This is a genomic window from Dolichospermum sp. DET69 (genome assembly GCA_017355425.1).
Taxonomy (GTDB): domain Bacteria; phylum Cyanobacteriota; class Cyanobacteriia; order Cyanobacteriales; family Nostocaceae; genus Dolichospermum.
In genome coordinates, this window is record CP070233.1 from 2,563,261 (window position 1) to 2,678,603 (window position 115,343).

A 115,343-nucleotide genomic window follows, 5' to 3' on the forward strand; every position below is an offset into this window, starting at 1 on the left:
TTCATTTTGTAATATGCGAATATTTCCTTAATTTTATTTTTTATTGTTTTTAACAATACATATTTTATCAAATATTTTAAGTTTTAATACGTAATCTTTTAACCCTTATTAAGCATAATTCTTGAAAAGGCTCATACTACATTATGAAGTGCGGAATGTCGGATATAAATTTATAATGTGTTTAGTATTTTCATGTATAAAATTATCTTATATAGATATAATTATTTATACATTACTGATATTATGCGATTATACGAATAAATTCTGTAGAGAGTGAACTCATGAATAAGTTAAAGTTCGGCACATCTGTATTAACAGTTACTGCTAGTTTGTTAATGGGAACATCAATCAATCAAGTAGTTATGGCTGAGGAAGTTGTTGCAGAACCAATCACTCAGCCCGCTGTTATGGATGAAGTTGTTGCGACATCAATCACTGATGAAAAAAGTGAACCTCATCCTCAAGCAGGAACTTTCACTTATAGCGCAGGTGATTTATTTGCAAATGTACCACTAGATTTAAATATATTTTGCAAAAGTTATCCTTTAAATTCTCGCTGTACTGAGCGTTCTATTCCAGCAAAACCACAGACGGAAGAATCAAAACCACAGCCAGAAAAATCTCAACCTACAGAAGAAACTAGCCAAACTCCTAGAAAAACTAGTGGTTGGGCAATTACACCTGAAATTAGTACATTAGGTATTGGTGCAACAGTTACCAAATCTATCACACCTAATATCAATGCTAAAGTTGGGATTAATGGTTTAGGCGTAAGTGGAGACTTTGACGAATCTGGTGTCAAGTATAATGCTAACCTCAATCTATTCAATGTTTCTACTTTAGTTGATTACCATCCTTGGAACAATGCTGGTTTTCGTTTGACTGGAGGCTTGGTATTTCAAGATAACAATATAGAAGGAACTGGGAAAGCTACTGATAATGGAACGATTCAGATAGGTGACAACACATACACAAAAAATCAACTTCCATCAGTAAAAGCCAAGGTTTCCTTCGCCAATAGTGTCGCACCATATATTGGACTTGGTTGGGGTAATGCAGTTAAACCTGGAAAACATTGGGGATTTTCAGCTAATTTGGGTGTAATGTTTGCGGGTTCTCCAAAAGTAGATTTAACAGCACCGGGAGCAGACCCAACCGTCCTGGCACAAGTTCAGGCTGACATCGAAAAAGAAAGAAAACAACTAGAGGATGATCTCAATGGGTTCAATATTTATCCTGTTCTTTCTCTTGGTATTTCTTACCAATTTTAGATAACAATTTGGGGGTGCGTTAGATGTTGAAAATGTGTTCATTATTACTTAGTTATCAAATTTGACGCACCCTACAATAAATGTTTAGTATCATATTTGCGTAAATCAGACTTTTAATATTCCCACTGACCAGTTGCTATAATTAAATTAACTTGTATTTTATTCTCAGATATACAAATGATAATAACCAAACATCGGGCTAATAGAGTGATGCTTTATAACATCAGTTGGCAACAGTTTGAAAATCTCTTAAAAGATTTAGGAGAAAACCGTGCTGCTAGAGTGGCTTATGATGATGGAACTTTGGAAATTATGACACCTTTACCAGAACACGAATCTTATAAAGAAGTAATTAGTGATGCAGTTAAAGATATCGCTGAAGAGTTGGATTTAGACTATGAAAGTTTAGGTTCAACTACCTGGAAAAAAGAAGGCAAAATGGTAGGAATAGAGGCAGATAATTGCTTTTATTTTCAAAATGAAGCATTAGTTAGGGGTAGATTAGATTTAGATTTACAAAGAGATCCACCTCCTGATTTAGCACTAGAAATTGATATTACTAATAAGTCTTTAAATCGGTTTCCGATTTATGCTCGGTTGGGAGTTCCTGAAATTTGGTGTTATGATTCGGGTGAATTGAAGATTTATCTTTTGCAACATGGGGAATATATAGAATCTGAGAGAAGTTTAGTATTTCCTAGTTTAGAAATTCGGGATTTACCTAAATTAATTGAACAAAATCGGTTAAATGGTAGACGGGCAATTAGAAAAGCAGTGCGGGAATGGGTACATCAAAAGAGATAAAAATAGGAAAAATATTTATCCCCCTACATTCATTGCTGCTAAAAATGCTTTTTGACTGACATCTTTATAAATTGTTTGCAAATATTTCATTACCAAATCACCAGCAGGTGAATTAGTTGTATTTTCCTCATCTTTTGCTAAAGGAATTGTTCCTAATGTATCTAAAACTGTTTCACTTACAGCCGGGGAAATTACGACTAAAGACGATTCTAAAGGTTCTGCATATTGCCAAAAATCATCTATTTTAACGGGATATTGATTTTGAGAAATTTCTGGTTGAATTTCTGCTATTTCCTGAATTGTCTCGACGTTTTTACTACTGCGTAATTGACGTAAATCGCTGATAATCCGCTCTTTTGTCCGTCCACGTAATTGAAATAATACAAAAGGATCTTCACTAAAGCGATCGCCTAATTGATAATATACTGCACCTATATGTTTACAAGGAACCACTTTATCAGGACAAGAACATTTACCATGAACATCACCCAGAGTAAATGGAAACAATGATAAACCGTTACTAATAAAAACTTCTTCAATATTTTGTGGCATTTCTCCCGCTAATAACTTAGCAGCAAACAGCGCCTTTTGGGACATTGTTTCCACAACATAACCCCATTCTTCTTCAGTAAAAGCATCAAGAGATAAAGAAACTTTATAAGGTTCTACTTCACTCCCTTGGACTCTAGCTAATACTTTGGCAGCTTTAAATTTAATACTCAGAACATTTCCTTGTCGAGAATAATTTCTGGCCCGTTCTAAGCGCTTTTTAAATCGGTAAGAATCTAGTAAATCTAACCATCTTTGTGACCACCATTCCCGACTCGCTTGTAAAGTTTCGTTGCTCATAATTAATGCGAAAATAAAATGATTTTAGCCTATAAAAAAGTATTATGGTGGGCAATGCCCAGCCTACTTTAAATTTTTTATGTATTATTGAAGATTCTGCTATCAAACATTTTTTTAGGTGCATCTGAAAATATTTGATACACCATAAGAGATTTTTAAAACATCCTCTAAATCCTATCACCAATTGCAGTATATTCAGCATTGCCAAATATCGCCTCTGGATAGCGATAATACTTAAATTCCATTAAATTATAAAAAGGATCTTCTAGAAAAAAAGTGTAATGTTCTAGAAGAGAGTTAGCAAAGCGGTATTTGGGTTCTTCCCGAAATTTTAAATGTTTGCTTTTTGCCCTTTCTAATAATTCTTGCCAATTTTCTTCTTGGGTAAAAATTAAACCAAAATGTCGGGGATAAATTGCTTTCTGAGGTGTTAAAGTATCCTCGGTAACGTGGGCTACTAATTGATGTCCATAAAGATTGAGAATTAAAGCATGGGGGCTTTCACGTCCGGGTATACAGCCTAAACCGTCAACATAAAAGGCTTTGGTTTGGGGGATATCAGCGACGGGAAAAGCAAGATGGAATATGGGTTGGTTCATGGTGTGGGTGGGTAAATATAGCTATTATCAGATGCAAATTCTCGTTAGTGACTTTGGGCGTTACCTAAGTTTACTCTGTCCGCAGAATCTCAGCAACTTTAGCCTTAAGAGTGTCAATGTGTAGCTACTGTCTTGATTGTCAAGCGATCGCATTCTCAGAAAAACCAACTTGACAGCAATTCTCATTTTGAAACGAGTTTGCGCCATTTCAGCGAACTGCTTGCAGCAGTGCTTCGCTATCCCCTGATTTGTTAAGAATTGTAAAACCCTATGAATGTAAGGGTTTAAATGTCATGAAACCTTAAAATGAGAATTGCTGCTATAGGAGTATAATTAATTTTGCTTTATTACTTACTTCTAATAACGCACTTATGAGACTTACCCCCTTTACAAAGCAACGCTAAATGATATTAGACAATGAAAAATATAGGAAAGTTCATGAGTGGATTACAAAATATACAGAAGAAGGTACTGTAGATATTGTTACAGGTTATTTTACTGTTGGGGCTTTAGCTTATCTTTCTCAGGAAATTAATCATAAAATTGCTAAATTTCGATTAGTGCTTGGGGATATTGTTAATTTAGATCAAGTCGAGAATAGACCGTTAGATTTACTAAATGAAAATATTACCATTGAAGCGGCTCTGAATCTGAGTATTTTGGCACAGGAAGCTGTGATGTTTTTGAAACAGGACAAGGTTAAAGCAAAAACTTTAGAGCCGAATTTTTGTCATGCTAAGTGTTACTTATTTGAGCCATTTAAGGATGACGATCGCAACAAGTATTTTATTTCTGGTAGTTCCAATTTAACTGAAGCTGGAATTGGCCGAAAGCATACAAATAATTTAGAATTGAATATTGCTGAAACGGGAAATAATCATCAATATAAAGAGTTGGTAAAATGGTTTGATTCACTTTGGCATAAACCTCAAGCTCATCAAGAAAAAACTCTCTTGTTGAAAGATGGAACAACTAAAAAGGTAGATTTTAAGCAATATCTAATTCAGGAAATTGAAAAAATATTTATTAAATATACTCCCAGAGATATTTACTACAAGATATTATTTGAGTTATTTGGTAATCAAGTTTTGGAAATTGCGAATGATCCAGACTTTAATCGCCAAGTGGGCAGATTGGAGAATACGGCTATTTTTACTGCACTTTATGACTTTCAAAAAAAAGGTGTTCTGAGTCTGATTCGGATGCTCCAGAAATATGATGGAGCTATTTTAGCAGATGCGGTAGGTTTAGGAAAAACTTGGAGTGCCTTGGCTGTGATGAAATTTTTTCAGATGCAAGGACGAGAAGTTATATTACTTTGCCCCAAAAAATTAGAGAGTAACTGGAGACGCTATAAGGAAGATCAAGCATCAAAATTTGAAACCGATAAGCTTAAATTTTTCATTCGTTTTCATACCGATATGAATAGCGATCGCCTAAATTCCTATAATGATCGGGCTGATAAGTTTTTTTGTGATGACAAACCCAAGTTAATTGTAATTGATGAAAGTCATAACTTGAGAAATGATAAATCTAATCGTTATAAATTTTTAGTTGATAATATTTTAAAAAAGAATCAAGATATCAAAGTTCTGCTCATATCAGCAACTCCCATTAATAACTCCCTGAACGATGTCAGAAATCAATTTAAATTAATGGTTCAAGGTGATGTGCATGGCTATGATGCAAAATTAGGTGTAAGAAATATTGATTATTCCTTTAAACAGGCACAGACTATATTTAACGAGTGGCGCAGAGATGCCAAACCTCAAATCGGTAATTTTATTAAAAAGCTCTCAGACAATGATTTTTTTAGGTTAACAGATTCTCTATTAGTTGCCAGAACTCGAAAAATGGTAGAAAGTCAGCAAACAAATTTAGTATTTCCTACCAAAACAAAACCTAAAAATTTATTTGTGACACCACATCAGCTTGGTAATTTTGAAACCTTTGAGGAATTGTTTGATCATTTGCCACCGATGCTATCAGGATATCAGCCAGCTTTTTATTGGGATGATGAATCAGATAATAAAAAAGATGCTAAGAAAGATATATTACGGGATGAAAAGTCACGCGATCGCTTTCTAGTTAAGATGATTTATATCTTGATGGTGAAGCGATTGGAGTCTTCTTGGTTTTCTTTTTACTCAACGGTTGAGAAAATCAAAAACCATCATCAAAATGCTTTAGATAAGATTAAAGCATATCAAGCAAATAAAGTAAAAACGGTATTATTAGAAGATGATGTTTATACTTTAGAAAATGATGAAAATGATGATTTTACTCAAGTAGTGGAAGAATATACATTAGGTAAAAAACGCCCGATTAGTATCGCGGAAATTGATCAAGCTGGTAATTTGCATAAGTTTAAGGAGGATCTAAAAAAAGATTTAGATGCTCTCGATAAGCTTTCTGTCAATTTACAAAAGTTTGCTATCAAAATTGATAAAGAGATCAAGAACCCCAATCAGTTTAAATCCTGTGATGATAAGTTGGAGAAACTAATTGAAGAGATTATCAAAAAGCGCAAATCAGGAGCAAATAACCATAATCAAAAAGTGGTAATTTTTACAGTCTATCGTGATACAGCGCTGTATTTGTTTAATCAGCTTCGAGCTAGAGGTTTTGACAAGATGGCAATCGCATCGGGAACAGATTCATACTCAGATGATAGCCAACATAAACAGAAAATGGAGGCAATTTTAGAGAGATTTGCACCATATACCAAGCTATTTTGTGAAAAAGAATGGTCTTTTAGCTGTGAGAAACAAGGGTTAGAAGCTTTTGCAGAATGGCAAGAATGGGTTAAAGATAATCACCCTGAGACGTATCAAAAGCTGAATAATTCTATTGATATCTTGATTGCTACGGATGCTCTCAGTGAGGGACAAAATTTGCAAGATGCTGATATGGTGATTAATTACGATATTCATTGGAATCCTGTGCGAATTATCCAACGCATGGGAAGGATCGATCGCTTGGGTAGTCCTAATCAACAAATTTTTGGAATTAACTTCTGGCCTTCAGACAATATTAATTCCTATCTCAATTTGCAAGGACGGATTGAGCAGCGGATGGCAGCGATGAAGTTGGCAGGAGCCGAGGTAGATCATCAATTTTCTGATAGCTTTGCGAAGATGGTTCATGATGAAGAATTTGATCAAAAGATGAATGATTTGATGATGCAGCAAATGCAAGTCACTTGGGATGATATTGAAGTAAGCGATCAAGGGTTAGGCTTTGATAGTTTGTCTTTGGAGCGATATCGTCAGGATTTATTGGCAGAATTTAATCGTGACAAGGATAAATATCGCCAAATGCCAAAGGGTGTATATACGGGATTTGCAGCAGAGCAGAAATCTGGTGTTAGTGATGATTTGAGTGATGGCATCATTGCTTTGTTGGGGTATCCTGCGAAACCAGCTAAGAAATTAGATCATCAGTATCAGGTGTTTGATTTAATTTACATTGATAAATCAGGCAAGTTAATTTTAAAAAATCAAAAGGAAGTTTTAGATTTGCTAACCTTGTATAAGGAGAAAGAGCGTTCTGTACCTGATGCAATTGATCGTGGTGAGGCGGTGGTAATTGCAGAGTTGGTGAACGCGCTTAAAACTTGGTTAAGCAGTCAAGCAGTGCAAACTGAGGAAATGGCAGATGGTTCTATCAAAGAAACAATGGGTAATGAAACGCTGGGAATTTTGCAAGGCTTAAAAAAAGGTAATAAGGCTTCTATAAGTAGGATTAAGCAAAATGTTACAGTTGATGGTAAATATCAGCTTAATAATTTCGATTTAATCAGTTGGGTTTTAGTAACGGTATAAAATTATGCAACTAACAAGATTTAATGAAATAGATTTTTTACCTGCTTTAAAGGAGTTTTTTGGTAAGTCAAATCTAAATGTACCGATTAATTATGTAGATGATAAGCCGGTTTCGGCAAAAAAAATATTACAGAATACTTATAAAGATAATGAGGCTTTTAGGTTAATTAATGATGTTTATTTTGTTGGGTTAGTAGATGATGCAGCTTTTAGAGGGAATCAAAGTTTAGAGATTGATAAGATTAAATCAGATTATGATGGAATTTTGATTTTTGGGGTGACTTTAAATAATCGTGATCATGGACAATTACCAACGCGGTCGCATTTAGCAGAAATATCACGGGCTTTTAATCGGGAATTTTACTATACACCTGTAGTAGTGGTGTTTAAGTACAATGATGCAAATAGCGAATATCTAGCCTTTGCAAATACTGAGAGATTGAAATACAAGGACAATCGAGAAGGCGAAAAAGCGGGGAAGGTGACACTGTTACGGGATATTGATATTCGACAACCGCATTCGGGGCATGAACGTATTTTAGCAGAGTTAGCAATTCCGAAGACAGGTAAGGATCGGGTTGATTCTTTTGCTAAGTTATATGCTTATTGGCAGAAGGTACTTGATGTCAGCCTGTTAAATAAACAATTTTATCAAGAGATTTCGACTTGGTACTTTCATGCTTGTAAGCAGGTGGTTTTCCCAAAGGATGCTAAGAACGTTCAAGAAAGTTTGATCAGGTTAATTACGCGGTTAATGTTTGTTTGGTTTCTCAAGGAGAAAGGTTTAGTTCCTAGTGAATTATTTGATCGCGCTGATATTAAATCTATTCTCAAAAGTTTAGAGCCGCAAGAAAGCACTTATTACAAGGCGATTTTGCAGAATTTATTTTTTGCAACGCTGAATACGGAAGGTAAGCGCGAGTTTATTAAAAAAAGTTCGGGCGGGCGTAATTCGCAGCACATGGTACATAATGTGTTTCGCTATGAAGACTATTTTCAGAAGTCTGATCAGGTTATCAAGAAATATTTTGACGATATTCCTTTTTTAAATGGTGGTTTGTTTGAGTGTTTGGATGTTCCTTCAGAAAAAGACAAACCTGATACAGAAAAACGTATTGATGGGTTTAGCAATCATTCTTCTAATGTGTTATCTGTGCCAAATGAATTATTTTTTGGTGATTTTCAGGATGTCGATCTAAATGCCGATTTTGGCACGAGTCGCAAGAAATATCAGGTACGCGGCTTAATCGAAATCTTTAAAAGCTATAAATTTACGATTACAGAAAATACCACCTTTGAAGAAGATGTGGCGCTTGATCCTGAGTTGTTGGGGCAGGTATTTGAGAATTTATTGGCGGTTTACAATCCTGAAACACAGACGACGGCAAGGAAGCAGACGGGTTCTTTTTATACGCCGCGTGAGATTGTTAATTACATGGTGGATGAGAGTTTGATTGCTTATTTTAAGAATCATTTGCCCTCACCCCCAGCCCCTCTCCCTAGGGGAGAGGGGGGTAAGAAAGAAGAGGAGGGTAAGAAGCAAGAGCAGAACCAGAGTCTTACTCCCCCTTCTCCCTGGGGAGAAGGGGGCGGGGGGGATGAGGGCGATCGCCTTACTGGTAAGTTACGATTAATTCCTAAAGCGTTGTTGATCAGAGCAAGAGAGCTAAGGCAACAGCAAACCCCTGGCGAACAAGTGCTTTGGGAATGTTTACGCGATCGCCGTTTTTGTGATGCAAAATTTCGTCGTCAACACAATATTGGGCGATTTATTGCTGATTTTTACTGTCACAGTGCCAAATTGGTCATTGAACTAGACGGAAGTGTTCATAACTCACAAGTTGAGCAAGATCAAGAAAGAGATGCTTGGATGCGATCGCAGGGAATTACAGTTTTACGTTTTTCTAATCAGGAAGTTTTTGATGATTTAGAGAGAGTTTTGCTGAGAATTGCTGAGATTTTGCCCTCACCCCCAACCCCTCTCCCTAGGGGAGAGGGGGGTAAGAAAGAAGAGGGGGGTAAGAAAGAAGAGGAGGGTAAGAAAGGAGAGGAGGGTAAGAAAGGAGAGGAGGGTAAGAAAGGAGAGGAGGGTAAGAAGCAAGAGCAGAGCCAGAGTCTTACTCCCCCTTCTCCCTGGGGAGAAGGGGGCGGGGGGGATGAGGACAAACTTCGCCACTTACTTTCCTATACCGATGAGTCACACAAGTTTACAGAATCAGAAGTGGAGCGTTTAATTAAGGCTTTGGATAATTGCAAGATTCTCGATCCTGCTTGTGGTTCGGGGGCTTTCCCAATGGGTGTTTTGCAGAAAATGGTGCATATTTTGGCAAAGCTCGATCCGCGCAATCTGAGTTGGAAGCAGAGACAGATTGATCGCCTCAACCAATTAATTGTTGATGCAGAAGATATTGAAGATGAGAAAACGCGGACGGATACATTAACTAATCTGGAAGCGCAAAAGAAGAATTTAGAACGGGCGTTTGCGCGGAATGGGTTAGACTATGGGCGGAAGTTGTTTTTGATTCAAAATTGTATTTATGGGGTGGATATTCAGGCGATCGCTGTTCAAATTGCTAAGTTAAGATTTTTTATCTCTTTGATTATTGATCAACAAGAAGATCAAGATGAAACAAATCGAGGAATTTTACCTTTACCGAACTTAGAAACGAAATTTGTGGCGGCAAATTCATTAATTGGAGTTGCCAAAGTGCAACAATTATCAGTTTTTGATACCCAAGAAATTCAAGCCAAACGAAAACAATTGGAGCGGTTGCGACGGGATCATTTCTTTGCCAAGAGTTTGGAAACAAAGCGGAAGAAGCGCCAGGAAGATGAGCGTTTATCTCAGGAAATTGGTGAGATTTTGCGGCGCAATAAGTCGCCAAATGTGGAGTCGTTGCAATCATGGAAACCTTACGATCAAAATGCTTCCGCAGACTTTTTTGATCCTGAATGGATGTTTGGGATTAAAGACGGTTTTGATATTTGTATTGGTAATCCGCCCTATGTGAGACAGGAACAGATTAAAGAGTTAAAACCTGTATTTAAGCAAAACTTTCAATGCTTTACAGGTGTTGCAGATTTATTTGTTTATTTCTTTGAGCGTGGTTATCAATTGCTAAAAACTGGCGGTGTATTGAGTTATATCTGCTCAAATAAATATTTTCGTTCCGGTTATGGCGAAAAGTTGCGCGATTTTCTTGGCAAAAATACAACAATTCAGCAGCTTATTGATTTTGGTGATACGGATGTTTTTACAGCTATTGCTTATCCCAGTATTATTTTATTTAGTAAAGAAAAGGCTAGTAAGGATAACCAATTTAAAGCACTATCTTGGCAGCAAACAGAAGCATTAAATGAGTTTCCAACAGTGTTTAATGCTCAAAATTTCTTGATGCTGCAATCTGCACTTAAAGCTGATGGTTGGCGATTAGAAGATACACAGGTTTTAGATTTGTTGGCTAAGTTGCGAAATGCGGGTAAGCCTTTGGGAGAATATGTAAACGGTAAATTTTATCGTGGTATTTTGACAGGTTTTAATGAGGCTTTTGTAATTGATCGAGAAACAAGAGATAAATTAATTGCTGAACATCCATCATCTGCGGAAGTAATTAAGCCTTTGCTTCGTGGTCGTGATGTTAAAAGATGGTGTGTTGATTATCAAGATTTATATTTGATTTTCACAAGAAGAGGTATTGATATTAAAAAATATCCAGCAATTGAAAAACATCTAGGTCAATATAAAAATCGTTTAACTGCTGGTGTAGAAGGTGGACGTAAAGCAGGTAGTTATCAATGGTATGAAATTCAAGATAATGTCGCTTATTGGCAAGAATTTGAACAGCCTAAAATTATTTATCCCAATATTTGTAAACGTAATGAATTTGCTTGGGATGAATCAGGCTATTACACCAATCAGAAAGCCTTTATTATTCCTTGTGATGATAAAACTTTACTCGCCATTCTTAACTCTAGTGTAATGACATTTTTATTCGATAAGTTATTACCAAAATTGCAAGGTGATTTCTATGAACCAAGTTCGATCTTCATGAAAGATTTTCCTATCCCCACCGCCACCGAATCAGAACGTAAAGCAATAGAAATTCTTGTAAATTATGTCCTCCACCTCACTGCCATCCTCAAAGACATTCCTAATAGTAGCGACTCCTCCATGGACAAACTCATGACGCGATACTTCGAGCAAATCCTTGATGCCGCAGTCATGGAGCTATATTTACCTGAAGAACTGCATAAATATGAATATGACAAACACTTTATGCGTCATTTATTATCAGAAAATATACCAAATATTGATACAATCAAAGGCGATAAAATTCAAACATTGCGAGAAATATTTAATCGCCTATTTGAAAAAGATCACCCGATTAGAGTAGGAATATTTTTCTTAGATAGCATCCCCGTTGTGCGTACCATTCGAGGTTTAAAATGAGAATCACTAAAATTGCCCTTAAAAACTTTCGCGCCTTCTACGCAGATCATGAAATCGACTTGGGGAAAAAAGGCAGAAACTTACTTGTTTATGGTGAAAATGGCAGTGGTAAATCATCCTTACTCAAAGCAATTGAACTTTTTATCGACTCCCATGTACGGAATTATCAGTTTACTAATTATCGTAACTTTCACCGCATAGATACTGATGGCGGTCATGTCAAAATCTCCATGCGGGCTACCAAAAACGATCCTGAAACCACCTATGAATGGTCAGACACAACCCGCGAAACCGATGCCCCATTAATTCTCCAAGCCGCAAAAACGAGAGGTAGCCTAGATTACAAATCACTCCTAAAAGTTTATTTCCTGACACAGGATAACTCCGAAATTGATTTATTCAAACTATTAATAGAAGAAATTCTAAATAATACTCGCAATAATTTTACAGATAGATTGCTAAGTGAGGAATGGGAAGAAATTATTAATTATCCTATTCCCCGCAGTGCTAAACATACAAACAGGATTCAAGAACTGCAAAGCATATTAGATAACTTTAATAATGGTTTAGACAGCATCCTACAACTACTCAAAAACGAAGCTATAGACATCCTTAATCAATTTGACAACTCAATTATTATTGATTTTAACTTTAATAGACTGGAATTTGACTTACCCAATAAGTGTTTAACTGGAGGCAATGTTTATCTACAAGTTCACGTTAACCAAATTAACTTTACTTCGCCCCATCAATTTCTTAACGAAGCCAAACTTTCAGCGATCGCTCTCTCCATTTACCTAGCTGCCCTAAAAACTAATCCCAGTAGTCCCCTCAAAATACTTGTACTTGATGATGTCCTAATTGGCTTAGATATGTCTAACCGTATTCCCATCATTCATATCCTTAAAGAGAAATTCAATGATTATCAAATCTTTTTGATGACCTATGACAAAGAATGGTATGAATTGCTAAAGCGTCACTTTAACGACTGGAAAACTATAGAAATCTATGCAGGACGAGGTATTGATTACGAAATCCCAATTTTAGTTGAAAACAAAAAATATCTGGAGAAAGCCCAAAACTATTTGCAAGCCCACGATCACACAGCCGCCGCTGTTTATTTACGCAAAGCATTTGAGGTAAGAATAAAATCTTTCTGTGAAAAAATGAATCTTCGAGTCAAATATCGAGAAAGAGCTAAAGACCTTGATACTAATGACTTTTGGGAACCAATCATCAACGCTAAAAACTCGGATGGCACTCCCAAAAACTATATCAGCACAGCTTTAATATCATTACTTGGGCAACACCGCACTTTTATCATGAATCCCCTAAGTCATGCCACCCTTGCCTTTGCCCCTGCCAGGGAAATACAAGACGCAATTGACAGCATGAGACAGTTAGAAAATGAGCTTGATGCGATCGTCAATTCACGAAATAGCAACCTCTAGAAATGTTCTCTTTTCACCACCGAATTAGAATGAAAAATACAACAATAGGAGCTAAAGCAATGCAAAGCATACAAATAACTGCCCATGTCAACGATCAAGGCGTACTTCAGATTCCCCTACCCAACCACTCAGGCGAAGAACTAGAAATTTTACTTGTTTATCAACCCATCTCTAAACCCATAAAACGTCAATGGTCACAGCAATTTCTTAGCACCTTTGGCGCGTGGCAAGGCGAACCGCTAATTAGAGAACCTCAAGGAGAACAACCAGAACGAGAAGAACTCCTATGATTTATCTACTCGATACCAACACCTGCATTGGTTATATCAACCGCCGAAATCCTTCAATCTATCAGCATTTTCTAGCCGTTTCCCCCGATGATGTCTGTATTTGTGATGTCGTTAAATTTGAGCTTTATTATGGAGCTTATAAAGGTTCACGAACCACCGAAAACTTACAAATCCTAGATAAATTCTTTGCTGATTTAACTAGCCTTCCCTTTGAGGCAAAAGCCGCCCAAATCTGCGGACAAATACGTGCCGAACTACAAGCTAAAGGGACACCTATCGGAGCTTACGATCTACAAATTGCAGCGATCGCCTTAGCAAACAATCTCACCCTGATCACCCATAACACCAGAGAATTTGAACGAGTTGAAAACCTAGCCCTTGAGGATTGGGAGTAATGAACTATTGGCTAGTAAAATTCGCCCCATTCCGCTACAGTTGGCAAAAAATTCTATTACATGGCAAATTTGAAATTTATTCCGATGTTTGAATGTTGGAAAGACATAAAATAAATGACTACTTTACAAAACTTTACGTCGTGCTAAATTTTGCGGGTATCTTGTCTTTACCCCGGAACGACTAGCAAACGGTCAAGAAAGTCAAGAAACCAGATCAGAATGGCTTCAGGAAAATTCTATTAAATATTAATAGGTGAAAATAAGTTTTTTATCACAATTAAACTTGCTTGGACTTATCCCCTAAACTCATAACCTGATAACCTCTAAATTTTTGAGTGAAATTTGCCAGGGTAAAAGAAGTGGAGGAAGAACCGAAATTAAAAGCTATTCCCCGTCTTTTCAAAATGGGGTTAACTGTAGAACAAATTGCCGAAGCACTAGAATTAAAAATTGAAAAAGTTCAACAAGCTATGGAAAAGCAATGTAGAAAAGAATCTTAATATTAATGTGGTAAAAGAGGATAAAATCGTTTTATTAGCATAAAAACTTGAAAATCCTCATAATTTATCACTGATGTTATCTTTAATAGATTCTATAAATCCCTGGTTAATGGGATTAGGCTTAAATACGATTTTACTAGGAATAGTCGCTATTATTCCCAAAAAGTTGCTTACCCCCGCAGGTATACTTAATGCTGGGTTATTGGGAATTATCATTTGGGGAACACTAGGTTGGCAAGGATATCTAGTGGTAGTGTTTTATTTTATTGTCGGTTCTGGGGTAACACGCATTGGTATGGCAGAAAAAGAAGCCGCAGGAATTGCCGAAAAGCGTGCCGGTGCAAGAGGACCTGAAAACGTTTGGGGTTCAGCATTAATAGCGGCTTTGTGTGCCTTGGGAGTCTTGTTTTTCCCTGATTTTAAATATTTGCTATGTTTAGGTTATGTTGCTAGTTTTAGTACCAAACTATCGGATACTACTGCCAGTGAAGTTGGTAAAGCTTATGGTAAAAGCACCTTTTTAATTACGACACTGCAACCAGTTCCTAGAGGTACAGAAGGAGCAGTAAGTTTAGAAGGAACTGTTGCTGGTATGGTAGCATCAATTGCGATCGCTCTGGTTGGTTGGGGAGTAAATTTAATTAATCCCCTAGGTATTATTTGGTGTATCTTAGCCGCATTTATCGCTACCAATTTGGAAAGTGTTATTGGTGCAACTTTGCAATCTAAATATACCTGGCTTACCAATGAAGTTGTGAATATTATTAATACTCTAATTGGGGCAACTGCGGCAATCATACTGGCATTAATTTACCAAAATATTTTTGTTTAATTTTTCAGATCCCCGACTTCTTTAAGAAGTCGGGGATCTTGTGATTTGTTATTTTGCTTACAGAACTAAAAATTATGATCATCTAATATTATTTTTTAACAAAAATCAGGATATTTTATTACCAAATATTAATTACACATTTAATTTATCGAATCTTTATTATTGCTAGATATAGTTTTCTACTGTTTTCCCTATTATTTAATGGAAAGTCTTATAGATGTTTTAGTATTATTCTCAGAATTACTTCATGGAATCTTCATCTTTTTTAACTGTAAATAACCAAGAAATTGCCCTAGCTGAAGTAGTCAAATACCTACAAATATCGGGTAAATTAGGGAATTTTATCAGTGATGTCCTGCGTCAGCACGTAATTGAACAAGAAATTAATACCAGAACAGATATTGAGATTAGTTCTGCATTAATTGAACAGACAATTATTGATTTTCGCCTCAAAAATCAACTAACTGATGCACAAAAGTTCCAAGAATGGCTAACAAATAATGGTACAGATTACACAACATTTCATACATCTATTACCTTTAGCTTTCAATTAGAAAAACTCAAAGTATTAATCACAGAATCAAAATTACCAGAATACTTTATTGAAAAGAAGCTTTACTTAGATAGAGTTGTCCTTTCGCGGATTCTCGTTGATAGTCAAGAATTAGCAGAAGAACTACAAACTCAAATTGAAGAAGGAAGTAGTTTTGAACAACTAGCAAAAGAGTATTCATTGGCAGATGAACGAGTGTTTAATGGCATGATGGGACCTATTAGTCGGGGAACTATACCGGATGTATTGCGTGCGGCTGTAGATGCAACTACCCCTGGAAAATTGATCAAGCCCATAGAAATAGAAGGACGTTTTTCTTTATTTAGATTAGAACAAATTCTCCCAGCATCTTTAGAAGATCCTCAACTACAACAATCATTAACAAATGAATTATTTGAGAAATGGCTAGGGGAAAAGATTCAAAATCTTGCAGTCAAAATTCAAGTAAATTAATCCATCTAAAAAATCAATTTTAACTAATAAATGTGTTAAACAATTTACCCTGGAATGAACCGCCACTATCCTGGCTAAATGCTGAAGAACAAAGCGAATTAAAACAGCAAGCAGAAATCCATCACTACAAATTGGGTGAAAAAATTTGGTCACAAAAATTAGGTGGTGACCAGTTTTTTATTGTCACTGGTAAAGTTCGGTTACGAGAGGAAGAAGAAAATCAAACTGTAGCTACTTTAGAAACAGGAGATTGGTTTGGTAACTGTCAACAATTATTTGCTGATTGTAAAGCTGTCGCTGCTAGTAAGGAAGTTGTAGTAGTGTGTTGGAATTCGGCTTTATGGAAAAAATTTTTAAATCCTCAAGTTGATGAATTCTGGACGAATACAACAGAGGTAACGGAAAAAGAACCCATTCTAGCATTAACTAATTCTCCCATTTCTTTACCTGCTTCCACACCTCCTCAAGCAATAATTTCCAATTATCCCTTTGTGGGAAGTGGGAATACAGGTGCAGCTTGTTTAACAATGGTAGCGCAACATTTACAAAATCCTGTGCAATTAGAATGGGTACAACGCCAATTGCGGGGACAAAAACCTAAAAACATAGTAGAAGCAGCAGAAAAATTAGGGTTAGTATTGCGAAAAATCCAGGTAAATTGGCGTGAATTACGCCAATTATCTTTCCCCGCTTTATTATTGTGGAATCAAGATAATCAGGAAAGTAAAAATCCTCAATTAAATTGGGTTGTAGCTTATGGAATGAAAGGCAATCTTTTAATTATTGCCAATCCCCAAAATCCTGATTATTCTTGTGAACAATTACCTCAATCTGTGGTAGAAGATTGTTGGGACGGTACATTATGGCAAGCTGAATTAATTTCCCAACAAGAAAAATTTAATTTAGCTTGGTTCATGCCCGCAGTTTGGAAATATCGGGGCTTATTGGGTGAGGTTTTACTAGCTTCCTTTACCTTACAATTATTGGGTTTAGCTTCCCCATTAATTACCCAAGTCATCATTGATAAAGTGATGGTACAGGAGAGTTTAGCCACATTAGATGTCATGGCGATCGCTCTCTTGCTAGTTGCGACATTTGAATCTATTCTGGGTATGCTGCGGTTATTCATATTTACCCACACAGCCCGGCGTTTAGATTTGAGTTTATCAGCCCAACTTTTTCGCCATTTAATGCGTTTACCCTTGGCTTATTTTGAGTCGCGGAGAGTGGGAGATACAGTCGCCAGAGTCCAGGAATTAGAACAAATTCGTCAATTTCTCACAGGGACAGCTCTAACAGTAATTCTGGACAGTATCTTTGCTGTGGTTTACCTGGGATTGATGTTTTATTACAACATTCCTCTGACATTTGTAGCCTTAGCAGTATTACCATTATTTGCGACTTTAACCATTATCGCTACCCCAATTTTGCGAAATTGGCTAAATGAAACCTTTAACCGGAGTGCGGACAGTCAATCATTTTTAGTAGAAACAATTACTGGCATTCATTCAGTCAAAGCCCATGCAGCAGAACCAGTAGCTAGAGAACGCTGGGAAGGCTTATTTGCCCGCTTTATTCGCACCAGTTTTAAAGCCTCAACTACATCTAATATTAGTAGTAATATTGGTGACTTTCTCACTAACTTTTCTACATTAATCATTCTGTGGTTTGGGGCAAAATTAGTAATTGATCATCAACTGACAATTGGTCAATTAATCGCCTTTCAAATGTTATCTGGGAGAGTCACAAGTCCCCTATTACGGCTAGTACAGTTGTGGCAAAATCTCCAACAAGTGCTATTATCAGTAGATAGAATTGGTGACATTCTCAACGCTGCACCAGAAACAGAAGCAGGAACAGGTTTAGTATTACCACCCCTCAAAGGTGAAGTTAACTTTGAGCAAGTTTTCTTCCGATATAATGCCAACACTGAACCAGTATTAAAAGGAATTTCTTTTAATGTTGAACCAGGACAATTTATCGGTATTGTCGGCCGGAGCGGTTCAGGAAAAAGTACCCTTTCTAAAATTATCCAAAGGCTGTATCAAATTGAATCAGGACGCATCTTCATTGATGGATTTGATATTAAAAGTGCTGACTTAGCATCTTTACGCCAACAAATTGCTGTGGTTCTCCAAGAAGACTTTTTATTTAATGGTTCAATCTTGGAAAACATCACTTTAGGAAATCCAGATATTACCTCAGAGCAAGTTGTCGAAGCAGCCAGATTAGCAGTAGCCCATGATTTCATTAGTCAACTACCTTATGGTTATGAAAACAACGTTGGAGAAAGAGGTACAGCATTATCTGGAGGACAAAGACAAAGGATTGCCTTAGCCAGATTATTTCTAGCTTCTGCACCCATTCTCATCTTAGATGAAGCCACCAGTGCCTTAGATAGTGAAACCGAACAACAAGTATTACAAAACCTCAAAAATGTTTCCTCTAACCGCACCGTCTTTTTAATTGCCCACCGTTTTGCACCCCTCAAACGAGCCGATTTAATATTAGTCATGGAAAAAGGTGTAATAGCAGAACAAGGAACCCATTTAGAACTCTTAAAACAAAAAGGTTTGTATTGGTCACTTTATCAAAGACAACAGGCAAATATTTAATAATCTTGAAAATACCTAAACCAATAAATTAGGTAGGGGCAAACCCCCTGTGGTTGCCCTCAATCCGGGGTAGGCACGGGGGCGCTACCCCTACATCAAATCCCCAATCTTTTATCTTAATAATTTTGAAAATACCTAAACCAATAAATTAGGTAGGGGCAAACCCCCTGTGGTTGCCCTCAATCCGGGGTAGGCACGGGGGCGCTACCCCTACATCAAATCCCCAATCTTTTATCTTAATAATCTTGAAAATACCTAAACCAATAAATTAGGTAGGGGCAAACCCCCTGTGGTTGCCCTCAATCCGGGGTAGGCACGGGGGCGCTACCCCTACATCAAATCCCCAATCTTTTATCTTAATCATCTTGAAAATACCTAAACCAATAAATTAGGTAGGGGCAAACCCCCTGTGGTTGCCCTCAATCCGGGGTAGGCACGGGGGCGCTACCCCTACATTAAATCCCCAATCTTTTATCTTAATCATCTTGAAAATACCTAAACCAATAAATTAGGTAGGGGCAAACCCCCTGTGGTTGCCCTCAATCCGGGGTAGGCACGGGGGCGCTACCCCTACATTAAATCCCCAATCTTTTATCTTAATAATCTTGAAAATACCTAAACCAATAAATTAGGTAGGGGCAAACCCCCTGTGGTTGCCCTCAATCCGGGGTAGGCACGGGGGCGCTACCCCTACATTAAATCCCCAATCTTTTATCATCAATGTGGAGGTTAAATTTGTTTGTCTACCCGCAAATTCCTTAATCCAACACATTCAAACCCAAAGCAACAGCCCCCCATAAGGGTGCATCATCACCCAATAATGCTCGCACAACCTCAAAATTCACCTCTGGTAGTGCTGTTTCCCTAGCTACTTTCCGCACCACAGTCCAGAAATTATCCCCAGCTTTGGTGACACCACCACCTAAAATAAACCGTTGGGGATTCATGAGATTGGCTACATTGCCAATGCCTACACCCAAAGCCCAAGCGCCCCTGTATAATACTTCTTGTGCTATTTCGTCCCCGTTTGCTGCTGCGGCACTGACGACTTTACCTGTAAGTAAGTTGAGATCATTACCTGTCAAATACCTGAGTACGTCACCTCTGACTCTGGCATTAGTGCTGGGTGGTTCATTCTCCAACATTTCCCGCGCATTTTGCGCCATGTAGGGACCAGAAGCCAACCGTTCTACACATCCCCGTTTTCCACACAAGCATAAAGGACCTCTAGGATCTACCACCATATGGCCGATTTCTCCCGCCATTCCCAATGCCCCCCGCCAAAGCTTACCGTTAAGTATCCAGCCTCCACCCACGCCAGTGCTAATAGTAATGTAGAATAGGCTATCATATCCTTGTCCAGCCCCAAAGCGATGTTCACCAACAGCCGCAACATTAGCATCATTGTCTATACTGACAGGTGCGTCATAATCATCTTCCAGAATTAGTTTAAGGGGAACATTTTCCCAGCCAGGAACATGATGAGATAGTCGAACTAAGCCAGTTGTGGCATCCACTGGACCGCCAAAGCTGACACCAATAGCATCCGGTTTCCTTCCTCTTAACACAGAATCAATGAGCGATCGCATGATTTCTAGATCAGTCAAAGCATCACCATTTGGAGGAGAAAACCGTGATTCATAGTCCAACCACTCTTTCGCACCATTCTTGACTGTCGCTGCTGCCAATTTTGTCCCGCCAAAATCCAAAGCTAAGATTAATGTCATATAATTAAAAATAAGGAATTTACGAAACAACTATCAAGCATTCACCATTATTACTTAACAAGTATTTTACTGTAGTTCATGATGAAACCGTCTTCACTATTTGGATATAAAATATTTCTGCCTTAATTATCCTTATGTCATATATATAACCTAATCTATCACATTTGTGAATCCTATGATAATCATCATAACTTTTGGTTAAATAATGGAAATCGTTAAGTTTCATGAACAATAAATTAATACAAGGAGGTATTTTTGAAGAATTTACCTAAATTATAGAAATAGCTGCTTTAATAATTATGTTGGGTTAGGCTAAACTCAAAATACTTGACCAATTGAAAATAAAGTCTTATGGCTTTATATTTTTTTTACAAATAATTGAGAATATTTCTCAATATGAACAAATTAAGATATAATTTACCAACTAGTGAATCTATGCCACGGAGTATACAGACAAAAAATAGAAAATTCTATTTAGATTATGTAAAGCTAAAAATTCAACAGTTAAAAGTGAGGATTGATCATATCTATCAAACAAGTCATAAATTAGCCTCAAATATTCCAGAAATTATTCCTGTAAAATCTAAAAAAATGCTGTATTTTAACTTATTGGATCTTTTTTTAAAAGTATTTATTTAACCAGAGGCATTTTAAAAAACAAGATTTTTATTAAGTGCTTACCTAAATTGTTCCGAACCATTGTCCATAAAACCTCTATTCGAGTCAGTATAAATGAACAAATTTTTTTGTGCGGATAATTCACGAGAAATAGAAGAAGATATAATTGGTACTGCCACCAACTACCAAACCTATATTTTAGTAGAATGTCCTACCCCTTGGGTTTATGAAGCCTTTAACTCTAAATGGGTTCCAGATAACTTACGAAGTTTAGTAGAAGAGATCCAAAATGCCAAACTACCAATTCAATTTTTACTAGTTGCCAATGATGAATCCCATAAAGGAGAGGAAACAACCTTATTAATTTATCAGCAGCAAGAGGGATTCAGCCAAGGATACCGAAAGCGAGAATTTAAGTTACCAAATATTGAACAAGTAGCAGGATTTGTTAGTAAATGGTTAGCAGGTGTAAGTGTTGATTATGAAATAGAATCTGGTATCACCAGAGATATATTAATATGTACTCATGGTAGCCATGATCAATGTTGTGCTAGATATGGCAATCCTTTTTACTTTTACTCTCAAAATACCATTGCTAATTTACAATTAAATCAGACAAGAATTTGGAAATCAAGTCACTTTGGGGGACATAGATTTGCTCCCACAGCTATAGATTTTCCTCAAGGCAGATATTACGGACTTCTTGATCAAGATACTTTTAAATCAATTCTCACCCACACTGGGGATATACAATGCTTGGATAAAGTTTATCGTGGTTGGGGAATTTTACCAAATCCGCTGCAAATTTTGGAAAAAGAACTAATGCTGCGCTTAGGATGGAATTGGTTTAACTATCAGGTAACAGGGAAAATTCTCGAAAAAAGCTTAGATAATCAGACAATTCTGGGTGAATTAAGCTTTGAAAAACCTTCTGGTACTCACTATACCTATCAAGCCAAACTTGTCAAGGATGATGTAAAAACACAACCATTAAAAATTTCTTGTCATGTGCCAGGAAAGGTAGTATGTGTGAAATATGCTGTATCTCATCTTTGGCTGGTGGCTAAGAAGGTGGCAACTTATAGCTAAGATATAGCAAGAATAGAAAATAAATATATAAGATTAAGTTTTATGGAGTAGAAAACCCAAAAAATGTCTAATAATCGTTCTGGAATCTTTATTGGTGGTTTGATGCTAGGAGCAGCTATTGGTACTTTAGCCGGTTTACTAGTTGCTCCGCGCACAGGACGCGAAACCCGTAAACTAATTAAAAAATCCGCCAATGCTATCCCTGAATTAGCAGAAGATATTACTACCAGCGTCCAAATTCAGGCAGATCGTCTTTCTACTAGCACCCTGGAAAATTGGGATGAAACCGTAGACAGATTACGGGAAGCGATCGCTGTTGGCATAGATGCTACCCAGCGCGAAAGCCAATATTTAAATAAACAAAATACTGTAGATGTCAGCAGCACAGCAGACAACACCGATCCTCTGACTGAAAAATTAGAACGTTCATAAATGGCATAACCGTGATTGATCCTTTATTTTGGCTGGGACTATCCATCCTCTTAGTTGCTGCCAGCCTAACAGCCGTTTTGGTGGCAGCCATACCCGCTTTGCAGGAATTAGCCCGTGCTGCTCGCAGTGCCGAAAAATTCTTTGACACCCTTTCACGGGAGTTACCACCTACTCTCAGTGCTATCCGTAACACCAGCTTAGAAATCACAGACTTAACAGATGATGTTAGTGAAGGTGTCAAAAGCGCAGGTCAAGTTGTCAAACAATTTGATCAAAGCCTAGATAGCGCCAAAAAACAAGCAGAAAATATGCAAATCAGCACCCGTAGCGTCCTGATTGGCTTTAAAGCTGCTTGGAAGAGTCTTTCGCGGAAAAAACCCACTCAGAGAAATACTGAACGTTTGCCAACCAATGACAAACCATCAATGAAGAAAAATTCAGGAGTTAGGAGTCAGGAGTCAGAATGAATCAGTGGTGGATCAGAATCCCTCACTGATTGAAGACCACAAAATCTACAATTTGGTGGGGGTATTAAACCCGCTTATTCATGCACTAGTCATACAGATTGAATCTGACTCCTGTTAAATATTCACCCGTCCCAATTTCCCATCAGGTTTTGTTAAGATACCGAATATTAGAGTAAAGTAAAGAAGTGTAAAGAAATATCACTTTTACATTACGCTTTAAAAAGCACTCGTTACATTCTTCTCTTAATAATAGTATAAAAACGTTCATGCACCTGTGTTATTGGCGAAAAATTCTAGTATCAATTGCCGTATTTTGCTTTATTGGCTCGATCTGGGCAATTAATTCCCCATCTGCCCTAGCTTATGAAAATCCCGATTTACTACCCAGCTTTGTAACACCAGTAGTAGATTTAGCAAAAACTCTCCCTGACCCCCAGGAAAAAAAGTTAGTTCAAGAATTAGAACAATTTGAAACTGATACTGGCTGGAAATTGCGCGTCTTAACCCAATACGACCGTACCCCAGGGAGAGCAGTAATTAAATATTGGGGTTTAGATGATAAAAGCATTCTCTTGGTAGCAGATGCCCGTGGAGGCAATATTCTCAGCTTTAGTGTTGGTGATGCGGTTTATGAATTCTTACCCCGCACCTTCTGGATTGAACTACAAACCCGCTTTGGTAACTTATACTTTGTGCGTGAAGAAGGAGAAGATCAAGCCATTCTCCAAGCCCTAAATTCAGTCAAAGGTTGCTTACTCAAAGGTGGTTGTAACGTCGTTCCTGGACTGCCTAGAGAACAATGGATACTCACCCTTGTTACTTCCGCTGTTGGTGGGATTATTTGTGGTTTTGCGGGTCAATCCCGTGGTGACAAGAAAATACTTGGTTGGCAATGGGCATTAATTTTCTCACCTTTATGGGGAATTTTATTTATTGCCTTCGGTATTGCTCCAGTAATTACCCGTACAAGCGATTGGGTGCCTCTAGTTCGCAATATTTCCGCTTTTGTCATTGGCGCTTTAGTAGCTTATTTATCCCCCACGTTTAGTCGGCCTTCCTCCGGCGCTGAATCCTGAAAAGTTTTCACCACAGTTTGGGGATTAGGAAAGGGAATTTTGGCTTTTAGAGAACTCAAATCTTCATAGTTCAAAATCCCAAATTTCCTGATCCAAAAGACTGATAAGCTGAGAACTAATATATTAAGAAGCTAAATAGCAATGGAATGGCACGTGACTGATGCTCAAAGTTTGGCAATTATTGATAGTGAAATTGGTGATCATATTTTTTCACCAGCAGAGTATGAAATCGTCCGCCGCGTAATTTATGCTACGGCTGATTTTGAATATCAATCCTTAATTCGATTTTCAGAACACGCATTACAAGCTGGAGCAGCCGCCTTAGCTGCACGAATCACTATTGTGGTAGATGCACCAATGGTACAGGCAGGTATATGCTCCGATATTCAAAATACATTTGCTAATCCAGTGTATTGCAGTATGGAAGCACTAACACGACCCCAAAAAGAAAAAACCCGTGCTGCTTGGGGCATTGAAACTCTAGCTCGGCGTTATCCAGAGGGGATATTTGTAGTTGGTCAAGCACAAACAGCATTAACTGCACTAGTTGAATTAATTGAATCCGAAGAAATTAGACCCGCTTTAATAGTTGCTACTCCACCAGGGTTTATAAATTTAGAAACGGCAAAAGAACGATTACAAGAATCTCTAGTTCCTTATATCACTATTGAAGGTCGCAAGGGTAACGCTGTCGTCGCTGCTGCCATTGTTGACGGCTTAGTGGATTTGGCTTGGCAAGCCTATGGACAAGATCGGAATACGGGGGGTTGAAGATTATTTTTCCCGATTACCTATTACCCATTACCCATTACCTATTACCTATCTCTGTGTCTTCGGTGAACGGCGGCGGGGTTTTCTTTCCTGGTCTGCACGCAAGCGAATACTAACTTCATTGAAAAAGTCTTGGCGAACATAGGGATAATCACTTACCCACAGGTCACGACTAGGAATATATATATCGCTGAATTCTGCAATTGTGCTTAAATCAGAACTATTTGACATCACCACCATTTCGGCTATTTGACCACGAGCGATAACTTTGTGTTCGTTGCGGAGTGGGGCTTCAAACTCAACACTAAATCCTGTATCGTCGCCTATTTCTAAGTTAATCCGCTTTTCGCGGTTTTCGATGATTACTAACTCACCTTTACCATTAACGGTTTCCTGTTTACCCATTAATTTATCTGTAATCCACCAATCTAAGACTCGTCCCCGGAAAAAGCCACTGTATTTGTAACGGCGGCATTTTCCATTGCGGATACTTGCTTGGAATATGGGATACCAAAGCCAAAAGAAAGCCCCAAATATCCCAAAAAAGAAGATTAACCCAAATTCCAACCTAAACAAGAATTGAATGAGCAATAGCACAGCTAAGGTAACTACGGAAATTAGTATTCGCTGCAAAAAACTGCTTAACTTCCCCCAATAGTATTTATATTGTGGTCCAGAGGCAACCAGGGGGATGATTTGTTCAAATTTTTGGCGAGTTAAGGGAACGAGCATATTTTTGGCTTTTGGCTTTTAGATGGGAAAATCGCAATTTTAAAGAATTTTTTCTAATCCATATACTAATGACTTTAGCTGGTTAACTTTGCGAATGGCTAATAATACTCCTGGCATATAACAGGCGCGATCGCTGGTATCATGACGTAAGGTATAAATTTGCCCTGCTGCTCCAAAAATCACCTCTTGGTGGGCAATTAGTCCTGGTAAGCGGACACTATGAATTCTAATCCCTTCATCTGCTAAACTGCCTCTAGCTCCGGCTATTTTCTCCGTTTCTTCCACAATAGCAGCGTTAAAAGTTTTACCCAGTTCGCCTAATAATTGAGCAGTTTGAATGGCTGTACCGCTAGGAGCATCAGCTTTTTGATTATGATGGAGTTCGATAATTTCTACATGATCAAAATACTGGGAAGCTCTGACAGCGGCTTCTTGCAGTAGTACCATCCCAATGGAGAAGTTAGGAATAACTAAACAACCTGTACTGGCTTTTTCGGCAAAATCGGCTAATTCTTGGAGTTGTGCGGGACTTAAACCTGTAGTTCCCACAACTGGACGAATTCCATAGGCGATCGCACTGCGAATATTATTATACACTGCATCAGGATGGGTAAAGTCAACTAATACCCCTGGTTGCATCTGTCTTTCTCCAGCTACATACCCCAACATGGGTTCTAATTGATTGGTAATGGGTACTTCTAAGGGTTCACTTAAACCCGCTAGTTCCCCAGCGTCTTTACCTTGATGTTCGGGAGTCGTATCAATTGCACCCATTAAAGTTAAATCAGATGCTTGGGCTATTGCTTTAATTACCTCACGTCCCATTTTACCAGCAGCACCGTTGACAATGACTGGGATAGTAGATTGATTGCTCATAGATTTAACTATTTTTAATTCAACAATGAAATTGTCTCACAAATGCAAGTTTTATAAAAATATACTGGCAGTAAAGTTATCCAAAATGAATAATAATCCTTCTAATTCACTACCGTGTATACATCCTCAAATCCTGGATATCCTGATTCAGACTAAATATTCAAAGAAAATGTCAGAATCAGGATGCCCAAGATTAAAGGATTAACAGGATATGTTTTGATAAATTATGGTTTTATTGAATGATAGATGAATATATTTTTATTGTTCAAAAAAACAACTCATTAACTATTCACCGAAAATCTATAAATTGCCATCCTGTAAATCCTCAAATCCTGGATATCCTGATTCAGACTAAATATTCAAAGAAAATGTCAGAATCAGGATGCCCAAGATTAAAGGATTAACAGGATATGTTTTGATAAATTATGGTTTTATTGAATGATAGATGAATATATTTTTATTGTTCAAAAAAACAACTCATTAACTATTCACCGAAAATCTATAAATTGCCATCCTGTAAATCCTCAAATCCTGGATATCCTGATTCAGACTAAATATTCAAAGAAAATGTCAGAATCAGGATGCCCAAGATTAAAGGATTAACAGGATATGTTTTGATAAATTATGGTTTTATTGAATGATAGATGAATATATTTTTATTGTTCAAAAAAACAACTCATTAACTATTCACCGAAAATCTATAAATTGCCATCCTGTAAATCCTCAAATCCTGGATATCCTGATTCAGACTAAATATTCAAAGAAAATGTCAGAATCAGGATGCCCAAGATTAAAGGATTAACAGGATATGTTTTGATAAATTATGGTTTTATTGAATGATAGATGAATATATTTTTATTGTTCAAAAAAACAACTCATTAACTATTCACCGAAAATCTATAAATTGCCATCCTGTAAATCCTCAAATCCTGGATATCCTGATTCAGACTAAATATTCAAAGAAAATGTCAGAATCAGGATGCCCAAGATTAAAGGATTAACAGGATATGTTTTGATAAATTATGGTTTTATTGAATGATAGATGAATATATTTTTATTGTTCAAAAAAACAACTCATTAACTATTCACAGAAAATCTATAAATTGCCATCCTGTAAATCCTCAAATCCTGGATATCCTGATTCAGACTAAATATTCAAAGAAAATGTTAGAATCAGGATGCCCAAGATTAAAGGATTAACAGGATATGTTTTGATAAATTATGGCTTTATTGAATGATAGATGAATATATTTTTATTGTTCAAAAAAACAACTCATTAACTATTCACAGAAAATCTATAAATTGCCATCCTGTAAATCCTCAAATCCTGGATATCCTGATTCAGACTAAATATTCAAAGAAAATGTTAGAATCAGGATGCCCAAGATTAAAGGATTAACAGGATATGTTTTGATAAATTATGGCTTTATTGAATGATAGATGAATATATTTTTATTGTTCAAAAAAACAACTCATTAACTATTCACAGAAAACCTATAAATTGCCATCCTGTAAATCCTCAAATCCTGGATATCCTGATTCAGACTAAATATTCAAAGAAAATGTCAGAATCAGGATGCCTAAGATTAAAGGATTAACAGGGTATGTTTTGATAAATTATGGCTTTATTGAATGATAGATGAATATATTTTTATTGTTCAAAAAAACAACTCATTAACTATTCACCGAAAATCTTTCAAAATAGTCAAAGTTAATAATAATTAGGTCAGTAACCCAGCCCTAAAGAGACTGAGTTTCCTAGATACCGCGAGGTCTTATGAAAAGGCGGGGAAACCCCGCCCCTACAAGCAATTTTGCCGGAATAAATGGCAAGAACTAACTTTAAAGCTTAACCAGAAGGATCTTACTTCTGAGCTTCAGCAATGGGAACCCACTCAGTGTGGAAACTGCCTTCTTTGTCAGTCCGTTTGTAGGTGTGAGCGCCGAAGTAGTCGCGTTGTGCTTGTGTTAAGTTTTGTGGCAAGCGATCGCGGCGGTAACTATCGAAGTAATCTAAAGAAGCACTAAAAGCAGGAACAGGAATACCCAACTTAGCAGCGGTCACAATTACTTCCCGCCAAGCAGCTTGTCTATCCAGAATTGTTTGCTTAAATTCAGGTGCTAACAACAGGTTAGGTAAAGCTGGATTTTCGTCAAATGCTTTCTTAATCTTATTCAAGAAGCCAGCCCGAATAATACAACCACCTTTCCAAATCCGCGCCATTTCGCCCAAATTCAATTCCCAATTGTAAGTTTTGGAAGCTGTAGATAACAGAGCCATACCTTGAGCATAAGAACAAATTTTGGAACAATAAAGAGCATCACGCACCATGTTCACAAAAGCTGCAATGTCGCCACCATACTTAGCGTTAGGTCCAGTGATGATCTTAGAAGCAGCAATCCGTTCATCTCTAATAGAAGACATAATCCGGGCATTTACAGCGGCTGTAATTGTCGGAATCGCTACACCCAATTCTAAAGCAGTTTGTACAGTCCAACGACCTGTTCCCTTTTGACCGGCTGCGTCAACAATCAAGTCAACAAGCGGAATCTTGGTATCTGGATCAACGTAGGGGAAAATATTGGCGGTAATCTCAATCAAGAATGAATTGAGTTCGTCAGTTGTATTCCATTGAGCAAACACTTCATGAAGTTGTGCTGCATTTAAACCACCCACATTTTTCAGCAAGTCATAGGCTTCTGCAATTAACTGCATATCACCGTACTCAATACCGTTGTGAACCATTTTCACATAGTGACCAGAACCACCGGGTCCAATGTAGGTTACACAAGGACCGTCATCAACTTGAGCCGCTATTTTATTGAAAATTGGGGATAGGTACTCGTAGGAGCTTTTTGTCCCACCAGGCATGAGAGAAGGACCATTTAACGCGCCTTCTTCACCACCACTCACACCCATACCGACATAGCGTAAACCAATGGGTTCTAATTCTTGAGTCCGTCTGTCGGTATCTTCAAACCAAGAGTTACCACCGTCAATAATGATATCGCCCTCTTGTAATAAAGGCTTAAGCTGTTGAATTACCGCATCAACAGGCTTGCCAGCTTGTACCATCACCAAAATTTTGCGGGGACGTTCCAATGAAGCAACAAATTGTTCGAGGCTAAAAGCAGCTTTGACGTTCCGTCCTGGAGCGCGGTGTGCCATGAAGGCATCGGTTTTTTCACGAGAGCGGTTGTAAACTGTAATGGGGAAGCCATTTCTTTCCACATTGAGAGCGATATTTTCGCCCATAACCGCTAATCCAATCACACCGAAGCTTTGTAGTGTCATAGTTCAGTTCAAATCTTTTGTTTAGGTTTGGCTCTTCTGCTTGCAGATCCTTTCCCTTTAAGGGTAGTCTGAGATTTTGGCTTCACTCCTAAAGAAGATATTAAGAGTTTTTCAAGAATTTTAAAAAAATTAGAAGTAACATCAATAATTGATTTTAATTTGTATCCAAGTCCACAATTTAGTGACAAAATTTGCAAAATTAAAATACTAGCACAATTGCAATAGTAAGGAGTATGAAAAAATGCTGGCTTATCTTCTAGCTTTGGTAGTCGCTTTTGGTAGTCTCACCATTTATCTATCAGCCTTCTTTTTTCCAGAAATCCATCGCAAGAATGATTTCATCTGGAGTGGAGTTGGGCTATTCTACGCTTTAGTATTATGGATTTTTACACCTCGAATTACTGGGGGTTTGTTACTGGGTCATGTAGCTAGTGTGACGCTTTTGGTCTGGTTTGGCTGGCAAACCCTCTCATTACGGCGACAGTTAGTACCCGAAGGACAACAAACGCCTCTCCCCAGTCCTGAGCTAATTAAGGCAAGTTTCCAGGAACAAATGTCAAAATTTTCTGTGAAAGAGAAATTTGGACAATTAGCACAGTTCATTGGTAGTGTGTTTAGTGGTGCTAAAGCGGAGCTACAGCAGACTGTGAATAAAAAGCCAGTTATTAAAACTGCTGAGGAGATTTTGCAAACAAGCACTACTGAAGTAGCACAACCGTCAAAGTTACCAGATGAGTCCGTAACTGTTACTCCAGTAATTGTAACTGAAGCTTTGTCTGAGGAAACTGTTTCCCAATCTCCTGTTTTGGAAATGGTAGAACTAGCACCGACACAACCGTCTGTGAGTGAGGAGGAAGAAAAAGAGGTAATTCCGTCCACAGAATCACCGATAACGGCGGAAACTGAAATTGTGCTAGAGATAACTCAAACTGAGGTTGTGATTTCTGAAACTCCTACAGCAGCAGAAACTGTGGTGGAGATAACTCAAACTGAGATTGTGATTTCCGAAACTCCTACGGGAACGGAAACTGAAACTGTGGTAGAGATAACTCAAATTGATGTGGTGGTTGCAATAGAAGAAACTAGCGAAACTGCAAGTGAGCCAGAAGTAAGTTCCTCAAATCCAGTTACATCGGAGTTATTAACTGTAGAAACAGCCGAAAAATCTGATATGACCGTTGAGGAAGTTAAACCAGAAGGGGAAGCATTGCCAGAACAGATACCACTTAATAAACCAGTCGGGGAGTAATTAAGAGGATTTACGCTGCTGATTCCTATAAGCAAATTATGATAGTGCTGCCGCTGGATTGAATCCCAATTGGGATAATAAACGGTCAATATCAAAATGCTCAGACATTAATTGACGAATGCACTCTATTTTAATGGGTTCATGGACACGAACTTGACCAAAGGTGCGATCAATTATCTCTACTGTGGTGAGAGTGTCTAAATCCACGGATAAAATCGGGATTTCTAACTCTTCAGCCCGGTTGAGGATAAACGCAGGAGGTGGTAGTTGTCCAGTCAGGATGAGACATTGAGTCGATGTTTCTAAGGCTGCTTGTTGAATTTCAACGCGATCGCCTCCTGTCACTACTGCCATATTCCGGCGTTTACGGAAGTATTTGACGGCAGAGTTAACGTTCATCGCCCCAATGGCTAGACTTTCGACTAATAAATCAAGGCGATCGTTTCGACAGAGAACCTCAGCGTTTAACTGCTTGACTAATTCCCCTACACTCACACTGCGGAGGATATCGCTTTTGGGCAATGTTGCTAGTACGGAAATACCCTGTTTTTCTAGAAATGGGCTGAGGAGAGTTTGCACTAACTCCAATTTTTCGTGAGGAACTTCATTGATTACCACACCCATTAACCGTTTACCTAATTGCTGTTTAGCGAATAACAACGCCTCCACAGAGGTTAGTGATTGATAACGGCTGATTAATAGTACAGGAGCATCTAATTTTTCTGCTAATTCCAGTAAGGATAATCCAAATAAATTTCCTTCTGATAAGTTAGCAGGGCCTTCTAAGAGTATCAAATTACTCTTTGGTATTTGTGAATACTTCTGTACTAGTAACTGTTGATAGTTGGTTGTATCTTCTCCCTCTAAGCGTTTCTGGACGGTAATTTCATCCAAAGACAATAAGGTGGGAGCAATGCGGTTGTCTGGAAGGTTGAGGTTATGAGTAATGAACTGGACATCTTCTTCAACTACTGTTCCGGCAGATGTCTTGACAAAATTACCCAAAGGTTTGCCATAAGCAATATCCAAACCTTTTTGTTTTAGCTGATGAGACAAACCTAAAACTGTTGCAGATTTGCCACTATAAGCTTCAACTGATCCAACCAGCAAATATTTAGCAAGTGTTGGCACGTATGCACTCCTAATTTCAAAAGCTTGTAAAACTCAGCTAGGTGTCTACTAATTTTAGTGCAATAGGCGGAAGGTAAATAGCAATAGCTTTCCTAATCAAGTAAATTTTTAAAATTAAATGGGAATAAATCTAGCTGTGGTAGCTATTGTAGCGATTTTGATGAAGATAAAAATATCTGTTTAAATAAATAATTTATGTTTCTTGGTATATAGAAGCGATTATATTGAAGCTTTGATTTCTTCTCATGTCATTACATGATCTGGATTTGCTTCGTAATCAGTAATCCGAGGCTTGATAGATACTGTACAATAAATTATGTAGCTGGCTAATAAAATATGCAAGATACCCTAACTATTACAATTAATCCAGAACTAAAAGCAGCACTTTTATAAATTAAATTACTCAAGCTGAAGGTATATCTCCTGATAGTTTCATTGGTAAAGCTATTGAGGATTACATCTTTACCCACAAATTCCGCGCATTGCGTTCTTATTTAATGGAAAAGAGTCAAACAGTTTATACCGATGAGGAAATTTTTGAGATAATTTCATGAAGCTAGTTCTAGATACTAATGTTCTGATTCAGAAAATATTAGACAGAGTTTTCTCAATACATAGTTATTCAGCGAGTATTTGATTAAAATAATCTTGGAGGAGTAGTTATGTCCGCAAAATACTTTAATCCTTATACAGATTTCGGTTTTAAGAAACTGTTCGGAGAAGAGGGTAGTAAAGATTTACTCATTGATTTTCTCAACCAACTTCTACCAATACATCATCAAATTCAACAATTAACCTTTAAAAATCCAGAAAATCTAGCCGATACCATAGCAGAACGTAAAGCCATATTTGATATTTACTGCGAAAGTAAAACTGGTGATAAGTTTATTGTGGAAATGCAAAAAGCAAAAATCAAACATTTCAAAGATAGAGCCTTATTCTATTCCACATTCCCCATTCGTGAACAATCAGAAAAAGGCGATTGGAATTTCTTTTTACTACCCGTCTATTTTATCGCCATTTTAGATTTCGAGTATGACGAAAATACAACATCTAAATTTAGGCGCGATGTATGTCTAAAAGATCAAGATGGTGATATTTTCTTTGATAAGTTAAACTTTAAATTTTTACAAATGCCATTATTCAATAAACAGGAAAATGAATTAATAACGCATTTTGATAAATGGCTGTATTTTTTGAAGAACCTAGAAAGTTTTAATCATATACCCGCGATATTAAATGAACCAATATTTCAGAAAGGGTTTGAAATAGCGGAAATATCTCACTTAAATGTGGAGCAGTATGAACAATATAAGAAGAGTTTAGTGCAGTATTTAGAAGTGAAAAATGTATTTGATACAGCCTTTGAGGAAGGTGAAAAGGTCGGTATTGAGAAGGGGATTGAGAGGGGTATTGAGAAGGGGATTGAGAGGGGTATTGAGAAGGGTATTGAGAAGGGTATTGAGAAGGTTGCCAAAGCATTGAAAGAGCAAAATATAGCTATAGAAATTATTGCAGAATCAACTGGTTTATCTTATGAAGCTATTAAAAGAATTTAAGCGAATTATACCAATTGATAGACTTGCGCCCATTTTTTGTACTATACAGAAAATATTAGACAGAGTTTTCTAAATACATAGTTATTCAGCGAGTATTTCATTAAAATAATCTTGGAGGAGTAGTTATGTCCGCAAAATACTTTAATCCTTATACAGATTTCGGTTTTAAGAAACTGTTCGGAGAAGAAGGCAGTAAAGATTTACTCATTGATTTTCTCAACCAACTTCTACCAATACATCATCAAATTCAACAATTAACCTTTAAAAATCCGGAAAATCTAGCTGATACCATAGCAGAACGTAAAGCCATATTTGATATTTACTGCGAAAGTAAAACTGGTGATAAGTTTATTGTGGAAATGCAAAAAGCAAAAATCAAGCATTTCAAAGATAGAGCCTTATTCTATTCCACATTCCCCATTCGTGAACAATCAGAAAAAGGCGATTGGAATTTCTTTTTACTACCCGTCTATTTTATCGCCATTTTAGATTTCGAGTATGACGAAAATACAACATCTAAATTTAGGCGCGATGTATGTCTAAAAGATCAAGATGGTGATATTTTCTTTGATAAGTTAAACTTTAAATTTTTACAAATGCCATTATTTAATAAACAAGAAAATGAATTAATAACACATTTCGATAAATGGCTGTATTTTTTGAAGAACTTAGAAAGTTTTAATCATATACCCGTGATATTAAATGAACCAATATTTCAGAAAGGGTTTGAAATAGCGGAAATATCTCACCTAAACGTGGAGCAGTATGAACAATATAAGAAGAGTTTAGTCCAGTATTTAGAAGTGAAAAATGTATTTGATACAGCCTTTGAAGAAGGTGAGAAGGTCGGTATTGAGAAGGGTATTGAGAAGGGTATTGAAAAGGGCATTGAGAAGGGTATTGAGAAAGGTATTGAGAAGGTTGCCAAAGCATTGAAAGAGCAAAATATAGCTATAGAAATTATTGCAGAATCAACTGGTTTATCTTATGAAGCTATTAAAAGAATTTAAGCGAATTATACCAATTGATAGACTTGCGCCCATTTTTTGTGCTATACAGAAAATATTAGACAGAGTTTTCTAAATACATAGTTATTCAGCGAGTATTTCATTAAAATAATCTTGGAGGAGTAGTTATGTCCGCAAAATACTTTAATCCTTATACAGATTTCGGTTTTAAGAAACTGTTCGGAGAAGAAGGCAGTAAAGATCTACTCATTGATTTTCTCAACCAACTTCTACCAATACATCATCAAATTCAACAATTAACCTTTAAAAATCCAGAAAATCTAGCCGATACCATAGCAGAACGTAAAGCCATATTTGATATTTACTGCGAAAGTAAAACTGGTGATAAGTTTATTGTGGAAATGCAAAAAGCAAAAATCAAACATTTCAAAGATAGAGCCTTATTCTATTCCACATTCCCCATTCGTGAACAATCAGAAAAAGGCGATTGGAATTTCTTTTTACTACCCGTCTATTTTATCGCCATTTTAGATTTCGAGTATGACGAAAATACAACATCTAAATTTAGGCGCGATGTATGTCTAAAAGATCAAGATGGTGATATTTTCTTTGATAAGTTAAACTTTAAATTTTTACAAATGCCATTATTTAATAAACAAGAAAATGAATTAATAACGCATTTTGATAAATGGCTGTATTTTTTGAAGAACTTAGAAAGTTTTAATCATATACCCGTGATATTAAATGAACCAATATTTCAGAAAGGGTTTGAAATAGCGGAAATATCTCACCTAAACGTGGAGCAGTATGAACAATATAAGAAGAGTTTAGTCCAGTATTTAGAAGTGAAAAATGTATTTGATACAGCCTTTGAAGAAGGTGAAAAAGTCGGTATTGAGAAGGGCATTGAGAAAGGTATTGAGAAGGGTATTGAGAAGGGCATTGAGAAGGTTGCCAAAGCATTGAAAGAGCAAAATATAGCTATAGAAATTATTGCAGAATCAACTGGTTTATCTTATGAAGCTATTAAAAGAATTTGAGTGAATAATTCCAATTGATAGACTTGCGCTGATTTTTTGTGCTATACAGGAAATATTAGACAGAGTTTTCTAAAGTTATTCAGCGAGTATTTCATTAAAATAATCTTAGAGGAATAGTTATGTCCGCAAAATACTTTAATCCTTATACAGATTTTGGCTTTAAGAAACTGTTCGGTGAAGAGGGTAGTAAAGATTTACTCATTGATTTTCTCAACCAACTTCTACCAATACATCATCAAATTCAACAATTAACCTTTAAAAATCCGGAAAATCTAGCCGATACTATAGCAGAACGTAAAGCCATATTTGATATTTACTGCGAAAGTAAAACTGGTGATAAGTTTATTGTGGAAATGCAAAAAGCAAAAATCAAACATTTCAAAGATAGAGCCTTATTCTATTCCACATTCCCCATTCGTGAACAATCAGAAAAAGGCGATTGGAATTTCTTTTTACTACCCGTCTATTTTATCGCCATTTTAGATTTCGAGTATGATGAAAATACAACATCTAAATTTAGGCGCGATGTATGTCTAAAAGATCAAGATGGTGATATTTTCTTTGATAAGTTAAACTTTAAATTTTTACAAATGCCATTATTTAATAAACAAGAAGATGAATTAATAACGCATTTTGATAAATGGCTGTATTTTTTGAAGAACTTAGAAACTTTTAATCATATACCCGTGATATTAAATGAACCAATATTTCAGAAAGGGTTTGAAATAGCGGAAATATCTCACTTAAATGTGGAGCAGTATGAACAATATAAGAAGAGTTTAGTGCAGTATCTAGAAGTGAAAAATGTATTTGATACAGCCTTTGAAGAAGGTGAGAAGGTCGGTATTGAGAAGGGTATTGAGAAGGGTATTGAGAAGGTTGCCAAAGCATTGAAAGAGCAAAATATAGCTATAGAAATTATTGCAGAATCAACTGGTTTATCTTATGAAGCTATTAAAAGAATTTGAGTGAATAATGCCAATTGATAGACTTGCGCTGATTTTTTGTGCTATACAGGAAATATTAGACAGAGTTTTCTAAAGTTATTCAGCGAGTATTTCATTAAAATAATCTTAGAGGAATAGTTATGTCCGCAAAATACTTTAATCCTTATACAGATTTTGGCTTTAAGAAACTGTTCGGTGAAGAGGGTAGTAAAGATTTACTCATTGATTTTCTCAACCAACTTCTACCAATACATCATCAAATTCAACAATTAACCTTTAAAAATCCGGAAAATCTAGCCGATACTATAGCAGAACGTAAAGCCATATTTGATATTTACTGCGAAAGTAAAACTGGTGATAAGTTTATTGTGGAAATGCAAAAAGCAAAAATCAAGCATTTCAAAGATAGAGCCTTATTCTATTCCACATTCCCCATTCGTGAACAATCAGAAAAAGGCGATTGGAATTTCTTTTTACTACCCGTCTATTTTATCGCCATTTTAGATTTCGAGTATGACGAAAATACAACATCTAAATTTAGGCGTGATGTATGTCTAAAAGATCAAGATGGTGATATTTTCTTTGATAAGTTAAACTTTAAATTTTTACAAATGCCATTATTTAATAAACAAGAAAATGAATTAATAACGCATTTTGATAAATGGCTGTATTTTTTGAAGAACTTAGAAACTTTTAATCATATACCCGTGATATTAAATGAACCAATATTTCAGAAAGGGTTTGAAATAGCGGAAATATCTCACTTAAATGTGGAGCAGTATGAACAATATAAGAAGAGTCTAGTGCAGTATTTAGAAGTGAAAAATGTATTTGATACAGCCTTTGAAGAAGGTGAGAAGGTCGGTATTGAGAAGGGTATTGAGAAGGGTATTGAGAAGGGCATTGAGAAGGTTGCCAAAGCATTGAAAGAGCAAAATATAGCTATAGAAATTATTGCAGAATCAACTGGTTTATCTTATGAAGCTATTAAAAGAATTTGAGTGAATAATGCCAATTGATAGACTTGCGCTGATTTTTTGTGCTATACAGGAAATATTAGACAGAGTTTTCTAAAGTTATTCAGCGAGTATTTCATTAAAATAATCTTAGAGGAATAGTTATGGCTGCAAAATACTTTAATCCTTATACAGATTTTGGCTTTAAGAAACTGTTCGGAGAAGAAGGCAGTAAAGATCTACTCATTGATTTTCTCAACCAACTTCTACCAATACATCATCAAATTCAACAATTAACCTTTAAAAATCCGGAAAATCTAGCTGATACCATAGCAGAACGTAAAGCCATATTTGATATTTATTGCGAAAGTAAAACTGGTGATAAGTTTATTGTGGAAATGCAAAAAGCAAAAATCAAGCATTTCAAAGATAGAGCCTTATTCTATTCCACATTCCCCATTCGTGAACAATCAGAAAAAGGCGATTGGAATTTCTTTTTACTACCTGTCTATTTTATCGCCATTTTAGATTTTGAGTATGACGAAAATACAACATCTAAATTTAGGCGCGATGTATGTCTAAAAGATCAAGATGGTGATATTTTCTTTGATAAGTTAAATTTTAAATTTTTACAAATGCCATTATTTAATAAACAAGAAAATGAATTAATAACGCATTTTGATAAATGGCTGTATTTTTTGAAGAACTTAGAAACTTTTAATCATATACCCGTGATATTAAATGAACCAATATTTCAGAAAGGGTTTGAAATAGCGGAAATATCTCACTTAAATGTGGAGCAGTATGAACAATATAAGAAGAGTTTAGTCCAGTATTTAGAAGTGAAAAATGTATTTGATACAGCCTTTGAAGAAGGTGAGAAGGTCGGTATTGAGAAGGGTATTGAGAAGGTTGCCAAAGCATTGAAAGAGCAAAATATAGCTATAGAAATTATTGCAGAATCAACTGGTTTATCTTATGAAGCTATTAAAAGAATTTGAGTGAATAATGCCAATTGATAGACTTGCGCCCATTTTTTGTGCTATACAGAAAATATTAGACAGAGTTTTCTAAATACATAGTTATTCAGCGAGTATTCCATTAAAATAATCTTGGAGGAGTAGTTATGTCCGCAAAATACTTTAATCCTTATACAGATTTCGGTTTTAAGAAACTGTTCGGAGAAGAAGGCAGTAAAGATCTACTCATGGATTTTCTCAACCAACTTCTACCAATACATCATCAAATTCAACAATTAACCTTTAAAAATCCAGAAAATCTAGCTGATACCATAGCAGAACGTAAAGCCATATTTGATATTTACTGCGAAAGTAAAACTGGTGATAAGTTTATTGTGGAAATGCAAAAAGCAAAAATCAAGCATTTCAAAGATAGAGCCTTATTCTATTCCACATTCCCCATTCGTGAACAATCAGAAAAAGGCGATTGGAATTTCTTTTTACTACCCGTCTATTTTATCGCCATTTTAGATTTCGAGTATGACGAAAATACAACATCTAAATTTAGGCGCGATGTATGTCTAAAAGATCAAGATGGTGATATTTTCTTTGATAAGTTAAACTTTAAATTTTTACAAATGCCATTATTTAATAAACAAGAAAATGAATTAATAACGCATTTTGATAAATGGCTGTATTTTTTGAAGAACTTAGAAACTTTTAATCATATACCCGTGATATTAAATGAACCGATATTTCAGAAAGGGTTTGAAATAGCGGAAATATCTCACTTAAATGTGGAGCAGTATGAACAATATAAGAAGAGTCTAGTGCAGTATTTAGAAGTGAAAAATGTATTTGATACAGCCTTTGAAGAAGGTGAGAAGGCCGGTATTGAGAAGGTTGCCAAAGCATTGAAAGAGCAAAATATAGCTATAGAAATTATTGCAGAATCAACTGGCTTATCTTATGAAACTATTAAAAGAATTTGAGCGAATAATGCCAATTGATAGACTTTGCGATAGCGTAAGCGCTGCTGCAAGCAGTTCGCCTAATCACCGCCGAAGAAAAACACGCGATCTCATTACCGACTTTAACCCCACGGAAGGCGATTCCTAGGAATCGCACGCACCACATCCCAAACATCACTTCACGCTTATAGTAAGCATAAATATATTGATCGTCTTAATATAAATAGTGCTGGCTACCTTTTATGCTACAACATTATGGTAAACAGATGATTAACATATATGACAAGCATACTCAAAGAACAAGCATTATTCCTTCTGCGTCAGGCTTTGAATAACCCAACTGCTAATTTTCGTGATGGACAATGGGAAGCTGTTGAAGAATTACTACTGAACAAATCGCGGTTACTCGTCGTTCAACGCACAGGTTGGGGAAAAAGTCTAGTTTATTTTTTAGCAACTCGCTTATTAAGAGATCAAGGTGGTGGTTGCACTCTTTTGATTTCCCCTCTCCTAGCATTAATGCGAAACCAAATTACAGCCGCACAACGCATTGGAGTAAAAGCCGAAACAATTAACTCTAGTAATCCAGATGATTGGAGATTTATAGAAACAAAGTTGTTAGCAAATCAAGTAGATATCCTTCTAATTTCCCCTGAAAGATTAGCTAATGAAGATTTTAGAGACAATATTCTTTTACCATTATCTCAAAAAATCGGGTTATTTGTAGTTGATGAAGCTCATTGTATTTCTGACTGGGGACATGATTTTCGTCCTGATTATCGCCGGATTGTGAGAATTTTACAAGCATTACCGCAAAATATTCCTGTTTTGACTACAACTGCTACAGCTAATAATCGAGTAGTTGATGATATTAAAACTCAATTGGGAGAAAATTTGCGTATTTCTAGAGGTGATTTAACTAGAAAAAGTTTGCGTTTACAAAACATTTATCTTCCCAGTCAAGCAGCAAGATTAGCTTGGTTAGCTCAACATCTGCCTCAATTACCTGGAAGTGGTATTATTTACGCATTAACTGTCCGTGATGCTCAACGAGTTGCTGATTGGTTAAAAACCCAAGATATTAATGCTAAAGCCTATTATGGGGATGTAGATCCTGAGATTCGCATAGGATTAGAAGACGAATTACTCAACAATAAAATTAAAGTATTGGTCGCAACAACAGCTTTAGGTATGGGTTTTGATAAACCAGATTTAGGCTTTGTCATTCATTACCAAAGACCTGGTTCTGTTGTCCACTATTATCAGCAAGTAGGACGAGCAGGTAGAGCGGTGGAAACAGCCTACGGTATTCTGTTAAACGGTGATGAAGATGATGAAATTACTAACTACTTCATTAATACAGCATTTCCTCCCCAAAGACATACAGAAGAAGTATTAGCTGTAATTAATTCTGCGGAAAATGGAATTTCTGTTAACCAAATAGAACAACAAATAAATCTTTCCCAAGGACAAATTAATAAAGTTTTGAAATTACTATCTTTGGAATTTCCCACACCAGTTACTAAGAGAAATACTAACTGGTATGCTAACCCAGTTAACTATCAAATTGATCATCAGAAAATTGCAGAAATAACCCAAATTCGCCGAAATGAACAACAGCGAATGGCAGATTATATGCAAAGTCAAAAATGCTTAATGGCTTTTTTAGCAGCAGAATTAGATGATCCAAATCCACAAGAATGTGGTAAATGTGCTGTATGTTTGGGTAAGCCATTATTGCCAGAAAATTTTTCCAATGAACTTGTAAATCAAGCAATTTTATATTTACGTCGTAGTAATCAAATTATTGAACCGCGCAAAAAGTGGATTAAAGAATCATTAACAAATTATGGCTTTTCTGGAAATATTAAAGAAAATTTAAGAGCAGAGGAGGGAAGAATCTTATCTCTCTGGGGTGATGCAGGTTGGGGAGAATTAGTCAAGAAAGGAAAATATCGAGATAATCATTTTGATGATGCACTTGTACAGGCTACTTTTGAGATGATTCAACGTTGGAAACCTCAAGCTTTTCCCACTTGGGTAACTTGTGTTCCTTCCTTAAATCGGCCAGAACTTGTACCTGATTTTGCGAAAAGACTTGCTGAAAAATTAGGTTTACCATTTAAACCTGTTGTCCGCAAAATTCGTCCAACACTGTTACAAAAACAGATGAATAACAGTTATCAACAAGCTCATAATTTAGATGGATCTTTTGCAATTGATTATTGGGAAGGAATGAGTGGTAATGTATTCTTAATTGATGATATAGTAGATTCCCGTTGGACTTTTACGGTCATTGCAGCACTTTTGCGTAATGCTAGAAGTGGATTAGTTTATCCTGTAGCATTAGCTCTTAATTCATTAGGTCAATCAGATTAGAAAATTATGTTAAATCATATCCTAGCACCAGATACTCAAGCAATTTTGCTGTTGTGCGCCAGTTTTGGACAAAATCGTCAAATTGAACCCCTACCTCTGACTCTGGGTGAATATAACTTGTTAACAGATTGGTTGCGGGAAAATCAAATGCGTCCAGCAGATTTATTGGAAACAACAGCAAAAGCGCAGTTACAAAAAATAACTCACAATAAACTTAACCCTGATAGGCTTTTAGCTTTATTAGAACGGGGTGCAATGTTAAGTTTTGCAGTGGAAAAATGGACAAGTCGCGGTTTATGGATATTGGGACGCAGTGACGCTAAATATCCCAAACGTTTTAAGCAAATATTGAAACATTCAGCACCAGCGATAATTTATGGGGTTGGGAATGCAGAATTATTATCTTTAGGAGGATTAGCAATTGTAGGTTCTCGTGATGTAGATGAGGATATTATTCACTACACACGCAAAGTTGCCCAAACTTGTTCTCAACAAAGCATACAAGTTATTTCTGGTGGTGCAAGAGGAATAGATCAAGAATCAATGTTAGGTATTTTGGATCATGGAGGAACGTCTATTGGTGTGTTAGCTGATAATTTGACTAAAGCAGCAGTCAATAGTAAATATCGTTCTAGTATTCAAGAAGGTAGATTAACTTTAATTTCTAGCTATGATCCTGATGCTGGTTTTAACACAGGTAATGCAATGGGACGGAATAAATATATTTATAGTTTAGCAGATTATGCCTTAGTTGTTAATTCTACTTTTGGAAAAGGTGGAACTTGGGCTGGTGCGGTAGAAGCATTATCTAAACTGAAAGAAATTCCTATATTTGTAAAAATGGCATCTTCAGTACCAGAAGGAAATCAGCAATTATATAATCAAGGTGCAAAACCATTTCCTTCAGACTTTGAAAATGGTGATTTGCGGGAGATGTTAACAGAAACTATAGCTAATTTTGAATCTGTAAAAAATGAAGTTAATCAAGCAGATATTCAACTTTCTTTGTTATAATTCAATAATATCAACAACCTTGTTGTCCTCTAATTGAAGCTTTAATTTCCTCTCATGTCATTACATTACAGCACTTCCTTTGTGTTATGAGGTACAAGAACCCCACCCCCAACCCCCTCCCCGCAAGCGATGAGGGGGCTAAGATGTACCTCATAAGAGCGGAAACCGCTGTATCTGGATTTGCTTCGTAATCAGTAATCCGATGATCAAGTTCTCGTTTTTGCGCTGCTGTTAAATCGGGATAAGCTTATTCTGCTGCTATACTTTCTAAAATCTCTTGTACAATCTGAATTCTATCTGCAATACTCAGGGCTTTGATTTCATTTAAAGTTAAATTGATGTCCATGTTAATTTACCTTAATAGGAAGATAAGGCATACATCTATTTTCTAGTGTAGGCGATCGCTCATTATTTGCCTCTAATTGAAGTTTTAATTTCCTCCCATGTCATGACATCATCTGGATTTGCTTCGTAATCATTAATCCGACGATCAAGTTCTCGTTTTTGCGCTGCTGTTAAATCGGGATAAGCCTGTTCTGCTGCTATACTTCCTAAAATCTCTTGTACAATCTGAATTCTATCTGCAATACTCAGGGCTTTGATTTCATTTAAAGTTACACTGATGTCCATGTTAATTTACCTCAATAGGAAGATAAGGTATTTATCTATTTTCTAGGATAAGCGATCGCTCATGGGATTTTGAAAGTATTGATCAACTCCAGTTTTTCTGACGCTTGAGTCTAGAAAGTCCTTATTTTCAAGCATAGCTGATTGCTCTACACATTGAGTTAATTTAATTGAGCGATCTCTTACTTCAACATCACTATCTTAGAGAACTCCACAAAAAAATGAACTGCTTGCAGCAGTGCTTCGCTATCCAATCTTGTGGGATGGGCATCCTGCCCGTCCTTGTATTATTAGCAGGCAAGATGCCTGCTCCACAAGAGAATTTGGGATACTTTTTTTTTTGAAAGTCTCTTACAGTTAAAGTCTTCCTTGATGTTGGGTTTATTTATCCTTGTATAATCGTAAGAAATCTCAAATGTCTATGGCTCAACGTCATAGAGCATAATTAAAAGTAGTATTAATGACATTTTTTATCCCTTAATGATGAGAGACATTTATGTTATTACCTATTAGTAAATTCTGTACCTTGATTTGAGTTAGAATAAAAATTAATTTTCCCTTGATGTTTTTTAAAGACAATTCCATGAGTAATTGCTAACTCTAAACCAGTACAAAAACTTAATATATAAATACTAAATTTTATTATTCATGCCCTTATCCCGCATAGTTACACTGATTGTTGGCCTGATCGTCATTTTGGCGTTAACCCTATGGCTAATTGATTCTCTCTCCCGGCTTTACTGGCAGTTGTCCTATTCGCCATTGTTAGGTAATTTACTGTTATTACTGCTAGTTTTACTGATTGGTGGTTTAATTGCTGCTTTTGTTTATTATGTCTTGGTGCTGCGGAAAGGAGAGGAAAAATCCCGTCGGCAACGTCCCAGGGTGACTGCTGCCCAAATCCCTGCGGCTAAATCCGATGCAGCTTCTTCGACTTTGCAAGCTGTCCGTCAACAAGTAGCCCAAATTCAAGATGAAGTCACCCGTCAAGCTTTATTGAGTCGCACTAAGGAAATTGAGGCAAATTTAGCTAGAGGTGAGATTCAAGTTGTGGTTTTTGGCACAGGGAGTGCTGGAAAAACTTCTCTGGTCAATGCCATTATGGGGCGGATAGTTGGTGAAGTCAATGCGCCAATGGGAACAACTCAGGTAGGAGAAACCTATTGTTTACGCTTGAAGGGTTTGGAACGGAAAATATTAATTACTGATACTCCAGGGATTTTAGAACCAGGGGTAGCGGGTACGGAACGGGAACAACTGGCCAGGGCTTTAGCGACGGAAGCGGATTTATTGTTATTTGTGGTAGATAATGATTTACGCCGTTCTGAATATGAACCATTGCGGGGTTTAGCGGAAATTGGCAAGCGATCGCTTTTAGTTCTCAATAAAACAGATTTATACACAGAGACTGATATAGAATCCATCTTGGCCAGATTGCGGGAACGAGTTCGGGGTTTTATTGCTACTAATGATGTGGTAGCGATCGCTGCTAATCCCCAAATAGCACAATTAGAAACCGGCGAAACTTTCCAACCAGAAGCCGATATTATCCCCCTACTACGACGCATGGCTTCTATTTTACGCGCCGAAGGTGAAGACCTGGTAGCAGATAATATTCTCTTACAATCTCTGCGTTTAGGAGAAGAAGCCCGCAAACTGATAGACTCTCAGCGTCGCCGTCAAGCTGATAAAATTGTTGACCGTTATCAATGGATTGGTGCAGGCGTAGTTTCTGTCACCCCATTACCGATGGTAGACTTACTGGCAACCGCTGCCGTTAATGCCCAAATGGTCGTAGAAATTGGTAGACTCTACGGTTGTGATTTAAACATGGAACGGGGCAAGGAATTAGCCCTATCTTTAGGTAAAACCATTGCCGGGTTAGGTATCGTTAAAGGGGCAATTGAATTATTATCAACGGCTTTACAACTGAATGTGGCTACTTTTATTGTAGGGAGAGCAATTCAAGGGGTGACAGCCGCATATTTAACCCGGATTGCCGGGAAAAGCTTTATTGAATATTTTCGTCATGATCAAGATTGGGGTGATGGGGGAATGACAGAAGTAGTGCAACAACAATTTCAAATTAATCGTCGAGATGAGTTTATCAAAGTTTTTATTCAAGAAGCGATCGCTAAAGTCGTAAAACCATTAACTGATACTTTTGCAGAAAAAGAAGATCATAAGTAAAAATACTGGAATTATTATGAAATATTTCACATACTGAATTATTGTCTAGAATTCCGGAAAATAGCAGCCGATGTCAGAAAAGATATATAAGGATTTCTGAGTAATTAGGATCATGAACAACCAGATGATCGGCAAAGTATTACAAGAGCGTTACCAAATTGTTCAACCACTTAGCAGCGGAGTGTTTGGACAAACATTTATCGCTATGGATATGTACCACCCAGAAAAACCTAGATATGTTGTCAAACAACTCAAGGTTAATAACTATCAATCTACCTCTTATTTTGACTACCTCAGATTGCGGTTTTTAACAGAGACTGAAACCCTTAAACATTTAGGTCGTCATCCCCAAATTCCTGAACTGATTAACTGCTTTGAAGAAAATGAACGTTTTTATTTAGTCCAAGAATTTATTCCTGGAGAGTCTTTAGCAGCGGAATTACCAAGTAGCCCCCAAAGTCGAGGTAAGTGGAGTGAAATTGATGTGATCAAGTTTCTAGAAGATGCTCTATCTATTCTGGAATTTGTTCATTCTCAAGGCTTTATTCATTGCGATATTAAACCAGAAAATTTAATTAGACGAGCTATAGATGCCAGATTAGTATTAATTGATTTTGGCTCAATTCAACCAATAGACTTTAGTATTGAAACAGAATTTTTCATAGATCAAATTCCTGTCACATCCTTGGGTTATATTCCTCCAGAACAATTCATTGGACAAACTCAACCCAATAGTGACCTGTATTCCTTGGGAATAATTGCGATTCAAGCTATTACAGGACTTTTACCTCTGCAATTAGAAATTGATGCTGAAACTAATGAAATTATCTGGTGTGATGATGATACACATATTAATGATTATTTAGTTGCTTTCTTAAATCAAATGATCCGTTATCACCATCAGGAACGGTTTCAATCTGCTCATGAAGCACTATGGGTACTTAAGCATATAGAATGGGAAAATAACCCAGCAGAAATACAAATAGCCGAGTCTCAATTATCTTATAAAACTAATGAAAATACATATCAAAAATCACAACCACTACTAGCAGGATTGCGGTTAGGTTTATTGGTTAATTCCGTGCTGCTAGGATTGGGAGTATATTCTTTATTTAATAATTCGCAAGCTTACTCAGCTACAGAAACTTTATATAAAGCCATAGCCAGATATCAATCTGGAGATCTACAAAAAGCGATTAATTTAGCTCGGTCAATCCCGCTTGATAGTAATGTTTATCCAGAAGCTCAAGCCTCAATTGAAGAATGGCAAAAACAATGGCAACAAGAAGCAGCACATTATATTTTAGCTGAAAAAGCTCTCAAAGAAAGTCGGTGGACAGATGTATTATCTCATGCTCCTAAAGCTCCAATTAATTCCTATTGGCAATCAAAAATCCAGCCCCTAGTTAAACAAGCAAAAGTAAATATTGAAGCACAAACACAAGCTTTATTAGCAAAAGCTTATGCAAAAGCCGAAGAGAGAGATTTCTCAACAGCTTTATATTACTTACAACAAATACCAGAAGAAAGCTCCGCTGGTGCTATGGTTAAACAGAAATTAGCTGAATACAATCAAAAACGTCAAGTTAGATCAGGATACTATTTATATCAGGCACACAATCAAGCATCTGTAGGTGACTTTTTTGGAGCTATTAAACTCCTCGAAAGAGTTCCCAAAGATACTCATGTCTATGCACAAGCAAAAGTTAAACTACAAGAATATGCCCAAAAATTGCGTTTACGTGATCAACAACAAGAATTAGCTACACTAAAAACAGTTCCCCTTGCTGAAGGGCAACACACACATACTGAAAAAAACACCATTCAGCGGAGAGTATCTTTTCAACCAGAAGATTATTTACAGGAAGTAAATATTCGTAATTAAGTTTAAATATGGGGAATAGAAGATAATTTTCCCAATTTCCCCCCATGATTTATTTTTACGTATTATAACTGAGCCTTGTATTGAGTTTGACGGAAATTTCAGTAAAATAACTATAGCTTATTTAGCCTGAACTAAGGAGAATGTGGACAGGCATAAAAATAATATACGCAAATCCATTATTTGTACACAGAGATTAATACAAAGGAATTAATATGACATTCAATGAGTTCTCTAGCCGTTCTGATGGTATTGATCTATTATACCTGTATCACCAAAATCCCTCTATTCAGCTACGTAACCAGTTAGTAGAATTACATAAGGGGTTAGTGCGAAAAATCGCCTCTAAATTTAGCCAAAAATGTTATGAACCTTATGAAGATTTGGAGCAAATCGGATATTTTGGCTTAATTAGAGCAATTGAACGTTTTGATCCTCATCAGGGATGCGCTCTTAGTTCCTTTGCTGTACCGTATATTCGTGGTGAAATTCTTCATTTTTTACGCGATAACTCTACTTTATTAAAAATTCCCCGTCGTTGTCAAGAACTTTACAATCAAGGGCAAAAAATTCGCAGAGAATTAGCCATATCTTTAAATCATCCCCCCACAGAAATTGAAATTGCTAACAAGCTGCATATATCCCTGGAAGAGTGGCAAGAAACCAAGTTAGCAGCCCAAAATCGAATGCCTCTGAGTCTAGATAATACAACATCTAATTATGTAAATTCCCCAGTCACCTGGGTTGATTTGCTTCCCTGTCAACATACTACCGCACTTCAGCAACAACAAGAAGAACAACAGCAGCTAGAAGGAGCAATAAGTATGCTAGATGATAAACCTAGAATGGCAGTGGAGTTAGTATTTGTTGAACAATTAACTCGCAAGGATGCTGCTAAGAAGATTGGGGCTACACCAATAACAGTAACACGATATCTGCAACAAGGTCTGCAACAGTTGATTACTTATTTACAACCAGCTACTATTGCTACTGGATCTTGAAATACTGGCAAAAAATACGGAGGTTGATAGTTTTTGGCATTTTGGCATTTTTTCGACTTGGTGCATTGCTATTCTGGGTACGCGAATGTCTTTGTGCGATAATTCCGACTTGCAGAATCCCTCGGTCCACAACTGAGGGTCTTTTTTTATCTATTTAGGGCTTGCTGAATAAAGCAAAAGAGTTGATAGATAAAGGTTTGCAGGGTTTTATAACCAAGCAAGTGCAAGATTATTGACAATAGATGTTTAAAACCCTTGCATTTTCACTCTTCTATAATCGCGTAAATTTGAGGACTAATTGTCCAACCTTCTCTTCCTTCTTCTTCCTCCTCTTTATTCCTCCTGACTCGGTGACTCCTGACTCCTAGTCCTTACGAAAAGACTTATTCAGCAAACCCTATTTATATTTTACACCTTCTCAATAAGAGTTTGGTGGGCATTACCCACCCTACGAAATCATCATGGTATAAGAGGTGAATCTATTCAATTAGACAGAAATGAATTAAATTTAAACTTGACTAGAGATAGAGATAATTATATAAAAATAAAGTTAAATTTATAAATAGAACTAGTCCACATTCTAATGTCTTTAATTATAGCCTCCAGTTATTTTTTAAGCTGGAGGTGATTTTTTTGTCAATTTTTTCTGGCAAAGATTTGAGAAATAAATTTCTATCTCATCATTGAAATACTTTTTCTAAATTATATTGTTCTTTTTGTAATAAAGTGGTTATTTCTATATATTCCTTAAATAAGGAGGCATGATTAAGATTATCTATTAATAAATCAAATTTATATACTTCTTTGGTGTCACCATGAGCTAAGACTAAAGGACGAATAGATAACCAAGTGCGACTTATTTTTTTCGCAGTTTTACTTAACCAGGGTTTATTTCCTGTGGGAATCCAGATTTCTAATTCTCGTTCATAGTAGTTCAACAAAGTAACTTCCACTGGTATTTTTTCTGGGAAATTTTTATTCATTTGAGCTACTACAAAAGTAATTTGATTAGAACTACGCATTGCTATTTGGAAATCTTTATTGGCAATAGCGTTATCTAATAGATAAATTTTAGCAATTAGTTTTTTGAACTGGAGTGTTTTGAATGGAAATGTTGTTTCTAAATCCTTAGTAAAGGTTTGGATTTTTTTGTTCTCAGCTTGGGCTTTTCTCCAATGGTGAACTTTTGCTAATTTATAAATATGTTGACTGGATTGAGATATCTTAGTTAAATCATCTGCACAATGATTTTGATTTTTAGAACTATCAATATTTGGTAATTTTTCCAGGAAAAGGTGATTGACTTGTATTTCTTGCTGTTTCGGTATATTGCTATATGTATAATTATTCTTAATTACTTCCCAATTATGAAAATTATCGCTAGTTTCCATATTATTGTCATGTTGAACCATAATTGCAATTGGCGATCGCACTTCGTTATTAAATATAACTTTTATGAAGCCATAAAATCCTAATATGACTAATAAATGTACAAAAATAATTATTTTTACGAACTTTTTCATCGCCATAGATTAAAGACCAGTATTAACTAAATCGTAAATCATGATTGTCAAGAAGTTGAAAAGATTTCAGCTATAGAGTCTATGGCTTTCAATCAAGTCTCCGCTACTACACAAACAAAATCCAGATGGTGCGTAGACTTGATAGAACAAGCAGCATAGGCGTGTTTGCTCATGCACTTAAGTCACTGATTTGGATACGGAAAGGGACTTTTACTGCTAATTTCCTCATGGGATAGCTATTAGCTAACGCCTGAATGCTGCGGTATAACTATACTTTCTGAATTTTTTAAAATATTTTAAAATCTTTCCGAATTCTTTACTTTTACTTCCTATAGTTAAAAGTAAGCAAGAAAACAACCTTGCACAAAATCAATATTTAAGAAGAGATAAAACAATGAAAAGCACAACTAAAGCAATTTTCAGTCTTGGTTTAATCAGTTTCTTAACTTTGGGTGGAATCTGTCAGAATGCTTTTGCTGCTGAAGCTCAACCTGGTAGTCACCACCATTCAATGATGAAAAAACACACAGTGAGAAGCCACAAACATAGACCAGCTCATGCCAAAAAGCATCGTTCTTCAGTTAAACATACTATGGTTAACAAATAATTCTGTTTCCACTTTTTAGCATTTCAAAATTTATAGTCTTACACAAAATCAACATCAGGAAAGGATAAAACAATGAAAATCACAACTAAAGCAATTTTCAGTCTTGGTTTAATCAGCTTCTTAACTTTGGGTGGAATCTGCCAGAATGCTTTTGCTGGTCAAACTCACACTAGTAATCATCATTCAGTTACGAAAAAAGCTAAACATAAAGCTAAAAAACCAGTTAAAACACCAGTTAAAACACCAGTTAAAACACCAGCAACTACAGCACCAGGAACTACAAAACCAGCACCAAAAAAATAAGTTATTTTCCGGATATTATCCTTTCATTCTCTTAGAGGATGTTTGAAAAGTATCAGAATTAATCGAGATCCCCCCAACCCCCCTTAAAAAGGGGGGCTAAATTCCTCAAAGTCCCCCTTTTTAAGGGGGATTTAGGGGGATCTGCGGGTGTTAGATACCACACGAAAAAGTTTTCAAACAACCTCTTAACTACAGGACTAATATTTAATTTTTAAATATTATGTATGGTGAGAATTACTGGCGATATCATGGTTTTGGTGGGCATTGCCCACCCTACATTACTTAAAGTTTTATCAAGTAATGCAATATTTTATTATATTAATTAGGTTGGGTAATTATTAAACTCAATCTAATTTTTTAGTGAAGTTAATAATAAGCGTGTTGTAAAACAACTACCAAATCCTAATTCACTCTTGACAGTAATTAATCCACCATGTTTTCTGGCAATGGCTTGAGCAATAGCTAAACCCAAACCCGAACCCCCACAATTATAACTGCGAGATTCATCGGCTCGCCAAAATCTATCAAAAACTTTTTCCAAATTATCTGGAGAAATTCCTACACCTGTATCTTTTATACTGACGTAGACATGAGAACCTAGACTACGAGTTGTAATTTCAATTGTACCTGCTAAATAAGTATAGTTAATAGCATTTTCTAGCAAATTAGTAAATAATCTTTTTAATTGTTCACAATCACCAAGTACATATAAATTTTGATCTAATTGTAATTTGATCTGAATTTGTTTAGTCTCAGCTTGAGGTTTATATAATTTATATAAGTTATCTAAAATTTCTATTAAATTAACAGGATTTGGCTCTTCATTGGGGATGATATCAGTCCGCGCTAAAAGTAATAAATCTTCGGTTAAACTAGACATTTGTTTAGTCGCGCTGAGAATAGCTTGAAATTTTTCTAAATCTGTTTCTCGAATTGCTTCTGGATATTTAATTGCTACTGAAGCATTACTTTTAATTGCCATTAATGGACCTCTGAGTTCATGAGAAGCATCAGCAGTAAATTGTTGAAGTTTTCGTAAACTTTCTTCGATTGGTTGCATAGATTGACGAATTAACCATACTCCACCAATACCGCTAATTAGGAGAGCAAAACAAATTCCTCCTTCTAAACCCCAGTCAAGTTTATTTAAAGTTTGATTGAGATATTCTAGTGATTCACTAGCTCTTACATATCCAATTAGTTTACCATCTTCACTCCCAATTATTGGTAATGTAATAGCAATAATGGGATTTTTACCTGATTGAATTTGTTTTTTCACATGAGGATAAAGAGGTAAATTTGCCAAATTTTCACCTTGTTGTTGCAGAAAATTGCCGTCTTTGTTAAACCATTGTAAACCTTGATGTCTATTGGTAATATCTTGAATAGGAAAATCATTATCTAATTTAATTTTACCATTAGTGTATTCTGAATTAGCAGCAGCAAGTTCTCCTAAATCAATTAACTTTTCGGTAATTTCTTGTTCAAGACTTTGAGTTACAAAAATTCTGACTGCTGATGTAAATACTCCTAATACTGAACCAACTACTAATAAATAAGATAATAATAAGCGATACTTAATTATCCACAACATTAGTTATTCCCTAAACGATATCCGACACCATAAACAGTTTCAATAATTTTTTCAGATGCCCCAACAGCTTTTAATTTTTTACGTAAATTATTAATATGGGTTTTGACAGTATCTTCACCAGAAATTTTATCAAATTCCCATAATTTATCTAAAATAGATGTGCGAGTTAAGACTTGCTGGGGATTTTTCATAAAATACTCTAAAATCATATATTCCTTAGGTGTTAATAACAGAGTTTTATCTTGATAGCTAATATGAAAACTACCAGGATCTAGTTGTAAGTTACCATAAACTAATATGGATGGACGAACTTCTAAATTCCTCCGAGATAAAGCGCGAACACGGGCTGTTAATTCTTCTAAATCAAATGGTTTAATTAAATAATCATCAGCCCCTGCATCTAATCCAATTACTTTGTCTGCTGTAGTATCTCTGGCTGTGAGCATTAAAATTAGGGCATTATATTTAATAGATCGTAAGCGTTTACATAAACTAATTCCATCTAACTTTGGCAGCATTAGGTCTAATAAAATTATGTCATATTGTGTTGATTGACTATATTCCCAACCTTCAATTCCATCCTTAGCAATATCTACAACATAACGTTGATGTTTTAAATCTTCTGCTAAGGGTTTGGCAATACGTTCATCATCTTCTACAAGTAAGATTCTCATAATTAATGGCAAGATTAGAACTAAAAAATTTATTTTAACAAAGTAGAAGTAGTATTAATTATAATTTGTGCTGCACCTGTAAAAAATTCCCTTTGAATATTTTTGGGAACATCACTAGGTTGATGATAATGAGGACTACGTAAATTAGCAGTATCCGTTACTAGCACAGCCCCCACTCCTTGATACCAAAATGGGGCATGATCACTGCGGAGGGTATCTGGTGTTAATAAACCTTTGAGGGGAATAGGTATTTTGAGGATCTTGGGGAGGTTCTCGCTAGAGTTGGCAAAAGCTTTTAATAAAGATAAGTTTTCTAGATCACCGACTACGGCTAAAAAATCTCCCTTGTCACCAAGTGGAGTTACAGGCAACCCAGCGGGATATTTTTGACAGCCAGGAATGTAACAAGCATAACCCACCATATCCATAATAATTACGCCTTGGAGATTTTTTAAATGGGCTGGTTGATTAACAAAAGCCTTACTGCCTAAAAGTCCTGCTTCTTCTTGATCAAAAAAAGCTAATTGTAATGTTTTTGGTGTGGAAACAGAACTAAAAAGTCTGGCAATTTCTAATATTACAGCTATACCAGTGGCGTTATCATCTGCACCAGGAGAGGCCGGAACTGTGTCATAATGAGCAGCAACCAGAATTGCCCCAGCGGTTTTGTCTGTTCCTAATCGTTGGGTAAAAATATTCACACCGTCCGTAAATTTTTCTAGCTGAGGTTGCCAACCAAATTTTTGTAGTTCCTTTCTGATATATGTACGGGTACGTAATCGCTCCATTTGTGAATAACGCCGAAAATTCAACTTTTGAACATGAGCAAAAAGTTGCTCACCATCAACCAATAGAGTATTATTCACATTTCTGGGTGGTAACTGAGGTGGAGACAGTTGTACAGGAGTATTTTTAACTATTGGTACAATCTCCGGTTGGTGAAAAAAACCACCTATAGCCATAAAGACTATTATCCCTATCAGCACCCATAGCCATTTTTTGATCATGATTTAACTCGACCTAGAGGTAATACAATATCAAAGCTCCACCAAGTTTGACAGGTTGTCTTTTGACATTGGCGGACATCATGGTAAGAGTTCATAAAGGTATGCTTTCCCAATTGCCAATTCCCAGTTCCCATAATTAATATGCTAGATTTATTACTCATTATGCTTCTTGGGTTTCTGGGCAGTTTTGGCCATTGCTTTGGGATGTGTGGACCTTTAACAGTAGCTTTTTCTCTTTCTCAGCAGGAAAATCCGACTTGGCAACAACAATTAAAATTTCATACCTTGCTCAACTTGGGGCGAATGTTAAGTTACGCTTTAGTTGGTGCTGGTATTGGCGCAATCGGTTCGGTATTAGTAGAAAGTGGACAACTGGCAGGAGTTGGTAGTGATTTGCGGCGCTGGATAGCTATCATTACAGGTATGATGCTGATTTGGTTTGGTTTAGGACAGGTAAAACCAGATTTTTTACCGCATATTCCCTTGTTACACCCCATATTAAAAGGGAATTTACATAACCGTCTCAGTGCGGGGATGATGAAGTTATCTGCACAAACTCAATGGTGGACACCGGCACTTTTAGGTATGACTTGGGGATTAATGCCCTGTGGTTTTTTATATGCGGCTCAAATTAAGGCTGCGGCTACAGGGAATTTGTGGGAAGGTGCAGCGACAATGTTAGCTTTTGGGATGGGGACGCTACCCATTATGCTAGGTGTAGGTGTTTCCACGGCGTTAATTAGTAAAGATCAGCGTAGTCAATTGTTTCGCTTGGGTGGGTGGGTAACTCTGATCATTGGTGCTATTACTCTGTTGCGAACGGGGGATACCATGACAGATTATAGTGGACACGCGTCCCTATTTTGTTTAATTCTCTCATTAATTGCCCGACCTGTGCATAGTTTTTGGTCTGCACCTCTGCGTTACCGTCGGGCTTTGGGAGTGGGGGCTTTTGTTCTCGCGGGGGTGCATACTATCCATCATTTTGAACACGCACTGAATTGGAATTTCACCGCTGTTTGGTTTTTACCGTTAGAATTACAATGGGGAATGGGTGCAGGGGCTTTGGCATTGGTGTTAATGATTCCCGCTGCTTGTACAAGTTTTGATTTTCTGCAAAATTCTTTAGGTAAGCGTTGGCGACAAATTCATCTTTTGACTGTACCCGCTTTGTTATTGAGTGCTATTCATACGGTGATGATTGGTTCTCATTACCTGGGTGCTTTTAGATTAAGTTGGCAAAACCAGTTAGCAGCCGTGTTGCTGGGGATAATTATTTTTGGTGTATTATTAGTGCGCTCACGGTATTTTTGGTTATATTTACATCTAGAAAAATTTTATGTTCCTCCCAATAAGTCGCGGTAAATTGACTCTTTCGACTTCATGTAACAGCAAAATCAGATATCTATTATTATTAATTTTATCTAGTTTGATAGTTACTACAAATACTCAAGTTCTAGCCCACACGGTGAAAATATCCGCAGATGTGGGTGGTACTGTCCATTTAGAACCTAATGATAATCCCCGCGCTGGGGAAGTTACTCAAACTTGGTTTGCCCTGACGCGAAAAGGTGGTAAGGTAATTCCTTTAAAAGATTGTAATTGTCGGTTAGCTATTTATGCTGAACCTCATGTAGCCGGAGAACCAGCCTTAATTGAACCTCGATTAAAGTCTCTTCAGGTTGAACGCTATGAAGGTATACCAGGGGCAGAAGTTACTTTTCCCAAACCAGGAGCTTATCAATTGCAATTGAGTGGTAAACCTGTGACTGAGGGCAGTTTTAAACCTTTTGAGTTAAAGTTTGTTGTCACTGTAGCTACAGGAAAGGCTGTAGATATTTCTCAACCGGGGCAAAATGTCAACGAGAATCAGCAAGGAACAACCATTGGGTTAGCACAACCTTTAATTGGGTTGGGAGTTTTGTTAATTTCTGGAGGTATTGTAGTTTTTTTGAGACAAATTAAGTAAGTTGGCGTTAAAAATTGTCGTTGGCATAAGACAGGGAGCAGGGGAAAAAGGGTTTTAGCATCAATTAAGGATTCGGTAGTTTTAAATTTAATTCTTGCAAAGTAGGAAAATCTGAATTAATTGTCATCCTATTTGGTTCAACGGATTTATTATTAACTTTTAACTCATAAGTTCCTTGTCGCAACTGTTCCAAATAGAAAACACCTGAACTATTTGTAATAGATGCAAATGATGATTTAGTATTATCAATAGCTTCAACCCTAGCGCCAACAATGGGTTTTCCTTCAGCATCTTTCACAGTTCCCGCTAAAGTATAAGAAGCTTATTATTTTTATCTAAAAAAGGTTGAATAAATATACCACCTTCACTGCGTAAACTTTCAGATTGAGAGTCTCCAAATCTTAAATTAGGACTGAAATTAACTACTGAACCAATTTCAAGCCGATAAGAAGTTGTATCTGATGTCATAGAAATTCCGTCATAACGCAAACGCAGAGATAAACCGGGAATGAAAAAAGTAGAAACAGAAGCTAATAAACCACTACCTTGAGAACCGATACCATAACCAAGATCAAAATCCCAGAGACGAAGTTGATTAATATAGGGTGATTGATATTTCCATTTTAATGTTAATAAACTATTACTACTTATTGAAGTGCGGAATGTGGGTTAGAAGTGTAGGTGGTACGGAGAATAGGATGACGCGCAATAATTTTTTTCCAGGCATGACGCAAAGCTTCAATATCTAATTTTGAGCTAATTCGCACAGTTGTAAAAATATTGTAAGCAACGCTTTCTGGGTCAATTTTGTAAAGAAACCACAGAGATTGCTGACCAGAAGAAAGAGGATAAAAGGCGGAGCTTTGCGGATTATCTAAGAGAGATGTTTCAGTCATAATTTTTTGTTTTTAGAGTATTTCAACTAAAAAAATGCCCAATAATCATGATCTAGAATCAATACTATTGCCAATTTTCCCAAATATGTCTGAAACCCAATAAAATCGTGACGATATCACTAGGGTTTCAGGGTTTTGGCAATAGCATTGAGAATAGAACAAACTAGACGACCGCTCCAAAGGAGAAAACCGCATCATTAAAATCGTAGTCACTTACCCCCACACCCGCAGGTAAATCTTCAAAACCAAAGGTATTATTCCCAAAACTTCTCAAATGAGCCGCACCGTCCGGGTTAGCTACCCCAAAGCTAAAATAGGCTCCGTTGGCTTTGTCTAAGATGCTGCTGTTGAGGATTTCAATCGGCGGTAAGGTACTAAAGTTCCCTGCTTGCCATTCTTGTTGTAAGGTTTGGGCAAGGACGGAGTTGTAGTTTGTGCCGAAGATGCTATTAAGAATTGTCCAATACTCCGGGGATTGGGCAACGGTGTTGAGTTGGTTGTAGGCGAGGTTGAGGGCAAGCTGGAGGTTCATATTCATATAAGTTAGGGTCACTTAGGTAGCAATGGATTATTAGGTATGCAATAGGACTTACGCACTGACAGAATCAACCAAATATAGAACAGTACCGTTATCAGCAATACTAGTGGCATGGTCAAGACCATGCCACTAGTGTGAGTAATATTTAAGACTGCTGGTTTAGGGTCATCACCTGCCAAATTTGCGTTAAGAGAACTCCATAGAATGATTGATCCTGTTTTAATATCATTCTCCTCAAGCTTATTGCCGCGAAAGTAGGGGTAATTCATGAATTACCCCTACGCTATTGGATAATGTTTTTTATGGAGTTATCTAAGAGTCTTCTGAATAGAACCAGAACTGGTGCTGTTAATCCTGAAGACAGATGGTATCGTACCTATCAATACTATTGCCAAATTACGAGGGTGAGATGATAATGCTTTAACCATGAACTCCCGTTTCTCACTCTTGCTTGGCAAAAACAATCAGCCTTAAAAATTCCTTAAAGGTTTCCGACAAGGATTTTTTAAATGTATTGACGGGGTAGATAAGGGTTTTAGATTCTAAATTACCTTTTCCTCAAAACGCTTATGTATGCTTATTTTTGCCGTTTTTGCCAAAAATTATCAAGGCTCTTATTTTGGCAACAGTATTGAGAGACGGGAGTTCCTCAACAAATTGAGAAAGTTCAAAAAGCAATTCAAAAACAATAACCCCCCAAGGGGAAGTCTTGTAGGTTGACGGAGTGCGGGAGCGAAATCCCCCTGAAAAGAAGGATTTAGGGCAATATTTGTCGGTTAAGGAAATGTAGGTTGGGTTGAGCGAAACCCAACAAAATCCTTGATAATCTTGGGTTATGGCTAATGCCTCTGGCTCCCGCAGGGATACGCCACGCTACGCTATCAGCAAACCCTAAATAAACCCCTCTCCAAACCTCTCCCCGAAGCGGGGAGAGGCTTTGACTCCCCCTTCCCTGGTAGGGAAGGGGGTTGGGGGGTTAGGTTTCTGGAGATTATCTGTTTCATCTAATACTTTTCAAATAACCTCTTAGGGAACACCAAAAAATAAATTACCCAATTTTGTGGGATGGGCATCTTGCCCGTCCTTGATGATTAGCGGGCTTTTCGGCCCGCACTACAAGAAATTTTTGGGTATTTTTTTAATTGGAAGTCCCTTAATTTTGACTTCCGCTCTGCGGTACTAGGGTTTTTATTTATGCCTTTGTTGATGCCATTGCCAAGCGTGAGAGACGATATCTTTAATACCTGGATATTGGGGTTGCCAATTTAAGATTTTTCTGGCTTTTTCACTTGTACCAATTAAGGCTGGAGGATCTCCAGGACGGCGATCGCATTCTTCTACTTTTATGACCATACCTGTTACCTCTTCAGCCGCAGCAATGACTTCTCGGACTGAGAAACCGTTACCATTCCCTAAGTTAAAAACGTCACTATCTCCACCATTCAATAAATATTCTAAACCCAAAATATGGGCATCTGCTAAATCATTTACATGAATATAATCCCGAATACAAGTACCATCAGGAGTAGGATAATCAGTACCAAAAATACTAATAGCTTCTCTTTGACCTAACGCTGTTTGTAAGACTAAAGGGATTAAATGGGTTTCGGGATGATGATCTTCTCCTAGTAATCCTTCTGGGTTAGCACCAGCAGCATTAAAGTAGCGGAAACGCACTGATTTAAAATTGTATGCCACATCAAAATCAGTTAATATCCTTTCTACCATTAATTTAGTTGCACCATAGGGATTAATGGGATTTTGGGGATGATCTTCTGTAATCGGAATAAAATTTGGGACACCATAGGTAGCACAGGTGGAAGAAAAGACAAAATTCTTAATAGAAGCTGTCAACATTGACTCTAGTAGTGTCAGTGTTCCTAAAACATTATTACGGTAATACTTGGCTGGATCAGTTACGGATTCGCCTACATAAGCATAGGCGGAAAAGTGCATAACTGCGGCAAAATGGCGACTCTGAAAAAGATTATCTAATAAAGTGCGATCGCTCGTATCCCCTTCTATCAATTCTACCTGTAAAACCTCTTCTACCAAATCCCGATGTCCATATACCAAATTATCCAGGATTACCACCTCATAACCAGCTTGCTTGAGTGCTAACACCGTATGAGAACCAATATATCCTGCTCCCCCTGTTACCAAAATACTAGGCTTTTCCGCTGACATAGTTTCTCCTTGATAGTTATTTTATTGATCTAATTTAGCTTAATACCATTTCTATATGAAGATACATCTATGAGATTTTTGTAAAGTTGCACTTTAGATTTCAATACTTTTTAGTTAGAGGATGTTTTAAAAGTTTTCAAGGTATAAATTAACCCCTCTTGTAAACCTCTCCCCGAAGCGGGGAGAGGCTTTGAAACCCCCCTTCCCTCGTAGGGAAGGGGGGCAGGGGGGTTAGGTTTTTGGAGATTATTGGTTTTATTTAATACTTTTCAAACACCCTCTTAAGGAGTGTAGAGATGTTCCATGGAACGTCTCTACAAGGGTTTTAGGTTCACGAATTTAGTATTGCATTAAATTTCACTAAAGTATGCTCATATAGCCGCCCCAGTATCTATACTAATTGCTTACTCATATTTACACCTGCTGCAATAGCGTCAAAATTTGGGGGAAAATGGGTATTAGGATCGCAATCTGCTTTTTCCAACTGCGTTCCCTGTAAATTAGCTTGACGCAAATTCGCAGAAAATAGCATTGCACCGCGCAAATCTGCATCTTGTAAATTAGCTTCACTTAAATCAGCATAACTCAAATCACATCCTCGCAGATTTGCCCCACGTAGGTTAGCCGTACTTAAATCAGCATAACTGAAATTAGAGCCTTTCAAGTCCAAGTTTTGTAAATTAGCCTCTGCTAATTCTGCTTTTTCAAAGTCTCGTTTTCCGACTGAATATTCTTCTATAATCCTAGCAGCACTATTAATTGACTGTTGAAAATTCAATTTAGGCATAAAACAGCCTCACAATTTATCTCAAGTTTTTACAGAGTCTTCACACTACCCACACTGATCATATAACTAATAAGCTAGAAAATAAATACCCTGTTTACATAAGTTTGCATTTCACTTTTTTATGTTTATTGATAAATTTCTCCCATTTTTCCGCTATTTATCAAGTTAATGATAAATTATGGTTCTACTGCAAGAGCCGTAAAAATCAAACTGTGACGTACTGCCTTATGGTTACGAATGAGGATTCAGACCGGGAATAAAACTTAATTCCTAATTTTGTGGTATTTGATCAAATTCAATTTTGCCATAGTCTAGTTTAATAATTCTATCGGCTAAATGAAAATAATGATCATCATGGCTAATTACTAAGATAGTTTTTCCCTGTGATTTCAATTCTGGCAACAATTGAGTATAGAATATATGTTCGCAGAGATTAAGAAATAAACAGCAAGAATCACTATACAATATTTTCCTGTATATATATCAAAAGAAACATTGTATAGTGATACAGTTTACTCAGGGGGCTTACAATCTTCAACCAATGGGCAATTTTATATCTAATCCTGCAATATTTAAGGATTCTTGCAAGTCAAAAAGATTAAAATTGAATGCCTCTAAAAAACCATTTATTGCTGGGTTTAGAGGAATATAACTGGGTAAAGGATTTGTTATGCCAGGTGTAGTCACACCACCTACTATATTTTCTTGTTGTTCAATAGCTATATCTGTGAATACAGTTATATCTGTGATTAATATATTAGACATTGTGGAAATATCCTTAACTTTGATTAGTCCCGCTAAATTTCACGGTTAATTTAAATAGTAGAAAAACTAATCACAGCAAGTCAATAGGATAAGCAACTACAAACAACACAATTTTATACAATATAGCAACAGATTAGTCCCATTTGTTTAATTACGAATTACTCGATGTTTTTGCAAATCTACTAAATTAGAAACTTCTAATGCTCTAGCATGGGTAGCTTCTAAAACTACGTTCGGTGCAAACCCCATCTTCTAGGGCTTCTTGCCATCTTGCAGCGCATAAACACCAACAATCACCGGGTTTTAAACCGGGAAAACTAAAATGAGGTACAGCACTTTGCGCGACTGAGACAGGTTTCATCTTGATTTTTCAAATTATTCCTTTAATTATTGTATTTAACTGTTACGCAAAGTGCTGTAATCATGAAGATATAACCGGAAACTGTGATGATATAATTGATATTTAGTTTCTTTATTTGTGTGTATTTCTTGCAGAAATTCTAACCAAGTTTCCATAATTTCGGCTACATCAAAAACATCAGCTTTGATAATTTGACTAATAGCTACCGTTGACATCGCTGGAGTTTCTTCAGCAGTTAAAACCCGCAATATATCCATCGCAACATCAGAGAAACCCTGACCTTGCATCTTTTGCCAATGTTGTTGATAATAGGTTTCTAAATCTGGGGGAATTTGCTCAAAATCATTTGCAGAATAAAAACCATTAGCCATAGCTTTTAAAACTTGCTGCACATACATGAAATTATCTTCATTTTCCTTAAACCTCTCCCCCAACCCCTCTCCTGCGAGGAGAGGGGAGTTAGAAAATTCTTGTTCCCCCCTTCCCTCGTAGGGAAGGGGGGTTAGGGGGGTTAGGTTTATCTGAATATATGCTTTAATATCTTCATTTTCAGCAAGCAGATTTGACCTCTCCCCCAACCCCTCTCCTGCGAGGAGAGGGGAGTTAGAAAATTCTTGTTCCCCCCTTCCCTCGTAGGGAAGGGGGGTTAGGGGGGTTAGGTTTATCTGAATATATGCTTTAATATCCTCCCGATTTTCCACCGGATAATCTGCTAAATCTAAAATCTGTGAAGGTGCTTCAATTAACAAACCAGAATGAGATTTTTGATAGGGACGACGAGCGAAAATAAAATAAATTTGATCGGGTAAATATCGCGGTAGATAAAATAAATTCGTGCCTACAGCTTGACTATTTATATCAATTCCATCCAAACCATCAATAACAATAATTATTTTCTGATCTGGTAAATTCTCGCTGACTTGTTGCAATAAATTAGAAAATAACCAACTTCCCTCATTTGCATTGATAAATCCTGTCTCTGTCATCGTTTGCGGGGAGGGTTGGGGAGGGGTGCTAGATAAATTCTCTAACAATAAATTTAACTGTGTACAAACCTCTGGAAAAAATGCCTCAACTCGATTTTTACCGGACATTTGGGCATTGTAATAAATAGTATGGGGATTTTGGCGCACAAATTGGGCAAGAATGGCACTTTTACCGCTACCGGGAACACCCACAATGGTAAAATAACCCTTGGGGTAACGGTGGAGAAAATTATTAATTGCAGTGAAGACAAAATCACGACCAACAAAATTTTCTGTTTTGCTGAGGATGATTGATTGTAATTCTGGGGAAGAGAAAGATAAGGTATTCATTTTCACTTTCCTTGCAGACGCAGAAAATGTAACCTTCCTGATTCTTCTCCTGCTACGATTGTGACACCATCGGGAGCAACTGCACAGCATAATATAGGACTTTCTCCTGTGAAAGTTGCTATTTCTTCACCTGTTCCCAAATCCCATATTTTGATAGTAGAGTTAACTTTTTTCTTCCTATTGCTAAATTCCAGATTTTGATAGTCTTGTCAAGTGAACCAGAAATCACGGTTTTTCCATCGGGTGTCAGTATTTTCATAGATATTACATATTGTTAGAAAAAACGAGTTCTTGGAATTGTTTTTGCATCTCATGATCTAACTTTTTGGACTCTTTGATAAAATTTAAATTCCTCGTGGTTTTAGCAATTTCTAACAGAGATTGATCAATATTATAATCCTTAGACTCAATCAACCAAGTAAGAATTTCAAAAAGATGCCAGACCAATTGCGATCCTTCGTAAACAGTTAAAGGAAGGTTTGAATTACTTTTTGATAGTAATTTTTGGATATTTTGTCTCGAACATCCTATAAGTTTTGCAACATCCGTTATACCAACAAAATCAGGTGAAGCTTCTATAAATTCTGCTTGTGGAATTGCTTTTCTTACATCTTTTATTGCACTGGACATCGCCTCACACGCAGATGATGCCTCACGAATAAAATCAAGTCCAATAAAACCTTTCATACCAATACCAATAATTGCATCATCACAGCCTGATTCATAAAGGACTTCAATGTACATATCAGGATCAGTAACAGGGTTGGGAAGTTTGAATTTTAGAGTGAATTCATATTCTTGCATTTTGCATTATCCTTCATTAGAAGTAGTCGGTTGTTTTTCCTCTAAACGAATACACTTATCAACTACTTTCCGAATTAGTTTTGCGTGATTAGTAGGATTTCTAGGTGTACTCCAAATACTATTGATACAAAATTGTCCACATCTGCATTCAGAATCATTGTAAGGGCAATAAATTTTACCCCAAGCGTGAGAACCTCCTACTTCTACAGACCAGCCTTTCGTAACCGCATACTCCAATGCAGCTTGTATTTCTTTATTAGGATGTTGTTTATTTGCCATTATTCTAGACACCTATAATCTTAGTCTGTAAAAAGTAGGTTGTCAACTGACAACTTACTTTAATTGTTTTATTTAACAATACCTTATAGCGGTATGCACTTGAGTGGGCGTAGAGAGCGGGTGGGGAATACCGAAAAATAGAGGAGATAAGCAAGAAAGTTAGATAACCTAAGCGATCAGGGCTATTTCATTAATGCAAAAGGAAACAGGTGATTTTCAAGTAATTCGTTAATTATAGGTAAAATTTATGACCATCACAGAAGGCTTCTAGAGGTGATTATTTAAGGCACAGGGATAGCATCAATCATAAAATAGCAAAAGCTCTATATGAGATGAAAATGCCTGAATCAATTGAATTACCTGGATTACAAGCCCTGTAGGGCTTAATTAAATCTTGCGGGTTAAAAATGAGCGAACGGACAGTGAAATAGCCCTGGTATCAGCAATTTTAACATTATTTGATGTGGGTATTCTTTCTAGGTTAATAATTTTTAAATCTACAAATGAGTACAACACCATTAATCAAGTTTAGTGTGCGTTACGCCTTTGCCTAACACACCCTACAAATACTATATTTACTAATAATTATTAACCATTTTCCTAATTACGAATTACCCGATGTTTTTGCAAATCTGCTAAATTACAAACTTCCAAAGCCCTAGCATGAGTAGCTTCTAAAACTACAGGAGGTGCAACACCATCTTCTAGGGCTTCTTGCCATCTTGCAGCGCATAAACACCAACAATCACCAGGTTTTAAACCAGGAAAGCTAAAATAAGGTGCTGGTGTACTCAAATCATTGCCTTGGGATCTAGTATATTGCAAAAATTCCTCTGTCACTTGAGCGCAAACAACGTGCATTCCCGTATCTTGTCCACCGGTGCTACAAAATCCGTCACGGTAAAAGCCAGTCATGGGAGAAGTGCAGCAAATTTCTAATTTTGTTCCCAGTACGTTTTTAGGTTCTGTCATGATTAATTCCTCACAATTCTAATTTATTACGGAAAAACGAACCACAGAGGCACAGAGTTCACAGAGAAAAGAGGGTTTGAGAGATATTTTGGGTAAGTCCTGATTTTCTAAGTTTGTGGGAGTTGATCAAATTCAATTTTGCCATAGTCTAGTTTAATAATTCTATCGGCTAAATGAAAATAATGATCATCATGACTAATTACTAAAATTGTTTTTCCCTGGGCTTTCAATTCTGGCAGTAATTGAGTATAGAATATATCTTTGAACAATGGATCTTGATCAGCAGCCCATTCATCAAATAAATAAATTTGCCGATTTTCTAAATATGCTGTTAGTAATGCGAGGCGTTTTCGTTGTCCTTGGGAAAGGGACGTAGTGGAAAGTTGCCCATTTTCGATTTTGACTTTATGATCAAGTTGCAATTTCTCTAAATATTTTTGGGCTTGAATATCTAAGTTATTATTTTCTAATCCTAGTAGTTCTTCAAATAAATAAAAGTCAGAAAATACTACAGAAAAATGTTGACGATACCATTCACGGTTATTTTCTGTAATCAAATTTTCATCTAAGATAATTTCGCCATTTTCAGGAATGTATAAACCAGTAATGAGTTTAGCTAAAGATGATTTACCACTACCGTTACCACCAACAATAAAAACTAATTCTTGGGGATAAAGGGTAAGATTAATTGGACCAAGAATAAAACTACTATCTTCTTTATCTGTGTAATAAGTGTGAGTAACATTTTTGAGTTGTAAACTGTGCCAATTTGTGAGAGCATGAGGCGGTGCAGTAGCAACTTCTGCACGACTGGCTAAAGACAAACCCAAGGATTCGATTTTTTGTAAAGCTACGCTGGCTTTACTAATTAGGGGTAAATTATTGGAAATATTATCCATAGGCAACATTAAATAAGTAAAGGTGAGAATGTAACCAGATAAAGTTTCGGCATCAATGGCAAATAAATGTGGTAAAATGAAGAGAACAAAACCAATGGCAAAGAAAAATACTAATTTCCCCCAACTGGTAGTTGTGGCAAATAAAGTTAAACCTTGAACATTGTGATTTCTAAATCTGCTGGCTGTGGCTTCTAAACGATTAGTTAAGAAAAATTGCCGGCGTTGATAGTGCAGTTTGAGTTCTTTAATTCCTGCTGTAATAGTGCTAAAGTTATTAAATAACGCATCTTGATCTTCACGGGCTAAAGCTAATAATTGTTCTCCTCTATCTAATAACAATTTGCAACTACCAATAGCTAGGATCATTAAAATCACAACCATGATAAATACTAACCAAGATAGCCAAGTTATATATAGTAAACATCCCAACGCCATGGATATATCAATACATAAAAATGGGATGACATAGACAGCATTTGCTACTGCTTGCACATCTTCTGTTAAAGTTGCTAATAAGCGGGAATTTCCTACTTGTTCTAAATGACTTAATTCAGATGCTAATATTTGCCGACTTAACTGCATTCGTAGTTGCAAAACGGCATTTTGAGATAAACGAATTAACATGATTTGGGAAATCACGCCGGTAATTAAGGCCACGGTAACTAAACCGACGAAACCCCAGGCTATAGTTGTCAGAGGTGCAGCATTGCTTTTACTCGCAGCACTACTAATAAGGGCTATTAATCCCGCGCTACTACCACCACTCAAAAAACCTGTGGTAATAGCGATCGCTACCATTGTCCACGAAGAACGTAAAAGAAAGTAAATTAGATTCATTAGTTAGTAGGGGCGCAGGGCCTGCGCCCAGTCATTAGTTAGTAGGGGCGCAGGGACTGCGCCCAGTCATTAGTCATTAGAAAAAATTTTCCTGTGTTTATGTTCATTTTCTGTTTATCAGCCGTTCTATTTTACACCTATGGGGTTTATACAGCGATCGCATTTTTGCGTTCCGCTCCTCCCATAAACCCAGAATTTCATCCCCCTGTCACCATCCTTAAACCGCTGTGTGGTGTGGATAAGGGGACTTACACCAACTTAGCTTCATTTTGTCAACAAGATTATCCACAATATCAAATTATTTTTGGTGTCCGCAGTTCTACAGACCCTAGTATAGAAGTAGTTGAGAAACTAATTCAACAATTTCCAGAAATAGATATTAGTTTAGTAGTGAAAGATCATACTATCGGGGCAAATTTGAAAATCAGCAACTTAGCTAATGCTGTCACCGCTGCCAATCATGCTATTTTATTAATTGCTGATAGTGATATTCGTGTTAGTTCAGACTATTTGCAAACAGTTGTTCAACCATTACAAGATGAAAAAGTTGGCGTTGTTACCTGTTTATATCGTTCCACAGCCGAAGGAATAGCTACTATTTTAGAAGCTATTTGTACAGCCACAGATTTTCAACCTGGTATTTTAGTTAGTACACAATTAGAAGGAATAAAATTTGCTTTAGGTTCAACCATTGTTATTCGCAAAACTACATTAACAAAAATTGGCGGTTTTGTAGCCGTAGCTGATTATTTAGCAGATGACTATCAACTCGGATATTTACCAACCCTAGCAGGTGAGAAAGTAGTATTATCTAACTATATTGTAGAACACGGATTAGGACACAGTAGTTTATTAGATTCTATCAATCGCCAAATCCGTTGGGCGCGTTGTATTCGTGTTTCTCGTCCTTGGGGTTACACGGGATTAATATTTACTTTCGGCACAGTTTCTAGTTTAATATTATTAATAACTAGCAGTGGTTCTATTTTTTCTTGCTTAGTTTTCTCCATAACTTTACTCATGCGCTTGATCATGGCTTGGGTAATAGGAATAAAAGTCCTTAATGATGCAGTTACTCAAAAATTCTTTTGGCTGATTCCTGTTGCGGATATAGTTAGATTTATAATTTGGTGTTGTGGGTTCGTGGGTAATACTATTGAATGGCGAGGGACAAAATTTAAATTGGTGAAAGATGGTAAATTGGAAATAATCAAAAGTTAAGAATATTTTTTTAATGGGAAGTCTCTAACGTAAAACCATAACCCAACTGGGAATGAATTCTCAGTCTCATAGCAGAAGTCATCTGAAGATGACTAAGAAGATGTTTGAAAAGTTTTTAATGTATAAATAAACCCCTCTCCAAACCTCTCCAGTATTAAATGTTATTCCTTTTCCCTCTCCTCGGGGAGAGTCTTTGAAACCCCCCTTCCAGCTAAAAAAAGTTTTTTCCTTTTCCCTCTCCTTTTAGGAGAATTCCACAGGAGTTAAACTCACAACTTCAGCTATGGAAGAACTGGAAACACAGATTCACCGCCTTCCTGATCTCAAAAAATGGGTTGTGGAAATTTTTGCTAACCCAGCATAGTTATTGGATCATATTTTTTGTGGAGTCCTCTAAATTTGATAACATTATAGGAAAGAATAATGTCTAGAAGAGATGATTTACATTTTCCTTTACGCCGTACCCTTGAAAAAGATGGATGGATAATTACCAGTGATACCTTAATCTTAGTGCTTGGACAAACACTCTTAAAAGCTGATTTAGGAGCAGAAAAACTATTCACAGCCGAAAAAGAAGGACGTAAAATAGCTGTTGAGATCAAAGATTTTGATGCTTCTTCGGTAATCAGTGAACTGGAGAAAACAATGGGACAACTTCAACTTTACCAATGGGCATTAGAAGGACAAGAACCAGAGCGTCAATTGTTTTTGGCTATAAGTCAAGCAGTATATATCAAACATTTTCAAAAGCCAATCTTCCAAATTGCCATCCAGCGCAGTAAAATTAATTTATTAATCTATGCTCCAGAGCAGGAGGTAATTATCCAATGGATAACTCACTAAATTATGCAGAAATAATCAAAAAAACAGTGAATGCTGCCACCATTGATCAACCTAGTATTCAAGCAATTAAACTCTATCCAGTTTGTGACGTTGAATCTGGTAACTTTGTTGTTCTTGCTACAGGCTTTGATAAACAACAATGGATGGATAATGTAATATTTCATGCCAGACTCATCGAAAAAGATAACTGCGATCGCCAAATTATCATCGAAGAAGACAACTTTGAGGAAGGATTAGTTGATACACTCATCGAAGCAGGAATCAAAAAAGAGGATATCGTTATCAGTTAACAACAAGCGAGGAAAGAAAGTTTTGCGCGGCTTCAGGAAACATCAAAGAGATTAAGAGAGGGTGAGACTACGTTTATACAATAACAATTGGGCATTTTTTTATTTGGAATGCTCTAACACTATAGAACGCAAAAGATAAATTCTCTGATCTTTTTAACCCACCTTTGCTAAAAAGAAACTCTATGCGGTTAAAACCCGCTCGTGTCGCTTATATCTCAGCGGCTTTAGCCACTGAGCTTTACGCTTACCGGATATTCCTGTCACAAGAATGAATTTTGAACAAAGTCAGAGTATAGAGCAAATTGTGATTTAATTTTTACAGTCCCCGCTGCGGCTTTTGTTTGATTTTCTTAATATGCAACTTACCAACATTACAGCTTATCTTTTAGTATCTCATGGGAGTCGTGATCCGCGTCCAGATGTATCTATGCAGCAATTAGCCAGGCTGTTAAGTGAGATATTACCCCAAGGGAAAAATTTCCTAGGTATTGCTACCTTAGAAGCAAATATCCAACCTTTACATCTGCAAATTCAAGATTTTGCCGATCGCGTTCAGGCTTTTGGCTGTAAAATGGTGCAAATTATCCCCCTATTTTTGTTACCGGGATTTCATGTTATGACTGATATCCCCGCCGAAATCACCCTTGCAGAACAGGCTATCAGTGAAGGAATGACAATAGAATTGCGTCCTTATATTGGCAGTTATCCTGGATTAGAAAGGTTTTTTGCGAAGATGATGATGACAGTAAAATCGGATATATCAATTATTTTGGCTCATGGTAGCCGTCGGGCTGATTCTCATACCCCTGTGGAAAATATAGCAGCTAGTGTGAACGCAGTTACCGCTTATTGGTCTGTACCTCCTAGTTTAGAAGTAAGAGTACAGGAATTAATCGCCGCTGGTTATGGACAAATTGCGATTTTCCCATACTTTTTATTTACAGGTGGCATAACTGATGCGATCGCTTTGGCAGTAGAAACGCTAAAATTACAATTTCCATCAGTAAGTTTTCAACTCGCACCACCTTTAGGAACAAGTCCAGAATTTGCTAATTTACTGTGGGATTTAATTAAAGAAGAGGAAAAAGTTGTTGGGTAAAGTTTATTTAGTCGGTGCAGGTCCTGGAGATCCTGGACTCATGACTCTCAAAGGAAAAGGTTTATTAGCTTGTGCAGATGTTGTTATCTATGATGCTTTGGTGAGTCCAGAAGTTCTGGAAATGATTAATCCCGAAGCCGAACAAATCAACGCGGGTAAACGCATGGGTAGACATTCCTTATTACAGGAAGTCACTACTCAATTACTAATTGAGAAAGCGGAAAATCATGCTATTGTTATCAGGCTTAAAGGTGGTGATCCTTTTATCTTTGGTCGTGGTGGGGAAGAAATGGCGGAATTGGTAGCCGCAGGTATTCCCGTCGAAGTTGTCCCAGGAATTACATCAGGAATTGCCGCAGCGGCCTATGCTGGTATTCCTTTAACTCATCGTCTTTATAGTTCTTCCGTAACTTTTGTCACTGGACATGAATCTGCTGGTAAGTATAAACCCCAGGTAAATTGGCAAGCGATCGCTCACGGTTCAGAAACTATTGTAATTTATATGGGTATTCACAATTTACCCTACATTGTTGAACAGTTTACTCTAGCTGGGTTGAGTTTAGATACACCCATTGCCTTAGTCCGCTGGGGAACTCGGCCAGAACAAGAAGAATTAATTGGTGAATTGGGAACAATTATCAAACAAGTAGAAGAAAAAGGATTTCTTGCACCAGCGATAGCCGTAATTGGTGCAGTCGTTAAATTACACGATATATTATCTGGTTCTCGGATAGAACAGACATCTGGTGGGAATGAATGTATCCCGTAGGGTGCATTAGCGCCAGCCTAATGCACCATTTATCAATATTAGGATGCGTTACGGCTATGCCTAATGCACCCTATTGGTGGGAATGAATGTATCCCGTAGGGTGCATTAGCGCCAGCCTAACGCACCATTTATCAATATTACAGCAAATTGTCATCAAACCTGGAACAAGAACCCCACCCCCAACCCCCTCCCCGCAAGCGATGAGGGGGCTAAGATGTACCTTATATGATTGGAAATCGCTGTAGGATGCGTTACGGCTATGCCTAACGCACGCTACAAATACTGCCCAAAGTCAGATTACACAATATGTTGAAAAATAATTTTCAGCAAATCTCCCTGAGAAAAAGGTTTTTCTAAATAGCCATTAGCTCTCACAAACTTGGCTTTTGCTCTATCTCTCAATCCCATTCTTTCTGTCATCAAAATTACAGGAATATTTTGATAATGTGTGTGCTTCCGTAATAAAGAACAGATTTCAAACCCATCTAAATTTGGCATTTCTATATTTAGTAAAATAATATCAGGTTGCACGCGCAGAATTTCCATTAAAGCTTGGGAAGAATCCATAAATTTAATCACGGAAAATATTTGCTCATCTAAAAAATCTTCCACAGCATTTAATATGCTATAATCATCGTCTACACCCAAAATACTGTATTTCTTTCTCTCTCTAACTTGAGGGTTATTCGGCTGATTTATATTTGGTTCAGAATCAACTTGATCAGCATTACTTCTGGGTAATTGTTCCTGATGTTTTTGATGTGACTGATGATTATTTTCAAAATTCAAATTTTCCTGAATATCAATCTTTACCCCTGATTGACATTTTTCCACTAGAGTTCTTAAATTCAAATGACAAAATTTAGGGAGATCATCTAAAAAAGTATTAGGAACAAATTCATAACTGCCATATTCTAAATTCAGTAATGATTGTAAAACTTCCAGTGCTAATTGCTCAATTAGTAAAGCAGCCTGAAAATGACTAATATATTTTTGATTAACTAACCAACAAATTGCTAAATAATCTGGATTTGGGATTGACTGATTTTCAATATCCTGTTCAAAAATCATCCGTACCTGTTCATTGATACCCATAGGAAGAGTAGAAATTTGCTGACTCAATTGCTGTAAGTTCCGGTAAAGAGGTTCAAACGTTTCCTCAGAGTAACCAGCGTAAATTAGCTTACCCTGATCCATATATATTGACCATGCACCCGACTCACTAAATACTTGGAAACAACCAGTAAAAGAATTATTAGTAATCTTCTTTAATAAATTAATTGGTTGTATTTTTTGAAAAAATCTATATCTACTAATAGGAATTGTATTCATATGCTGAGATTGATCATTAGAATTTTCTCTCATAATCAGTTAATTACTGGATTTTATAAACGGTTTAAATTCTGATTCTGGAAGGCTTAACTTTTAGGTTACTATAGATTTTTTACAAGAAATAAAAAAGTATGTTAAACCGATTGTAAAAAAATGAAGTAGACAGATTTTCCCAAAAAGTCTCTAAGAGGGGAATTAGAGTCAAAGTCCCCCTTTTTAAGGGGGATTTAGGGGGATCTGAAAATATATGATCCACCATAAGAGACTTTTAAAACATCCTCTAGTTTTTCATCTCAATGTTTCTTAAATTACCCAATACTTAATCGTGTCTGCAATTAATATCCAAGTTCCAGAAAATAGCGATCGCCTAGATCGCTATTTATCCCAAGAGTTATCAGATTTATCCCGTGCGCGCATCCAGCAATTAATCCAACAGGGCTGTGTTCAAGTCAATGATACAGTTTGTACATCTAAGAAGATTAATCTGAAAACAGGCGATCGCATTATCCTAGAAATTCCCGCAATTCAACCTTTAGCACTAATCGCAGAAGATATTGCCCTAGATATTCTTTATGAAGACGACGAGTTAATCATTCTCAATAAACCCGCTGGTTTAGTAGTCCACCCCGCACCAGGACATCCGGATGGAACTTTAGTTAATGCTTTATTAGCACACTGTCCCAATTTACCGGGAATAGGTGGGGTTCAACGTCCGGGAATTGTCCACCGTTTAGACAAAGATACAACGGGAGCCATTGTTATTGCCAAAACAGACCGAGCCTATCAACACTTGCAAGCACAAATACAAGCAAAAACCGCTAGAAGAGAATATTTAGGCTTAATTTACGGTGTCCCCAAAATGGAAACTGGGAGCATAAACTTACCCATTGGTCGGAATTCCCAAGACCGCAAAAAAATGGACATTGTTTCTGTAGAAGAGGGTGGACGCGCTGCAATTACTCATTGGCAAGTAAAAGAGAGATTTGGCAACTATACATTAATGCACTTCCAATTAGAAACAGGTCGTACCCATCAAATTCGTGTCCACAGTGCCAAAATCGGTCATCCCATCGTCGGCGACCCCATTTATAGTTCTGCTCATTCCGTCGGCGTAAATTTGCCAGGACAAGCATTACACGCTTGGAAACTCCAGTTACAACATCCCGTCTCTGGTGACTTAGTAGAAGTGACCGCTCCTCTTCCCCGCAGCTTGACAACTTTACTGGAAGTATTGCGCCGTCGAAGTGGTATTTATTAAGAATTTCTGAAAAAATAGCGATTTACTCTCAATTTGTGAATATAGGCCTTTGAGTATTTATATCCCCCCAGGGGGGAAAAAAAATAGAACATTTTTCAAATATCTAGAAATGTAAACTTAACATTTCTTAACAAAATTCAGCTAAATCATAGACAAGACAACACGGCTGTAATCCTTTTATAGTCAGAATTTTCCAGAAAATTAAAACAATCTTTAGTTACCTAATATTGCGGTTTCTTTCAAAAAATGTAAAGTTGTGTAACACAAATATCAAATTTTTCTCAGCTATATGCCTTGTATATAATGAGTTTGAGGCTTCTTTTGGGTGATCATTTGATCTATTCATAATTTGTAACAAATAAAGGCTCTATGGCATTGTATAAACATAAACTGTAGGGGTTAAACAACAGAAGAAAGTTGAAAAAGCAGGCAATTCATTAAGTTTGCCGGTTTCTCATAAAATTCCCCTCTGACTCTCATAATTTCTGGTTTGAAAACTGTAGACTAGTAAATGAGAGAATAAATTGAGAAACGCTTTGATTTGACTCTGTTGCAAATCAATCCGAATTAGTTTTAATTTAGAGATCTCTCAACTAAGTAATTTAGGAGATTAGAATCCATGACATTAGATGTATTTTCCAAAGTTGTTTCCCAAGCTGACGCTAGAGGCGAATTCCTCAGCACCGAACAACTAGATGCTTTAACCGCAGTTGTAGCTTCCGGCAACAAGCGTTTAGATGCTGTTAACCGCATTACAAGTAACGCTTCCGCTATCGTTACCAACGCTGCTCGTTCTTTGTTTGCAGAACAACCAAACTTGATCGCTCCTGGTGGAAACGCTTACACCAACCGTCGGATGGCTGCTTGCTTACGCGACATGGAAATCATCCTCCGCTATGTAACCTACGCAGCGATCGCTGGTGATGCTAGTGTTCTTGATGACCGTTGCTTAAATGGTTTGCGCGAAACATACCAAGCTTTGGGTACTCCTGGTAGTTCCGTAGCAGTTGGTGTTGGCAAAATGAAAGAAGCAGCAATCGGTATCGTTAACGATCCTAACGGTATCACCAAAGGTGATTGCAGTTCTTTGGTTTCTGAAATTGCCAGCTACTTCGACCGCGCTGCGGCTGCTGTTGCCTAACAATTCGTGACAAATTAGCTCGAATCTCAATTGAGCTTTTCCCATAGCCTGCGTGGCGTAGCCATACAAAACAAGCAAGAAACTATCTAGGAGATTTTCACCAATGAAAACACCAATTACCGAAGCAATCGCATCTGCTGATACCCAAGGACGCTTTTTAAGCAACACCGAATTACAAGCAGTTAATGGTCGTCTAGTTCGTGCCGCTGCCAGCATGGAAGCTGCTCGTGGTTTGACAGCTAACGCTCAAAAATTAATTGATGGTGCTACCAGCGCCGTATACAGCAAATTCCCTTACACAACCTCCACACCAGGCAATCAATTTGCATCTGATGCTCGTGGTAAATCCAAGTGCGCTCGTGACGTTGGTCACTACCTACGCATCATTACCTATAGCCTAGTTGCTGGTGGAACAGGTCCTTTGGACGAGTTCTTGATTGCTGGTTTGACTGAAATCAACGGCGCGTTTGATTTGTCTCCTAGCTGGTACGTAGAAGCTTTGAAATCTATCAAAGCTAGTCATGGTTTGAGCGGTCAAGCTGCTAACGAAGCTAACACCTACATTGACTACGCAATCAACGCTCTTAGCTAGATAGCGTCATGCCCGGAGAGGGATACAATTGTTAGATGGAGTTACCCCTCAAGGGGTTCGCCAGTCGTTCATGGGGAGTCACTGCGTAAGTTGGAAAATATTCCGACGGGAAATTAAGTGGCGTTAAAATCTCCAAGATCACTCTGGTTCACCTAGCAATTGGATCTGGCTCCGGGCATCGTTTTATCTCCAGATAACTAAAGTTGTTAATCAGAGCGTGAAAATCACTTTTTCAGGTGGTTTTGGATGGAAATGAAAACAATAAAGGGGAAAAAACATGGCAATTACAGCAGCAGCATCCAGACTAGGCACAGAGCCTTTTAGTGACGCCCGCAGAGTTGAACTGCGCCCTAACCCCAGCCGCGAAGAAGTCGAAGCGGTAATTCGTGCTGTTTATCGGCACGTTTTGGGAAATGACTATATATTGGCATCAGATCGCCTGATTAGTGCAGAATCACTTCTGCGCGATGGCAATCTAAGCGTGCGGGAGTTTGTTCGCAGCGTTGCTAAATCAGAACTCTACAAAGCTAAATTCTTCTACAACAGTTTCCAAACTCGGTTAATTGAACTCAACTATAAACATTTGTTGGGTCGCGCACCATACAATGAGTCTGAAGTAACTTATCACTTAGACTTATATATTAACCAAGGTTACGAAGCAGAAATTGACTCCTACATTGATTCTGAAGAATATCAAAACAGCTTTGGTGACAATGTAGTTCCTTACTATCGCGGTTTTGATTCGCAAACAGGACAAAGTACAGCCGGTTTTACCCGGATGTTCCGTTTATATCGTGGTTATGCTAACAGCGATACTGCTCAAGTCGAAGGTGATAAATCTCGTTTAGCGCGGGAATTAGCTAGTAATAAAACTTCCTCAGTTGTTGGAGCATCTGGTAGTAACGATAATTGGGGTTTCCGTGTATCTGCGGATAACGCTCCTAAGCAAAATCTAGGTAATGCTGTAGGAGAATCAAATCGCACTTATCGAGTTGAAGTTACAGGTATTCGCAATCCAGGATACCCTAGCGTCCGCCGTAGTAGCACAGTATTTATTGTCCCTTACGAGCGCCTTTCTGAAAAAATTCAGCAAATTAACCGAGTTGGTGGCAAAATTGTCAGCGTAATTTCCACGTAAGATCCGGTGCTGTTCACCGACAAAACTCATCATAGGAGATATAGAAGTAATGTTCGGTCAAACCACACTTGGTGCTGGTAGTGTTTCTTCATCTGCAAGCCGCATATTTCGTTACGAAGTTGTCGGCTTAACACAGAACCAAGAAACCGACAAAAATAAATTCGACATTCGCCGCAGCGGTAGCATATTTATTAACGTCCCCTATAAGCGGATGAATGAAGAAATGCGCCGGATTACCCGTCTAGGTGGCAGAATCGTCAAAATTGAACCTTTGACTGTAGCAGAATAAGCATAACGCCCTGGCAATGATAGAAACCAGTGGAGAAGAATATTCTGTAGAGAATGCACCAAATCTGACACCAGAGATAGCGATCGCTAACCTGCAATCATCAGATTTAAGTCTCCGCTATTATGCTGCTTGGTGGTTGGGTAAGTTCCGGATCAGTCAGCCAGAAGCCATTGACGCACTCATTGCAGCGTTAGAGGATGAAGCCGACAGAACAGAACTAGGTGGTTATCCCTTACGGCGTAATGCCGCGAGGGCGCTTGGTAAATTAGGCAACTTAAAAGCCGGACCAGGTTTAATTAAGTGTTTAGAATGTGCTGATTTTTATGTCCGCGAAGCAGCAGCCCAATCTCTAGCTATGCTCCGGGATAGAACAGCATTACCAGCCCTGATTAAACTGCTAGATGGGGGAGTTGCCAATGCCGTCCAAGTCCCTGGTTTTCCCCACCTTGCCCAACCCTATACAGCAGTATTAGAAGCCTTGGGAGCTATGGGTGCAACTGAAACTATTTCCCTTGTTCAGCCTTTTCTCCAGCATTCAGTTCCTCGATTGCAATGCTCCGCAGCGAGAGCCATGTACCAACTGACACAAGACTCTACTTATGGTGAGTTATTAGTGACAACCTTGGCAACAGGTGATTTGAAAATGCGTCGCGTTGTGTTAGGAGACTTGGGAGCAATTGGGTATTTAGGCGCAGCCGAAGCGATCGCCTTTGCACAAGTAGAAAATAGCTTTAAACTTATTGCTTTGAAAGGATTATTAGAGTATCAACTGCCAAAACAGTCTGATACTTTTGGTATATCTGAACAAGCTATCCGAGTAATGAATCTCATGGATTCGCTTTTGTAGTCATTAGTCATTAGTCATTAGTCATTAGTCATTAGTTATTAGTCATTAGTCATTAGTCATTAGTTATTAGTCATTTGTAAAACTACTGACAACTGACAACTGACAACTGACAACTGACCACTGACAACTGACAACTGACAACTGACAACTGACAACTGACAACTGACCACTGACAACGGAAAAATGGATGAACTAATTCGGGCTATTACCGTAGCAGAAACACCTTCCCAAATGGTGACAGCGGTGAAAAATCTGGCAGCAGTCACAGATCCATTGGCAATTCCCACCTTAATTGCCGTCTTTGGTTATAACAATCCAGAAGCGGCGATAGTGGCAGTAGCAGGATTGACGGAGTTGGGAGAAATAGCAGTTCCACAATTGCTAGACCAAATTGATGATTATAACTATGGCGCCCGGTCTTATTCAATTCGCACACTAGCTGCGATCGCAGATCCCCGGGCTTTGGATATTCTCATCACTACTACATTGACTGACTTTGCCCCCAGTGTTCGCCGTGCTGCTGCCAAGGGACTAGGAAAATTACAATGGCACAAATTAGAAATTTCTGAAGCTGAAATAGCTATTAACCAGGCCTTAGAAACACTTCTGTTTATCTGCGAAGATACAGATTGGTCAATTCGTTATGCTGCTATTGTTGGGTTACAAGCCTTAGCAAAAATAGCGATTGTGCAAGCGTCTATTTCGGCTAAATTTAAATTAATACTGACTAACGACACAGAAAAAGCAGTTCGCGCTCGCGTTCAGTTGGCCTTAGGTCAGTAAACTGATTTATATACCATATAACAAGGTAAAAGTAAAGATGTCAATACCACTACTAGAATATGCGCCCAAAACGCAAAACCAGCGAGTAGAAGGTTATGAAGTTCCTAACGAAGACACTCCCACCATTTATCGTTTAGATCGTGCTACCTCAGATCAAGATATTGATAGCACCATTTGGGCTGCATACCGACAAATTTTCAGCGAACATCTGATTTTAGCCAGCTATAAGCAAAGCGCTTTAGAATCACAACTGCGAAATCGGGCGATTACCCTGCGTGATTTTATCCGCGGTTTAGGTAAATCAGAAGTTTACCGGACCCAAGTAGCGGATACAAACACCAATTATCGTTTAGTTGACATCACCTTAAAAAGGTTCTTAGGCCGGGCTGCTTACAACAAAGCGGAAGAAATCGCTTGGTCAATTGTCATTGCTACCAAAGGTTTGCACGGTTTTATAGATGCTTTGTTAGCATCAGATGAGTATATAGATAACTTTGGTGATGACATTGTCCCCTTCCAACGTCGTCGTTTTGGCGATCGCCCATTTAACCTAGTTAACCCCCGTTATGGTGCTGACTGGCGCGATACTCAAAACATTCGTGGTATAGCTGGTAGTTCCTACTACAGCATCCGCACATCAGGACAACTGACCACAGCCGATATCCGTCGGGCAATTCCGGGCAACTTCTTCGTTATGGCTGGATCAATTATTCCCAACGAAGTTAACTACCAACGCAGTTTAGCTACCGCCCAATCTTACGTTAGTAACACAGAAATCCCTGATACTAGCAAAGATAGTGTCGAACAACCCACCATTAAACCTGTAGCAGTTTCCTTACCTTATCGTTACATTCCTGCTAACGCCAAAAATTAGTTATTAGTCATTAGTCATTGGTCATGGGTCATTAGTAAGAACAACTGACAACTGACAACTAACAACTAACAACTGACAACTAACAACTGACAACTAATAAACATGACAATACCTTTACTAGAATATAAACCCAGTTCTCAAAACCAGCGTGTTGCTGGTTATGAAGTTCCTAACGAAGATACACCGACAATTTACCGCATTGAAGATTATGCCTCTGGTGGAGAAGTAGAAGGATTGATTTGGGCGGCTTATCGGCAACTTTTCAGCGAACACGTAATTCTCAAATTTTACCGCCAAGTTCATTTAGAATCCCAGGTAAAAAACAAAGCCATTACCGTTCGTGATTTCATTCGGGGTTTAGCTAAATCTGAAGCTTTCCAAAGTTTGGTAATTCAGAGTAATTCCAACTACAGATTAGTAGAAATCGGACTAAAACGGTTATTAGGTCGCGCACCTTACAACAAAGAAGAAGAAATCGCTTGGTCAATTGTGATTGCTACTAAAGGTTGGGGTGGTTTTGTTGATACGTTGCTAGGTTCTGAAGAATATCAAAGCAACTTTGGCGAAAATATCGTTCCTTACCAAAGACGACGTTATAAAGATAGACCCTTTAATTTGGTAACACCACGATACAGCGACTACTGGCGCGACCAACTAGAAGAAACTCGTTATAAATGGGGCGACATCAAAAACTTTTTGGATATGGCAAATTCCATTAAGATTAAAACAGTGACCTACACACCAGTTAGCACTGCCAATATCCAAATTCCTAACACTACAAGGGAAACTACATCAACAGGTATTCCTGTTTCTATTAGTCCTAGTGCTGGGTTTCCTGGACGCTAAATAGTTTTTTAACTAGCTGGGGAATTTCGGTGGCAAAAGTAACAAAGTTTGGATTTTTTTAAGGATTTTAATTCTAGTTAGTTTGCTAAATATTACGACATTTTAAGAGGCCAAATTTACCAAAAGGCAGGTTCTTTAAAATGGCAATTCCTTTACTTGAATACAAACCTACAACTCAAAACCAACGAGTTAGCAGCTTTGGTACAGCAGATATTAACGAAGACAATCCTTATATCTACCGCATTGAAAATGCCAACTCTCCCAGCGAAATTGATCAACTAATTTGGGCAGCCTATCGCCAAATTTTCAACGAACAGGAGATCCTCAAATTTAACCGCCAAATTACCTTAGAAACTCAACTCAAAAATAGGTCAATTACGGTTAAAGACTTCATTCGCGGTTTGGCCAAATCAGAGCGATTTTATCAGCTAGTTGTGACACCTAATAACAACTGTCGGTTGGTAGAAATGTTCCTAAAAAGGATCTTGGGTCGTTCTCCCTACAATGAGCAAGAAAAAATTGCCTGGTCAATTCAAATTGCTACTCTGGGCTGGGGAAAATTTGTGGATGTTCTAATTGATAGTAGCGAGTATGAACAAGCATTTGGCGAGCATACCGTACCCTATCAACGCAAACGCATGACCACAGACCGACCTATCAGCTTTACCCCTCGTTATGGTGCTGATTACCGTGACCGAGCAGGTATTGTCCAAAAAGGTCGGTATATTAATCAATGGAATGGGTTTTTCTATCCAGGCTCAGGGCAAAATGTTGATTGGGGGGCGTTATCTGCTGTATTACTGGTAATAACCGCAGGCATCACTTTCTTATTTATCCTCAATTGGTTAGGAATTAGTAATATTTACTAACCTGCTGGGAAGACAATCAGGCAATACTTTTCGGTTAAGGGGAAAAGGGTAAGGGGTAAGAAGAATATTCCCTATTCCCTATTCCCTATTCCCTATTCCCTATTTCATCTTTAGTTTAATTTGATCATAAAAGGAGAAAAATAATATGGCATTGCCATTACTTCAATACAATCCCAGCAGTCAAAATCACCGAGTGGGCAGCTTTGGCGTTGCTGACCAAAATGAAGATACACCTTATATCTATCGGATTGAAGATGTTAGTTCTTACACTGACATGACCAACATCATTTGGGCTGCTTATCGCCAAGTTTTCAGCGAACATGAAATTCTCAAATTTAACCGGCAAGGAACTTTAGAATCTCAACTTAAAAACGGTTCTTTGTCAGTTCGTGACTTTATCCGGGGTTTAGCTAAATCTGAAGCTTTCTATCGTTTAGTTGTCTCTGTTAACAACAACTACCGTTTGGTAGATATCACCCTCAAACGTTTATTGGGTCGTTGTGCTTACAATAAAAAAGAAGAAATTGCTTGGTCAATTGTCATTGGTACAAAAGGCTTTAGTGGTTTTGTTGATGCTTTAATTGACAGCGAAGAGTATAACCAAAACTTTGGTGAAAATACTGTTCCTTACCAACGTAAGCGGTTTGTAGATCGTCCCTTTAACTTGGTAACACCTCGTTATGGTTCAGACTTCCAAGAAACAGCCGGTACAGTCAAAACCGACTGGCGCTTTACCTTGGAAAACTTCTACAGTGCTAAAGCTAAAGAAAAGCGCATGGCAGAAGGAGATCCTCGCAAGTTTGCAGCTATGGCAGCTTCTGTCTCTGGTAAAGGTAACTACGCTCAAAAGTTATCTTCTTTTGACATTGATTACTTAAATGCTGTTCCTTATCGTGGTAGACGCTAGTACCGCAGGGCGGAATTAAAAGTTAATAATTAAAAATTAAAAAAGCAGATATTACCAGCTTTTTAGTTATTTTTAATAGTTAGTTCACTTCCGCTTTTGTGTCCTAAGTTTACCAAAAAATTTTCAATTTATAGGGTGTGTTAGGAAGATAATTCTTGACGCACCCTAAAATTTTCTATAACTCAATTAACTTAAAGCCCCAAATTTTGAGAACTGTGGTGGCTATTTCTGGATCTATGCCATCATAGGCTTCCCATTCAGACTGCGGATCTTTAGGATGCCCCTCACCGACATGACCTGCAATTTTTATGACTGGAATATTCACTAAGTAATCACGTTCCATTCCTTTAGGGAGTGCTAGTTGAATTCTGCGGCCTACAAACTTTGATGCGCTGGATTCAGCCACAGATTCACGAACTAAACAAATATCACCAGCAGTCCCCCAAGTAGTTTGGTAGATGTGGAGAAATGATATATAACTTTCTGGCTTGATGGATCTTTTGAGAACTTGCATTATCTAATCCTTATTTATCCTTTTTTCCACAATTTCATGGAGATACTACCTGCTATATTACAGTTTTCCGCTTTTAATAAAATAAAACAAGGGGTTTAGACCCCTTGCAAGAGTTTAAAAAGTGAACCGTATTAGTAATCTACGCAGGTGTAAACTGTAAAGATACACCATTCATACAGTAGCGGAGACCAGTTGGTTTAGGTCCATCATTGAAAACATGGCCTAAGTGTCCACCACAATTACTGCAATGAACCTCAGTTCTCGTCATAAACAATGCTCTATCTGTAGTAGTAGCGATCGCTCCTTCAATGGGTTTAAAAAAGCTCGGCCAGCCAGTGCCACTATTAAACTTAGTATCTGAAGTAAATAAAGCTTGTCCACAACCAGCGCAGACATAAGTACCAGGTTCATATTGTTTATCGAGGGGACTGGTATGGGAGCGTTCTGTACCATGTTTCCGCAACACCTGAAACTGTTCTGATGTGAGGATACTCTTCCATTCATCTTCCGTTTTAGTCACTGTAAACTCTGTATTAGAAAGTGCCATCGTTTCTGAACTCCAATTGATATAGCGGGAAAAAAAGGCTGTACCGATGATTACGGTACTAATTTGCAAAAAATAGCGTTTGTTCATAATCTATTATTTGCTATTTTTCCTTTCTCGGACAACCAACTCCAGAAAGTCCTGAAATTTTCCCGGAGAAATTAATGAAAATTACCTGGAAACGCCTTGCTTTGCTGAGAAAAATATGTAATGCTCTTAAAATAAATTCAAAAGTACGGTATCCCTATCGAGTTGTCGGTATTAATGGACGAAAGATTTCGTCAGGGTTAATTAACAGCTACTTGGGTATTACCTGACTACTAATAGCTAAATGCCTACTACAAATTAAAAATTACCATGAGACAAGAATCTGATTTATTATCTGAGCTATGTGATTTTCTCTATCCTCGCAGTTCATATTATGGTCAGTTCAAGCCAGAATATCTAGTTTTTAATGCCAGTCTCTGCATTTAATCTCATAAAATTGTAGTTTTCCGTAGTCAAAGGTAGCTATATCCGTCACTACAATGAACCTTAGTAATATCTTTCATTGTTGAAAATTCAACTCTAAAACCATTGATAACAATCTCACATCCGTTTTTTGTGGGAGTTTTAACACGACTTACATAGTTTCCAGAAGTTATGTTTTTACGATCTTTGTGCAAAGTAGCCTTAACAAAATCTCCTGTAGAAACATGAGTGAATATTTTTTTAGGCTCGGTGCAAGGAAAACCAAATTTATTGATCCTACAGAATCTTCTGCAACTATGCCCCGTGCTTTTTACTATTAAAATTTTTGTTGTAAGTATTTTGAGAGTTTCAACTTTCCCTACACAAGCAGCATCAATCCAATGAGTTTTAGGCAATCCTAAACGAGTTCTATTAAACTTAGTTAAACCTCCTGAACCTGTTGTTATAGGTAATCCAGTTTCTTTTAACTTATTAAATAAAGCCCATCTCGTTGAATTTACAGCAGACGCATCTTTTAGTGTCCGCTTGGCTTGGGATAAAATTTGCTTCAACAACTCAGGCTTTTTTACTAAAAACTTCTCAATATCTTGAGTACCTTTTTTGATATTACATTTCTCACAAGCTAGACACAAATTAGAAATTCTATTAGTTCCTCCTTTGGCTTTTGGTTTAATATGCTCAACTTGTAAAGGGACATTTTCAGCAGTACAGTATGCACATTTTCTATTCCATTTATTCAAAAGATATTCACGGATTTCATACCCTTGTAACTCTCCCTGTTGATACTCAAAGCCTGATATCTCTGGGTTTTCTAGCTGCTGTAGGTCAAACCTAGCAAGCTCTTGAACTATGTCAGTTATTGGAGCAAAATTACATAATCTTTTGACCCACGTGTTAATAGTTAAAACTCTATGGCTTAAAGAAGGTGCTAACCAACCTTGAGGTTTAGTGCGGTTAAGAAATCTAGCTTGACGATAACGAGTATGTCTAAAACGTCTTCCTCGCCTTACTCCTTTTCGAGTTTCTAGGCTTTCTTTAATAGCTAAACCTCTGTGTTGTAATTCCATACCCCAGATGACTTTATTATTTTGAACTAACGCAAAACCTGTAGTTTTACTCCCTGGATCTATTTTTAATTCAATCGGTTGAGTGGGAACGTCAGATTTAGGTTCTTTCAAAATTATGGTAAATGGAAATCTTCTAAATACAGCAGCTTTTTGTTGATTTAATAAAAAACGTGCATCTCCTGGATGGATTGGAGTAAGTGGTTTTTTGTTGGTATCAAGAACTAGAACAAAATTAGACATTTAAATTTCACCTTTTCAGGGTAATGTTTGCTTCAACCTTGTTATCTGAGCTTGTTATGCTAAATACACTATCCTTGCGGATTGTTTAATAAGTAGCAACATGGCAGGGGACTAGCGAATCCCAAGGTGTTATGACCTAGATAACGTTTACTCATGTTTTGAGTGGTTTGGTTCACATAAACTACAGATTACTCCGTTTATTTATGCTCTCTTCAAGAGTTTTCCCAACGGGTAAGCTATATTTGTAATTTACAAACTGCTGGTAAAATGTCTCCAGAGGATGCTTACAAACAAATTCACATTTTGTGGAAACAATTAAAACGTGCTAAAAAACAACTAGAAACTCAAGAATTTGGAAGTTAGGAGCAAGGAATAGTCAAGAGTGACAATTAAACCTTTGCAACCCTGATTGTTCTTGCCTTTATACCTTTAGGTCAGATATAATTCATATATTTTATAATTAAATGTGAGCATTGTAGCGATAGCCTCAAAATTAATCAGTTATTCTTTAGTTTAGTTTTATAACTACAACACTAATGTGCCAATTGCTAGGAATGAACTGCAACGTACCCACAGACATTTGTTTTTCTTTTGAGGGTTTCTCTGCAAGGGGAGGAAAAACAGATGAACATAGCGACGGTTGGGGAATTGCTTTTTTTGAAGGAAAAGGATGTCGAATTTTTTTAGACGCTGAAGCCTCTATAGCGTCACCAATTGCCAATTTTATCCGTCGGTATCCCATTCATTCTACTCATGTTATAGCTCATATCCGCAAAGCTACCCAAGGAGAAATAGCCTTAGAAAACTGTCATCCTTTCCGTCGGGAACTTTGGGGAAGATATTGGGTATTTGCCCATAATGGCAATTTACCAGATTTTAACCCCGAAAATAATGGTATTTTTCAACCTGTGGGTGCTACGGACAGCGAAAAAGCATTTTGCTTAATTCTTAATACTTTGCGATCGCATTTCCCCCAAGGACAACCTCCTCTCAAGGAACTTTACCAAACATTACATGAAATTACCAAAGAAATAGCAGCCATTGGATCTTTTAACTACATCTTATCAAATGGTGAGCATTTTTTTACCCATTGCTCAACTAAACTTTGTTACATTATCAGACAAGCACCTTTTGCTGCGGCTCATTTAATTGATGAAGAGATGACTGTAGATTTCAGTGAATTAACGACACCAAGAGATTGCGTTGCTGTTATTGTGACTACACCCCTAACTGATAACGAAGTTTGGACACAAATCCAACCAGGAGAATTATTAATATTTCAGGATGGTTTACCCTTGACAATTTCCTAATTCTCAAGAATCAACTTCTGAATAAGACAAAGCGAAATTCTGGCAATATTTATTCATAGAACCTGTATATAAATACTTATTCAATATTGCAAATACGCGATCTTTTTCTATAGGCTTGTTAATAAAGTCAGTCGCACCAAATATCTTAGCCCTAACTCTATTAAATGCTCCATCACTAATGTCAAGTTCTGGGCAAATTAAAGCGATATTTCTCAACCAACGTCTACGAGGATGAATCCCACCCGTTGCCCATACTATCTGTCCCAAATGGTAATAAAACGTCCATTCATTTCCCAGTGTATCTTTAAAATTTAAATTTCCATTATATTGAATTTGAACACACTCCTCAAATGCGCTCAACAAAGTGTCTAATTCCATAATGTTTGATTTAATCACAAATTGAAGACATACACATTTTTTAATGTAACCAATCTGTGAGGTTAATAGACGGTTAATAATATTAATAATGTGCTTATTATATACAATTTGTGCAACAGATCTCCAACTGCTTTGAGAAGTCGGGGATATATATGGGGATCTATATTCTGATGATTTTTGATTTAACGTCGTCCACGTTGAATTTTGTCAAAAATAGTACCATCAGCAAAGAACTTCTTCTGTACAGCACTCCAACCACCAAGATCAGTTATAGTGTAGAGTCGGGCAATATAAGGGAATTTATTCTTAACTTCTTTGTTTACAGTTGGATCAACCGGACGAAAACCAACTTTAGCAAACTCACGTTGTGCTTCTGGAGTAAACAGGAACTTGACAAAAGCTTCAGAAACCTCACGATTTCCATGCTTATCAACATTTTTATCTACAACAGCCACAGGTGCATCTATAGAAATATTCACTGGAGGAACTATGTAAGAAGTATCTGTTTTACCTTGCTGTGCAGCTAAAATGACTTCGTTTTCATAGTTTAGTAATGCGTCACCCTGTCCTTTTTTGTAAAAAGCGTCACTGGCTTCCCGGGCATCTTTGGGTAATACAACTACATTTTTAAACACATCAGTCACAAATTTCAAAGCCTGGGTATCATTGCCACCATTCTTAACTATAGCACCCCACAAAGCTAAGAAATTCCACTTAGCACCACCGGATGTTTTAGGATTTGCAGTAACAATTTGAATACCAGGTTTAGTTAAATCAGCCCAATTTTTAATCTTTTTCGGATTACCAGCGCGAGTTTCAATAGCAACTACTGAACGGGTAACAATTGAGTTATTGGGACTTTCCTTTTCCCAACCTGGTTGAATTAAACCTGCTTGCTCAATTTTTTTAATGTCTCCCGCTAATGCTAAAGCTACCACATCTGCGGGTAAACCATCAATAACAGCACGGGTTTGAGATCCAGAACCACCGTAGCTTTCACGAATTCCCACATCTTGACCTTTTTCCTTTTTCCATTTCGCTACAAACTGGGGAATAATTTTTGCGTAAGCAGCTTTGGTAACAGCATAAGTAACTAAAGTAATTTCAACTTTCTTACCACTTTGACTCAATACTTGTGTTTTCTGGGCTGTACCTGCAAATACTGGCATGATAGTGCTTAGACTTAAACCTGTTGCTAAGAACAGCGCAGGAAATAATGGCTTTGTTGTTGGAGAAAATTTCGCAGTGTTTGAAGAAATATCTGTCATGGGATGTCCTTGAATTGGTCTTAATGCAATCTACGGTAGTTATATCGAGATACCGTATTTACCGTCTTGAAAAAGAGCATATCAGATGTAATAAATAAAATCAATAGTTTTTGCACCTAAAAACAACTATTTTCCCATCGGGTATTGTATGTATTAAATATTGCAATTGCTTTTAATGATTTAATTGCCTGAAAAGGTTTTAAAATAGATATTTTACCAAATTAAATTCTATATTTACTGTTAAAAGTTTATTTTTAAAGTATTTAAAATATCAAACTAATTAAGTATATTTTCTTCTTTGACTGACATAAAGATGATCGAAAATTGATACTTGTCAATTAGAGACGTTGTAATTTATCCGGAAACTGGTAAAATCTCCATATTCCCTATCGTCAATATGCAGTTTTAGCTGGTGTTAACAACTAGGCATTACGCGCTAAATTGCAACTGCAAGCTCAAAGATTAATTAATCATAGTTTCACAGGAGGAAAAATCATGAATTTGTGGCGACTATCATGGAAAGAATTGCAACTTAGGTTTAGTATAAATTCGCTTAAAGGCTTTGTATCACTTTTTTTAGTTGGAGCGGTATTGAGTGTATCTCTTGCTGCTTGTACTGGGACAAACAATAGTAATCCCCCTATTACAACTGCTGATACTGGTAAAAAAGGGACTGTAGAATTAACTCTTGTATCATTTGCTGTGACTAAGGCGGCTCACGCCGCGATTATTCCCAAATTTGTAGAAAAATGGCAAAAGGAACATAACCAAACTGTCGTATTCAAACAAAGCTATGGCGGTTCTGGTTCGCAGACCCGCGCTGTAGTTGATGGTTTGGAAGCCGATGTTGTTCACCTAGCACTGGCTTTGGATACGCAAAAAATTGAAAAAGCGGGATTAATTCAGCCAGGGTGGGAGAAAAAATTTCCTAATAATGGCATTGTATCTAAATCTGTCGCAGCTTTAGTAACTCGTGAAGGCAACCCCAAAGGGATTAAGAATTGGGCTGATTTAGCAAAAAATGATATTAAACTAATTACCGCAGATCCCAAAACTTCTGGGGTAGCGCGTTGGAACTTTCTCGCACTTTGGAATTCAGTCATTAAAACTGGTGGAGATGAAGCAAAAGCCACGGAATTTTTGACTAAGGTTTATAAAAATGTCCCTGTCTTAACAAAAGATGCTCGTGAAGCTACAGACGCATTTTTTAAACAAGGTCAAGGTGATGCTTTGATAAATTATGAAAATGAAATTGTTTTGGCAAAAGACAAAGGTGAAAAAACAAATTACATTCTTCCTGATGTAAATATCTCCATTGATAATCCTATAGCTGTTGTTGATAAGAATGTTGATAAACATGGTAATCGTGAAGTAGCGGAAGCTTTTGTGAAATATTTGTTTACTCCTGAAGCACAACAGGAATTTGCTAAAGTCGGATTTCGCCCTGTAGATGAAACAGTAGCTAAGAGTAAAGAATTTGCTGACAAATATCCCAAAATAAAAACTTTAGGTACAGTTCAAGAATTAGGCGGTTGGGATGCAGTTCAGAAAAAATTCTTTGCTGAAGGGGCAATCTTTGACCAAATTCAAGCTAAGAATAGAAAGTAATTGACAATTGACAACTGATAGTTAACGAAATTATGGGCGGATCTTCTGTTGTAAAAACTGACCTTAAACCTCCGATTTGGAAGGTGGTTCTAGATAGTTTAATTCGTCTTCCTTGGACTTGGCGAATTACTTTAGGATATCTAACTTTTATGTTATTTATTCCTATTACTGCCATGTTTCTCAAGGCTAGTACGGAATCTCCAGAAAAGTTTTGGGAAATTGCAACTAATGATTTAGCATTGGCGACTTATAATGTTACCTTTGTGACTGCATTGTTTGCGGCTTTGCTGAATGGTGTGTTTGGAACTTTGATTGCTTGGGTATTGGTGCGTTACGATTTTCCTTTAAAACGGATTATTGATGCGACAGTAGATTTACCCTTTGCTTTGCCAACTTCGGTAGCAGGTTTAACACTAGCAACAGTTTACAGTGAGAATGGTTGGTTGGGTTCACTATTAGCACCAATGGGAATTAAGGTATCATTTACTCGCTTGGGAGTTGGGGTAGCAATGATATTTATATCTTTACCTTTTGTGGTGAGAACTGTACAACCGGTATTGCAAGAAATGGAATCGGAAATTGAAGAAGCTGCTTGGAGTTTAGGCGCTTCTGAATGGCAAACTTTCTGGAAAGTAATTTTACCGCCTTTATTTCCGACAATTTTAACTGGTGTGGCTTTGGGTTTTTCCCGCGCTGTGGGAGAGTATGGTTCAACAGTAATTATTTCTTCTAATACACCCTATAAAGATCTAATTGCACCTGTGTTAATTTTCCAAAAATTGGAACAATATGACTATGCTGGTGCAACTGTCATTGGTGTAGTTTTATTAGGAATTTCTTTGGTGATGTTATTAGCAATTAATTTCTTACAAGCTTGGGCAAGAAGATATGACAATAGATAAAGTTAAAAATCCAAGAAAACAAAGTTGGGTTCCAGCAGTATTAATTGGGATTGCAGTTGCTTATTTATTTCTGGTGCAATATATTCCCGCTATTAATGTTTTTTTTGAAGCTTTCAAAAAGGGATCTGGACCATTTTTGTCTAATCTGACAAAACCGGAATTTCTCCATGCAGCTTGGTTAACTCTATTACTGGCTGCGATTTCTATTCCTGTGAATGCCGTTTTTGGTTTATGTGCAGCTTGGGCGATCGCTCGACATAAATTCCCTGGACGCGCTATAGTTCTCAGTATCATTGATTTGCCCTTTTCCATCTCCCCAGTCGTTGCTGGGTTAATGATAGTCCTATTGTACGGGAGAAATGGCTGGTTTGGGCCTTGGTTACAGGCACATGATATTCAGATTGTCTTTGCTTTTCCAGGAATGGTACTAGCTACCGCTTTTGTGAGTATGCCTTTTGTTGCCAGAGAAGTAATTCCTGTCTTAGAAGAATTTGGTAAAGACCAAGAAGAAGCTGCTAGAACATTAGGTGCAAACGATTGGCAAACTTTTTGGCGGGTAACTTTACCGAGTATTCGCTGGGGTTTACTCTACGGTTTAATCTTAACAAATGCCAGAGCCATGGGTGAATTTGGTGCAGTTTCTGTAGTATCTGGTAACATAGCCAATACAACCCAAACTTTACCTTTATTCGTCGAAGATGCTTACAAACAATATGAAACTGAAGCTGCTTTTTCTGCCGCTGTGTTGTTAGCATTCCTAGCAGTAATCACCTTAATAGTCAAGGAAATTGTGGAACGAAAAACCCAAATTAAGGAAGTTGAATAATTGATAATTAGTAATTAAATACTGGCAATTAGCAATTTTTAGACGACTATTAAATTACATCTTAGGAGTTGTTATGAGTAGTGAAAATACCCTGACAAATAAGAGAATCCGCGTCAGAATTTCCCAAGATCATCATCAAGAACCTGTAATTTCTCGCCTAGTTTCAGAATATGGCTTGATTGTAAATATCAAAGCTGCAATTCTCGGACATGATGCTGTAGGTGATGGTTGGTTTGATTTAGATTTACAAGGAACAGAAGCACAAATTCAAAATGGATTAACCTATTTACAAGAATTGAAATTGCAAGTCTGGGATGAGAATAGTAGCAGTGATTGGTGAAACCATAAATTTTCAGAGGGAACAGGGAATAGGCACACCGGAACAGGAAAAACTCATGTTTAAAAACATCTTTTTTTTGACTGAGCTTTAAACTGGTGCAAATGAGTGTTTCTTATCTGTTCCCTGTTAAGAGTTCCCTGTTAAGAGTTCCCTTCTTTTGTAAAAATTAAAAGTTGGGATATTATTTTAAATTAAGTCTCAACTTTTGATATACTTTAGTTAATTTGCACAAACATTTCTAGTTGAGGGTCAATTAAATGGTTCTCCAAATCTCATCTCCTCAAGCTAAACCTACGATTACCTGGGAAACCCTACCAGCTAACTTTATATTACCCGAAGAGCCTGTGGAAAATATTCAACAACCTTCTCTGGCCGCAGCCCTCACAGATGCCTTGGGAGCAGCAGGATACATCCAGCCAGAAATGCTAATTGGCTCTAATTTGGGTTTAGTAGCTACAGTTAATAAAAAGATTGTTGTTAAAGCTCCAGACTGGTTTTATGTACCTCAAGTGCATCTTGTCGCAGAGGGGGTAATTCGTCGTAGTTATACCCCGAATACGGATGGTGCTACGGTGGCAATTGTGATGGAGTTTCTTTCAGACGGAGACGGAGGAGAACTATCCATCAGATCAACTCCTCCCTATGGTAAACTGCACTTTTACGAACAGGTTCTACAAGTTCCTACTTATGTCACCTATGACCCCTATGAAGGTAATCTGGAAGTGCGTTATTTGCAAAATCGCAAATATGTTTTATACTCAGCAGATGCACAGGGACGTGTATGGATTCCAGAACTAGAATTATATCTGGGGATTTGGTCGGGGGAAAGATTGGCACAAACCATGAACTGGCTACGTTGGTGGGATAAGTCAGGCGATTTGTTGCTGTGGAGTTCAGAACAAGCAGAACAAGAACACCAAAGAGCAGAACAAGAAAACCAAAGAGCAGAACGATTAGCGGCTAAGTTGCGCGAATTGGGAATTGATCCAGATTTATCAGCGTAATTTCAAAGTAGTTCACTCGGTGGTCTATTTGATAAAACAATTGATTGTCTAAATCAAAAAATCAAATAGCACATAGAAAATCAATCTAAGTGCTTTTAAAATAAGTTTTTAGTTACGGACTAAAAACTTATTTTATGCAAGTTTATAACTCACATAGCGATTTAAGCTAACTTTTTCCTCTGCGGCTTCTATAGCTAACTTACGATGTGACTCTGGGGTAATACGAACTTGGAATTTACCACTATAAGTTTTTTCTGCAAGAGGTTCTGGAACTATCTCTCCATTAGATTCCATATCGGTTACTACATCTTTTATTAAATCTGTAATACCTTTGAGTATGGCATTTTGGTCTTTATCAAGATAAGACATACTAGGAAATTCAGCGCACAATCCTACAAATTCTTGATCTTCTTCTGACCAAGTAACTTTATATGTATAATGGGTGTAGTTAACCATTTTCTATTTCCTCAATTTTTTCAATTGCAGCTAAAACCTGCTTAACTTGATAAGCCTTTGCTCGTCCTTTTTCTTCTTGAATGTTATACTCAAAACGGCTAGAAGGTGGACTTTTTTATCATACAAAGAACCAAGTTAAAAGCCTCTCCCCGTTGCGGGGAGAGGTTTACAAGAGGGGTTTCATATTTGGTTAAACTATGAACCGTTTGCAGTATAACTTAGTCTCAACTTCATTTGATTAACCTTAAATAAGTAATAGTATCAATAGTAATACTATGTCAATGGGAGCCTCAAACTAATTTGACGTATAAAATCACAAAATCTTTATTTGGTACTTCCACTGTGAGGAATCTAGATTTTTAGCGATCGCATATTTGTTACTTTACGCGATCGCTCATTAGGGACTTCCAAGAAATAAATTATCCCAATAAACGAACCACAGAGGCACAGAGAACACAGAGAGAGAATTTTTGCGTCAGTTTTGGGACATTTTTTTATTTGGAAGTCCCTTAGTGAATATTATAGAGTCTGTCTATGGAAAGACTCTATAGACTAGAAGTTAAACCCACACGGAAAGTAAAACCAGGACTATAGATGCGATTAACTCGCTCATATTGTTCACCCAGAATATTTTCTAAGTAAAAAGTTAGTCCCAAATTTTTACTGACAGGAATACGGCCACTCAAATCTAAATTAAAGAAAGACGGCGCAAAATCTGTACTTTTATCTCCAACCCCAGCATTATTAAAAATAGAACGGCGAGAACCACTATTATAAGTAGCATATAAGTTACCTTGCCATCCATTCTTTTGATAACTAATGCCAGTTTGTAGCAAAGAGTAGGGAATTAATCCTAACTGTAACCCTTTATCAGTTCCCGTTTTGATTTGAGCATCTGTATAAGTATAGTTGAGAAAAGTTGCCCATTCATTGGCAATTTTCAACTGCAATGCTGCTTCTAAACCATTGGTATCTACTAACCCAATATTTTGCCACTTTCCAGCAATTACTCCCAATCTATTATCTAAACTATTCCCAAAATATGTAAATTGTCCTAACAAATTATTTGACAATTTGACATCTATTCCCGCAGTCCAATTAGAACCAGTTTCTGGCCTTAAATCGGGGTTTGGTAGCCAATTATGAACCGTATCAAAAACATATAATTGATCTAAACCAGGATTGCGTTGCGCCCCTGCCCAACTACCACGCATTGCAACTACTGGATTAACAGCATAACGTAAGCCCACACTAGGATTGAAATAACTACCAAATTGGCTATCAAAATTTTGTCTGACTCCTAAATCAGCTTGCAAAGCATCACTAATTTTCCAAGTATTCACAGCAAATAAAGCTGTATTCAAAACACTTCTATCTTCTTTTTCATTATTAGCAATTTGACTAGGATTTGTACTCAAAACATCGCCAATTAAATCGGTATTCTTTAAATCTAAACCCCAGCGTAATTGATTATTAGGGGTTATTTTCCATTCATGATCTATTCTAGCTTTGAATTGTTGGGTATCTAAAATTCCAGTTCGGTAAAATGTTGCTCCTGTTGGACCATAAGTGCTAAAGTAATCTCGGTTATAACCCAAAGTAGTTGTTAAGTTGGAATCGTTTTCTTTACCAAGTCGGGTTTTCCAAGACAATCCCATATTTAAACCATCATGATCTAATCGGTCTTTTTGTAAAGGGAAACCGAAATAAATTAAACCCCGACGGCTGCTTAAAGTAGTTAAATCAAAATTCAAAGAGTTTTTTGGATCTAAATCTACTCCAATACTTCCAAAATAAGTGCTTGTAGCTGTATCCGCATTAAATAAATATCCTTGACTATCTCTATTTGCAGCCCCAATAGGAACGCGGTAACGGTTATCTATAAAAAACCTTTCAAAGCTAAAATTGTATTTTACTTTATTTGTTGAACCACCATAAGTTAGTTGTTGATTATTTAAATTTAATGAGCCAAATTCTGCACTAGCATTTAATTTTGGTTTACCATAACCTTCTTTAGTAATGATATTAACAACTCCGCCAAAAGCTGAAGAACCATATAACGAAGAAGCAGTACCACTATATAATTCGACTCTTTCAATGGCTTCTATCGGAATACTATTTAAATCAGTTCCACCATGATAAATGTTGATATTTGTATTAATTGATCTGCCATTAATCAGAAATACAGACTGATCAATTGAAGCTCCTCGATAGTATGTACCTGTGTGAATATCTGCACCATGTCCCACATTATTAATTGCAAAACCTGGCATTTTTTTCAAAACATCAGCAACGCTGGTTGCACCCTGTTTTTTAATTTCTTCTTTCTCAATTATATAAGTGGGAGTAGATTCGGGAAGAACGTCTTTTTCTCCAATGGTTTCTATGAAAATATCTGCATCATTTTTAGGAGTTAAATCCGGTTCTAATGTAGGTTCTGGCTTAACTTCATTTACTGCTGGTTGTTGAGTTAATAATTCAGCATTTGTGGCTGGTAATTGAATTTCACTTAAACTAAGAATATCTGAATTTACTGTATTCTTATGATCTTTATCATCAGCAGCTATAGCAGGAAATGTCACCAGTAAACTTAGTAAATAAACTGGCACGAAAGAACTCTTGTTCATATTTTTTAACTCACACCCGGTAGAAACAATGACTAATAGGTATTTTCCCTATTGATAGCAACAGTGTCAAAAGACAAGCTGTCATAGTTTAATTTATTACACGCCTAGCGACTAGAAGTCGCGTCTACACAGACAAAACCCAGATGGTGCGTGGGTTAAATTTAGTCCACGCAGGTGGACTTAGTTTGTATAGTAGCGACTTCTAGTCGCCCAAAACTTTTGACTATTAGCCCCAGTAGGTGATGTTGTCGCAGGTTCGGGTGGTGTGGGTACTTCCGCTGGTGGTGAGTCAGAGGGCTTTTGACGACGACGGAGGATTTCTTCTAAGCGTCTCCGGCTTTTTTGTACTCTCTCCGTTCTACCTTCATCCAGTTGATTATTAGTATCAGATTTTACAGGCTCAGGTGAACGACGACGGGGTGTAGTTTCTTCTGTTTGCTTAGGTTTATCAGGTTCTATCCGCTGACGGGGTGGTGAGACTGGTTTCCTTTCAGAAGGTACAGATTCTTGTTTACGTCTAGTGGTATTTTCGGAAGGAATATCAGTAATAATAGGAGCTTTTTTTCGTTGTGATGATTCTATAGGAGTGTCAGTAGAAGCTGCTTTTTCAGGTTTGTTTTGTGGGGCTGCTCGCTGTTTTTCTATTTGCCGTTCTTGAAGTTTGCGGTGACGCTGTGATCCTTTGATAGCAAAGTTAACTGAAGCTTTTACCCCTTCTCTTCCCCCTTCTGTGGGTGTTAATTTCCACTGTTGTGCAGCTTGTTGAGCCGCTTCATCTAGTTCGCTATCACCACTGGAACGGATTAATCTTACCTGCGTTACATTACCTTTAGCATCAGTATTAATAGCAACTTCTGGATTTCCTTCTGCGCCACGTCGTCTGGCTCTATCTGGGTACTTAATTTGACACTGAATACAATCTGCACGATTCAATTTAGAACTATTTTCTATGGGAGGTTTGGGTGCGGTAGCTACTGGTGTATTTTCTGGTTTTGGTTTATTTCCAGAGCCAATACCATTACCGACACCGTTTCCAATACCATTACCAATACCGTTTCCAATACCATTACCGACACCGTTTCCAGTCCCATTACCAGTACCTAAACTATTTCTTAAGCGATCGCCTAAATTGCCTAAAATATTTTTATTCTGCGGTAACTGTGTGGAAGCGGTGGAGTTGCTAGGGATATTATTGGAACTAGCATTGGGTTGAATTTCTGACTTTAATGGTGTGATTGTTGTGGGTTTTGTCTGCACTTGGGGTTGAGTAGACGCTAGGATATTTGCGTTTTCATCTAATTTTTGTATTGGTTTTGTTTCTACTGGGGGTGGTGTTGTCGCAGGTTCAGGATTTGTGTTTTCTATTGGGTTAGTTTGTACAGGAGTTAATGTTTTCGCAGGTTCAGGATTTGTAAGTTTTTGAGATTGTTTGCTGATAAGGCTATTAGTGATTTTTAGTTGAGGCTGTTTGGTTACGGGTGCGACAGAAGACTTAATCATATTCAGGGCTGTTTCTGTTGGTGTGGAAATTCCGCCACCTTTATTTCCACCACCACCACCGGAATTTGTTTTTGGTAGGGATTTTATCTCTACTGGTAGTTGAGCAACTTCCTGGGGTATAGTTTCCAGAATTGTCACTTCAATGGCTTCTTCTTTAACTTCAGGAACTCTGTGAAAAAAATTGTTAATAGCTAAAGCTAGTAGTCCAATATGTAATACTAGTGAGCCAATGAAACTAAAGAAAAGGAAAGTCTTTAGTGCTTCAGTTTCTTTTTCGCGCTGTTCTATAGTGACACTTGATAAACTCATTTTTTATTATTAGTTATGATCATAATAATTTACTTGATTAGAATACAGAAAAAAATGAAATTATGACTATCTGTTATTTGGTAATATTACCTTTTGCAGTAGGAATAATTTATTTTTTTAATTCCATAAATGCTGATAATTAGTCTCCAGAAATAATTTATTAAGAGGATGTTTAAAAAGTTTGCGGCGATTAGAAATCGCAACTACACAAACAAAGTCCACCTGCGTGGACTAATGGAAAATCAAGGACTTTGAACCCACGAAGGTGGGTTTCGTCTGTGTAGCCGCGACTTCTAGTCGCCCAGGGAAGTATGAATTTAGACTTTTCAAACACCCTCTAACATCTCCTTTGATAATTTCAGTAGTCCAGATAGATAGCGGGACAAAAAGCCCCGCACATCATTAAACCATCAAATTAGATGTAAACTTACTTTTTCCAGCCTTTATCAGCTTGTTCTAGGACATAAGCAGCTATATTTTCTATTTGCTCTGCTTTTAATTTCTTACCAAAGGCTGGCATAGCACCTTTACCATTAGTAACTTGATAAATAATTGCTTCTGCTGAGTACATATCGTACTTTTCCAAAGCTTCCTTCTTCAAGGTTTTAGCAGCATTAACTAAATTTTTGCCCCCCAGGTGACACTGAGCGCAATTAGCCTTAAATAATGCGGCTCCACTAGCGGTATCTGCGGCCAAAGCTGGACTACTGAAGGCAAAGGTGAAGATAGCTATGCCTAATAATAATACTGAGATAATTTTTTTCATCTGGTGTTCTCTCTACAACAATGTCTGAATCCGTGCAAATATCCTCTATAATTTTCATTTGATTTAGTTGCATTAGTCAAATGACAGCTTGTCAAACTTGGCTCTCAATAATTGTCAATTTGAGATTGATTGATTGTCATATCAAGGGTTGAGGAAGAATGTAAAATTATATGAATTCAATTTATTTTGTTTATATTTGGGAAAATTTGAAGATAATACCCCGAAATAATTATGTAGGATGTTAAGAAATCTTTTTACAGAACTTTATCTAAAAACTGTTTAGCGCGATCGCACTGAGGACTACTAAAGAACTCTGCTGGAGGTGCATCTTCTGCCAATTTGCCCCCATCTAAAAAGATGATGCGGTCAGCAACTTCTCTCGCAAACCCCATTTCATGAGTCACAATTGCCATTGTCATCCCACTTTTAGCCAAATCTCCCATGACGGTTAACACTTCTTTCACCATTTCTGGATCAAGAGCGGAAGTAGGTTCATCAAACATGATCATATCCGGTTTCATAGCTAAAGCGCGGGCGATCGCTACCCGCTGTTTTTGTCCACCTGATAACCGCGAAGGATAGACATCAGCTTTATTTTCCAATCCTACTTTTGATAATAAATCCATCCCTATTACCCGCGCTTCCTGTTCAGAAATACCTTTGACCTGCATCGGTGCATATATAATATTTTTTAGCACTGTCTTATGGGGAAACAAATTAAAATGCTGAAACACCATGCCGATATTTTGACGGATTTTCCTCACATCAGTTTGAGGTGCAGTAATTTCTATGCCATCTACATAAATTTTGCCGGAAGTTGGCACTTCTAGCAAATTTAAACAACGCAAAAAAGTTGATTTTCCTGATCCAGAAGGACCAATAATAGCAACTACTTCACCTTTGGGAATCTCTACAGAAATCCCTTGCAAAACTTGAAGTTGCCCAAAAGATTTATATAAATTTTCAACTTTAATAGCTACATTGCCATCCTGATTTAATTGCATATATATTACTCCGCTTTCATTTTTTAACTATCCGTAGGGTGGGCAATTCCCACCCAAAAATCTCTAAACTTGCACTAACTTGGAAATAACACCCCACCCCTAACCCCTCCCCGCAAGCGAGGAGGGGAATAATAAGTTTTTTCTTGTTTTACTGTATCCGCAGTTCATGATGGCTATTTATAGCGTTTCCTGATTTGATCAGATAAATCATAGCCCCCTCCCTGCTTGCGGGGAGGGGGTTGGGGGTGGGGTTCTTATAACTCACTCAACCGACAACCGCTATAATCTTTAAAAAAAATCACTTTTCAACTACTACGATGTAATCTTACTTCCAGTTGAGAACCAACCCAAGTTAATCCCATGACCATTAAATAGTAAATCATCCCAGCAAGTAATAGAGGCTCAAAGTAAATATACTTTTCTGCACCGACAATTTGAGCGCGACGCAAAACATCTACTACCCCAATTGTTGATACCAATGATGAATCTTTTAGTAAACCGATACTTTCATTAACTAAAGCTGGCAAAATATTTTTTACGGCTTGAGGTAAAATAATATCCTTCATCATGGGTACATAAGCAATACCTAATGATAAAGAAGCTTCCATTTGTCCTTTATCTACTGCTAGAATCCCACCGCGAATTGTTTCCGAAACATAAGCACCGGAGTTGAGTGTAAAAGTAATCACACCTGCTAACAATGCTGGAATATCATAACCTGTTAATTGTGGTGTCGCATAGTATATTAAAGCAATTTGTAGTAAAAGTGGTGTTCCTCTAAATATAGAAGTATAGCCATTGGCAAAATATAGTAAAGGTTTAATTGGAGAAATTTTACACAATGCTAAAATTATGCCCCAAATAAATCCAAAAAATGTGGATATGAGCGTAAATTGTAATGTTACTAATATTCCTGCTAAAATAAAAGGAATACTTGGTGCTATCTTGGTAAAAGATAAAGGAGATTTTTTAACAACTGGCTGTTTTGTATCAGTGGCTATTATCGCAGAATCACCAAACCATTTTTTTACTAATACTTCAATTTCTCCGCTCTTTTTCATCTCCTCAAGAACGGGATTAAATTGCTTTAATAGCGGTGAACCTTTCGGAAAAGCAATCGCTGAACCAATTTCTTCAGAATCACTAGGAATCAAATTAAATTCCAAATCAGAATTATTAGCAATAAATCCTTTAGCGACTGTATCTTCCATAATAGCCGCATCAATTCTACCTGATTTAAGTTCTTGAATGATATCACCTGTTTTATTCAATGATATAACCTGAACACTTTGCCATTTTTTCGCTGTATTGGCTTGAATTGTCCCTAATTGAACACCTACTTTTTTGCCAGCTAAATCTTCAGGTGTTTTGAGATTACTTGGTTTTTTAGCAACAATAGTATTTTTCGATTCGTAGTAAATATCAGAAAAATCTATACTTTTTTTGCGTTCAGTTGTCGGAGACATTCCTGACATAGCAAAGTCAGCGCGACGAGATTGTAAAGCGGGAATAATACCGCTAAAATCTGTATCTCTAATTTCCAGTTGATATCCTAATTTTTGGGTAATATATTTGGCAATATCTATATCAAAACCAATAATTTCATTATTGCTACTAGCAGTTTTCCGAAATTCATAGGGTGGATAGTCGGCAGAAGTCACCATAATTAAACTCTTCCCTGTTTGTGATTGTGTAGCTACTGAGTCACGTGAAAAGTTACCACAGATCAAAGTAATTGCTAACATTGCCACAAACAGCAAAGCAATTACTCGGTTTTTTGGGAAGATTTTGGCAATTATTCGAACCATTAGACCAAATATTTAATGTTTTATAATCAATAATCAGATCCCCGACCTCTTGAAGAAGACGGGGATCTAAATTTGAATTTATTTTGCTAATTTAATTAAATTATCTCCATTAACTCGACAAATTCGCCAATCTTCTAAAATATCCGCTCCCATATTTCGGTAAAATGTTTGGGCTGATATATTCCAATCTAAAACACTCCACTCTAAACGCCCACAATCCCGTTCTACTGCTATTTGAGCTACCCGCGTCAAAAGTGCTTTACCAATACCTTGACGGCGATATTCTGGCGAAACAAAGATATCTTCTAGGTAAATTCCTGGCTTGGTAAGAAATGTTGAATAATTATGAAAAAATATAGCAAAGCCGACAGCTTTACCTTGAAATTCAGCTAAAATTGCATCTACGTATTTTGGTGAACCAAATAAATGCTCTTTTAGTGCTTCTGCATTGCCAATAACAGCAGCAGATAATTTTTCATATTCTGCAAGTCCCTGAATTAATCCAAACAGGGTATGAGAATCACTTGCTTCGGCATCACGGATAATTAAATTAGTCATTAGTCCTTAGTCATTAGTCCTTAGTACATAGTTTATATCCAACTGCATGATTTTTACTAACTACGGACAACTGACTAATGAATGGGCGCAGGACCTGCGCCCCTACTGACTTAAACCAACCAACCTTTTAAACGCTTGGCTATGTGAGGACGGCGTAACTTTCGCATGGCTTTACTTTGGATTTGGCGAACTCGTTCACGGGAAAGGTTAAACATATTCCCCACTTCCTCTAGGGTGCAGGGTTCGCTGCTGGTAAGTCCATAGCGCAGGGAAATTACATCTTTCTCTCGTGGGGTGAGTACGTCTCCTAAAACTTCCCAAATCTCCTGACGCATCATGTTTTCGTTCATTTTTGCTTCGGGAGACTGGTTATCTTCATCTTCCAGCAAGTCCATTAACTCTGTGTCTTCTTCTTTACCGACACGGTGGTTAAGAGAAAGCGCTTGTCGGCGGAGTTGTTGAAGTTGACGCAGTTGGTGAACCGTAATTTCCAAAGCTTCGGCCATTTCGGCTTCTGTTGGGTTACGCGAGAGTTTTTGCTTGAGTTCCCGTTGGGCTTTTTTTAATTTATTAAGTTTTTCAACAATATGGATTGGTAAGCGAATAGTTCGGGCATCATTAGCGATCGCTCTGGTAATTGCTTGTCTAATCCACCAATAAGCATAGGTAGAAAACTTATATCCTTTATCGGGATCAAATTTTTCGGAAGCGCGGTTTAAACCCATTGCTCCTTCTTGAATTAAATCTAGAAAAGGAACACCACGATTTAAATATCGTTTAGCAATAGATACTACTAATCGGAGATTAGAGCGAATCATTTTCCGCTTGGCCACTCTCCCCTGATACAAACGGCTTTCCAGTTGTTTTTCTGTAATCTCTAATTGGGAAGCTACCTGGATTTTACTAGGGAGTGCCCCTAGTTCTAATTCCAAAGCTGCTTGCAATTCTTTGATTTCTTCTAAAAATCTGACTCGTCGGGCTAATTCCACTTCTTCATCGGGTTTGAGTAGTGGATAACGCGCCATTTCTTTAAAAAACGCGCCCACAGCATCATCATTTTCGGTTTTATTGTATCCCGAAGGACGGGCTGCGGCCATGTCATCGCCATTTCGTTCTTCTGATTCCAAGTTTTCGACAATTGCAGTATCTTCATATACTACCTGATCTAAACTCTCAATTGATGGTTCTTCATGATCAGTAATATTCTCTAGTATTTCCATTGTTCCCAATTCAGCAAGATTCATAGTTTCCTTTAGGGATGGTTGCTTTGTTTGGTACATAATTTAATGACAACAGCCTGTTTCAGACTGGGTAGTTTTCCCTTCCGGACAAATACAGATTTTTTCTCTAGTAAAAGACTCTCTTTTTAATCATTCTTCATCTAGAACGTAAATCAGTATTTGTCCATTATTTTTAGTTTTGGCTAGATACAACCTATAATCATTAATGGCTTTAGCACCCACAAAAAACTATCTTTTTCAGAAGACTAATAGACATATTCTTCATTAAAAAAATGGGTTAGAAACCCCATTATTTTAGGACGACTTTAGATTATTACCTTGCGGTTCACTGGTTTTTAAATGCCTATAAGCATGAGAAAAGAGCAACCTCGTTTTAGTCCCTTACCCCAACATAGCTAAGATGTCCTTTCCAAAATCACCTAACTAATTAGGGTGACAAACACTCCCAACTAGGGAAATATTTGGAAGTTTATACTAATCTGTGTCTCAACGGGGTATTCACCTCTTACCGTTACCTAAATTAGTTTAGGTAATCCCCGTGGTTTTAAATCGGAGTTGGTAAATCTTTTCTTAATGATCAAATATGTCAAACCCCCTGATAATAACTTTAACAAATATCCAAAATGTAGATAAACACTCCTATATATCCATCCTAAATGATCTGTGAAAAAATTTGTTGCTTGTTGCCTGTTGTCTGTTCAACACCTCCACCAATAAGCAAGGAAAGCTATATATTAATTCTTTGTGTATTTTTTGCAAAGTTTCTATGTTTATCCGGTTTGGTTAATAGGAGTATTTGCATAAATCGCCATTTTGGTACTTGAGTTATTTATTTATCCGAAAATTTACTAAATGATCCAAAATACAAAAATGAAACCTTACAATCCGGATAATATTTATCGTTTTAAAGCATCTCATATTGAAAAAGTATTTAATATCTATCAATGGGTGGAAAAACCTGATACTTTATTTAGTAATTCAATCTTAGCCTTGATTAATAACATAATTTTGGAAGAATTTAGGAATCAGGTGTCAGAGCTAGATCCACTCGTAGTATCGTCATCTCAGTGACTATTTGGGAGTCAGAATACTTATTGGATAAGCATTTAACAAAAAAATTGTCTCATGTTTATTCTGTATTCTGAATTCTTACTGCATTGCCTATTATTTATGATTACTCATTCCTTCAACGTATTTCTAAAGATAGGTTTGGCAGTTTTAGGACACAAGTATATAAATAAATTTTCTATTATCAATTATTTATTACTCAGATGCGAGGAGATAATTTGTCTGGTAGATTACATTAATTCCAGATTATCAAGTATCATGAGTAATTGAAGTATTGTAAAATACTATTTACATCAAGTAAATCCAAAGGATATAGTTAAATCAAATTGGACAATATTAATTAAGTGTGTAAATACAATATTTGTTGATAAATTGAGAAATTATGTATAGTATTAGTACAAATTTATCGGTTATGGCTGTAGCTGAACCTAGGGGCTCATATCAATCGCAAACAAAGTTATCTCAATGGGTTGAAGTGCTTGTAGACTGTCCAGGATGTTCAGATTTATTTACCTATAACATACCAGAACAGTTAGAAATCAAACCAGGGGATATTTTAAGTGTTCCTTTCGGTGCAACACAGGTAGGTGCGATCGCTATTCGCTTATTAATTCAACCACCAGCAGATTTAGCACCAGAAAAAATTCGGGAAGTAGAAGATGTAGTTAGTGAAGGGTTTTTTCCCCCTGGTTATTGGAATTTACTTAATCTTGTTGCAGAATATTACTATACACCCTTAATTCAAGTTATTCGCGCCGCTTTACCGCCGGGATTGTTAGGGCGATCGCAACGTCGTTTGCGCTTAACTCCCTTGGGTAGAGAAAATCCCTCTATTTACATCAGTCCCACAGCCCAACAAGTTATTACACTGTTAGAAAAAACCACCACAGCAGATTATAGTTATCACTACATCCAACAAAAAGTTAAATCCGCATATCGGGGAATTCGGGAATTAATCCGGTTAGGATTAGCAGAAAATTATTTAGAACCGCCACGACTCACTAAACCTAAACTACAAAAAGCTGTTACACTTCTCAATAATAACGATGACGATTTAACACCCCGTCAAAAAGAAATTGTGGAAGTTTTAAGACGACAAGGCGGAGAAATGTGGCAAAGTGAATTATTGCAACTTTGTAGTGCCAGCAGTTCTATACTCAAAGCTTTAGTAGATAAAGGTTGCGTAGTCATTGAAGACAGGGAAGTATTACGCAGAGATCATGGTGTAGCCGTCGTTGGGGATCATAATAAATCCTTAACACCAGCCCAAAATAACGCCTTAGAAACTATTAATTCCTTAACCGGATTTGCTCAAGTATTGTTACATGGGGTGACAGGTTCAGGGAAAACAGAAGTATATTTGCAAGCTATTTCTCCCGTACTCGCACAAGGAAAATCCGCCCTTGTCTTAGTTCCCGAAATCGGACTCACACCCCAACTCACAGACAGATTCCGCGCCAGATTTGGGAACAAAGTCCAGGTTTATCACAGCGCCCTTTCCGACGGTGAACGTTACGACACTTGGCGACAAATGCTTACAGGAGAGCCGCAAATCATCATTGGGACTCGCAGCGCCATTTTTGCCCCTTTACCCAACTTAGGCTTAATTATCCTGGATGAAGAACACGATAGTAGCTTTAAACAAGATAACCCTACTCCCACTTACCACGCCCGCACCGTCGCGCAATGGCGAGCCGAATTAGAACATTGTCCCCTCATTTTAGGTTCAGCAACTCCTGCTTTAGAGAGTTGGGTAAGCAGAAATCATCAATATCTATCTTTACCAGAACGCATTAACTCCCGTCCCTTACCCCCTGTGGAAATAGTGGATATGCGTCAAGAGTTGAAGGAGGGAAATCGGTCTATTTTTAGCAGGAAGTTACAAAATGCTCTCCAACAATTAGAAGAAAGACAACAACAGGGAATTTTATTTATCCACCGTCGCGGACATAGTACATTTGTATCTTGTCGCAGTTGTGGTTATGTGTTGGAATGTCCCCACTGTGACGTTTCCCTAGCTTATCATCACGTTGAAGAGGGAGCGCCGGAATTATTACGCTGTCATTATTGCAACTATGGGCGTTTACATCCTCCCCATTGTCCCGAATGTAGTTCCCCTTATTTAAAATTTTTCGGAAGCGGTACTCAACGGGTAGCACAGGAATTAACTAAGCAATTTCCTAACTTGAAACAAATTCGTTTTGATAGTGATACTACCAGCACGAAAGGTTCACACCGGACTCTCCTCACCAAATTTGCTAATGGTGAAGCCCATTTATTAGTGGGAACACAAATGTTAACAAAAGGGTTAGATTTACCCCAAGTTACTTTGGTGGGTGTGGTTGCTGCGGACGGATTATTGCACTTATCTGATTATCGCGCCAATGAACGCACTTTTCAAACTTTAACTCAAGTTGCAGGGAGAGCAGGAAGAGGAGATGATCCGGGTAGGGTAATTGTGCAAACTTACACTCCTGAACATCCTATCATCGCAGCGGTGCAAAAACATGATTATCAATCTTTTGCTGATGCAGAGTTAGTAGAAAGACAAGCTCTGAATTATCCTCCCTATGGAAGATTGATTTTATTGCGGTTAAGTAGTTTAGATCCCATTCAAGTCCAAAATACAGCCCAAATCATTGCTACATTTTTGAGCGATAAGGAAGGCTTTGAGATATTGGGACCTGCACCAGCTAGTATTTTACGAGTTGCTAACCGTTATCGCTGGCAAATATTACTCAAGTTTGCTCCTGATGCTTTACCTAATTTACCAGATTGGCTGGAAGTGCGATCGCTCTCCCCGACTTCTGTTAGTTTAACAATTGATGTAGATCCGATTAATATTATGTAGTCGGGGAAAATAAATTATTGTCTGAATCAGGATTTACGGTTTATTATCCAAATATTATGGCAAACTTCGGTTGTCTAGCGATCGCTCTTTAAATTAGTGGATACTACCGGAGCGATCGCTGCTATTATCGCTATTTATTGGTAATTTTTCAGCCAAGTTTCTAAATCTGTAATTGAAGTAAAGTCTAATAAAGCCTCTCCTAATTCTTCCAGTTTCTCAACAGATAATTGCTGAACTTTTTGAACTAATAATGAATCAATTTCCCCAATTCGGCGATTTAATTGCCGGATAATTAGACTTTTTTCTTTTTGCAGTCCTTCTTGTAATCCTTCTTGTAATCCTTCTTGTAATCCTTCTTGTTTAGCTAGTTCTCGGTCTTGTTGGTAAAGTGGTGCTAATCGCATAATCAACTCCTGATCTTCTGTTTGTGAACTTTGATTGATTTTTAAGTTTTTCTGGAGGTTGTAGAGTAGTTCTAAGGTGATTTTGACGTAAGGTTGATTTAATGGTAACGCAGCTAATTCATCAATAGCTCGTTTTTGGACTGTACCTCTACCTAAAAGTCTTAACCACAGTGTTTCTTGAGTTTGGGGTAATTGATGAATAACGACAATTGCGGCGTGTAATGATTTTGCTAAATAGTATATTCCGGGTAAGGAATCTGGTTTTGTTGTCTCGCTAAATCCTGAGATGATGTTCTTTGATGCGGTGGGGGTGAGAATCCATAATTTAGGGATCTCAATTTTTATTTTGGTGGTTTGTTCCCGTTTGGCTGCTCTTCTTAATGCACCTCTGACTTCTAATGATTTTAACAGACAATCACAGATTTCTTCTGTTGATGCTGGGTTACGAAATGGCTCAAAGATGGCTGGTGTTGTGGCTAATTTGCCTAATAATCCTAATAATTCTACGTTGGTTGTTTGATTGGGAAATGGTGTAAATAATACATCTATTTCTCGGATTTCTCCAGCTACTTGACTAGCTGCTTGCACTTCTCCATAAGGTTTGAGTAATTCTTCTAAATAATCTTTGGCAAATTGATCGTGTATAAAGCGTGTCATTTTTTGTTGGGCAGAGTTAGTTATACAATTTTAGCCAAGTTTCTAAATCTGTAACTGAAGTAAAATCTAATAAAGCTTCTCCTAATTCTTCAAGTTTTTCAACAGGTAATTCTTGGACTTTTTGAACTAATAATGAATCAATTTCCCCAACTCGGCGGTTTAAAAGACGGATAATTAGACGTTGTTCTTTTTCCAGTCCTTCTTGTAATCCTTCTTGTTTAGCTAGTTCTCTGTCTTGTTGGTAAAGTGGTGCTAATCGCATAATCAACTCCTGATCTTCTGTTTGTGAACTTTGATTGATTTTTAAATTTTTCTGGAGGTTGTAGAGTAGTTCTAAGGTGATTTTGACGTAAGGTTGATTTAATGGTAACGCAGCTAATTCATCAATTGCTCGTTTTTGGACTGTACCTCTACCTAAAAGTCTTAACCACAGTGTTTCTTGAGTTTGGGGTAATTGATGAATAACGACAATTGCGGCGTGTAATGATTTTGGTAAATAGTATATTCCGGGTAAGGAATCTGGTTTTGTTGTCTCGCTAAATCCTGAGATGATGTTTTTTGATGCGGTGGGGGTGAGAATCCATAATTTAGGAATCTCAATTTTTGCGCTGGTGGTTTGTTCCCGTTTGGCTGCTCTTCTTAATGCACCTCTGACTTCTAATGATTTTAACAGACAATCACAGATTTCTTCTGTTGATGCTGGGTTACGAAATGGCTCGAAAATAGCTGGTGTTGTGGCTAATGTGCCTAATAATCCTAATAGTTCTACGTTGGTTGTTTGGTTGGGAAATGGTGTAAATAATACGTCTATTTCTCGGATTTCTCCAGCTACTTGACTGGCTGCTTGGACTTCTCCATAAGGTTTGAGTAATTCTTCTAAGTAGTCCTTGGCGAATTGATCGTGTATAAAGCGTGTCATCTTCGGGGTTGCTTTAGAGATATCTTAGATGCTACCAGATCCCCGACTTCTTAAAGAAGTCGGGGATCTATTATATGCTATTGACTTGACTAAATTCTAAGTTTTCTGTATTAAGGGTGAAGCGCTCATCAAACATCCAAAAATTGAATAAGAGAATTTTGGCGTTGCTGATTAAGAGTATGATTTTATTTCACGCAGAGGCGCAGAGTCTCAGAGAGCAAGAGTTTCATTTTTTTGATTTTCCAATTTCATACCTCAATTCAGCAACGCCCCCATAACCCTTGTAGAGACGTTCCATGAAACATCTCTACATTATTTTTTGGAAGTCTATTAAAAAAACTCTCAATTCCCTACTTTCAACTTCCCATAGGCATAACGGGTTAAACTACCTTCATTGAGATTATTCCACGCATACATCCGATCTCTAAAAGGTTTCCATTGTTCATAAATAGCTTTAAAATCAGCGTCTTTAGCCGCAAATTCATCATATAAAGCAAAAGAGGCTTTTTCCGCTGCTGCCAAAATTTCTTGACTATAAGCACGCAGTTGAACTCCGGTTTTTAATAGTTTCTCTAATGCTTCACTATTGCGGGTATCATAACGAGCTAACATTGTTGTATTCGACTGATATGCAGCGGTTTCTAAAGCTGCTTGGTATTGAGGTGGTAACTTTTTCCATTCGTCCAAATTAATTTGTACTTCTAAAGTTGGACCTGGTTCCCACCAACCTGGATAATAATAAAATTTAGCGACTTTATTTAAACCCAATTTTTCATCATCATAGGGTCCCACCCATTCAGCCGCGTCAATAGCCCCCGTTTGTAGTGCTTGGAAAATTTCCCCACCAGGGAGATTTTGGACAGTTACTCCCAGTTTAGCCATAACTTGCCCTCCTAAACCAGGAATCCGCATTTTTAGCCCTTTGAGATCATTGAGGGTTTTCACCTCGTTGCGAAACCATCCCCCCATTTGTGTACCCGTATTTCCCGCAGGAAATTGAATTACATTAAATTTACGTGCGTAAATTTCCCGCAGTTTGGCTAAACCTCCGCCTTCATATAACCAAGCGTTTTGTTGTTGGGCATTGAGTCCAAATGGTACTGATGTCCCAAATCCCAAGGCGGGACTTTTACCAATGTAGTAATAAGCGGCACTATGTCCTGCTTGCACAGCACCTTGAGAAACCACATTGAGAACTTCTAAACCGGGGGCTATTTCTCCAGCCGCACGGGGTTCGATAATAAATTTACCATTAGTGAGAACTTTAACGCGCTCTGCTAAAACCTGCGCCCCGCCAAAAATAGTTTCTAAAGATAATGGCCAACTTGTAGCCATTTGCCATTTAATGATAGGTAAATTACTGGTGTCGGTTTGACCTGTGGCAGCTTGATTTTGAGCCTTTTGACAACCACCAACAATTGCTACTCCGGTAGCTGCGATCGCACTTTGAGATAATCTATTAACAATAGTTCGACGTTTCATAAAAATGAATATTATTGACTAAGTGTAAGATTTCCCTAGAATATCATAATGATGTGAAATTTCAGCCACCACAAAACAGGTTGGTATTAAAAATCTTCGTTGGGATTAGGTAGGGGGAAAAAGGTTTTAGACTTATTTACTTTTTGTTATCCAGTTTGACTTGATTGTGTTGATATACTTAAAACTTATTATTTCTTATAATTTGGCCAATTGCCGATCATTTCAGATTAGTATAAAAATATTAATTCAGAGGGAACAGGGAACGGGCAACACCGGAACAGGAAAAACTCATGTTAAAAACATGAGATTGAGATAATGACACTGTTTTTTTCGTGCTACGCATCTTGTAAAAACATCTTTTTTTTGACTGAGCTTTAAACTGGTGCAAATGAGTGTTTCTTATCTGTTCCCAGTTAAGAGTTCCCTGTTCCCTGTTCCCTGTTCCCTTCTTTTGTAATTTCTAACTAAATTTAACGGCTATGTTAGAAACTGTTTTGGTTGTACCTAGTATTAAATTGCCACCCACTCAGGCAGAACTTCCTTGTGATGATGGTATCCCGATGGAGACACAAAGACATAAATTACAAATGGATATTTTAATTGATACCATTCAGCCTTGGCTAGATCAAAGGGCTGATGGGTATGTAGGTGGCAATATGTTTGTATACTACAGTTTAGCACAATTAAAAAATCAAGATTTTCGAGGTCCAGATTTCTTTGCTGTTTTGGATGTGCCGAAAACAGAACGATTATCTTGGGTAGTTTGGGAAGAAGGAAAACCACCAGATGTAGTAATTGAATTACTTTCAGAAAGCACAGCTAGTAATGATAAAAGTGCGAAAAAATTGATTTATCAAAATCAAATGCGGGTTTCTGAATATTTCTGGTATGACCCTTTTAACCCCAATGATTTTGCAGGTTTTGATCTGAATAGTGGTGCATATCAACAGATTGCTTTAAATGATAAAAATCACCTGATAAGTAAAGTTCTAGATTTAGCTTTGGTGCGTTGGCAGGGTAATTATAGAGGTGTTGATGCCACTTGGTTACGTTGGGCAACTTTAGATGGTGATTTATTTCCCACATCTGGGGAAATGGTAGAAATTGCACAACAACGTGCAGAACAGGCTGAATTGCAATTAAGACAAGTTGCTATTAATTTGTCACAGAATGGAATGTCTGTAGAACAAGTGGCACAATTGACAAATTTAGATATTTTGGAGGTAGAAAGATTGATTAATTAATATTAATAATTCAGGAGTCACTATAGATTTTCTCGTTCCCATACTCTGTATGGGAATGAATTCCAGAAGGCTCTGCCTTCTATAACGACAGAGGCACCAGTCTCCGTCAGGGCATTCCCAATCAAAGACTGGGAACGAGATAAAAAAACTTTTTCTACCTGAATTTTGCACAATATTTAAAGTATTATTTATACTTAATCCCCTACTTTCCATTCTGTCCTTTAATTTATATGTTCTATGCGTAACTCAAAAAGATTTGCTTTCATTAGTAGACTGTTAAAGTTTTCGCAGTCTATTGACAATTTTGCTGATAAATTGGGATGGTTATCCAATTGGCTGGTTTTACTGACAATTGGAGTCGGTTTCTTTAACGTTGTTGCCCGTTATATGGGTCGCTTCATTGGTGTACAATTATCTTCTAATGGCTTATTAGAACTGCAATGGTATTTATTTTCTCTAACTTTCTTATTCGGCTTTGTTTATATTTTACGTCATGGAGAAAATGTGCGTGTTGATTTTCTCTATACTAATATGAGTGAAAAAAAACGCGCCTTAATTGATTTTGTTGGCACAGTTTTATTTTTAATTCCCTTTTGTTTAATTGGCATTTGGGTAACATTCAACCCGGTTTTACAATCTTGGGGAAGGTTAACTGATGGTAGTTGGGGAACATGGGAAATATCTTCTGACGCGAATGGGTTACCCCGCGCACCCATAAAAACTATGGTTCCTGTGGCCTTATTTTTTCTGCTTTTACAAAGTATTTCTCAAACAATTAAATATTTAGCCGTATTATTAGGCTATCAACAAGTAGCAGAACAAATTCGCTTAGAAACTTCCGAAAATATCAATATTGAATAGGAGAAATTATGGGTTTTGAATGGTTAGCAATTTTAATGTTTGTCGGCTTTTTCTTTATTCTCATGAGTGGCTTTCCTGTCGCTTTTTCCTTTGCTGGTACAGCCATTGTTTTTGGACTTATTGGTACAGCAGTGGGGGCTTTTAATCCGGCTCGTCTCCTGCTTTTACCTAATAGTTGGTTTGGCACAATGTCGAACTTTACTTTACTAGCTATTCCCTTTTTTGTCTTTCTGGGTGCAGTTTTAGAAAAGTCAGGATTAGCAGAAGAGTTATTAGAAACTATCGGCATTATTCTAAGTCGTGTTCGCGGAGGATTGGCTTTAGCAGTTGTTTTAGTGGGAACTGTTTTAGCCGCCACAACCGGAGTCGTAGCCGCTACAGTAATTGTCATGGGAATGTTATCATTACCCATGATGTTACGCTATGGCTATGATAAAAAATTGGCAGCAGGAGTAATAATTGCTTCCGGAACTTTAGCCCAGTTAATTCCTCCCAGTTTAGTTTTAGTTATTCTTAGTGATCAAATTGGTGTTTCCGTTGGAGATTTATTTTTAGGGGCATTAATTCCCGGATTAATGTTATCTGGTGCTTATATTCTCTATATTTTAGGACTGGCATTTTTTCAACCGGATAAAGTACCAATGATTCCTGATGATGTGGTAATTCCTCAAGGTACTCAATTAATTAAACAAATTTTTAAAGCTGTTGTTCCGCCAATTATTTTAATTTTTGCGGTGTTGGGAAGTATATTCTTTGGTGTAGCTACTCCCACAGAAGCCGGGGCTGTCGGTGCTGTTGGGGCTTCTATTCTCGCAGCGTTTAATAAACGGTTAACACCACAATTAATTCGTGATGCTGCCCATTCTACCGCAGTGATTACCGCTTTAGTGGTGATGATTTTATTCTGTTCTTCGATGTTTAGTTTGGTGTTTGATGCTTTAGGTGGCAAAACTCTGATTACTAATTTATTAATAGGTTTACCCGGAGGATATTGGGGATTTTTAATTGTTAGTAACATTGTGATTTTTATTTTAGGAGCTTTTTTAGAATTTATTGAGATTTGCTTTATTGCTATGCCTTTATTTGTGCCAGCGGCACAGGCTTTACATATTGATATGGTGTGGTTTGGTGTGGTCATGGCAGTGAATTTACAAACGGCGTTTATTTCTCCACCTGTGGGATTTTCTTTGTTTTATTTACAAAGTGTTGCCCCTAAAGAAGTGAGTACATTAGATATTCATAAAAGTGCGATTCCTTTTATAGTTTTACAGTTTATTGTGCTGTTAATTGTAATTGCTTTCCCGCAAACAGTTCGCTGGTTAATTGATATTTCGGCAGTAACTGGAACTTAAAGAAAAATCGGCTGTAAATCTAAAATAAAACCTGGTAATACATCTTCTCCAGATAAATTTGTAGGAGATTGTAAAACTTCCATTTCTTGATTTTGACGATAAATTTCTACTTGTTTGGTTTTAGGATTAATTAACCACCCTAAACGTAAACCATTGGCTATAAATTCCCGCATTTTTGCTTGAGTATCTGCTAAATTATCACTTTCAGAAACTAACTCAATCACAAAATCAGGACATAAGGGCAAAAACTTTTTTCTTTGTTCTTGTGTCAGTGCATTCCATCTTTCTATTTTTACCCAAGACACATCTGGGGAACGGGTAGCACCATTAGGTAATTTAAAACCCGTAGAAGAATCAAAAGCTTTTCCTAAGCCATTTTTGCGATTCCAATACCCTAAATCAAGACACATTTCAAAATTACGATTTCCTGTTTCTCCTCCCGTTGGTGACATAACAATTAATTCTCCTTGATGTGATAATTCTAAACGTAAATCTTTATTAGCAGCGACTATTTCCACAAATTCATCGTCTGTGAATTTTAATGATTTTGGTATTTGTAAAGTTACAGCATTCATGATTTATACCTCTTGACTATAACACCCCACCCCTAGCCCCTCCCCGCTCTTCGAGAGGGGAACTGGACACATCGTTCCCAGTCAGAGACTGGGAACGCCTTTCAGGAGGTTCTACTTCCCATTTTAACGAAATTTCGAGAAGATGGCGACTGGAAGCCGCGGAGCCACACAGACAAAACTCTTGATTTTTCATTAGTCCACGCACTATCTGGACTTTGCTCGTATAGTAGTTTTTGCCCTTGATGTGATGAATAGAAGTTGATAAAATCGGCGGTTGGAAACAGCGTCTACACAGTAATAGCGTTACACTGTTGAATCCATGTCAAAATCATGAACTAAGGAGATAAATAAAATGTCAGAAGAAGAGTTTCAACAAAAAATCTTAAATTCACTCGAAGAATTAAAAACTGATGTGGCAAAATCAAATGAGAAATTTGAAGTATACAGGCAAGCTACACAGTCACTGGTTAATTTGGCTTTCGGTTTGATTGCCAGCGCCACGATAATTACGGTGGTGTCATCAGTTTTCAAGAGGTAATTTCTGAACGCAATCTGAACACCAAGAAAACATCGCCAATTTGTTGATATTGTTGTGATAAATCGAAGAGAGGAATTTTATTCACGTTGAAACGATTCTAGATTGCCTTTTCAAAATACACCATAGATAGATAGAAGTTGATAAAATCGGCGGTTAGAAACCGCTTCTACACAAACAAAGTCCACCTGCGTGGACTAAGATAAGAAAAAATTAAGGGTTTGAAACCCATGAAGATGGGTTTTGCCTGTGTAGCTGCGATTTCTAACCGCCAAAGCTAAAATGATTTTTCTTCAACTAAAACTACTACAATGACTGTTGATGCTAGATAATGGGAAAGCCTTGACATTTACCCAACCTAGCCCGGAACCAAAGAACTAACAACTATGCGAACTC

At 37.3% G+C, this 115,343-nt stretch carries 103 protein-coding genes and 6 pseudogenes (1 of these 109 running past the window's edge); 63 read left to right on the forward strand and 46 right to left on the reverse strand.

Annotated elements, in window-relative coordinates; all coding sequences use genetic code 11:
• The first annotated feature begins 281 nt into the window (after positions 1-281).
• Positions 282-1,271 carry a hypothetical protein gene (locus EZY12_11760; protein QSX70175.1) on the forward strand — a complete coding sequence of 330 codons (990 nt, stop codon included), beginning with the start codon at positions 282-284 and terminating at the stop codon, positions 1,269-1,271.
• A gap of 177 nt (positions 1,272-1,448) precedes the next feature.
• A complete protein-coding gene (locus EZY12_11765) occupies positions 1,449-2,075 on the forward strand; it encodes a Uma2 family endonuclease (GenBank protein ID QSX70176.1) in 627 nt (208 codons plus the stop codon).
• A 15-nt stretch (positions 2,076-2,090) separates the two neighbouring features.
• Here EZY12_11765 and EZY12_11770 read toward each other — a convergent pair whose 3' ends face one another.
• Together EZY12_11770 and EZY12_11775 are read right to left on the reverse strand one after the other, a co-directional pair.
• The gene (locus tag EZY12_11770) at positions 2,091-2,924 is read right to left on the reverse strand and encodes an SWIM zinc finger family protein (protein QSX70177.1); all 834 of its coding nucleotides are present in this window, start codon (positions 2,922-2,924) and stop codon (positions 2,091-2,093) included.
• Positions 2,925-3,091: 167 nt separating this feature from the next.
• On the reverse strand, positions 3,092-3,523 hold the full coding sequence (locus EZY12_11775; protein ID QSX70178.1) for a VOC family protein: 432 nt from the start codon (positions 3,521-3,523) through the stop codon (positions 3,092-3,094).
• Positions 3,524-3,927: 404 nt separating this feature from the next.
• Between EZY12_11775 and EZY12_11780 the strand changes: the two genes are divergently transcribed.
• The 9 genes and pseudogenes from EZY12_11780 (at position 3,928) to EZY12_11820 (ending at position 18,886) form a co-directional block, all read left to right on the forward strand.
• Positions 3,928-7,347: a DEAD/DEAH box helicase family protein gene (locus EZY12_11780; protein QSX70179.1), complete on the forward strand. Its 3,420-nt coding sequence runs from the start codon at positions 3,928-3,930 to the stop codon at positions 7,345-7,347.
• Between the two features lie 4 nt (positions 7,348-7,351).
• Positions 7,352-11,797 (forward strand): DUF559 domain-containing protein, encoded by a 4,446-nt coding sequence (locus tag EZY12_11785; protein ID QSX70180.1) that lies wholly within the window; start codon positions 7,352-7,354, stop codon positions 11,795-11,797.
• Positions 11,794-13,248: an AAA family ATPase gene (locus EZY12_11790; GenBank protein ID QSX70181.1), complete on the forward strand. Its 1,455-nt coding sequence runs from the start codon at positions 11,794-11,796 to the stop codon at positions 13,246-13,248. The genes EZY12_11785 and EZY12_11790 overlap by 4 nt, the downstream gene beginning before the upstream one ends.
• Before the next feature lie 59 nt (positions 13,249-13,307).
• Positions 13,308-13,538, forward strand: a complete 231-nt coding sequence (locus EZY12_11795) for a hypothetical protein (protein ID QSX70182.1) — start codon at positions 13,308-13,310, stop codon at positions 13,536-13,538.
• A complete protein-coding gene (locus EZY12_11800) occupies positions 13,535-13,933 on the forward strand; it encodes a type II toxin-antitoxin system VapC family toxin (GenBank protein ID QSX70183.1) in 399 nt (132 codons plus the stop codon). The genes EZY12_11795 and EZY12_11800 overlap by 4 nt, the downstream gene beginning before the upstream one ends.
• 335 nt (positions 13,934-14,268) lie before the next feature.
• Positions 14,269-14,433 (forward strand): hypothetical protein, encoded by a 165-nt coding sequence (locus tag EZY12_11805; protein QSX70874.1) that lies wholly within the window; start codon positions 14,269-14,271, stop codon positions 14,431-14,433.
• Positions 14,434-14,506: 73 nt separating this feature from the next.
• Positions 14,507-15,265 carry a TIGR00297 family protein gene (locus tag EZY12_11810; GenBank protein ID QSX70184.1) on the forward strand — a complete coding sequence of 253 codons (759 nt, stop codon included), beginning with the start codon at positions 14,507-14,509 and terminating at the stop codon, positions 15,263-15,265.
• Between the two features lie 247 nt (positions 15,266-15,512).
• Positions 15,513-16,271 carry a peptidylprolyl isomerase gene (locus EZY12_11815; GenBank protein ID QSX70185.1) on the forward strand — a complete coding sequence of 253 codons (759 nt, stop codon included), beginning with the start codon at positions 15,513-15,515 and terminating at the stop codon, positions 16,269-16,271.
• A pseudogene (locus EZY12_11820) lies at positions 16,220-18,886 on the forward strand (type I secretion system permease/ATPase). Before EZY12_11815 ends, EZY12_11820 begins: the two are co-directional and overlap by 52 nt.
• Positions 18,887-19,644: 758 nt before the next feature.
• Here EZY12_11820 and EZY12_11825 read toward each other — a convergent pair.
• Complete coding sequence (locus tag EZY12_11825) at positions 19,645-20,613, reverse strand: ROK family protein (GenBank protein ID QSX70186.1); 969 nt, start codon at positions 20,611-20,613, stop codon at positions 19,645-19,647.
• 435 nt (positions 20,614-21,048) lie between these two features.
• On the opposite strand from EZY12_11825, the gene EZY12_11830 reads away from it, so the two are divergent.
• The 6 genes from EZY12_11830 (at position 21,049) to EZY12_11855 (ending at position 25,066) form a co-directional block, all read left to right on the forward strand.
• The gene (locus tag EZY12_11830) at positions 21,049-21,252 is read left to right on the forward strand and encodes a hypothetical protein (protein ID QSX70187.1); all 204 of its coding nucleotides are present in this window, start codon (positions 21,049-21,051) and stop codon (positions 21,250-21,252) included.
• Positions 21,253-21,345: 93 nt separating this feature from the next.
• A complete protein-coding gene (locus EZY12_11835) occupies positions 21,346-22,320 on the forward strand; it encodes a sucrase ferredoxin (GenBank protein QSX70188.1) in 975 nt (324 codons plus the stop codon).
• A gap of 63 nt (positions 22,321-22,383) precedes the next feature.
• A complete protein-coding gene (locus EZY12_11840; protein ID QSX70189.1) occupies positions 22,384-22,752 on the forward strand; it encodes a YtxH domain-containing protein in 369 nt (122 codons plus the stop codon).
• An 11-nt stretch (positions 22,753-22,763) separates the two neighbouring features.
• Positions 22,764-23,219 (forward strand): hypothetical protein, encoded by a 456-nt coding sequence (locus EZY12_11845; protein ID QSX70190.1) that lies wholly within the window; start codon positions 22,764-22,766, stop codon positions 23,217-23,219.
• Positions 23,220-23,485: 266 nt separating this feature from the next.
• On the forward strand, positions 23,486-24,295 hold the full coding sequence (locus tag EZY12_11850; protein ID QSX70191.1) for a TPM domain-containing protein: 810 nt from the start codon (positions 23,486-23,488) through the stop codon (positions 24,293-24,295).
• Positions 24,296-24,436: 141 nt separating this feature from the next.
• Positions 24,437-25,066 carry a precorrin-8X methylmutase gene (locus tag EZY12_11855; GenBank protein QSX70192.1) on the forward strand — a complete coding sequence of 210 codons (630 nt, stop codon included), beginning with the start codon at positions 24,437-24,439 and terminating at the stop codon, positions 25,064-25,066.
• A 48-nt stretch (positions 25,067-25,114) separates the two neighbouring features.
• Here the strand turns inward: EZY12_11855 and EZY12_11860 are convergent, their stop codons facing one another.
• From EZY12_11860 to gndA, 3 genes are all read right to left on the reverse strand, one after another.
• Positions 25,115-25,798, reverse strand: a complete 684-nt coding sequence (locus EZY12_11860; GenBank protein QSX70193.1) for a phosphate ABC transporter permease — start codon at positions 25,796-25,798, stop codon at positions 25,115-25,117.
• Between the two features lie 39 nt (positions 25,799-25,837).
• Positions 25,838-26,674: a 4-hydroxy-tetrahydrodipicolinate reductase gene (locus EZY12_11865; protein QSX70194.1), complete on the reverse strand. Its 837-nt coding sequence runs from the start codon at positions 26,672-26,674 to the stop codon at positions 25,838-25,840.
• A gap of 1,864 nt (positions 26,675-28,538) precedes the next feature.
• The gene (gene gndA / locus EZY12_11870) at positions 28,539-29,969 is read right to left on the reverse strand and encodes an NADP-dependent phosphogluconate dehydrogenase (GenBank protein QSX70195.1); all 1,431 of its coding nucleotides are present in this window, start codon (positions 29,967-29,969) and stop codon (positions 28,539-28,541) included.
• A gap of 241 nt (positions 29,970-30,210) precedes the next feature.
• Here gndA and EZY12_11875 point away from each other — a divergent pair, with 241 nt between their 5' ends.
• A complete protein-coding gene (locus EZY12_11875; GenBank protein QSX70196.1) occupies positions 30,211-31,218 on the forward strand; it encodes a hypothetical protein in 1,008 nt (335 codons plus the stop codon).
• Positions 31,219-31,254: 36 nt separating this feature from the next.
• On the opposite strand, the gene EZY12_11880 is transcribed toward EZY12_11875, so the two are convergent.
• Positions 31,255-32,349, reverse strand: a complete 1,095-nt coding sequence (locus EZY12_11880; protein QSX70197.1) for a phosphotransacetylase family protein — start codon at positions 32,347-32,349, stop codon at positions 31,255-31,257.
• A 662-nt stretch (positions 32,350-33,011) separates the two neighbouring features.
• Here EZY12_11880 and EZY12_11885 point away from each other — a divergent pair.
• The 9 genes and pseudogenes from EZY12_11885 to EZY12_11925 all read left to right on the forward strand — a co-directional run bounded on the left by EZY12_11885 (position 33,012) and on the right by EZY12_11925 (position 43,109).
• Positions 33,012-33,908 carry an Rpn family recombination-promoting nuclease/putative transposase gene (locus EZY12_11885; GenBank protein QSX70198.1) on the forward strand — a complete coding sequence of 299 codons (897 nt, stop codon included), beginning with the start codon at positions 33,012-33,014 and terminating at the stop codon, positions 33,906-33,908.
• A 125-nt stretch (positions 33,909-34,033) separates the two neighbouring features.
• Entirely contained in the window at positions 34,034-34,918 is an 885-nt protein-coding gene (locus EZY12_11890; GenBank protein QSX70199.1) for an Rpn family recombination-promoting nuclease/putative transposase, read from the forward strand.
• 125 nt (positions 34,919-35,043) lie between these two features.
• On the forward strand, positions 35,044-35,916 hold the full coding sequence (locus EZY12_11895; protein QSX70200.1) for a PD-(D/E)XK nuclease family transposase: 873 nt from the start codon (positions 35,044-35,046) through the stop codon (positions 35,914-35,916).
• Positions 35,917-36,035: 119 nt separating this feature from the next.
• Complete coding sequence (locus EZY12_11900) at positions 36,036-36,884, forward strand: PD-(D/E)XK nuclease family transposase (protein ID QSX70201.1); 849 nt, start codon at positions 36,036-36,038, stop codon at positions 36,882-36,884.
• A gap of 119 nt (positions 36,885-37,003) precedes the next feature.
• Positions 37,004-37,864 carry a PD-(D/E)XK nuclease family transposase gene (locus EZY12_11905; protein QSX70202.1) on the forward strand — a complete coding sequence of 287 codons (861 nt, stop codon included), beginning with the start codon at positions 37,004-37,006 and terminating at the stop codon, positions 37,862-37,864.
• Between the two features lie 119 nt (positions 37,865-37,983).
• A complete protein-coding gene (locus EZY12_11910) occupies positions 37,984-38,820 on the forward strand; it encodes a PD-(D/E)XK nuclease family transposase (protein ID QSX70203.1) in 837 nt (278 codons plus the stop codon).
• Positions 38,821-38,945: 125 nt separating this feature from the next.
• A complete protein-coding gene (locus EZY12_11915) occupies positions 38,946-39,770 on the forward strand; it encodes a PD-(D/E)XK nuclease family transposase (GenBank protein QSX70204.1) in 825 nt (274 codons plus the stop codon).
• A gap of 258 nt (positions 39,771-40,028) precedes the next feature.
• On the forward strand, positions 40,029-42,128 hold the full coding sequence (locus EZY12_11920) for a RecQ family ATP-dependent DNA helicase (GenBank protein QSX70205.1): 2,100 nt from the start codon (positions 40,029-40,031) through the stop codon (positions 42,126-42,128).
• Positions 42,129-42,134: 6 nt separating this feature from the next.
• Positions 42,135-43,109 (forward strand): annotated as a pseudogene (locus EZY12_11925) (DNA-protecting protein DprA).
• 193 nt (positions 43,110-43,302) lie between these two features.
• Here EZY12_11925 and EZY12_11930 read toward each other — a convergent pair.
• Positions 43,303-43,488 (reverse strand): annotated as a pseudogene (locus tag EZY12_11930) (addiction module protein).
• A gap of 62 nt (positions 43,489-43,550) precedes the next feature.
• On the reverse strand, positions 43,551-43,772 hold the full coding sequence (locus tag EZY12_11935; GenBank protein ID QSX70206.1) for an addiction module protein: 222 nt from the start codon (positions 43,770-43,772) through the stop codon (positions 43,551-43,553).
• A 645-nt stretch (positions 43,773-44,417) separates the two neighbouring features.
• On the opposite strand from EZY12_11935, the gene EZY12_11940 reads away from it, so the two are divergent.
• The 3 genes from EZY12_11940 to EZY12_11950 all read left to right on the forward strand — a co-directional run bounded on the left by EZY12_11940 (position 44,418) and on the right by EZY12_11950 (position 48,842).
• Complete coding sequence (locus tag EZY12_11940; GenBank protein QSX70207.1) at positions 44,418-45,959, forward strand: GTP-binding protein; 1,542 nt, start codon at positions 44,418-44,420, stop codon at positions 45,957-45,959.
• A 112-nt stretch (positions 45,960-46,071) separates the two neighbouring features.
• Positions 46,072-47,844: a serine/threonine protein kinase gene (locus EZY12_11945; protein ID QSX70208.1), complete on the forward strand. Its 1,773-nt coding sequence runs from the start codon at positions 46,072-46,074 to the stop codon at positions 47,842-47,844.
• A 212-nt stretch (positions 47,845-48,056) separates the two neighbouring features.
• Positions 48,057-48,842, forward strand: a complete 786-nt coding sequence (locus tag EZY12_11950) for a sigma-70 family RNA polymerase sigma factor (protein QSX70209.1) — start codon at positions 48,057-48,059, stop codon at positions 48,840-48,842.
• Between the two features lie 680 nt (positions 48,843-49,522).
• On the opposite strand, the gene EZY12_11955 is transcribed toward EZY12_11950, so the two are convergent.
• Complete coding sequence (locus tag EZY12_11955; GenBank protein ID QSX70210.1) at positions 49,523-50,371, reverse strand: hypothetical protein; 849 nt, start codon at positions 50,369-50,371, stop codon at positions 49,523-49,525.
• A gap of 388 nt (positions 50,372-50,759) precedes the next feature.
• Here EZY12_11955 and EZY12_11960 point away from each other — a divergent pair, with 388 nt between their 5' ends.
• Together EZY12_11960 and EZY12_11965 are read left to right on the forward strand one after the other, a co-directional pair.
• On the forward strand, positions 50,760-50,972 hold the full coding sequence (locus EZY12_11960) for a hypothetical protein (GenBank protein QSX70211.1): 213 nt from the start codon (positions 50,760-50,762) through the stop codon (positions 50,970-50,972).
• Positions 50,973-51,044: 72 nt separating this feature from the next.
• On the forward strand, positions 51,045-51,275 hold the full coding sequence (locus EZY12_11965; protein QSX70212.1) for a hypothetical protein: 231 nt from the start codon (positions 51,045-51,047) through the stop codon (positions 51,273-51,275).
• A gap of 349 nt (positions 51,276-51,624) precedes the next feature.
• On the opposite strand, the gene EZY12_11970 is transcribed toward EZY12_11965, so the two are convergent.
• The 4 genes from EZY12_11970 to EZY12_11985 are packed head-to-tail and all read right to left on the reverse strand — an operon-like array spanning position 51,625 to position 54,711.
• Complete coding sequence (locus EZY12_11970; GenBank protein ID QSX70213.1) at positions 51,625-52,869, reverse strand: GHKL domain-containing protein; 1,245 nt, start codon at positions 52,867-52,869, stop codon at positions 51,625-51,627.
• Positions 52,869-53,543, reverse strand: a complete 675-nt coding sequence (locus tag EZY12_11975; protein ID QSX70214.1) for a response regulator transcription factor — start codon at positions 53,541-53,543, stop codon at positions 52,869-52,871. Before EZY12_11975 ends, EZY12_11970 begins: the two co-directional genes overlap by 1 nt.
• 29 nt (positions 53,544-53,572) lie before the next feature.
• Positions 53,573-54,550, reverse strand: coding sequence for a M28 family peptidase (locus EZY12_11980; protein QSX70215.1), 978 nt, complete (start codon positions 54,548-54,550; stop codon positions 53,573-53,575).
• Positions 54,547-54,711 (reverse strand): hypothetical protein, encoded by a 165-nt coding sequence (locus EZY12_11985; GenBank protein QSX70216.1) that lies wholly within the window; start codon positions 54,709-54,711, stop codon positions 54,547-54,549. The genes EZY12_11980 and EZY12_11985 overlap by 4 nt, the downstream gene beginning before the upstream one ends.
• On the opposite strand from EZY12_11985, the gene EZY12_11990 reads away from it, so the two are divergent.
• Both EZY12_11990 and EZY12_11995 read left to right on the forward strand, forming a co-directional pair.
• Positions 54,692-55,915, forward strand: coding sequence for a sulfite exporter TauE/SafE family protein (locus EZY12_11990; protein QSX70217.1), 1,224 nt, complete (start codon positions 54,692-54,694; stop codon positions 55,913-55,915). The genes EZY12_11985 and EZY12_11990 overlap by 20 nt on opposite strands.
• On the forward strand, positions 55,890-56,519 hold the full coding sequence (locus EZY12_11995) for a hypothetical protein (GenBank protein QSX70218.1): 630 nt from the start codon (positions 55,890-55,892) through the stop codon (positions 56,517-56,519). Before EZY12_11990 ends, EZY12_11995 begins: the two co-directional genes overlap by 26 nt.
• A gap of 64 nt (positions 56,520-56,583) precedes the next feature.
• Here the strand turns inward: EZY12_11995 and EZY12_12000 are convergent, their stop codons facing one another.
• The 14 genes and pseudogenes from EZY12_12000 to EZY12_12065 all read right to left on the reverse strand — a co-directional run bounded on the left by EZY12_12000 (position 56,584) and on the right by EZY12_12065 (position 67,160).
• Entirely contained in the window at positions 56,584-56,817 is a 234-nt protein-coding gene (locus tag EZY12_12000) for a carboxypeptidase regulatory-like domain-containing protein (GenBank protein QSX70219.1), read from the reverse strand.
• 8 nt (positions 56,818-56,825) lie between these two features.
• The gene (locus EZY12_12005) at positions 56,826-56,987 is read right to left on the reverse strand and encodes a hypothetical protein (GenBank protein QSX70220.1); all 162 of its coding nucleotides are present in this window, start codon (positions 56,985-56,987) and stop codon (positions 56,826-56,828) included.
• Between the two features lie 179 nt (positions 56,988-57,166).
• Complete coding sequence (locus EZY12_12010; protein ID QSX70221.1) at positions 57,167-57,415, reverse strand: hypothetical protein; 249 nt, start codon at positions 57,413-57,415, stop codon at positions 57,167-57,169.
• A 163-nt stretch (positions 57,416-57,578) separates the two neighbouring features.
• On the reverse strand, positions 57,579-57,947 hold the full coding sequence (locus EZY12_12015; protein QSX70222.1) for a DUF4114 domain-containing protein: 369 nt from the start codon (positions 57,945-57,947) through the stop codon (positions 57,579-57,581).
• A 1,194-nt stretch (positions 57,948-59,141) separates the two neighbouring features.
• Complete coding sequence (gene galE, locus EZY12_12020; GenBank protein ID QSX70223.1) at positions 59,142-60,140, reverse strand: UDP-glucose 4-epimerase GalE; 999 nt, start codon at positions 60,138-60,140, stop codon at positions 59,142-59,144.
• 391 nt (positions 60,141-60,531) lie between these two features.
• Positions 60,532-60,927 carry a pentapeptide repeat-containing protein gene (locus tag EZY12_12025; GenBank protein QSX70224.1) on the reverse strand — a complete coding sequence of 132 codons (396 nt, stop codon included), beginning with the start codon at positions 60,925-60,927 and terminating at the stop codon, positions 60,532-60,534.
• Between the two features lie 534 nt (positions 60,928-61,461).
• On the reverse strand, positions 61,462-61,692 hold the full coding sequence (locus EZY12_12030; GenBank protein ID QSX70225.1) for a hypothetical protein: 231 nt from the start codon (positions 61,690-61,692) through the stop codon (positions 61,462-61,464).
• 147 nt (positions 61,693-61,839) lie between these two features.
• Positions 61,840-62,020, reverse strand: a pseudogene (locus tag EZY12_12035) (DUF2237 family protein).
• A 698-nt stretch (positions 62,021-62,718) separates the two neighbouring features.
• A pseudogene (locus EZY12_12040) lies at positions 62,719-63,369 on the reverse strand (ATP-binding protein).
• 118 nt (positions 63,370-63,487) lie between these two features.
• Positions 63,488-63,628 (reverse strand): hypothetical protein, encoded by a 141-nt coding sequence (locus EZY12_12045; protein ID QSX70226.1) that lies wholly within the window; start codon positions 63,626-63,628, stop codon positions 63,488-63,490.
• Between the two features lie 5 nt (positions 63,629-63,633).
• Complete coding sequence (locus tag EZY12_12050) at positions 63,634-64,173, reverse strand: DNA-binding protein (protein QSX70227.1); 540 nt, start codon at positions 64,171-64,173, stop codon at positions 63,634-63,636.
• Positions 64,174-64,179: 6 nt separating this feature from the next.
• Positions 64,180-64,452, reverse strand: coding sequence for a hypothetical protein (locus EZY12_12055; protein QSX70228.1), 273 nt, complete (start codon positions 64,450-64,452; stop codon positions 64,180-64,182).
• Between the two features lie 600 nt (positions 64,453-65,052).
• Positions 65,053-65,424, reverse strand: a complete 372-nt coding sequence (locus EZY12_12060) for a DUF2237 domain-containing protein (protein ID QSX70229.1) — start codon at positions 65,422-65,424, stop codon at positions 65,053-65,055.
• A 107-nt stretch (positions 65,425-65,531) separates the two neighbouring features.
• Complete coding sequence (locus EZY12_12065) at positions 65,532-67,160, reverse strand: cyclic peptide export ABC transporter (protein ID QSX70230.1); 1,629 nt, start codon at positions 67,158-67,160, stop codon at positions 65,532-65,534.
• Positions 67,161-67,259: 99 nt separating this feature from the next.
• Here EZY12_12065 and hpnI point away from each other — a divergent pair, with 99 nt between their 5' ends.
• The 5 genes from hpnI to cobA all read left to right on the forward strand — a co-directional run bounded on the left by hpnI (position 67,260) and on the right by cobA (position 71,382).
• Complete coding sequence (gene hpnI, locus EZY12_12070) at positions 67,260-68,381, forward strand: bacteriohopanetetrol glucosamine biosynthesis glycosyltransferase HpnI (GenBank protein ID QSX70639.1); 1,122 nt, start codon at positions 67,260-67,262, stop codon at positions 68,379-68,381.
• 423 nt (positions 68,382-68,804) lie between these two features.
• Positions 68,805-69,224, forward strand: coding sequence for a XisH family protein (locus EZY12_12075; protein ID QSX70231.1), 420 nt, complete (start codon positions 68,805-68,807; stop codon positions 69,222-69,224).
• Positions 69,209-69,514, forward strand: coding sequence for a XisI protein (locus EZY12_12080; protein QSX70232.1), 306 nt, complete (start codon positions 69,209-69,211; stop codon positions 69,512-69,514). Before EZY12_12075 ends, EZY12_12080 begins: the two co-directional genes overlap by 16 nt.
• Positions 69,515-69,869: 355 nt before the next feature.
• Positions 69,870-70,613: a sirohydrochlorin chelatase gene (locus EZY12_12085; GenBank protein ID QSX70233.1), complete on the forward strand. Its 744-nt coding sequence runs from the start codon at positions 69,870-69,872 to the stop codon at positions 70,611-70,613.
• Positions 70,606-71,382, forward strand: coding sequence for a uroporphyrinogen-III C-methyltransferase (gene cobA, locus EZY12_12090; GenBank protein QSX70234.1), 777 nt, complete (start codon positions 70,606-70,608; stop codon positions 71,380-71,382). The genes EZY12_12085 and cobA overlap by 8 nt, the downstream gene beginning before the upstream one ends.
• Before the next feature lie 297 nt (positions 71,383-71,679).
• Here cobA and EZY12_12095 read toward each other — a convergent pair whose 3' ends face one another.
• Positions 71,680-72,714, reverse strand: a complete 1,035-nt coding sequence (locus EZY12_12095) for a response regulator (protein ID QSX70640.1) — start codon at positions 72,712-72,714, stop codon at positions 71,680-71,682.
• Positions 72,715-73,036: 322 nt separating this feature from the next.
• Here EZY12_12095 and EZY12_12100 point away from each other — a divergent pair, with 322 nt between their 5' ends.
• The 11 genes from EZY12_12100 (at position 73,037) to EZY12_12150 (ending at position 82,258) form a co-directional block, all read left to right on the forward strand.
• Positions 73,037-73,972 carry an RluA family pseudouridine synthase gene (locus EZY12_12100; GenBank protein QSX70641.1) on the forward strand — a complete coding sequence of 312 codons (936 nt, stop codon included), beginning with the start codon at positions 73,037-73,039 and terminating at the stop codon, positions 73,970-73,972.
• A gap of 619 nt (positions 73,973-74,591) precedes the next feature.
• Complete coding sequence (locus EZY12_12105) at positions 74,592-75,113, forward strand: phycocyanin subunit beta (protein ID QSX70235.1); 522 nt, start codon at positions 74,592-74,594, stop codon at positions 75,111-75,113.
• A gap of 103 nt (positions 75,114-75,216) precedes the next feature.
• Complete coding sequence (gene cpcA / locus EZY12_12110; GenBank protein ID QSX70236.1) at positions 75,217-75,705, forward strand: phycocyanin subunit alpha; 489 nt, start codon at positions 75,217-75,219, stop codon at positions 75,703-75,705.
• A 277-nt stretch (positions 75,706-75,982) separates the two neighbouring features.
• Entirely contained in the window at positions 75,983-76,843 is an 861-nt protein-coding gene (locus EZY12_12115) for a phycobilisome linker polypeptide (GenBank protein ID QSX70237.1), read from the forward strand.
• Between the two features lie 49 nt (positions 76,844-76,892).
• A complete protein-coding gene (locus tag EZY12_12120) occupies positions 76,893-77,132 on the forward strand; it encodes a phycobilisome linker polypeptide (protein ID QSX70238.1) in 240 nt (79 codons plus the stop codon).
• 16 nt (positions 77,133-77,148) lie between these two features.
• Entirely contained in the window at positions 77,149-77,979 is an 831-nt protein-coding gene (locus tag EZY12_12125) for a HEAT repeat domain-containing protein (protein QSX70239.1), read from the forward strand.
• A gap of 183 nt (positions 77,980-78,162) precedes the next feature.
• Positions 78,163-78,762: a HEAT repeat domain-containing protein gene (locus EZY12_12130; GenBank protein QSX70240.1), complete on the forward strand. Its 600-nt coding sequence runs from the start codon at positions 78,163-78,165 to the stop codon at positions 78,760-78,762.
• Between the two features lie 37 nt (positions 78,763-78,799).
• Complete coding sequence (locus tag EZY12_12135) at positions 78,800-79,636, forward strand: phycobilisome rod-core linker polypeptide (GenBank protein ID QSX70241.1); 837 nt, start codon at positions 78,800-78,802, stop codon at positions 79,634-79,636.
• 102 nt (positions 79,637-79,738) lie between these two features.
• Positions 79,739-80,482, forward strand: coding sequence for a phycobilisome rod-core linker polypeptide (locus EZY12_12140; protein QSX70242.1), 744 nt, complete (start codon positions 79,739-79,741; stop codon positions 80,480-80,482).
• Positions 80,483-80,622: 140 nt separating this feature from the next.
• Positions 80,623-81,351 carry a phycobilisome rod-core linker polypeptide gene (locus EZY12_12145; protein ID QSX70243.1) on the forward strand — a complete coding sequence of 243 codons (729 nt, stop codon included), beginning with the start codon at positions 80,623-80,625 and terminating at the stop codon, positions 81,349-81,351.
• Positions 81,352-81,496: 145 nt separating this feature from the next.
• Positions 81,497-82,258 carry a phycobilisome rod-core linker polypeptide gene (locus tag EZY12_12150; GenBank protein ID QSX70244.1) on the forward strand — a complete coding sequence of 254 codons (762 nt, stop codon included), beginning with the start codon at positions 81,497-81,499 and terminating at the stop codon, positions 82,256-82,258.
• 175 nt (positions 82,259-82,433) lie between these two features.
• Here EZY12_12150 and EZY12_12155 read toward each other — a convergent pair whose 3' ends face one another.
• From EZY12_12155 to EZY12_12165, 3 genes are all read right to left on the reverse strand, one after another.
• On the reverse strand, positions 82,434-82,772 hold the full coding sequence (locus EZY12_12155; protein QSX70245.1) for a hypothetical protein: 339 nt from the start codon (positions 82,770-82,772) through the stop codon (positions 82,434-82,436).
• A 139-nt stretch (positions 82,773-82,911) separates the two neighbouring features.
• A complete protein-coding gene (gene msrB, locus EZY12_12160) occupies positions 82,912-83,406 on the reverse strand; it encodes a peptide-methionine (R)-S-oxide reductase MsrB (protein QSX70246.1) in 495 nt (164 codons plus the stop codon).
• 410 nt (positions 83,407-83,816) lie between these two features.
• Complete coding sequence (locus EZY12_12165) at positions 83,817-85,094, reverse strand: HNH endonuclease (GenBank protein ID QSX70247.1); 1,278 nt, start codon at positions 85,092-85,094, stop codon at positions 83,817-83,819.
• Positions 85,095-85,212: 118 nt separating this feature from the next.
• Between EZY12_12165 and EZY12_12170 the strand changes: the two are divergent.
• Together EZY12_12170 and EZY12_12175 are read left to right on the forward strand one after the other, a co-directional pair.
• Positions 85,213-85,457: pseudogene (locus tag EZY12_12170) on the forward strand (hypothetical protein).
• A 173-nt stretch (positions 85,458-85,630) separates the two neighbouring features.
• Positions 85,631-86,404 carry a class II glutamine amidotransferase gene (locus tag EZY12_12175; GenBank protein ID QSX70248.1) on the forward strand — a complete coding sequence of 258 codons (774 nt, stop codon included), beginning with the start codon at positions 85,631-85,633 and terminating at the stop codon, positions 86,402-86,404.
• A gap of 3 nt (positions 86,405-86,407) precedes the next feature.
• Here EZY12_12175 and EZY12_12180 read toward each other — a convergent pair whose 3' ends face one another.
• Both EZY12_12180 and EZY12_12185 read right to left on the reverse strand, forming a co-directional pair.
• Positions 86,408-86,782, reverse strand: coding sequence for a hypothetical protein (locus EZY12_12180; GenBank protein ID QSX70249.1), 375 nt, complete (start codon positions 86,780-86,782; stop codon positions 86,408-86,410).
• A gap of 182 nt (positions 86,783-86,964) precedes the next feature.
• Positions 86,965-88,050 carry a sulfate ABC transporter substrate-binding protein gene (locus EZY12_12185; protein ID QSX70250.1) on the reverse strand — a complete coding sequence of 362 codons (1,086 nt, stop codon included), beginning with the start codon at positions 88,048-88,050 and terminating at the stop codon, positions 86,965-86,967.
• 495 nt (positions 88,051-88,545) lie between these two features.
• On the opposite strand from EZY12_12185, the gene EZY12_12190 reads away from it, so the two are divergent.
• The 5 genes from EZY12_12190 to EZY12_12210 all read left to right on the forward strand — a co-directional run bounded on the left by EZY12_12190 (position 88,546) and on the right by EZY12_12210 (position 92,730).
• A complete protein-coding gene (locus EZY12_12190) occupies positions 88,546-89,658 on the forward strand; it encodes a sulfate ABC transporter substrate-binding protein (protein QSX70251.1) in 1,113 nt (370 codons plus the stop codon).
• A 32-nt stretch (positions 89,659-89,690) separates the two neighbouring features.
• A complete protein-coding gene (cysT, locus tag EZY12_12195; GenBank protein ID QSX70252.1) occupies positions 89,691-90,560 on the forward strand; it encodes a sulfate ABC transporter permease subunit CysT in 870 nt (289 codons plus the stop codon).
• Positions 90,547-91,386 (forward strand): sulfate ABC transporter permease subunit CysW, encoded by an 840-nt coding sequence (cysW, locus tag EZY12_12200; protein ID QSX70253.1) that lies wholly within the window; start codon positions 90,547-90,549, stop codon positions 91,384-91,386. The genes cysT and cysW overlap by 14 nt, the downstream gene beginning before the upstream one ends.
• 73 nt (positions 91,387-91,459) lie before the next feature.
• Positions 91,460-91,726 (forward strand): NIL domain-containing protein, encoded by a 267-nt coding sequence (locus EZY12_12205; protein QSX70254.1) that lies wholly within the window; start codon positions 91,460-91,462, stop codon positions 91,724-91,726.
• Between the two features lie 257 nt (positions 91,727-91,983).
• A complete protein-coding gene (locus EZY12_12210) occupies positions 91,984-92,730 on the forward strand; it encodes a Uma2 family endonuclease (protein ID QSX70255.1) in 747 nt (248 codons plus the stop codon).
• A 132-nt stretch (positions 92,731-92,862) separates the two neighbouring features.
• Here the strand turns inward: EZY12_12210 and EZY12_12215 are convergent, their stop codons facing one another.
• The 8 genes from EZY12_12215 to EZY12_12250 all read right to left on the reverse strand — a co-directional run bounded on the left by EZY12_12215 (position 92,863) and on the right by EZY12_12250 (position 103,038).
• Positions 92,863-93,186 carry a type II toxin-antitoxin system HicB family antitoxin gene (locus tag EZY12_12215; protein ID QSX70256.1) on the reverse strand — a complete coding sequence of 108 codons (324 nt, stop codon included), beginning with the start codon at positions 93,184-93,186 and terminating at the stop codon, positions 92,863-92,865.
• 545 nt (positions 93,187-93,731) lie between these two features.
• Positions 93,732-95,813, reverse strand: a complete 2,082-nt coding sequence (locus tag EZY12_12220) for a TonB-dependent receptor (GenBank protein QSX70257.1) — start codon at positions 95,811-95,813, stop codon at positions 93,732-93,734.
• A 180-nt stretch (positions 95,814-95,993) separates the two neighbouring features.
• Positions 95,994-97,622, reverse strand: coding sequence for a TonB family protein (locus EZY12_12225; protein QSX70258.1), 1,629 nt, complete (start codon positions 97,620-97,622; stop codon positions 95,994-95,996).
• Positions 97,623-98,049: 427 nt separating this feature from the next.
• The gene (locus tag EZY12_12230) at positions 98,050-98,388 is read right to left on the reverse strand and encodes a c-type cytochrome (protein ID QSX70259.1); all 339 of its coding nucleotides are present in this window, start codon (positions 98,386-98,388) and stop codon (positions 98,050-98,052) included.
• A gap of 254 nt (positions 98,389-98,642) precedes the next feature.
• Positions 98,643-99,392: an amino acid ABC transporter ATP-binding protein gene (locus EZY12_12235; GenBank protein QSX70260.1), complete on the reverse strand. Its 750-nt coding sequence runs from the start codon at positions 99,390-99,392 to the stop codon at positions 98,643-98,645.
• Positions 99,393-99,697: 305 nt separating this feature from the next.
• A complete protein-coding gene (locus EZY12_12240) occupies positions 99,698-101,137 on the reverse strand; it encodes an ABC transporter substrate-binding protein/permease (GenBank protein QSX70642.1) in 1,440 nt (479 codons plus the stop codon).
• Between the two features lie 141 nt (positions 101,138-101,278).
• The gene (locus EZY12_12245; GenBank protein ID QSX70261.1) at positions 101,279-101,758 is read right to left on the reverse strand and encodes a GNAT family N-acetyltransferase; all 480 of its coding nucleotides are present in this window, start codon (positions 101,756-101,758) and stop codon (positions 101,279-101,281) included.
• A 110-nt stretch (positions 101,759-101,868) separates the two neighbouring features.
• Positions 101,869-103,038 carry an RpoD/SigA family RNA polymerase sigma factor gene (locus tag EZY12_12250; GenBank protein QSX70262.1) on the reverse strand — a complete coding sequence of 390 codons (1,170 nt, stop codon included), beginning with the start codon at positions 103,036-103,038 and terminating at the stop codon, positions 101,869-101,871.
• A 1,411-nt stretch (positions 103,039-104,449) separates the two neighbouring features.
• Here EZY12_12250 and priA point away from each other — a divergent pair.
• Positions 104,450-106,918, forward strand: coding sequence for a primosomal protein N' (gene priA, locus EZY12_12255; GenBank protein QSX70263.1), 2,469 nt, complete (start codon positions 104,450-104,452; stop codon positions 106,916-106,918).
• Positions 106,919-107,052: 134 nt separating this feature from the next.
• Here the strand turns inward: priA and EZY12_12260 are convergent, their stop codons facing one another.
• The 3 genes from EZY12_12260 to EZY12_12270 form a co-directional block, all read right to left on the reverse strand.
• Positions 107,053-107,979, reverse strand: a complete 927-nt coding sequence (locus EZY12_12260) for a DUF4351 domain-containing protein (GenBank protein QSX70264.1) — start codon at positions 107,977-107,979, stop codon at positions 107,053-107,055.
• 16 nt (positions 107,980-107,995) lie between these two features.
• A complete protein-coding gene (locus EZY12_12265) occupies positions 107,996-108,898 on the reverse strand; it encodes a DUF4351 domain-containing protein (protein QSX70265.1) in 903 nt (300 codons plus the stop codon).
• Between the two features lie 342 nt (positions 108,899-109,240).
• On the reverse strand, positions 109,241-110,380 hold the full coding sequence (locus tag EZY12_12270) for a TRAP transporter substrate-binding protein (protein QSX70266.1): 1,140 nt from the start codon (positions 110,378-110,380) through the stop codon (positions 109,241-109,243).
• A gap of 479 nt (positions 110,381-110,859) precedes the next feature.
• On the opposite strand from EZY12_12270, the gene EZY12_12275 reads away from it, so the two are divergent.
• The 3 genes from EZY12_12275 (at position 110,860) to EZY12_12285 (ending at position 113,837) form a co-directional block, all read left to right on the forward strand.
• Positions 110,860-111,624: a Uma2 family endonuclease gene (locus EZY12_12275; GenBank protein ID QSX70267.1), complete on the forward strand. Its 765-nt coding sequence runs from the start codon at positions 110,860-110,862 to the stop codon at positions 111,622-111,624.
• Between the two features lie 237 nt (positions 111,625-111,861).
• A complete protein-coding gene (locus EZY12_12280; GenBank protein QSX70268.1) occupies positions 111,862-112,485 on the forward strand; it encodes a TRAP transporter small permease subunit in 624 nt (207 codons plus the stop codon).
• 8 nt (positions 112,486-112,493) lie between these two features.
• Positions 112,494-113,837, forward strand: coding sequence for a TRAP transporter large permease subunit (locus EZY12_12285; GenBank protein ID QSX70269.1), 1,344 nt, complete (start codon positions 112,494-112,496; stop codon positions 113,835-113,837).
• On the opposite strand, the gene EZY12_12290 is transcribed toward EZY12_12285, so the two are convergent.
• The gene (locus tag EZY12_12290; GenBank protein ID QSX70270.1) at positions 113,834-114,412 is read right to left on the reverse strand and encodes a Uma2 family endonuclease; all 579 of its coding nucleotides are present in this window, start codon (positions 114,410-114,412) and stop codon (positions 113,834-113,836) included. The genes EZY12_12285 and EZY12_12290 overlap by 4 nt on opposite strands.
• Before the next feature lie 352 nt (positions 114,413-114,764).
• On the opposite strand from EZY12_12290, the gene EZY12_12295 reads away from it, so the two are divergent.
• Together EZY12_12295 and EZY12_12300 are read left to right on the forward strand one after the other, a co-directional pair.
• Positions 114,765-114,950, forward strand: a complete 186-nt coding sequence (locus EZY12_12295; GenBank protein QSX70271.1) for a hypothetical protein — start codon at positions 114,765-114,767, stop codon at positions 114,948-114,950.
• Positions 114,951-115,333: 383 nt separating this feature from the next.
• Positions 115,334-115,343 carry the beginning of a hypothetical protein gene (locus EZY12_12300; GenBank protein ID QSX70875.1) on the forward strand. 140 nt of this gene lie beyond the right edge of the window, so the window shows 10 of its 150 coding nt (coding positions 1-10); the start codon lies at positions 115,334-115,336; its stop codon lies off the right edge, out of view.

Coding starts and splice junctions, on each gene's coding strand:
- EZY12_11760 (QSX70175.1), top strand. CDS start 282: ATGAATAAGTTAAAGTTCGGCACATCTGTATTAACAGTTACTGCTAGT.
- EZY12_11765 (QSX70176.1), top strand. CDS start 1,449: ATGATAATAACCAAACATCGGGCTAATAGAGTGATGCTTTATAACATC.
- EZY12_11770 (QSX70177.1), bottom strand. CDS start 2,924: ATGAGCAACGAAACTTTACAAGCGAGTCGGGAATGGTGGTCACAAAGA.
- EZY12_11775 (QSX70178.1), bottom strand. CDS start 3,523: ATGAACCAACCCATATTCCATCTTGCTTTTCCCGTCGCTGATATCCCC.
- EZY12_11780 (QSX70179.1), top strand. CDS start 3,928: ATGATATTAGACAATGAAAAATATAGGAAAGTTCATGAGTGGATTACA.
- EZY12_11785 (QSX70180.1), top strand. CDS start 7,352: ATGCAACTAACAAGATTTAATGAAATAGATTTTTTACCTGCTTTAAAG.
- EZY12_11790 (QSX70181.1), top strand. CDS start 11,794: ATGAGAATCACTAAAATTGCCCTTAAAAACTTTCGCGCCTTCTACGCA.
- EZY12_11795 (QSX70182.1), top strand. CDS start 13,308: ATGCAAAGCATACAAATAACTGCCCATGTCAACGATCAAGGCGTACTT.
- EZY12_11800 (QSX70183.1), top strand. CDS start 13,535: ATGATTTATCTACTCGATACCAACACCTGCATTGGTTATATCAACCGC.
- EZY12_11810 (QSX70184.1), top strand. CDS start 14,507: ATGTTATCTTTAATAGATTCTATAAATCCCTGGTTAATGGGATTAGGC.
- EZY12_11815 (QSX70185.1), top strand. CDS start 15,513: ATGGAATCTTCATCTTTTTTAACTGTAAATAACCAAGAAATTGCCCTA.
- EZY12_11825 (QSX70186.1), bottom strand. CDS start 20,613: ATGACATTAATCTTAGCTTTGGATTTTGGCGGGACAAAATTGGCAGCA.
- EZY12_11830 (QSX70187.1), top strand. CDS start 21,049: ATGCCACGGAGTATACAGACAAAAAATAGAAAATTCTATTTAGATTAT.
- EZY12_11835 (QSX70188.1), top strand. CDS start 21,346: ATGAACAAATTTTTTTGTGCGGATAATTCACGAGAAATAGAAGAAGAT.
- EZY12_11840 (QSX70189.1), top strand. CDS start 22,384: ATGTCTAATAATCGTTCTGGAATCTTTATTGGTGGTTTGATGCTAGGA.
- EZY12_11850 (QSX70191.1), top strand. CDS start 23,486: ATGCACCTGTGTTATTGGCGAAAAATTCTAGTATCAATTGCCGTATTT.
- EZY12_11855 (QSX70192.1), top strand. CDS start 24,437: ATGGAATGGCACGTGACTGATGCTCAAAGTTTGGCAATTATTGATAGT.
- EZY12_11860 (QSX70193.1), bottom strand. CDS start 25,798: ATGCTCGTTCCCTTAACTCGCCAAAAATTTGAACAAATCATCCCCCTG.
- EZY12_11865 (QSX70194.1), bottom strand. CDS start 26,674: ATGAGCAATCAATCTACTATCCCAGTCATTGTCAACGGTGCTGCTGGT.
- gndA (QSX70195.1), bottom strand. CDS start 29,969: ATGACACTACAAAGCTTCGGTGTGATTGGATTAGCGGTTATGGGCGAA.
- EZY12_11875 (QSX70196.1), top strand. CDS start 30,211: ATGCTGGCTTATCTTCTAGCTTTGGTAGTCGCTTTTGGTAGTCTCACC.
- EZY12_11885 (QSX70198.1), top strand. CDS start 33,012: ATGTCCGCAAAATACTTTAATCCTTATACAGATTTCGGTTTTAAGAAA.
- EZY12_11890 (QSX70199.1), top strand. CDS start 34,034: ATGTCCGCAAAATACTTTAATCCTTATACAGATTTCGGTTTTAAGAAA.
- EZY12_11895 (QSX70200.1), top strand. CDS start 35,044: ATGTCCGCAAAATACTTTAATCCTTATACAGATTTCGGTTTTAAGAAA.
- EZY12_11900 (QSX70201.1), top strand. CDS start 36,036: ATGTCCGCAAAATACTTTAATCCTTATACAGATTTTGGCTTTAAGAAA.
- EZY12_11905 (QSX70202.1), top strand. CDS start 37,004: ATGTCCGCAAAATACTTTAATCCTTATACAGATTTTGGCTTTAAGAAA.
- EZY12_11910 (QSX70203.1), top strand. CDS start 37,984: ATGGCTGCAAAATACTTTAATCCTTATACAGATTTTGGCTTTAAGAAA.
- EZY12_11915 (QSX70204.1), top strand. CDS start 38,946: ATGTCCGCAAAATACTTTAATCCTTATACAGATTTCGGTTTTAAGAAA.
- EZY12_11920 (QSX70205.1), top strand. CDS start 40,029: ATGACAAGCATACTCAAAGAACAAGCATTATTCCTTCTGCGTCAGGCT.
- EZY12_11935 (QSX70206.1), bottom strand. CDS start 43,772: ATGGACATCAGTGTAACTTTAAATGAAATCAAAGCCCTGAGTATTGCA.
- EZY12_11940 (QSX70207.1), top strand. CDS start 44,418: ATGCCCTTATCCCGCATAGTTACACTGATTGTTGGCCTGATCGTCATT.
- EZY12_11945 (QSX70208.1), top strand. CDS start 46,072: ATGAACAACCAGATGATCGGCAAAGTATTACAAGAGCGTTACCAAATT.
- EZY12_11950 (QSX70209.1), top strand. CDS start 48,057: ATGACATTCAATGAGTTCTCTAGCCGTTCTGATGGTATTGATCTATTA.
- EZY12_11955 (QSX70210.1), bottom strand. CDS start 50,371: ATGGCGATGAAAAAGTTCGTAAAAATAATTATTTTTGTACATTTATTA.
- EZY12_11960 (QSX70211.1), top strand. CDS start 50,760: ATGAAAAGCACAACTAAAGCAATTTTCAGTCTTGGTTTAATCAGTTTC.
- EZY12_11965 (QSX70212.1), top strand. CDS start 51,045: ATGAAAATCACAACTAAAGCAATTTTCAGTCTTGGTTTAATCAGCTTC.
- EZY12_11970 (QSX70213.1), bottom strand. CDS start 52,869: ATGTTGTGGATAATTAAGTATCGCTTATTATTATCTTATTTATTAGTA.
- EZY12_11975 (QSX70214.1), bottom strand. CDS start 53,543: ATGAGAATCTTACTTGTAGAAGATGATGAACGTATTGCCAAACCCTTA.
- EZY12_11980 (QSX70215.1), bottom strand. CDS start 54,550: ATGATCAAAAAATGGCTATGGGTGCTGATAGGGATAATAGTCTTTATG.
- EZY12_11990 (QSX70217.1), top strand. CDS start 54,692: ATGCTAGATTTATTACTCATTATGCTTCTTGGGTTTCTGGGCAGTTTT.
- EZY12_11985 (QSX70216.1), bottom strand. CDS start 54,711: ATGAGTAATAAATCTAGCATATTAATTATGGGAACTGGGAATTGGCAA.
- EZY12_11995 (QSX70218.1), top strand. CDS start 55,890: ATGTTCCTCCCAATAAGTCGCGGTAAATTGACTCTTTCGACTTCATGT.
- EZY12_12005 (QSX70220.1), bottom strand. CDS start 56,987: ATGACATCAGATACAACTTCTTATCGGCTTGAAATTGGTTCAGTAGTT.
- EZY12_12010 (QSX70221.1), bottom strand. CDS start 57,415: ATGACTGAAACATCTCTCTTAGATAATCCGCAAAGCTCCGCCTTTTAT.
- EZY12_12015 (QSX70222.1), bottom strand. CDS start 57,947: ATGAACCTCCAGCTTGCCCTCAACCTCGCCTACAACCAACTCAACACC.
- galE (QSX70223.1), bottom strand. CDS start 60,140: ATGTCAGCGGAAAAGCCTAGTATTTTGGTAACAGGGGGAGCAGGATAT.
- EZY12_12025 (QSX70224.1), bottom strand. CDS start 60,927: ATGCCTAAATTGAATTTTCAACAGTCAATTAATAGTGCTGCTAGGATT.
- EZY12_12030 (QSX70225.1), bottom strand. CDS start 61,692: ATGTCTAATATATTAATCACAGATATAACTGTATTCACAGATATAGCT.
- EZY12_12045 (QSX70226.1), bottom strand. CDS start 63,628: ATGAAAATACTGACACCCGATGGAAAAACCGTGATTTCTGGTTCACTT.
- EZY12_12050 (QSX70227.1), bottom strand. CDS start 64,173: ATGCAAGAATATGAATTCACTCTAAAATTCAAACTTCCCAACCCTGTT.
- EZY12_12055 (QSX70228.1), bottom strand. CDS start 64,452: ATGGCAAATAAACAACATCCTAATAAAGAAATACAAGCTGCATTGGAG.
- EZY12_12060 (QSX70229.1), bottom strand. CDS start 65,424: ATGACAGAACCTAAAAACGTACTGGGAACAAAATTAGAAATTTGCTGC.
- EZY12_12065 (QSX70230.1), bottom strand. CDS start 67,160: ATGAATCTAATTTACTTTCTTTTACGTTCTTCGTGGACAATGGTAGCG.
- hpnI (QSX70639.1), top strand. CDS start 67,260: ATGTTCATTTTCTGTTTATCAGCCGTTCTATTTTACACCTATGGGGTT.
- EZY12_12075 (QSX70231.1), top strand. CDS start 68,805: ATGTCTAGAAGAGATGATTTACATTTTCCTTTACGCCGTACCCTTGAA.
- EZY12_12080 (QSX70232.1), top strand. CDS start 69,209: ATGGATAACTCACTAAATTATGCAGAAATAATCAAAAAAACAGTGAAT.
- EZY12_12085 (QSX70233.1), top strand. CDS start 69,870: ATGCAACTTACCAACATTACAGCTTATCTTTTAGTATCTCATGGGAGT.
- EZY12_12095 (QSX70640.1), bottom strand. CDS start 72,714: ATGAATACAATTCCTATTAGTAGATATAGATTTTTTCAAAAAATACAA.
- EZY12_12105 (QSX70235.1), top strand. CDS start 74,592: ATGACATTAGATGTATTTTCCAAAGTTGTTTCCCAAGCTGACGCTAGA.
- cpcA (QSX70236.1), top strand. CDS start 75,217: ATGAAAACACCAATTACCGAAGCAATCGCATCTGCTGATACCCAAGGA.
- EZY12_12115 (QSX70237.1), top strand. CDS start 75,983: ATGGCAATTACAGCAGCAGCATCCAGACTAGGCACAGAGCCTTTTAGT.
- EZY12_12120 (QSX70238.1), top strand. CDS start 76,893: ATGTTCGGTCAAACCACACTTGGTGCTGGTAGTGTTTCTTCATCTGCA.
- EZY12_12125 (QSX70239.1), top strand. CDS start 77,149: ATGATAGAAACCAGTGGAGAAGAATATTCTGTAGAGAATGCACCAAAT.
- EZY12_12130 (QSX70240.1), top strand. CDS start 78,163: ATGGATGAACTAATTCGGGCTATTACCGTAGCAGAAACACCTTCCCAA.
- EZY12_12135 (QSX70241.1), top strand. CDS start 78,800: ATGTCAATACCACTACTAGAATATGCGCCCAAAACGCAAAACCAGCGA.
- EZY12_12140 (QSX70242.1), top strand. CDS start 79,739: ATGACAATACCTTTACTAGAATATAAACCCAGTTCTCAAAACCAGCGT.
- EZY12_12145 (QSX70243.1), top strand. CDS start 80,623: ATGGCAATTCCTTTACTTGAATACAAACCTACAACTCAAAACCAACGA.
- EZY12_12150 (QSX70244.1), top strand. CDS start 81,497: ATGGCATTGCCATTACTTCAATACAATCCCAGCAGTCAAAATCACCGA.
- EZY12_12155 (QSX70245.1), bottom strand. CDS start 82,772: ATGCAAGTTCTCAAAAGATCCATCAAGCCAGAAAGTTATATATCATTT.
- msrB (QSX70246.1), bottom strand. CDS start 83,406: ATGAACAAACGCTATTTTTTGCAAATTAGTACCGTAATCATCGGTACA.
- EZY12_12165 (QSX70247.1), bottom strand. CDS start 85,094: ATGTCTAATTTTGTTCTAGTTCTTGATACCAACAAAAAACCACTTACT.
- EZY12_12175 (QSX70248.1), top strand. CDS start 85,631: ATGTGCCAATTGCTAGGAATGAACTGCAACGTACCCACAGACATTTGT.
- EZY12_12180 (QSX70249.1), bottom strand. CDS start 86,782: ATGGAATTAGACACTTTGTTGAGCGCATTTGAGGAGTGTGTTCAAATT.
- EZY12_12185 (QSX70250.1), bottom strand. CDS start 88,050: ATGACAGATATTTCTTCAAACACTGCGAAATTTTCTCCAACAACAAAG.
- EZY12_12190 (QSX70251.1), top strand. CDS start 88,546: ATGAATTTGTGGCGACTATCATGGAAAGAATTGCAACTTAGGTTTAGT.
- cysT (QSX70252.1), top strand. CDS start 89,691: ATGGGCGGATCTTCTGTTGTAAAAACTGACCTTAAACCTCCGATTTGG.
- cysW (QSX70253.1), top strand. CDS start 90,547: ATGACAATAGATAAAGTTAAAAATCCAAGAAAACAAAGTTGGGTTCCA.
- EZY12_12205 (QSX70254.1), top strand. CDS start 91,460: ATGAGTAGTGAAAATACCCTGACAAATAAGAGAATCCGCGTCAGAATT.
- EZY12_12210 (QSX70255.1), top strand. CDS start 91,984: ATGGTTCTCCAAATCTCATCTCCTCAAGCTAAACCTACGATTACCTGG.
- EZY12_12215 (QSX70256.1), bottom strand. CDS start 93,186: ATGGTTAACTACACCCATTATACATATAAAGTTACTTGGTCAGAAGAA.
- EZY12_12220 (QSX70257.1), bottom strand. CDS start 95,813: ATGAACAAGAGTTCTTTCGTGCCAGTTTATTTACTAAGTTTACTGGTG.
- EZY12_12225 (QSX70258.1), bottom strand. CDS start 97,622: ATGAGTTTATCAAGTGTCACTATAGAACAGCGCGAAAAAGAAACTGAA.
- EZY12_12230 (QSX70259.1), bottom strand. CDS start 98,388: ATGAAAAAAATTATCTCAGTATTATTATTAGGCATAGCTATCTTCACC.
- EZY12_12235 (QSX70260.1), bottom strand. CDS start 99,392: ATGCAATTAAATCAGGATGGCAATGTAGCTATTAAAGTTGAAAATTTA.
- EZY12_12240 (QSX70642.1), bottom strand. CDS start 101,137: ATGTTAGCAATTACTTTGATCTGTGGTAACTTTTCACGTGACTCAGTA.
- EZY12_12245 (QSX70261.1), bottom strand. CDS start 101,758: ATGACTAATTTAATTATCCGTGATGCCGAAGCAAGTGATTCTCATACC.
- EZY12_12250 (QSX70262.1), bottom strand. CDS start 103,038: ATGTACCAAACAAAGCAACCATCCCTAAAGGAAACTATGAATCTTGCT.
- priA (QSX70263.1), top strand. CDS start 104,450: ATGTATAGTATTAGTACAAATTTATCGGTTATGGCTGTAGCTGAACCT.
- EZY12_12260 (QSX70264.1), bottom strand. CDS start 107,979: ATGACACGCTTTATACACGATCAATTTGCCAAAGATTATTTAGAAGAA.
- EZY12_12265 (QSX70265.1), bottom strand. CDS start 108,898: ATGACACGCTTTATACACGATCAATTCGCCAAGGACTACTTAGAAGAA.
- EZY12_12270 (QSX70266.1), bottom strand. CDS start 110,380: ATGAAACGTCGAACTATTGTTAATAGATTATCTCAAAGTGCGATCGCA.
- EZY12_12275 (QSX70267.1), top strand. CDS start 110,860: ATGTTAGAAACTGTTTTGGTTGTACCTAGTATTAAATTGCCACCCACT.
- EZY12_12280 (QSX70268.1), top strand. CDS start 111,862: ATGCGTAACTCAAAAAGATTTGCTTTCATTAGTAGACTGTTAAAGTTT.
- EZY12_12285 (QSX70269.1), top strand. CDS start 112,494: ATGGGTTTTGAATGGTTAGCAATTTTAATGTTTGTCGGCTTTTTCTTT.
- EZY12_12290 (QSX70270.1), bottom strand. CDS start 114,412: ATGAATGCTGTAACTTTACAAATACCAAAATCATTAAAATTCACAGAC.
- EZY12_12295 (QSX70271.1), top strand. CDS start 114,765: ATGTCAGAAGAAGAGTTTCAACAAAAAATCTTAAATTCACTCGAAGAA.